Annotated in this window: 90 protein-coding genes, 1 tRNA gene, 2 pseudogenes and 1 riboswitch (1 of these 94 running past the window's edge); of the genes and pseudogenes, 51 read left to right on the top strand and 42 right to left on the bottom strand. The window is 70.5% G+C overall.

The window, feature by feature from the left end:
- Positions 1-707: the 3' end of an MFS transporter gene (locus LRD69_RS30130; RefSeq protein ID WP_277330012.1), read on the top strand. Its footprint begins 745 nt before the window's first position; 707 of the gene's 1,452 nt are visible here — the last part of the coding sequence; the start codon falls outside the window, past its left edge; the stop codon is at positions 705-707.
- Positions 708-932: 225 nt separating this feature from the next.
- Here the strand turns inward: LRD69_RS30130 and LRD69_RS30125 are convergent, their stop codons facing one another.
- From LRD69_RS30125 to LRD69_RS30115, 3 genes are all read right to left on the bottom strand, one after another.
- The gene (locus tag LRD69_RS30125) at positions 933-3,320 is read right to left on the bottom strand and encodes a Tex family protein (RefSeq protein ID WP_277330011.1); all 2,388 of its coding nucleotides are present in this window, start codon (positions 3,318-3,320) and stop codon (positions 933-935) included.
- Positions 3,321-3,457: 137 nt separating this feature from the next.
- Positions 3,458-4,321 (bottom strand): hypothetical protein, encoded by an 864-nt coding sequence (locus LRD69_RS30120; protein ID WP_277330010.1) that lies wholly within the window; start codon positions 4,319-4,321, stop codon positions 3,458-3,460.
- A 91-nt stretch (positions 4,322-4,412) separates the two neighbouring features.
- Entirely contained in the window at positions 4,413-5,177 is a 765-nt protein-coding gene (locus tag LRD69_RS30115) for an enoyl-CoA hydratase-related protein (RefSeq protein ID WP_277330009.1), read from the bottom strand.
- A gap of 81 nt (positions 5,178-5,258) precedes the next feature.
- On the opposite strand from LRD69_RS30115, the gene LRD69_RS30110 reads away from it, so the two are divergent.
- On the top strand, positions 5,259-5,882 hold the full coding sequence (locus tag LRD69_RS30110; RefSeq protein ID WP_277330008.1) for a DUF308 domain-containing protein: 624 nt from the start codon (positions 5,259-5,261) through the stop codon (positions 5,880-5,882).
- 135 nt (positions 5,883-6,017) lie between these two features.
- Positions 6,018-6,473, top strand: coding sequence for an ATP-binding protein (locus LRD69_RS30105; protein WP_277330007.1), 456 nt, complete (start codon positions 6,018-6,020; stop codon positions 6,471-6,473).
- 33 nt (positions 6,474-6,506) lie between these two features.
- Here LRD69_RS30105 and idi read toward each other — a convergent pair whose 3' ends face one another.
- From idi to LRD69_RS30090, 3 genes are all read right to left on the bottom strand, one after another.
- Positions 6,507-7,100 (bottom strand): isopentenyl-diphosphate Delta-isomerase, encoded by a 594-nt coding sequence (gene idi / locus LRD69_RS30100; RefSeq protein ID WP_277330006.1) that lies wholly within the window; start codon positions 7,098-7,100, stop codon positions 6,507-6,509.
- Positions 7,101-7,249: 149 nt separating this feature from the next.
- Positions 7,250-8,545 carry a bifunctional class I SAM-dependent methyltransferase/N-acetyltransferase gene (locus tag LRD69_RS30095; protein WP_277330005.1) on the bottom strand — a complete coding sequence of 432 codons (1,296 nt, stop codon included), beginning with the start codon at positions 8,543-8,545 and terminating at the stop codon, positions 7,250-7,252.
- 239 nt (positions 8,546-8,784) lie between these two features.
- Positions 8,785-9,726, bottom strand: a complete 942-nt coding sequence (locus LRD69_RS30090) for a cation diffusion facilitator family transporter (protein ID WP_277330004.1) — start codon at positions 9,724-9,726, stop codon at positions 8,785-8,787.
- A 694-nt stretch (positions 9,727-10,420) separates the two neighbouring features.
- Here LRD69_RS30090 and LRD69_RS30085 point away from each other — a divergent pair.
- The 19 genes from LRD69_RS30085 (at position 10,421) to LRD69_RS29995 (ending at position 31,610) form a co-directional block, all read left to right on the top strand.
- Complete coding sequence (locus LRD69_RS30085; protein ID WP_277330170.1) at positions 10,421-12,259, top strand: DUF5941 domain-containing protein; 1,839 nt, start codon at positions 10,421-10,423, stop codon at positions 12,257-12,259.
- Positions 12,256-12,993, top strand: a complete 738-nt coding sequence (locus tag LRD69_RS30080) for a phosphocholine cytidylyltransferase family protein (protein ID WP_277330003.1) — start codon at positions 12,256-12,258, stop codon at positions 12,991-12,993. The genes LRD69_RS30085 and LRD69_RS30080 overlap by 4 nt, the downstream gene beginning before the upstream one ends.
- Positions 12,981-14,042, top strand: coding sequence for an iron-containing alcohol dehydrogenase family protein (locus tag LRD69_RS30075; RefSeq protein ID WP_277330002.1), 1,062 nt, complete (start codon positions 12,981-12,983; stop codon positions 14,040-14,042). Before LRD69_RS30080 ends, LRD69_RS30075 begins: the two co-directional genes overlap by 13 nt.
- The gene (locus LRD69_RS30070) at positions 14,020-14,799 is read left to right on the top strand and encodes a CDP-alcohol phosphatidyltransferase family protein (RefSeq protein ID WP_277330001.1); all 780 of its coding nucleotides are present in this window, start codon (positions 14,020-14,022) and stop codon (positions 14,797-14,799) included. The genes LRD69_RS30075 and LRD69_RS30070 overlap by 23 nt, the downstream gene beginning before the upstream one ends.
- A complete protein-coding gene (locus tag LRD69_RS30065; protein ID WP_277330000.1) occupies positions 14,796-15,680 on the top strand; it encodes a glycosyltransferase in 885 nt (294 codons plus the stop codon). The genes LRD69_RS30070 and LRD69_RS30065 overlap by 4 nt, the downstream gene beginning before the upstream one ends.
- Before the next feature lie 104 nt (positions 15,681-15,784).
- A complete protein-coding gene (locus tag LRD69_RS30060) occupies positions 15,785-16,714 on the top strand; it encodes an ABC transporter permease (RefSeq protein WP_277329999.1) in 930 nt (309 codons plus the stop codon).
- Positions 16,707-17,492, top strand: a complete 786-nt coding sequence (locus LRD69_RS30055; RefSeq protein WP_277329998.1) for an ABC transporter ATP-binding protein — start codon at positions 16,707-16,709, stop codon at positions 17,490-17,492. Before LRD69_RS30060 ends, LRD69_RS30055 begins: the two co-directional genes overlap by 8 nt.
- Positions 17,493-17,927: 435 nt before the next feature.
- On the top strand, positions 17,928-18,848 hold the full coding sequence (gene hpnC, locus LRD69_RS30050; RefSeq protein WP_277329997.1) for a squalene synthase HpnC: 921 nt from the start codon (positions 17,928-17,930) through the stop codon (positions 18,846-18,848).
- A 29-nt stretch (positions 18,849-18,877) separates the two neighbouring features.
- On the top strand, positions 18,878-19,798 hold the full coding sequence (gene hpnD, locus LRD69_RS30045) for a presqualene diphosphate synthase HpnD (protein WP_277329996.1): 921 nt from the start codon (positions 18,878-18,880) through the stop codon (positions 19,796-19,798).
- A gap of 154 nt (positions 19,799-19,952) precedes the next feature.
- Positions 19,953-21,341, top strand: a complete 1,389-nt coding sequence (gene hpnE / locus LRD69_RS30040; protein ID WP_277329995.1) for a hydroxysqualene dehydroxylase HpnE — start codon at positions 19,953-19,955, stop codon at positions 21,339-21,341.
- Positions 21,338-22,441, top strand: coding sequence for a polyprenyl synthetase family protein (locus LRD69_RS30035; protein ID WP_277329994.1), 1,104 nt, complete (start codon positions 21,338-21,340; stop codon positions 22,439-22,441). The genes hpnE and LRD69_RS30035 overlap by 4 nt, the downstream gene beginning before the upstream one ends.
- A gap of 104 nt (positions 22,442-22,545) precedes the next feature.
- On the top strand, positions 22,546-24,546 hold the full coding sequence (shc, locus tag LRD69_RS30030) for a squalene--hopene cyclase (protein WP_277329993.1): 2,001 nt from the start codon (positions 22,546-22,548) through the stop codon (positions 24,544-24,546).
- Positions 24,546-25,205, top strand: coding sequence for a 1-hydroxy-2-methyl-2-butenyl 4-diphosphate reductase (locus LRD69_RS30025; protein ID WP_277329992.1), 660 nt, complete (start codon positions 24,546-24,548; stop codon positions 25,203-25,205). The genes shc and LRD69_RS30025 overlap by 1 nt, the downstream gene beginning before the upstream one ends.
- Positions 25,206-25,210: 5 nt before the next feature.
- Positions 25,211-26,230, top strand: coding sequence for an adenosyl-hopene transferase HpnH (hpnH, locus tag LRD69_RS30020; protein ID WP_277329991.1), 1,020 nt, complete (start codon positions 25,211-25,213; stop codon positions 26,228-26,230).
- Positions 26,231-26,234: 4 nt separating this feature from the next.
- Complete coding sequence (gene ispG / locus LRD69_RS30015) at positions 26,235-27,401, top strand: flavodoxin-dependent (E)-4-hydroxy-3-methylbut-2-enyl-diphosphate synthase (protein ID WP_277329990.1); 1,167 nt, start codon at positions 26,235-26,237, stop codon at positions 27,399-27,401.
- A 26-nt stretch (positions 27,402-27,427) separates the two neighbouring features.
- Entirely contained in the window at positions 27,428-29,329 is a 1,902-nt protein-coding gene (gene dxs, locus LRD69_RS30010) for a 1-deoxy-D-xylulose-5-phosphate synthase (protein ID WP_277329989.1), read from the top strand.
- Entirely contained in the window at positions 29,326-30,723 is a 1,398-nt protein-coding gene (locus tag LRD69_RS30005) for an aspartate aminotransferase family protein (RefSeq protein WP_277329988.1), read from the top strand. Before dxs ends, LRD69_RS30005 begins: the two co-directional genes overlap by 4 nt.
- Before the next feature lie 66 nt (positions 30,724-30,789).
- Positions 30,790-31,398, top strand: coding sequence for an XRE family transcriptional regulator (locus LRD69_RS30000; RefSeq protein WP_277329987.1), 609 nt, complete (start codon positions 30,790-30,792; stop codon positions 31,396-31,398).
- A gap of 41 nt (positions 31,399-31,439) precedes the next feature.
- Positions 31,440-31,610, top strand: coding sequence for a DUF6126 family protein (locus tag LRD69_RS29995; RefSeq protein WP_277329986.1), 171 nt, complete (start codon positions 31,440-31,442; stop codon positions 31,608-31,610).
- Between the two features lie 32 nt (positions 31,611-31,642).
- On the opposite strand, the gene LRD69_RS29990 is transcribed toward LRD69_RS29995, so the two are convergent.
- The gene (locus LRD69_RS29990; RefSeq protein ID WP_277329985.1) at positions 31,643-32,455 is read right to left on the bottom strand and encodes a tyrosine-protein phosphatase; all 813 of its coding nucleotides are present in this window, start codon (positions 32,453-32,455) and stop codon (positions 31,643-31,645) included.
- 196 nt (positions 32,456-32,651) lie between these two features.
- Between LRD69_RS29990 and LRD69_RS29985 the strand changes: the two genes are divergently transcribed.
- From LRD69_RS29985 to LRD69_RS29975, 3 genes are all read left to right on the top strand, one after another.
- Positions 32,652-34,757, top strand: a complete 2,106-nt coding sequence (locus tag LRD69_RS29985) for an alpha-galactosidase (RefSeq protein WP_277329984.1) — start codon at positions 32,652-32,654, stop codon at positions 34,755-34,757.
- A 286-nt stretch (positions 34,758-35,043) separates the two neighbouring features.
- A riboswitch (cyclic di-AMP (ydaO/yuaA leader) is annotated at positions 35,044-35,197 on the top strand.
- Positions 35,198-35,201: 4 nt separating this feature from the next.
- Entirely contained in the window at positions 35,202-36,071 is an 870-nt protein-coding gene (locus LRD69_RS29980) for a LysM peptidoglycan-binding domain-containing M23 family metallopeptidase (RefSeq protein ID WP_277329983.1), read from the top strand.
- Between the two features lie 170 nt (positions 36,072-36,241).
- Positions 36,242-37,105 (top strand): SGNH/GDSL hydrolase family protein, encoded by an 864-nt coding sequence (locus tag LRD69_RS29975; RefSeq protein ID WP_277329982.1) that lies wholly within the window; start codon positions 36,242-36,244, stop codon positions 37,103-37,105.
- Positions 37,106-37,166: 61 nt separating this feature from the next.
- On the opposite strand, the gene LRD69_RS29970 is transcribed toward LRD69_RS29975, so the two are convergent.
- The 6 genes from LRD69_RS29970 to LRD69_RS29945 form a co-directional block, all read right to left on the bottom strand.
- Complete coding sequence (locus tag LRD69_RS29970) at positions 37,167-38,084, bottom strand: STM4011 family radical SAM protein (RefSeq protein WP_277329981.1); 918 nt, start codon at positions 38,082-38,084, stop codon at positions 37,167-37,169.
- Between the two features lie 8 nt (positions 38,085-38,092).
- A complete protein-coding gene (locus LRD69_RS29965; RefSeq protein WP_277329980.1) occupies positions 38,093-39,463 on the bottom strand; it encodes an STM4012 family radical SAM protein in 1,371 nt (456 codons plus the stop codon).
- On the bottom strand, positions 39,457-40,272 hold the full coding sequence (locus LRD69_RS29960) for an STM4013/SEN3800 family hydrolase (protein ID WP_277329979.1): 816 nt from the start codon (positions 40,270-40,272) through the stop codon (positions 39,457-39,459). Before LRD69_RS29960 ends, LRD69_RS29965 begins: the two co-directional genes overlap by 7 nt.
- Before the next feature lie 94 nt (positions 40,273-40,366).
- Positions 40,367-41,521, bottom strand: a complete 1,155-nt coding sequence (locus tag LRD69_RS29955) for an STM4014 family protein (protein WP_277329978.1) — start codon at positions 41,519-41,521, stop codon at positions 40,367-40,369.
- Positions 41,502-42,473 carry an STM4015 family protein gene (locus LRD69_RS29950; protein ID WP_277329977.1) on the bottom strand — a complete coding sequence of 324 codons (972 nt, stop codon included), beginning with the start codon at positions 42,471-42,473 and terminating at the stop codon, positions 41,502-41,504. The genes LRD69_RS29955 and LRD69_RS29950 overlap by 20 nt, the downstream gene beginning before the upstream one ends.
- A gap of 6 nt (positions 42,474-42,479) precedes the next feature.
- Complete coding sequence (locus tag LRD69_RS29945) at positions 42,480-43,436, bottom strand: STM4015 family protein (protein ID WP_277329976.1); 957 nt, start codon at positions 43,434-43,436, stop codon at positions 42,480-42,482.
- 164 nt (positions 43,437-43,600) lie between these two features.
- Between LRD69_RS29945 and LRD69_RS29940 the strand changes: the two genes are divergently transcribed.
- Together LRD69_RS29940 and LRD69_RS29935 are read left to right on the top strand one after the other, a co-directional pair.
- Positions 43,601-43,927, top strand: coding sequence for a hypothetical protein (locus tag LRD69_RS29940; protein ID WP_277329975.1), 327 nt, complete (start codon positions 43,601-43,603; stop codon positions 43,925-43,927).
- Positions 43,928-44,009: 82 nt separating this feature from the next.
- A complete protein-coding gene (locus LRD69_RS29935) occupies positions 44,010-45,011 on the top strand; it encodes a DUF6745 domain-containing protein (RefSeq protein WP_277329974.1) in 1,002 nt (333 codons plus the stop codon).
- A gap of 80 nt (positions 45,012-45,091) precedes the next feature.
- Here LRD69_RS29935 and LRD69_RS29930 read toward each other — a convergent pair whose 3' ends face one another.
- The 3 genes from LRD69_RS29930 to LRD69_RS29920 all read right to left on the bottom strand — a co-directional run bounded on the left by LRD69_RS29930 (position 45,092) and on the right by LRD69_RS29920 (position 50,951).
- Positions 45,092-45,703, bottom strand: coding sequence for a TetR/AcrR family transcriptional regulator (locus LRD69_RS29930; RefSeq protein ID WP_277329973.1), 612 nt, complete (start codon positions 45,701-45,703; stop codon positions 45,092-45,094).
- A gap of 95 nt (positions 45,704-45,798) precedes the next feature.
- Positions 45,799-49,518 (bottom strand): S8 family serine peptidase, encoded by a 3,720-nt coding sequence (locus tag LRD69_RS29925; RefSeq protein ID WP_277329972.1) that lies wholly within the window; start codon positions 49,516-49,518, stop codon positions 45,799-45,801.
- A gap of 206 nt (positions 49,519-49,724) precedes the next feature.
- Positions 49,725-50,951 (bottom strand): Glu/Leu/Phe/Val dehydrogenase dimerization domain-containing protein, encoded by a 1,227-nt coding sequence (locus LRD69_RS29920; RefSeq protein WP_277329971.1) that lies wholly within the window; start codon positions 50,949-50,951, stop codon positions 49,725-49,727.
- 336 nt (positions 50,952-51,287) lie between these two features.
- Between LRD69_RS29920 and LRD69_RS29915 the strand changes: the two genes are divergently transcribed.
- From LRD69_RS29915 to LRD69_RS29885, 7 genes are all read left to right on the top strand, one after another.
- Entirely contained in the window at positions 51,288-51,728 is a 441-nt protein-coding gene (locus LRD69_RS29915) for a PPOX class F420-dependent oxidoreductase (RefSeq protein ID WP_277329970.1), read from the top strand.
- A 97-nt stretch (positions 51,729-51,825) separates the two neighbouring features.
- Positions 51,826-53,031, top strand: a complete 1,206-nt coding sequence (locus LRD69_RS29910; RefSeq protein ID WP_277329969.1) for an MBL fold metallo-hydrolase — start codon at positions 51,826-51,828, stop codon at positions 53,029-53,031.
- 518 nt (positions 53,032-53,549) lie between these two features.
- Complete coding sequence (locus LRD69_RS29905) at positions 53,550-55,496, top strand: ATP-binding protein (protein WP_277329968.1); 1,947 nt, start codon at positions 53,550-53,552, stop codon at positions 55,494-55,496.
- 7 nt (positions 55,497-55,503) lie between these two features.
- On the top strand, positions 55,504-55,938 hold the full coding sequence (locus LRD69_RS29900; protein WP_277329967.1) for a roadblock/LC7 domain-containing protein: 435 nt from the start codon (positions 55,504-55,506) through the stop codon (positions 55,936-55,938).
- A 2-nt stretch (positions 55,939-55,940) separates the two neighbouring features.
- Positions 55,941-56,312, top strand: coding sequence for a DUF742 domain-containing protein (locus LRD69_RS29895; protein ID WP_277329966.1), 372 nt, complete (start codon positions 55,941-55,943; stop codon positions 56,310-56,312).
- Positions 56,290-56,940: an ATP/GTP-binding protein gene (locus tag LRD69_RS29890; RefSeq protein WP_277329965.1), complete on the top strand. Its 651-nt coding sequence runs from the start codon at positions 56,290-56,292 to the stop codon at positions 56,938-56,940. The genes LRD69_RS29895 and LRD69_RS29890 overlap by 23 nt, the downstream gene beginning before the upstream one ends.
- Entirely contained in the window at positions 56,937-57,539 is a 603-nt protein-coding gene (locus tag LRD69_RS29885; RefSeq protein WP_277329964.1) for a GAF domain-containing protein, read from the top strand. Before LRD69_RS29890 ends, LRD69_RS29885 begins: the two co-directional genes overlap by 4 nt.
- 15 nt (positions 57,540-57,554) lie before the next feature.
- Here the strand turns inward: LRD69_RS29885 and LRD69_RS29880 are convergent, their stop codons facing one another.
- The 5 genes from LRD69_RS29880 to LRD69_RS29860 all read right to left on the bottom strand — a co-directional run bounded on the left by LRD69_RS29880 (position 57,555) and on the right by LRD69_RS29860 (position 66,013).
- Positions 57,555-59,564 (bottom strand): DUF2264 domain-containing protein, encoded by a 2,010-nt coding sequence (locus LRD69_RS29880; protein ID WP_277329963.1) that lies wholly within the window; start codon positions 59,562-59,564, stop codon positions 57,555-57,557.
- A gap of 302 nt (positions 59,565-59,866) precedes the next feature.
- On the bottom strand, positions 59,867-62,299 hold the full coding sequence (locus LRD69_RS29875; protein WP_277329962.1) for a polysaccharide lyase 8 family protein: 2,433 nt from the start codon (positions 62,297-62,299) through the stop codon (positions 59,867-59,869).
- A gap of 21 nt (positions 62,300-62,320) precedes the next feature.
- Positions 62,321-63,712 carry a M60 family metallopeptidase gene (locus tag LRD69_RS29870; protein ID WP_277329961.1) on the bottom strand — a complete coding sequence of 464 codons (1,392 nt, stop codon included), beginning with the start codon at positions 63,710-63,712 and terminating at the stop codon, positions 62,321-62,323.
- 157 nt (positions 63,713-63,869) lie between these two features.
- Entirely contained in the window at positions 63,870-64,964 is a 1,095-nt protein-coding gene (locus tag LRD69_RS29865) for a LacI family DNA-binding transcriptional regulator (protein ID WP_277329960.1), read from the bottom strand.
- Positions 64,965-65,026: 62 nt separating this feature from the next.
- Positions 65,027-66,013 (bottom strand): hydroxyacid dehydrogenase, encoded by a 987-nt coding sequence (locus LRD69_RS29860; protein ID WP_277329959.1) that lies wholly within the window; start codon positions 66,011-66,013, stop codon positions 65,027-65,029.
- 336 nt (positions 66,014-66,349) lie between these two features.
- Here LRD69_RS29860 and LRD69_RS29855 point away from each other — a divergent pair, with 336 nt between their 5' ends.
- The 5 genes from LRD69_RS29855 (at position 66,350) to LRD69_RS29835 (ending at position 73,728) form a co-directional block, all read left to right on the top strand.
- Positions 66,350-67,375, top strand: a complete 1,026-nt coding sequence (locus LRD69_RS29855; RefSeq protein ID WP_277329958.1) for an ABC transporter permease subunit — start codon at positions 66,350-66,352, stop codon at positions 67,373-67,375.
- An 85-nt stretch (positions 67,376-67,460) separates the two neighbouring features.
- Positions 67,461-68,321, top strand: coding sequence for a carbohydrate ABC transporter permease (locus tag LRD69_RS29850; RefSeq protein WP_277330169.1), 861 nt, complete (start codon positions 67,461-67,463; stop codon positions 68,319-68,321).
- Positions 68,322-68,369: 48 nt separating this feature from the next.
- Complete coding sequence (locus tag LRD69_RS29845; protein WP_277329957.1) at positions 68,370-70,043, top strand: extracellular solute-binding protein; 1,674 nt, start codon at positions 68,370-68,372, stop codon at positions 70,041-70,043.
- Complete coding sequence (locus tag LRD69_RS29840; protein WP_277329956.1) at positions 70,043-71,518, top strand: M1 family metallopeptidase; 1,476 nt, start codon at positions 70,043-70,045, stop codon at positions 71,516-71,518. Before LRD69_RS29845 ends, LRD69_RS29840 begins: the two co-directional genes overlap by 1 nt.
- On the top strand, positions 71,515-73,728 hold the full coding sequence (locus tag LRD69_RS29835) for a right-handed parallel beta-helix repeat-containing protein (protein WP_277329955.1): 2,214 nt from the start codon (positions 71,515-71,517) through the stop codon (positions 73,726-73,728). The genes LRD69_RS29840 and LRD69_RS29835 overlap by 4 nt, the downstream gene beginning before the upstream one ends.
- A 526-nt stretch (positions 73,729-74,254) precedes the next feature.
- Here LRD69_RS29835 and LRD69_RS29830 read toward each other — a convergent pair.
- Positions 74,255-74,356, bottom strand: a pseudogene (locus LRD69_RS29830) (transketolase); the annotation flags it as partial.
- 193 nt (positions 74,357-74,549) lie between these two features.
- Here LRD69_RS29830 and LRD69_RS29825 point away from each other — a divergent pair.
- A tRNA-Pro gene (locus tag LRD69_RS29825) sits at positions 74,550-74,623 on the top strand.
- 535 nt (positions 74,624-75,158) lie between these two features.
- Here the strand turns inward: LRD69_RS29825 and LRD69_RS29820 are convergent.
- The 4 genes from LRD69_RS29820 to LRD69_RS29805 form a co-directional block, all read right to left on the bottom strand.
- Positions 75,159-76,370 (bottom strand): globin domain-containing protein, encoded by a 1,212-nt coding sequence (locus tag LRD69_RS29820; protein WP_277329954.1) that lies wholly within the window; start codon positions 76,368-76,370, stop codon positions 75,159-75,161.
- A gap of 1,527 nt (positions 76,371-77,897) precedes the next feature.
- Positions 77,898-78,518 (bottom strand): hypothetical protein, encoded by a 621-nt coding sequence (locus LRD69_RS29815; protein WP_277329953.1) that lies wholly within the window; start codon positions 78,516-78,518, stop codon positions 77,898-77,900.
- A 325-nt stretch (positions 78,519-78,843) separates the two neighbouring features.
- A complete protein-coding gene (locus LRD69_RS29810) occupies positions 78,844-79,236 on the bottom strand; it encodes a contact-dependent growth inhibition system immunity protein (RefSeq protein ID WP_277330168.1) in 393 nt (130 codons plus the stop codon).
- A 90-nt stretch (positions 79,237-79,326) separates the two neighbouring features.
- Positions 79,327-80,514: a low temperature requirement protein A gene (locus LRD69_RS29805; protein ID WP_277329952.1), complete on the bottom strand. Its 1,188-nt coding sequence runs from the start codon at positions 80,512-80,514 to the stop codon at positions 79,327-79,329.
- A 417-nt stretch (positions 80,515-80,931) separates the two neighbouring features.
- Between LRD69_RS29805 and LRD69_RS29800 the strand changes: the two genes are divergently transcribed.
- Both LRD69_RS29800 and LRD69_RS29795 read left to right on the top strand, forming a co-directional pair.
- The gene (locus LRD69_RS29800; RefSeq protein ID WP_277329951.1) at positions 80,932-81,882 is read left to right on the top strand and encodes an alpha/beta hydrolase; all 951 of its coding nucleotides are present in this window, start codon (positions 80,932-80,934) and stop codon (positions 81,880-81,882) included.
- A gap of 260 nt (positions 81,883-82,142) precedes the next feature.
- The gene (locus LRD69_RS29795; protein WP_277329950.1) at positions 82,143-82,985 is read left to right on the top strand and encodes an alpha/beta hydrolase; all 843 of its coding nucleotides are present in this window, start codon (positions 82,143-82,145) and stop codon (positions 82,983-82,985) included.
- 265 nt (positions 82,986-83,250) lie between these two features.
- Here LRD69_RS29795 and LRD69_RS29790 read toward each other — a convergent pair whose 3' ends face one another.
- From LRD69_RS29790 to LRD69_RS29765, 6 genes are all read right to left on the bottom strand, one after another.
- Entirely contained in the window at positions 83,251-84,015 is a 765-nt protein-coding gene (locus LRD69_RS29790; protein ID WP_277329949.1) for a sigma-70 family RNA polymerase sigma factor, read from the bottom strand.
- A 619-nt stretch (positions 84,016-84,634) separates the two neighbouring features.
- Complete coding sequence (locus tag LRD69_RS29785; protein WP_277329948.1) at positions 84,635-86,026, bottom strand: aldehyde dehydrogenase family protein; 1,392 nt, start codon at positions 86,024-86,026, stop codon at positions 84,635-84,637.
- Complete coding sequence (locus tag LRD69_RS29780; RefSeq protein WP_277329947.1) at positions 86,026-87,126, bottom strand: phenazine antibiotic biosynthesis protein; 1,101 nt, start codon at positions 87,124-87,126, stop codon at positions 86,026-86,028. The genes LRD69_RS29785 and LRD69_RS29780 overlap by 1 nt, the downstream gene beginning before the upstream one ends.
- 189 nt (positions 87,127-87,315) lie before the next feature.
- On the bottom strand, positions 87,316-87,807 hold the full coding sequence (locus LRD69_RS29775; protein ID WP_277330167.1) for a cupin domain-containing protein: 492 nt from the start codon (positions 87,805-87,807) through the stop codon (positions 87,316-87,318).
- Between the two features lie 122 nt (positions 87,808-87,929).
- Positions 87,930-88,673, bottom strand: a complete 744-nt coding sequence (locus LRD69_RS29770) for a PIG-L deacetylase family protein (RefSeq protein ID WP_277329946.1) — start codon at positions 88,671-88,673, stop codon at positions 87,930-87,932.
- A 466-nt stretch (positions 88,674-89,139) separates the two neighbouring features.
- Complete coding sequence (locus LRD69_RS29765; protein WP_277329945.1) at positions 89,140-89,613, bottom strand: carboxymuconolactone decarboxylase family protein; 474 nt, start codon at positions 89,611-89,613, stop codon at positions 89,140-89,142.
- A 76-nt stretch (positions 89,614-89,689) separates the two neighbouring features.
- Here LRD69_RS29765 and LRD69_RS29760 point away from each other — a divergent pair, with 76 nt between their 5' ends.
- Entirely contained in the window at positions 89,690-89,884 is a 195-nt protein-coding gene (locus LRD69_RS29760; RefSeq protein WP_277329944.1) for a hypothetical protein, read from the top strand.
- Positions 89,885-90,056: 172 nt separating this feature from the next.
- On the opposite strand, the gene LRD69_RS29755 is transcribed toward LRD69_RS29760, so the two are convergent.
- On the bottom strand, positions 90,057-90,995 hold the full coding sequence (locus LRD69_RS29755; RefSeq protein WP_277329943.1) for an SDR family oxidoreductase: 939 nt from the start codon (positions 90,993-90,995) through the stop codon (positions 90,057-90,059).
- Between the two features lie 644 nt (positions 90,996-91,639).
- Between LRD69_RS29755 and LRD69_RS29750 the strand changes: the two genes are divergently transcribed.
- Together LRD69_RS29750 and LRD69_RS29745 are read left to right on the top strand one after the other, a co-directional pair.
- On the top strand, positions 91,640-92,077 hold the full coding sequence (locus tag LRD69_RS29750; RefSeq protein WP_277329942.1) for a universal stress protein: 438 nt from the start codon (positions 91,640-91,642) through the stop codon (positions 92,075-92,077).
- Between the two features lie 202 nt (positions 92,078-92,279).
- A complete protein-coding gene (locus LRD69_RS29745) occupies positions 92,280-92,726 on the top strand; it encodes an SsgA family sporulation/cell division regulator (RefSeq protein WP_277329941.1) in 447 nt (148 codons plus the stop codon).
- A gap of 948 nt (positions 92,727-93,674) precedes the next feature.
- On the opposite strand, the gene LRD69_RS29740 is transcribed toward LRD69_RS29745, so the two are convergent.
- The 6 genes from LRD69_RS29740 to LRD69_RS29715 all read right to left on the bottom strand — a co-directional run bounded on the left by LRD69_RS29740 (position 93,675) and on the right by LRD69_RS29715 (position 102,809).
- On the bottom strand, positions 93,675-96,557 hold the full coding sequence (locus tag LRD69_RS29740) for a LuxR family transcriptional regulator (RefSeq protein ID WP_277329940.1): 2,883 nt from the start codon (positions 96,555-96,557) through the stop codon (positions 93,675-93,677).
- A 215-nt stretch (positions 96,558-96,772) separates the two neighbouring features.
- Positions 96,773-97,246 carry a DNA starvation/stationary phase protection protein gene (locus LRD69_RS29735; protein ID WP_277330166.1) on the bottom strand — a complete coding sequence of 158 codons (474 nt, stop codon included), beginning with the start codon at positions 97,244-97,246 and terminating at the stop codon, positions 96,773-96,775.
- Positions 97,247-97,408: 162 nt separating this feature from the next.
- A complete protein-coding gene (locus LRD69_RS29730) occupies positions 97,409-97,945 on the bottom strand; it encodes an XRE family transcriptional regulator (RefSeq protein WP_277330165.1) in 537 nt (178 codons plus the stop codon).
- A 133-nt stretch (positions 97,946-98,078) separates the two neighbouring features.
- A complete protein-coding gene (locus tag LRD69_RS29725; protein WP_277329938.1) occupies positions 98,079-98,843 on the bottom strand; it encodes a response regulator transcription factor in 765 nt (254 codons plus the stop codon).
- Positions 98,840-101,623, bottom strand: coding sequence for a LuxR family transcriptional regulator (locus LRD69_RS29720; protein WP_277329937.1), 2,784 nt, complete (start codon positions 101,621-101,623; stop codon positions 98,840-98,842). Before LRD69_RS29720 ends, LRD69_RS29725 begins: the two co-directional genes overlap by 4 nt.
- Before the next feature lie 976 nt (positions 101,624-102,599).
- Complete coding sequence (locus LRD69_RS29715) at positions 102,600-102,809, bottom strand: hypothetical protein (RefSeq protein WP_277329936.1); 210 nt, start codon at positions 102,807-102,809, stop codon at positions 102,600-102,602.
- A 21-nt stretch (positions 102,810-102,830) separates the two neighbouring features.
- Here LRD69_RS29715 and LRD69_RS29710 point away from each other — a divergent pair, with 21 nt between their 5' ends.
- Both LRD69_RS29710 and LRD69_RS29705 read left to right on the top strand, forming a co-directional pair.
- A complete protein-coding gene (locus LRD69_RS29710; protein WP_277329935.1) occupies positions 102,831-105,548 on the top strand; it encodes a LuxR family transcriptional regulator in 2,718 nt (905 codons plus the stop codon).
- Positions 105,549-105,978: 430 nt separating this feature from the next.
- Positions 105,979-106,530 carry a gamma carbonic anhydrase family protein gene (locus LRD69_RS29705; protein ID WP_277329934.1) on the top strand — a complete coding sequence of 184 codons (552 nt, stop codon included), beginning with the start codon at positions 105,979-105,981 and terminating at the stop codon, positions 106,528-106,530.
- A 72-nt stretch (positions 106,531-106,602) separates the two neighbouring features.
- Here LRD69_RS29705 and LRD69_RS29700 read toward each other — a convergent pair whose 3' ends face one another.
- Both LRD69_RS29700 and wrbA read right to left on the bottom strand, forming a co-directional pair.
- Positions 106,603-106,758, bottom strand: a complete 156-nt coding sequence (locus tag LRD69_RS29700) for a DUF2630 family protein (protein ID WP_277330164.1) — start codon at positions 106,756-106,758, stop codon at positions 106,603-106,605.
- Between the two features lie 61 nt (positions 106,759-106,819).
- Positions 106,820-107,437 carry an NAD(P)H:quinone oxidoreductase gene (wrbA, locus tag LRD69_RS29695; RefSeq protein ID WP_277329933.1) on the bottom strand — a complete coding sequence of 206 codons (618 nt, stop codon included), beginning with the start codon at positions 107,435-107,437 and terminating at the stop codon, positions 106,820-106,822.
- 278 nt (positions 107,438-107,715) lie between these two features.
- Here wrbA and LRD69_RS29690 point away from each other — a divergent pair, with 278 nt between their 5' ends.
- Complete coding sequence (locus LRD69_RS29690; protein ID WP_277330163.1) at positions 107,716-107,952, top strand: WhiB family transcriptional regulator; 237 nt, start codon at positions 107,716-107,718, stop codon at positions 107,950-107,952.
- Positions 107,953-108,051: 99 nt separating this feature from the next.
- Here the strand turns inward: LRD69_RS29690 and LRD69_RS29685 are convergent, their stop codons facing one another.
- Positions 108,052-110,925 carry an AAA family ATPase gene (locus tag LRD69_RS29685; RefSeq protein WP_277329932.1) on the bottom strand — a complete coding sequence of 958 codons (2,874 nt, stop codon included), beginning with the start codon at positions 110,923-110,925 and terminating at the stop codon, positions 108,052-108,054.
- 803 nt (positions 110,926-111,728) lie between these two features.
- On the opposite strand from LRD69_RS29685, the gene LRD69_RS29680 reads away from it, so the two are divergent.
- The 3 genes and pseudogenes from LRD69_RS29680 to LRD69_RS29670 form a co-directional block, all read left to right on the top strand.
- Positions 111,729-112,499 carry an SDR family oxidoreductase gene (locus tag LRD69_RS29680; protein ID WP_277329931.1) on the top strand — a complete coding sequence of 257 codons (771 nt, stop codon included), beginning with the start codon at positions 111,729-111,731 and terminating at the stop codon, positions 112,497-112,499.
- 47 nt (positions 112,500-112,546) lie between these two features.
- A complete protein-coding gene (locus LRD69_RS29675) occupies positions 112,547-114,343 on the top strand; it encodes an acyl-CoA dehydrogenase (RefSeq protein WP_277329930.1) in 1,797 nt (598 codons plus the stop codon).
- A gap of 172 nt (positions 114,344-114,515) precedes the next feature.
- Positions 114,516-114,957 (top strand): annotated as a pseudogene (locus LRD69_RS29670) (leucine zipper domain-containing protein); the annotation flags it as partial.
- Between the last annotated feature and the right edge of the window lie 386 nt (positions 114,958-115,343).

The following is a 115,343-nucleotide window of genomic DNA, read 5'->3' as shown; positions in this document are numbered from 1 at the left end:
AGCGGGCCGAACACCCGCTGATCGATCTGCGCATCATGCGGCTGTACCCGGTGTGGACGACCAACACGGCCGCACTGCTCTTCGGGGCGGGCATGTACTCGGTGTGGTCGTTCCTGCCCGGCTTCGTGCAGACCCCGTCGGCCGCCGGGTACGGCTTCGGCTCCAGTGTCACCGGGGCCGGACTGCTGATGCTGCCCATGCTGGTCGCGATGTTCGTCTCCGGAGTGCTCAGCGGCCGTCTCGCTCCCGTGGTCGGCGCGAAGAACCTGCTCGTCGCCGGCGCGGCCCTCGGTGCGGTGGCCTGCGGGCTGCTCACCGTCTGGCACGGGCAGGTCTGGCAGGTGGCCGTCGCCGCCGGGGTGTTCGGCCTCGGTATCGGATTGGCGTTCGCCTCCATGGCCACACTCATCGTGCACAGCGTCCCGGCCGACCAGACTGGCGCTGCGACCGGCATGAACGCCAACATCCGCACCATCGGCGGCTCCATCGGCGCCGCGGTCACCGGGATCCTGGTCACCGGCCGGCTCCAGCCGACCGGACTCCCGTACGAGACCGGGTACACCCACGGCTTCACCCTGCTCACGCTTCTGTGCCTTGCCGCAGCCCTCGCGGCCCTGCTGATTCCGGCCCGCCGCGCGTCGCTGAAGCTCCGCGCGACCGGGGGACATGCGGACCGCAAGGAGATGGCGGAGGTGGCCGGCCGGTAGCGGCCGGCTGCACGAGGGGCGGGCGCCCCGGGGATGTGCTCCCTGGGGCGCCCGCCCCTCGTGCAGGAACTGCGCAGTTCAGCGGGGTTGCCGCACGACCCACAGGCCGTCGGTGTGCTCAGCGCGCGCGGTTCGGGCGCCGACCGGTTCCCGAGGCGATTCCGGGCGGGTACGCCGGGGACCGTCCGGGCCTCGGCGTACCCGCCCGGCCGGGCCACGGCCCCGTCAGCGCCTGCCGCGGCGGTCGTCGGACTTGCCGCCGTCCGCCAGGCCCGCGCGGCGCAGGGCATCGGCCATCGCACTGTTCGTGGGGGCCGGACCCGCCGCCTGGCGGGCGCCGCCCCCGCCGTCGCGGCGCTCGCGCGGGGCGCGCTGCTGGGGCGGGCGGGCCCCGCCCTGGCCGCGCTCGCGGCGCTGGCCGCCGCCCGCGGCCTGCGGCGCCGCCTCGTCGTCCAGCCGCAGCGTCAGGGAGATCCGCTTCCGCGGGATGTCGACGTCCATCACCTTCACCTTCACGATGTCGCCCGGCTTCACCACGTCCCGCGGGTCCTTCACGAACGTCTTGGACATCGCCGACACATGCACCAGACCGTCCTGGTGCACACCCACGTCCACGAACGCCCCGAACGCGGCGACGTTCGTCACGACCCCCTCCAGCACCATCCCGGAGACCAGGTCGCCGAGCTTCTCGACGCCTTCCTTGAAGGTGGCCGTCTTGAACGCGGGCCGCGGGTCGCGACCAGGCTTCTCCAGCTCCTTCAGGATGTCCGTGACCGTCGGCAGCCCGAACTTCTCGTCCACGAAGTCATCGGCCCGCAGCGACCGCAGCACACCGGAGTTGCCGACGAGCGAGGCGACCTCGCCGCCCACCGTCTTCGCCATCCGCCGCACCACCGGGTACGCCTCCGGGTGGACGCTCGACGCGTCCAGCGGGTCGTCGCCCCGGATGCGGAGGAACCCCGCGCACTGCTCGTACGCCTTCGGGCCCAGCCGCGCCACGTCCTTGAGCGCCTTCCGGGACCGGAAGGGGCCGTTCGCGTCCCGGTGCGCGACGATGTTCTCGGCGAGGCCGGAACCGATGCCCGAGACCCGCGCAAGCAGGGGTGCCGACGCGGTGTTGACGTCGACACCGACGCCGTTCACACAGTCCTCGACGACCGCGTCCAGCGAGCGCGACAGCTTCACCTCGGACAGATCGTGCTGGTACTGGCCGACACCGATCGACTTCGGGTCGATCTTCACCAGCTCGGCCAGCGGGTCCTGCAGGCGCCGCGCGATCGACACCGCGCCGCGCAACGACACGTCCATGTCCGGGAGCTCCTGCGAGGCGAAGGCCGAGGCCGAGTAGACCGAGGCGCCCGCCTCGGACACCATCACCTTGGTGAGCTTCAGCTCCGGGTGCTTGTCGCACAGTTCGCCGGCGAGCTTGTCCGTCTCGCGGGACGCGGTGCCGTTGCCGATCGCGATCAGATCGACCGAGTGCTCCTTCGCCAGCCGCGCCAGCTTCGCCAGCGACTCGTCCCACCGGTTCGCCGGGACGTGCGGGTGGATGACATCCGTCGCGACGACCTTGCCGGTCGAGTCGACGACGGCGACCTTCACGCCCGTACGGAAACCGGGGTCGAGCCCCAGCGTGGCCCGCGTCCCGGCCGGGGCGGCGAGCAGCAGATCGCGCAGGTTCGACGCGAAGACGCGTACCGCCTCGTCCTCCGCCGCCGTACGCAGCCGCAGCCGCAGATCGATCCCGAGATGGACGAGGATCCGGGTCCGCCATGCCCAGCGCACCGTGTCTCCGAGCCACTTGTCCCCGGGGCGGCCGCGGTCGGCCACCCCGAACCGGCGGGCGACCATGTTCTCGTACGTCGACGGGCCCGGCACGTCCGACGGCTCCTCCGGCTCCAGGACCAGGTCGAGCACGTCCTCCTTCTCACCCCGGAGCATCGCGAGCACCCGGTGCGAGGGCAGCGCCGTGAACGGCTCGGCGAAGTCGAAGTAGTCGGCGAACTTCGCACCGGCCTCCTCCTTGCCGTCCCGTACCTTCGCCGCCAGCCGTCCGCGCGACCACATGCGCTCACGCAGCTCACCGATCAGGTCCGCGTCCTCCGAGAACCGCTCGGCCAGGATCGCGCGGGCACCCTCCAGCGCCGCCGCCGCGTCCGCGACGCCCTTGTCGGCGTCCACGAAGGCGGCCGCCGCGACGAGCGGCTCGACCGACGGGTCGCCGAGCAGTCCCTCGGCGAGCGGTGCGAGCCCCGCCTCCCGGGCGATCTGCGCCTTCGTCCGCCGCTTCGGTTTGAACGGCAGATAGATGTCCTCAAGACGGGCCTTGGTGTCGGCGGCCCGGATCTGCGCCTCCAGGGCCTCGTCCAGCTTGCCCTGCTCGCGCACGGAGTCGAGGACCGCCGTACGCCGGTCCTCCAGCTCCCGCAGATACCGCAGCCGCTCCTCGAGCGTGCGCAGCTGCGCATCGTCGAGCATCTCGGTCGCTTCCTTGCGGTAACGGGCGATGAACGGGACGGTCGAGCCGCCGTCGAGCAGCTCTACGGCCGCCTTCACCTGTCGCTCGCGTACGCCGAGCTCCTCGGCGATCCTGCCTTCGATGGACGTCGTCACGGTTTCTACCGACTCGCCTTCTCGTACTGGCTGTGCTTACCGGGGGCCAGGACGTGCCGTGGCTCCTTCGCCAGCATTGTGCCGGGTGGCCGGGTGCCGTGTCGCCCGACCACCCCATTTGTCGACCGGTCGGCGGCTCAGCCCTTGCCGGTCAGATCCGCCGGGAAGGCACCCGCCGAGGCGGCCGTGAACAGGAACCCGCGCGCCAGTTCGGTCAGCCGCGCCACGCCCTCGGCGCCCAGATGCTCGTAAGGAGCCGCGTCCATCCGGTCCGTGACCTCCTCCAGCTCCGCGCGCAGGGCGACGCCCGCCTCCGTCAACTCGCCCTCGCCGTCGAGCAGTCCACGCCCGCGCAGCCGCTCGACCGCGGCCTCCCAGTCGGTGCGGCGCCAGCCGCGGGTGCCGAGGATCCAGCGAGGCGACATGCCCTTGCCGGTCGCGGTGTGGCTGACCAGGGCCTCGACCGGGTCGAGCCCGGCGGCGAGGAGCGCGGCGAGATGGCCGTCGCCACGGTGCTCGCGCAGCAGTGTCGCGGCGTGCCAGTACGCCAGGTGCGGCTGGTCCGGCACCGGCAGATCGGCGTGGGCGGCGTAGAGCGGCCGGGCGTGTCGGGTGCACGCCCCGGCGGCGCGCAGCGCCAGCTCCGCCGCCTCCGCCAGCTCGGGGGAGCCGATGATCTCCGGGCCCAGCAACCGCCGCAGCGTCGTGTCGACCGCGCGCAGCCGGGCCGCCAGGACGGCCTCCGGCGAGGCGACGGACCACACCGCGGGCAGGTGTTCCGCGACGAGGTCGTGGTTGAAGTTGTAGAAGGTCGAGGTGACCGTGCCCGGTCCGACAGCGCCCAGGGCCGCCCCACGGGAGGCGAAGTAGGCAGCCCTCGCGTCGTGGATACCGAGCTCTGCGAGCTCCTTGCCGAGGTCGGGGGAGAAGTAGACCGTCGAGTGCAGCGGGTTGATGGCGTTGTGGCAGCGGCGTCCGGCGCGCGGCGGCAGAGTACTCATGCCCGCACGTTACCGACTGGTCGGTACGTGCGGTACCCCGGGGACCGTGCAGGAGACCGACCGGATCCGCATGCCCGCCACGCCCCCGTGCTCAGGTGGTCCAGGTGAAGCGTGGCGCCCGCCGCTCCAGGAAGGCGGCGACCCCCTCCGCGGTGTCGCCGCTGAGGCGCGCCTGTTCCGCCCAGTACGCGTCCCGGTCCTCCCGCCCCGTGGCGAACTCCTTCGCCGCCGCTTGGGTCAGCTGCGAGCGCGAGGCCAGGACCCGTACATACGACTCCACCCGCTTGTCCAGCTCACCGGTCGGCAGCACCTCGTCCACCAGACCGGCCCGCAGCGCCCGCTCCGTACCGATCAGTTCGCCGGAGAACAGCAGATGCTTCGCCGTGGCCGGTCCGACGAGCGCGACCAGCCGGCGGGTCGACGACGCGGCGTAGACGATCCCCAGTTTGGCCGGGGTGACGCCGAAGGCCGCGCCCTCCTCGGCGAACCGCAGATCGCAGGCGGCCGCAAGCTGGCTGCCGCCGCCCACGCAGTAGCCGCGCACGGCGGCGAGTGTCGGCCGGGGGAAGGCGGCGAGCGCCTCCTCGGCCGCCACCGCGAGTGCCTGCGGGTCGTACGCCGGATCGTTCGCCCGGTCACGCAGCGAGGAGATGTCCGCACCGGCGCAGAAGGTGTCCCCGGCGCCGGTCAGGACCAGGGCGCGCACGGCGGGGTCGGCGGCCAGCCGCTCCAGCAGTACGGGCAGCGCCCGCCACATCGCGGCCGTCATCGCATTGCGTTTGGCCGGGTTGCTGATCACGACGGTGGCGAATCCGTCCGCGACGGTGTGCTCCAGCTGCGGTTCCTTGCGGTCCATGTGCCGGATGCTATCCACCCTGTTCGAATCTATGATCAAGAAGGGGTCGCGAAGCAGGCACGCACCGTGAGGAGCTGTCCGATGGCCGATCCCGCAGTCCAGGGCAGAGAGCTGCGCCGCAGTTTCGGCCGGCTCGCTCTGCTCGGCGCCCTGCTCGTCGTGGCGGGCCTGGTCGGCCTCGTCTACACCGGCGCCGCGACCCTCACCTCGATGATCCTCTTCGGCTGGCTGCTGCTGATCGGCGGGGTGGTGGGTCTGCTCCACGCGGTCGAGTCCCGCGGCACCAACTACTTCTGGCTGGGTGTCGTGGTCGCCGCGCTCAACATCGCCGCCGGAGTCGTCGTCATCCGCCACCCCCACGGCACGGCCGAGGCGCTCACCATGTTCGCTGCGCTGCTCTTCCTGACCGGCGGGCTGTTCCGTCTGGTGGGCAGCGTCGTGGTGCGCGGACCGCAGATGGGCTGGACGCTGCTGCAGGGCGCCTTCGGTCTGCTGCTGGGGCTGCTCGTGCTCTTCGACTGGCCGCACAGCAGCCTCTACGTGCTCGGCCTCTTCTTCTCGCTCGCGCTGCTCTTCGACGGCCTCGGGCTGATCGCGATCGGGGTCGGCGGCCGCCGCATCGTCTCGCTGGTGTCGGAACAGACAGTGACCGGGGAGCCGACGGGCAAGCCATCAGAAGAAGATCAGAAACAGTCCGAGAACTGACGCTGTCATACCCCTTCGATCAAATTCCGTCGATAGGAGTCGACTTTTGTTCAGTAGTACGGTCCGGACCAACCACTCCCCGCACTCTGTACTCGACGTGCAGTGACCATCGAGGCGAGAGCGGGTGCCGGAACTATGGAGAGCCGCGGGAGTGTCCCGGCCCGGCCCGTGTCGTACGAAGGGGTCTGGCGGTTCACCGCGCCGGCCGTCGACGTCTCCGTACCGCAGGCCCGGCACGCCGTACGTGATCTGCTGAACCGCCAGGGCGTCCCGATGGACGAGGACATCACCCAGGGTCTGCTGCTGATCGTCTCCGAGCTCGTCACCAACGCGGTGAAGCACGCGGTGCTGCTCTCCCCGGAGCTCGCCGTGGAGGTGGCCGTCGGTGCCGAATGGGTCAGAGTGTCCGTGGAGGACAATCATCCGTACCGGCCGACGGCCCTGGAGACGGACTATGCGCAGACGGGCGGGCGCGGGCTGTTGCTGGTCCGGGAGATCACCCGCGAAGCGGGCGGCACCTGCGACGTCGAGCACACCGCGGGCGGCGGCAAGATCATCTGGGCGGCACTGCCGCTGAAGCCGTTTCTCTGACCGCCCGCCCCCTTGTCCGTTCCCGTCCCGTCGTCACCAGCCCGCGGACGGGCCGGTGAGCTCCCTGATCGCCGGGCGCGCCGCATCGAGCACCGTCATGAACCAGGCCGAGAACGGTACCTCGGCATGCCGCTTCGCCAGTTCGTCGGCGGCCACGAACGCCGTCTCGCCGATCTCCTCGGGGTCCGGCCGAAGCTGCGCCTGTGCCAGCCCGACGAAGAGATGGTTGAACTCCTGCTCCACCAGACCGGACGCCGGGTCGGGGTGGTTGTAACGGACGGTGCCGGCCTCGGCGAGCAGCGACGGCGAGATCCCGAGCTCCTCGTACGTACGCCGGGCGGCTGCGGCGAAGGGCGCCTCGTCCGGATACGGGTGGCCGCAGCAGGTGTTCGACCAGACACCGGGGGAGTGGTACTTGCCGAGCGCGCGGCGCTGCAGCAGCAGTCGGCCCTGCTCGTCGAAGAGGAACACGGAGAACGCACGGTGCAGTTGACCGGGCGCCTGGTGGGCGGCGAGCTTCTCCGCCGTGCCGATGGTGGTGCCGTTCTCGTCGACCAGTTCGAGCATGATCGCTTCTGCTGTGCCGTTCGACGAGCTGTTCGCCGCAGTGGCTGGTGTGGTCGGCATACCCATCCTTCGCTATGGTCCCCGGCACCGTGCGCCGGTCCCCTCGAGTCTGCTCAAGTCTGCCGTACAAAAGCGGCTTGTCCGTACTTAGGGTCCTGGCATGTCCGGTCCCACCGCACTGCACGGATGCGGGGGGACCGGACCACACTTCAGACGCCGAATGCCGCCGGATACTGGATCGTGCCCTGCGGCACCGGCGCGGAATCGTCGAGAACGAGAGCCATCATCGCGTCGTCCGGTACCTCGAAGCCCGGCCGGATCCCGAACCGGGACGCCGGCACGAATCCGAACCTCGGGTAGTACCCGGGATGCCCGAGCACCAGCACGAGCCGTTCACCCCGCAGCCGGGCCGCGTCCAGCACCGCCCGTACCACCGCCTGGCCGGCGCCCTCGCGCTGCCGGTCGGGGACGGTCGCCACGGGTGCCAGTGCCAGCGCCGGCGTGTCGCCGACCCGGCACCGGGTCAGCAGCGCGTACGCGGCGATGCCACCGTCGGGTCCGTCCTGCGCCACGTACGACAGGCCGGGCAGCCAGGCCCGGGGATCGGCCCGCAGCGCGTCGACGAGACGGGCCTCGTCGGGTGTCGGGAACGCGGCGGCGTTGACCGCGTGCACGGTCCCGGTGTCCGCCGCCGTCTCCGGCCGGGTGGTCCAGCGGGGGTCGGCGGGGCGCAGGGCGTACGCGGCGTAGCCGTACTCACCGCCGTGGTCGCGGCGCATGGCCAGTTCCGCACGCGTGGACGCGAGCGCCCACGCCATACCGGGCGCCGACGGATCCGCGGCCTCGGCATGCCGGGCGAGCGGAACGTAGTACTCGTCCCAGTCGCTCTCCGGCTGCACCCGCACCCCGAGGACGTGATATCCGGCCGCGACGGCCGCAGCCGTCTGCCCGGCCACCGGGAGCATCGGGCCGTCCTGGTCCCAGAAGGCGCGCGCCTCGTCCGACGGCTCGTCCGTCGTCCAGACGCACTGGCTGACGACCAGGGAGCCGCCCGGGGCGAGCAGCCGCTTCCAGTCCCGCAGCGCGGTGTCGAAACCGATGATGTACGCGGACCCCTCGGCCCAGACCAGATCGAACGACCCGTCCGGGAGGTCCGGTGTGCCGGGTCCGCGGAGTCGGCCCATATCGGCCCGGACGGTACGGATCCGGTCGCCCAGCCCGCGTACCTCCGCGGCCGTGCGCAGCTCGTCGAGGAACGGCTGGTGGGTGTCGACGGCGGTCACCTCGGCGCCCGCCTCGGCGGCGAGCAGCAGCGCGGACCTGCCGGGGCCGCAGCCCAGGTCGAGGACGCGCGGGCGGTGCGGCAGCGGGCCGGTGAGGGCGAGCAGCCGCCGGGTGGTCGCGTCGGAGCCGGGGCTCTGCCGGGGCAGGCCGTGGTGCAGGGAGAAGAACGCCTCGTGACGCGCGGCGTGATCGTCACGGACGGTGTGAGCGTTGTCGGTCAACGTGGGAAACCCTTGAGTGAGAGGGTTCCGGCCGAACGCGGCGGCCCGGTGTGAGCCGGGGTGCCGATTCTCTCGGTGCGAGCCGGGGTGTCAGCCGGGAACCCGGGAGGTGAAGAAGGACCGGACACTGCGCCGGGCGGGCGCCGTCGCGACGGTCATCAACCTCAGCTCCTCTCGCGGACACGGGCGAGGCTCACACACCTCTGCTGGGACCCTACACCCGCGCGCCGAGGGGTAGTTCAGTGACAGAGCCTGGCCTCGTGCTCCGCATGACCGATCGGTTCGAGCTGGAACGTGCAGTGCTCGACATCGAAATGAACACCGAGACAGCCCTGCAGCTCATGCAGCAACTTCTCGTGCCCCACCGAGTCGAGCAGCTCCTGGTGCACCACCACATGGGCGGAGAGCACCGGCATACCCGACGTGATGGTCCACACGTGCAGGTCGTGGACGTCCAGCACCCCGGGCAGCGCCGTCATGTGGGCCCGCACCTCTGCCATGTCGACGCCCTTGGGGGCCGACTCCAGCAGCACCGTGAGCGTCTCCCGGAGCAGCTTCACCGTGCGGGGGACGATCATCAGGCCGATCAGCAGCGAGGCGATCGGGTCGGCGGCCTGCCAGCCGGTGGCCAGGATGACGCCCGCCGAGACGATCACGGCCACCGAGCCGAGCGCGTCCGCCAGCACCTCCAGATAGGCGCCGCGCACATTGAGACTGTCCCTCTGCCCGCGCATCAGCAGCGACAGCGAGATCACGTTGGCGACGAGGCCGACCAGGGCGAAGACGATCGTCAGGCCGCCCCGGGTCTCGGCCGGTGTGATGAAGCGCTCGATCGCCTCGAAGAGCAGATAGCCGCCCACCCCGAGCAGCAGGAGGCAGTTGGCCAGGGCGGCGAGGATCTCGGCGCGGGCATAGCCGAAGGTGAGGTTGAGCCCGGCCGGCTTGTTGGCGAAGTGGATCGCCAGCAGGGCCATGCTGAGCCCGAGCGCGTCGGTCGCCATATGGGCGGCGTCGGCGATCAGCGCGAGTGAACCCGAGAGCAGACCGCCGATGATCTCCAGGACCATCACGGTGAGCGTGATGCAGAGCGCGACCCGCAGCCGGCCCCGGTACGCGGCGGCCGCGGTGCCGGTCGGCGGGGGCCCACCGTGCGTGTGCCCGTGATCGTGCCCAGCCCCCATGGGACGCCTCCGGTCGTCTTGCGGACCCGGGCCCGTATCGGCCCGGGAAAGCCAGTCAACTACGGGCGGGGGGTATCCGGCAACACAGCACTGAACACCGTTGCCAACTGCTCTGACCTGGGGAAATGGTCGCAGGTCAGAGGGGTGGGGTGATCATGTGTCGACGCGGCCGAGCGTTTCGGGGCGGCGTGGGTGTCCGCCCGTCCCGGGCCGGCCGGCATCCTTCCCTCCCGCTGCGAGATGCACCACACCCGTCCCCGCGCGTCCGGCCGCCACCGGCACGGGCGCGCCTCGGAGGACCGCCGGTCCGGCGCCGGCCGGCACACCGGTCGTGAGGTCGTCGGGGGTGGTCATCGCCCCCGCGGGCACCCGCCGAGGTGCGTATCACATCCGCCCCGGTTCGTCCTGATCTGCCCGTGAAGGGGAAGGTCATACCCCTCGGCCCAGGTCTATACCACTGCGGTCCGTGATCCGGGGCCGGGACCATGGCCCCCGCGGTTTGTGGGCCGAGCCGGGCATCGACGATGATGATCGCGGCCGGCACCGCATGGTGCCGGTCCACCCCGAACGGAGCACAAACGGGCGATGAATTCCCGCTTCCGTTCATCCGATAGCCTCTGCCGACGTGCCGCCGGCCCGCATCAGGGCCGTGCTGTCGCGCGCCGACCCTGTCAGCACCAAGGAGTGAGTTCGTCTGTCGACCGCCATCCTCACCGGTGCGCCGGTACCCGGATCGCCGCTCGCGGACGATCTGAGGTCGCTGGGCTTCCACGTACAGGCCGCCGCTGATGTCACCGAAGCCGCGGAGCTGCTCTCCGCGGCTCCCGCCGACGTCCGCGTCGCCCTCGTCGACCCCCGCTTCGTCGGGCACGTCCACGCCCTCCGGCTCGGACTGACCGACCCCCGATTCCCGGCCGCCACCGTCCCCGGTGCGCTCACCGTGCAGCCGGAGACGCGCCCTGCGCTCGTCCGGGCCCTGCGCAGCACCACTGCGGCGGTCGGCGCCGGCATCCCGGTGGGACCGGTCGGCCACGTGGACACCGCGCCCGTCGCCGACCGCACCGTGCCCGGCCGCCTCGCCGTCGCGCTGGAGGCCGACGGCACGGCAGTGCAGCGCCCCGAGCTCGGCTCGCTCGTCGCCGCCGTCCCCGCCGACCAGGCCGCCCGCGCCACCGCGGAGTCCGCCGTGGCAGCGGTCGACGACGAGGCGGTGCGGCTGCGGAGCGCGGTGAAGGCCCGCGACGGCTTCTTCACCACGTACTTCATCAGCCCGTACTCGCGGTACCTCGCGCGCTGGTGCGCACGCCGCGGCCTCACTCCGAACCAGGTCACCACCGCCTCCCTGCTCACCGCGCTGATCGCGGCGGGCTGCGCGGCCACCGGCACCCGCGGCGGTTATGTCGCCGCGGGGCTGCTGCTGCTCCTCTCGTTCGTCCTGGACTGCACCGACGGGCAGCTCGCCCGCTACTCGCTGCAGTACTCGACGATGGGCGCCTGGCTGGACGCCACGTTCGACCGGGCCAAGGAGTACGCGTACTACGCGGGCCTCGCCCTCGGCGCCGCCCGCAACGGCGACGACGTATGGGCGCTCGCGCTCGGTGCGATGGTCCTGCAGACCTGCCGCCACGTCGTCGACTTCGCGTTCAACGAGGCCAACCACGACGCGGTCGCCAATTCGAGCCCGACGGCTGCCCTCTCCGACAAGCTCGACAGCGTCGGCTGGACGGTCTGGCTGCGCCGGATGATCGTGCTGCCGATCGGCGAACGGTGGGCGATGATCGCGGTGCTGACCGCGGTGACCACCCCGCGGATCGTTTTCTACGCCCTGCTGATCGGCTGCGCCGTCGCCGCCTGCTACACCACCGCCGGCCGCCTCCTGCGCTCGCTGACCCGCAAGGCACAGCGCACCGACCGCGCCGCCCAGGCGCTCGCCGACCTCGCCGACTCCGGCCCCCTCGCGCAGTTCGTGGCGGCGCGGGGGCCCCGTATCGGGGGCGGCTGGGCCGCACCGGTGGCAGCCCTCGTCGGCACGGTCGCCCTGATCGCCGCGGCCGTGGCGCAGCCGTTCGGCAGCCGGCAGATGGTCGTCGCCGCGGTCTTCTACGCGGTCTGCTCGGGCGTCGCCGTGGCCCGCCCCCTCAAGGGCGCACTCGACTGGCTCGTACCCCCGATATTCCGGGCGGCGGAGTACGGCACGATCCTTGCTCTGGCCGCCCGCAGTGAGGTCGACCACGCCCTTCCCGCGGCTTTCGGGCTGATTTCGGCCATCGCCTACCATCACTACGACACGGTGTACCGCATTCGCGGGGGCACCGGCGCGCCGCCCCGGTGGCTGGTGCGGGCGATCGGTGGGCACGACGGCCGGACCCTGGTGGTGGCCGTACTCGCCGCCGTACTCACTCGGCATTCCGGCTTCACCGTGACCCTCACCGCTCTCGCGGTGGTCGTGGCACTGGTGGTGCTCGTCGAGTCCATCCGCTTCTGGGTGTCCTCCGGAGCACCTGCCGTTCACGACGAAGGAGAACCCGCATGATCGGCCTCGTACTCGCCGCCGGTGCCGGACGGCGTCTGCGCCCCTACACCGACACGCTTCCGAAGGCCCTCGTGCCGGTCGACGGCGACAGGACCGTGCTCGACCTGACGCTTGCCAACTTCGCGGAGATCGGCCTCACCGAGGTCGCGATCGTCGTCGGCTACCGCAAGGAGGCCGTCTACGAGCGCAAGGCCGCGCTCGAGGCGAAGTACGGACTGACGCTCACCCTCGTCGACAACGACAAGGCCGAGGAGTGGAACAACGCCTACTCCCTGTGGTGCGCGCGTGAGGTGCTGCGCCGCGGTGTGATCCTCGCCAACGGCGACACCGTGCACCCGGTCTCCGTCGAGAAGACCCTCCTCGCCGCCCGCGGCAACGGTCAGAAGATCATCCTCGCCCTCGACACGGTGAAGAACCTGGCCGACGAGGAGATGAAGGTCATCACCGACGGTGACAAGGGCGTGCAGCGGATCACCAAGCTGATGGACCCGGCCACCGCGACCGGCGAGTACATCGGCGTCACCCTGATCGAGCCCGAGGCCGCCGAGGCTCTCGCCGACGCCCTGAAGACGACGTTCGAGCGCGACCCCGACCTCTACTACGAGGACGGCTACCAGGAGCTCGTGAACCGCGGCTTCACCGTCGACGTGGCTCCCATCGGCGATGTGACGTGGGTCGAGATCGACAACCACGACGACCTCGCGAAGGGGCGTGAGATCGCGTGCCAGTACTGAGCAGGCTCATCCCTTCCCCGGTCGTCGTCGACATCCGCCGCGGCGCCCTGGACGACCTCGGCGGTCTCCTCGCCGACCAGCGGATCTCCGCATCCGGCAAGCTCGCCATCGCGATCAGCGACGGCTCGGGCCGGGCGCTGCGCGAGCGGCTCGCACCGGTGCTGCCCGGCGCCGACTGGTACTCCGTGACCGACGGCACCATCGATTCGGCGGTCAGGCTCGCGGACGCGATCAAGGGCAGCCGGTACGACGCCGTCGTCGGTCTCGGCGGCGGCAAGATCATCGACGTGACGAAGTACGCCGCGGCGCGCGTCGGCCTGCCGATGGTCGCGGTCGCGACGAACCTCGCGCACGACGGGCTCTGCTCGCCCGTCGCGACACTGGACAACGACAACGGCCGGGGCTCGTACGGAGTCCCCACGCCGATCGCCGTCGTCATCGACCTCGACATCGTCCGCCAGGCGCCCGCCCGCTATGTGCGCTCCGGTATCGGCGACGCGGTTTCCAACATCTCCTGCGTGGCCGACTGGGAGCTGGCCCACCGGGTCAACGGCGAGGACATCGACGGACTCGCAGCCGCCATGGCGCGGCAGGCCGGTGAGGCCGTGCTGCGCCACCCCGGCGGCGTCGGCGACGACGGCTTCCTGAAGGTGCTCGCCGAGGGTCTGGTACTGACCGGCATCTCCATGTCGGTCGCGGGGGACTCACGGCCGGCCTCCGGGGCCTGCCACGAGATCAACCACGCGTTCGACCTGCTCTACCCCAAGCGCGCGGCCAGCCACGGCGAGCAGGTCGGCCTCGGCGCGTGCTTCGCCATGCACCTGCGGGGCGCGAAGGACGAGGCGCTGCTCATGGCGGCCGCCCTGCGCCGCCATGAGCTGCCGGTCCTGCCCGAGGAGATCGGCTTCACCGCGGACGAGTTCGTCCGGGCCGTCGACTATGCGCCGCAGACGCGCCCCGGGCGCTTCACGATCCTGGAACACCTCAACCTGTCCACCGACCAGATCAGGGACGCGTACGCCGACTATGCCAAGACCATCAGTAGCTGAACTCCGTCCGGTCGTTCACCCGGAGGGCGTGAAGGACCGGCGGAGCGGTGAGCACTGGGCCGGGCGCATGTACATGCGGGAGATCTCGCTGCACATAGACCCGTACCTGGTGAACACCAAGATCACGCCGAACCAACTGACCTACCTGATGACGGTCTGCGGTGTCCTCGCCGCCCCGGCGCTGCTGGTGCCCGGGATCGTGGGCGCCGTCCTCGGGGTGGTGATGGTCCAGCTCTATCTGCTGCTCGACTGCGTCGACGGCGAGATCGCCCGCTGGAGGAAGCAGTTCTCGCTCGGCGGCGTCTACCTGGACCGTGTCGGCGCCTACCTGTGCGACGCCGCGGTGCTGGTCGGCTTCGGTCTGCGTGCGGCCGATCTGTGGGGCTCCGGGCGGATCGACTGGCTGTGGGCCTTCCTCGGCACCCTCGCGGCGCTGGGCGCCGTCCTGATCAAGGCCGAGACCGACCTCGTCGGCGTGGCCCGCCACCAGGCCGGACTGCCGCCGGTCAAGGAGGCGGCGTCGGAGCCGCGTTCGTCCGGTCTGGCGCTGGCCCGCAAGGCCGCCGGGGCGCTGAAGTTCCACCGCCTGGTGCTCGGGATCGAGGCATCGCTGCTGATCCTGGTCCTGGCCATCCTGGACGCGGTCAGGGACGACCTGTTCTTCTCCCGGCTCGGCGTCGCCGTGCTGGCCGGCATCGCCCTCCTTCAGACACTGCTGCACCTGGTCTCGGTCCTGGCATCGAGCAGGCTGAAGTGAGCACGCCCATGAAGCTGGGCGCGGTCATCATCACGATGGGCAACCGTCCTGACGAGCTGCGCGCCCTCCTCGATTCGGTCGCCAAGCAGGACGGCGACCGGATCGAGGCGGTCGTCGTCGGCAACGGCGCCCCCGTCCCGGACCTTCCCGCGGGCGTCCGGACGGTCGAGCTCCCCGAGAACCTGGGCATCCCCGGTGGCCGCAACGTCGGTATCGAGGCCTTCGGCCCGTCCGGCGCCGATGTCGACGCCCTGCTCTTCCTGGACGACGACGGACTGCTGCCGCTGACCGACACGGCCGAGCTGTGCCGGGAGGCGTTCGAGCGGGACCCGAAGCTGGGGATCATCAGTTTCCGGATCGCCGATCCGGACACCGGGGTCACCCAGCGCCGCCACGTCCCGCGGCTGCGCGCCGCCGACCCGATGCGCTCGTCGCGGGTGACCACCTTCCTCGGCGGCGCGAATGCCGTCCGTACCCGTGTCCTCGCCGAGGTCGGCGGTCTGCCGGGCGACTTCTTCTACGCGCACGAGGAGACCGATCTCGCCTGGCGGGCACTGGACGCCGGCTGGATGATCGACTATCGCGCCGACATGGTGCTCCACCATCCGACCACCGCCCCCTCGCGGCACGCGGTCTACCACCGCATGGTGGCCCGCAACCGGGTCTGGCTGGCGCGCCGCAATCTGCCCGCGCTGCTCGTCCCCGTCTACCTCGGTGTCTGGCTGCTGCTGACCGTGGCCCGCAAGCCCTCGGGTCCGGCGCTCAAGGCATGGTTCGGTGGCTTCCGGGAAGGCTGGGCGAAGCCCTGCGGACCGCGCCGTCCGATGAAGTGGCGTACGGTATGGCGGCTGACCAGACTCGGCCGACCTCCCGTGATCTGAGAAGCTCTCCTCTGAGAGCATGAGACGTATTTTTCCTACGGGACCTGTCCGCCTGAACCGCGCACGCGACTGGCAGCGCATCCTGAATACGAGAGTTTCATCTGGTGAGTGACACAACCCATGATGGTGCGGTCGCGTTGAGCACCCCGCCATCCGCCGACGCCGGCCTGAGCGCCGCCGAGCTGGCGGCCAAGTACGGCCTGACGGTGAGCGGCGCCCGGCCCGGGCTGTTCGAGTACGTGCGCCAGCTCTGGGGCCGCCGCCACTTCATCACGGCGTTCTCCCGGGCCAAGCTGACCGCCCAGTACAGCCAGGCCAAGCTCGGCCAGCTGTGGCAGGTGGCTACGCCGCTGCTCAATGCGCTCGTCTACTACTTGATCTTCGGGCTGATCCTCGGCACCAGCAGGGGGATGAGCAAGGAGGTCTTCATCCCGTTCCTGGTGACCGGTGTCTTCGTCTTCACCTTCACGCAGAGCTCGGTGATGGCGGGCGTGCGGGCGATCTCCGGCAACCTCGGCCTGGTGCGCGCACTCCACTTCCCACGTGCCTCGCTGCCCGTCTCGTTCTCGCTGCAGCAGCTCCAGCAGCTGCTGTACTCGATGATCGTGCTGGTGATCGTGGTCGTCGGCTTCGGCAGCTACCCGTCGCTGTCCTGGCTGCTGATAGTGCCCGCGCTGATCATGCAGTTCGTCTTCAACACCGGTCTCGCCCTGATCATGGCCAGGCTCGGCAGCAAGACCCCGGACCTGGCCCAGCTGATGCCGTTCGTCATGCGCACCTGGATGTACGCATCCGGTGTCATGTTCTCCATCACGGTGATGCTCGAGGACCAGCCGGACTGGGTCGGCAGGGTGCTGCAGTACAACCCGGCGGCCATCTACATGGACCTGATCCGCTACGCGCTGATCGACGGCTACGGCTCCGAGAACCTGCCGCCGCACGTGTGGATCGTCGGGCTCGCCTGGGCGGCCTTCATCGGCGTCGCGGGCTTTGTGTACTTCTGGAAGGCAGAGGAACGGTACGGCCGTGGCTGAGGACAACACTTCGGGGCGTGTCCCCACCGTCATCGCCGACGATGTGCACATCGTGTACCGGGTCAACGGCGCCGGCGGAGGCAAGGGCAGCGCCACCGCCGCGCTGAGCCGGATACTGCGCCGCGGCAAGGGCGAGGCGCGCGGAGTCCGGAAGGTCCACGCGGTACGCGGTGTCACCTTCACCGCCTACCGGGGCGAGGCCATCGGCCTCATCGGAACCAACGGCTCCGGCAAGTCGACCCTGCTGCGGGCCATCGCCGGTCTGCTGCCGACCGAGCACGGCAAGGTGTACACCGACGGCCAGCCGTCGCTGCTCGGGGTGAACGCGGCGCTGATGAGTGACCTGACCGGCGAGCGGAACGTCATCCTCGGCGGGCTCGCGATGGGCATGACGCGCGAGGAGATCCGCGAGCGCTACCAGGGGATCGTCGACTTCTCGGGCATCAACGAGAAGGGCGACTTCATCACCCTGCCGATGCGGACGTACTCCTCCGGCATGGCCGCACGGCTGCGTTTCTCCATCGCCGCCGCCAAGAACCACGACGTCCTCATGATCGACGAGGCGCTGGCCACGGGTGACCGCAAGTTCCAGATCCGTTCCGAGGAGCGCATCCGCGAGCTGCGCAAGGAGGCCGGCACGGTCTTCCTGGTCAGCCACAGCAACAAGTCCATCAGGGACACCTGCGACCGGGTGTTGTGGCTGGAAAAGGGCGAGCTGCTGATGGACGGCCCGACCGACGAGGTGCTCAAGGCGTACGAGCGGGAGACCGGGAAGTAGCCCCCGCACCGATGCCCGACCTGGCAGCGGCCTCCGCCGGAGCACTCCGGCGGAGGCCGCTGCCGTGTCCGGAGCATGCGCGCCGAGCGTGTGCGCGCCACATCCCGGGAAGGATCTCCTCCCGCCGGATGACGTCAATCTCCTTGCACACGGGGAAGGTTGGCGCAGAATGCGACGTTGTAGTCGTACGCGCCACACCCGGGCGTATGACTGGGCGTTGTACAACGTAAGCTGTACCGGTGCTGATTCGTGGCAAGTGGGGCCATACCGCCTGGGTGTACCGCCCATAAGCGGTCCTCCGCACTGGGAAGAGCGGGCGGCGTGTCCGGAATGGGATGTTTTGGGTCAGCAGTGTAGAACGGGAGATGTGACGGCAATGACGGAAAATCTCCAGCTCCGAGGTGTATATGCCGTCCCCGCACCGGGCGGTCCGAGGTGACGCGAACCCGGCAGGCGCGCCAGGACGCCACCGTACCCGCCACGCTCGACAAGGCCGCGGACGAGAACTTCCCCGTGGCCCCGTTCTTCCTGCCGCGCGCCTGGCGTGACGATCTGATGGCCGTGTACGGCTACGCACGCCTCGTCGACGACATCGGCGACGGCGATCTCGCCCCCGGCGGAGCGGACGCACGCCACCTCGGACTGGACCCGGCGCAGACCGACGACCGGCTTGCGATGCTCGACGCCTTCGAGGCCGATCTGCACCGCGTCTTCGATCCCGCGGGCGACGGCCCGCACCATCCGCTGCTGCGTGCGCTGCGCCCCACCGTGCGGCGCTGCTCGCTCGACCCCGAGCCGTTCCTCGGGCTCATCGAGGCCAACCGGCAGGACCAGAAGGTCCGGCGGTACGGGACGTACGAGGAACTGCTCGCCTACTGCGAGCTCTCCGCCAACCCCGTCGGCCGGCTGGTCCTCCAGATCACCGGTACCGCGAGCCCCGAGCGGATCCGCCGCTCCGACGCCGTGTGCACCGCGCTGCAGATCGTCGAGCACCTTCAGGACGTCACCGAGGACCTCGGCCGCGACCGGATCTATCTGCCGGCGGACGACATGGCCCGGTTCCATGTCACCGAAGCCGACCTCGCAACCCCCTCGGGGGGCGCATCGGTGCGCGCGCTGGTTGCATACGAAGCAGAACGCGCCCGAAGCCTGCTGAATGAAGGTACCCCTCTGGTGGGTAGCGTCCACGGCAGGCTCAAGCTGCTTCTCGCCGGATTTGTGGGAGGGGGGCGTGCCGCCCTCACCGCGATCGCGGCCGCCGGGTTCGACGTACTGCCCGGACCGCCCAAGTCCACCAGGCCCAGCTTGCTGCGCGAGGTGGGAGTTGTCTTGCGAAGAGCGCGTAGAGAGGGGTGAGCCGGACCGTGGAGGGACAGACGACATATATGTCGGCGCAAGTACAGGCCGCATACAGTTACTGCGAGGCCGTCACCGGACAGCAGGCGCGTAACTTCGCGTACGGAATCAGGCTGCTGCCCGCCGAGAAGCGGCAGGCCATGTCGGCGCTGTACGCCTTCTCCCGCCGGGTCGACGACATCGGCGACGGGGAGCTGGACGCGCAGACCAAGCGGATCCGGCTGGAGAGCACCCGCACGCTGCTGGACCGGATCCGGAACGGCGCCGTCGACGAGGACGACACCGATCCGGTGGCCGTCGCGCTCGCCGACGCCGCACGCCGGTTCCCGCTCCCGCTCGGCGGCCTCGACGAGCTGATCGACGGTGTGCTGATGGACGTGCGCGGCGCCACGTACGAGACATGGGACGACCTCAAGGTCTACTGCCGGTGTGTCGCCGGTGCCATCGGCCGGCTCAGCCTGGGCGTTTTCGGTACGGAACCGGGCGCGCCCGGCGCCGACCGTGCCCCGGAGTACGCCGACACGCTCGGCCTCGCCCTGCAGCTGACCAACATCCTGCGTGACGTCCGCGAGGACGCCGCCAACGGGCGTACCTATCTGCCCGCCGACGACCTTGCCAAGTTCGGCTGCTCCGCAGGCTTCCACCGGGCCACCCCGCCGCCCGGCTCGGACTTCGCCGGCCTGGTCCACTTCGAGGTGCGGCGGGCCCGCACCCTGTTCGCCGAGGGCTACCGGCTGCTGCCGATGCTGGACCGCCGCAGCGGCGCCTGTGTGGCCGCCATGGCCGGCATCTACCGCCGGCTGCTCGACCGGATCGAGCGCGACCCCGAGGCGGTGCTGCGCGGCCGGGTCTCGCTGCCGGGCCACGAGAAGGCCTACGTCGCGGTGCGTGGTCTGTCGGGTCTGGACGCGCGGTACATTTCGCGCCGGACGGCCCGGGGGCGTGTCTGATGCGTCCTGCAGATGTCCTGGGCACCATGCCGGCCACCGGCCGTCGGTCCACGCCGTGGGCAACCCTTCCGTGGTCCACCGCGTCCCTCACTGAGGCGACGAGCCCGGCCGTTACGGCCCAGGCGGCCGTAACGACCCGGGGGGAGGGGGACGCATGACCGACGGGGCCCTGCGTTCCTCCCGCGCGGTCGTGATCGGCGGCGGACTCGCCGGCATCACCGCGGCCCTCCGTCTCGCCGACGCCGGGCTTGACGTGACCCTGCTCGAAGGGCGGCCCCGGCTCGGCGGACTCGCCTTCTCCTTCCGGCGCGGCGAGCTGACGGTCGACAACGGCCAGCACGTCTATCTGCGCTGCTGCACCGCCTACCGCGGGTTCCTCGACCGGGTCGGTGGCGCCCGCCTGGCACCCCTGCAAAACCGTTTGGACGTGCCCGTTCTCGATGTCGGACGTCCCTCGGGGCCCCGGCTCGGACGGCTGCGCCGGAACGCACTCCCGGTTCCGTTCCATCTTGCCGCCGGACTCGCCGCCTATCCGCATCTCTCGCTCGCCGAGCGGGCGGGTGTCGGGCGCGCCGCACTCGCGCTCGGCCGTCTCGACCCGGACGACCCGGCGCTCGACACCATCGACTTCGGCAGCTGGCTGACCCGTCACGGCCAGTCCCCGCGCACCATCGAGGCGCTCTGGGACCTCGTCGGCGTCGCCACACTCAACGCCACCGCCCCGAACTCCTCGCTGGCCCTTGCCGCGAAGGTCTTCAAGACCGGGCTCCTCTCCGAGCCCGGCGCCGCCGACATCGGCTGGGCACACGTGCCGCTCGGCGAGGTGCACGACACCCTCGCCCGCAAGGCGCTCGACGCCGCGGGCGTACGGACCGAGCTGCGCACCAAGGCCGATGCCGTCAGCCGAACCGGCGACGGACGCTGGATCGTCGACACGGGGGCCGAACGCATCGAGGCGGACACCGTCGTCCTCGCCGTGCCGCAGCGCGAGACCCACGGCCTGCTGCCCGACGGCGCACTCGACGAGCCGGACCGGCTGCTCGACATCGGTACCTCGCCGATCCTCAATGTGCACGTCGTCTACGACCGCAAGGTGCTGCGCCGCCCGTTCTTCGCCGCGCTCGGCTCGCCGGTCCAGTGGGTCTTCGACCGTACGGACGCCTCCGGACTGACCGGTCCCGGACAGTACCTCGCGCTCTCCCAGTCCGCGGCCGACGACGAGATCGACCTGCCCGTCGCCGAACTGCGCAGCCGCTACCTGCCCGAGCTCGAGCGGCTCCTCCCGGCCGCCCGCGGGGCCGGCATCAGGGACTTCTTCGTCACCCGGGAACGTACGGCGACCTTCGCCCCCGCACCCGGCGTCGGACGGCTGCGTCCCGGAACCCGCACCCGTGCCGCCGGTCTCTATCTGGCCGGAGCATGGACCGCCACCGGCTGGCCCGCGACGATGGAGGGCGCGGTGCGCAGCGGGACCAGTGCCGCGGACGCAGCGCTGCGCGCGCTCGGCCGCATCCACGAACATCCGCTGCAGGAGGCGGCATGAGCAGTACCACCGGAACAAGAGGAGAGTCAGTGACCCCGGCGAATCCGGCTTTCGACACCGTGGTAGACACCGCGGACGTCACCGCGCTTCTGGAGCGCGGACGGGCCCTGTCCGCGCCGGTGCTCCGGGCTGCCGTTGACCGGCTCGCACCGCCCATGGACACCGTCGCCGCCTACCACTTCGGCTGGATCGACGCCCAGGGCCGGCCCGCGGACGGCGACGGCGGCAAGGCCGTCCGTCCGGCGCTCGCCCTGCTGTCCGCGGAGGCGGCCGGAGCTGCCGCCGAGGCCGGCATCCCCGGCGCTGTCGCCGTCGAACTCGTGCACAACTTCTCGTTGCTGCACGACGACCTGATGGACGGCGACGAGCAGCGCCGCCACCGCGACACCGTATGGAAGGTGCACGGCCCCGCCCAGGCGATCCTGGTCGGTGACGCGCTGTTCGCGCTGGCCAACGAGATCCTGCTGGAGCTCGGCACGGCCGAGGCGGGCCGCGCGGCCCGCCGGCTGACCACGGCCACCCGCAAGCTCATCGACGGGCAGGCCCAGGACATCTCCTACGAGCACCGCGAGCGGGTCACCGTCGAGGAGTGCCTGGAGATGGAGGGCAACAAGACGGGCGCCCTGCTCGCATGCGCCGTCTCCATCGGCGCGGTGCTCGGCGGCGCCGACGACCGCACCGCCGACATCCTGGAGGCGTACGGGTACCACCTCGGCCTCGCCTTCCAGGCCGTCGACGATCTGCTCGGCATCTGGGGCGACCCGGAGTCCACCGGCAAGCAGACCTGGAGCGATCTGCGTCAGCGCAAGAAGTCCCTGCCGGTCGTCGCCGCGCTCGCCGCGGGCGGACCGGCCTCTGAACGCCTCGGCGAGCTGCTCGCCGCGGACGCCAAGAGCAGCGAATTCGACAGCTTCTCCGAGGAGGAGTTCGCCGCCCGGGCGGCATTGATCGAGGAGGCGGGCGGCCGCGAGTGGACCGCCCAGGAGGCTCGTCGGCAGCACGCGGTCGCCATCGAGGCGCTGCACGGTGTCGACATGCCGGAATCCGTGCGCGAGCAGCTCACCGCGCTCGCGGACTTCGTCGTCGTACGAAAGAGATGATCACCATCCGCATATGACTCGCAGTCGCCGGCCGGCGCCCGAGCAGGGCGCCGGCCGACGGAGACCCCAGCACAGCAGAGGACCAACTGCACGAAGGGGAAGCCATGACAGCGACGACCGACGGAAGCACCGGGGCTCTGAACCCCCGCGCAGCCTCGGCCAGCGAAACGACCGAATCGACCATCGCCGCGGACGACGTGCTCGCCGCCGCGCGGCGGGCCGCGGAACGCTCGGTGGAGCACCTCCTCGGCAGGCAGGACGACCAGGGCTGGTGGAAGGGTGACCTCGCCACCAACGTCACCATGGACGCAGAGGATCTGCTGCTCCGCCAGTTCCTCGGCATCCAGGACCCGGCCACCGTCGAGGCTGCCGCCCGCTTCATCCGCGGCGAACAACTCGGCGACGGCACCTGGGCCACTTTCTACGGCGGCCCGGGCGAGCTCTCCGCCACCATCGAGGCGTATGTAGCGCTGCGGCTGGCCGGAGACCTGCCGGACGACCCGCACATGGCCCGCGCCGCACGGTGGATCAGGGAAGAGGGCGGCATCGCGAGGAGCCGCGTCTTCACCCGGATCTGGCTGGCCCTCTTCGGCTGGTGGAAGTGGGACGACCTGCCCGAGCTCCCACCGGAGCTGATGTTCTTCCCGAAGTGGGTCCCGCTCAACATCTACGACTTCGGCTGCTGGGCCCGGCAGACGATCGTGCCGCTGACCGTCGTCTCGGCGAAGCGGCCGGTACGGCCCGCACCCTTCGCCCTCGACGAACTGCACACCGACCCGCACGTCCCGAACCCGCCCAAGCGCCCTGCAGCGGTGAACAGTTGGGACGGTGTCTTCCAGCGTCTGGACAAGGCGCTGCACGCCTACCACAAGGTGGCGCCGCGCAGGCTGCGCCGTACCGCCATGAACGCGGCGGCCCGCTGGATCATCGAACGCCAGGAGAACGACGGCTGCTGGGGCGGTATCCAGCCGCCCGCCGTGTACTCCGTCATCGCCCTGCACCTGCTCGGTTACGACCTCGACCACCCGGTGATGCGGGCCGGACTCGCCTCGCTCGACCGGTTCGCGGTGTGGCGCGAGGACGGTGCCCGCATGATCGAGGCCTGCCAGTCACCGGTCTGGGACACCTGCCTGGCCACCGTCGCGCTTGCCGACGCAGGAGTGAGCCCCGACCATCCGGCGCTCGTGAAGGCCGCGGACTGGATGCTCGCCGAGGAGATCGTCAGGCCCGGAGACTGGGCCGTACGCAGGCCCCGACTGGCCCCCGGCGGCTGGGCGTTCGAGTTCCACAACGACAACTACCCGGACATCGACGACACCGCCGAGGTGGTCCTCGCGCTGCGCCGGGTCCGGCACCCCGACCCGGACCGGGTCGAGGCCGCCATCGAGCGCGGGGTGCGCTGGAATCTCGGCATGCAGTCCCGCAACGGTGCCTGGGGCGCGTTCGACGCGGACAACACCAGCCCGTTCCCCAACCGGCTGCCGTTCTGCGACTTCGGTGAGGTCATCGACCCGCCGTCCGCCGATGTCACCGGCCATGTGGTGGAGATGCTCGCGATGGAGGGGCGCGCCCACCACCCCGCCGCCCGGCGCGGCATCGACTGGCTGCTCGCCGAACAGGACGTGTGCGGCGCCTGGTTCGGCCGCTGGGGCGTCAACTATGTATACGGAACAGGGTCGGTGGTGCCCGCTCTGGTCGCCGCGGGGCTGCCCGGGACCCATCCGGCGATCCGCCGGGCGGTCGACTGGCTGGAGTCCGTGCAGAACGACGACGGTGGCTGGGGCGAGGACCTGCGCTCGTACCGGGAGGAGAAGTGGATCGGGCACGGCGCGTCGACCGCGTCCCAGACCGCCTGGGCGCTCCTCGCGCTCCTCGCCGCCGGCCGGCACGACAGCACGGCGGTGACCCGTGGCATCGTCTGGCTGAACGAGGCTCAGCAGGCCGACGGATCCTGGGACGAGCCGTACTTCACCGGCACCGGGTTCCCCTGGGACTTCTCCATCAACTACCACCTCTACCGGCAGGTCTTCCCGCTCACCGCGCTCGGGCGGTACGTGTACGGCGACCCGTTCGCCGACCGCACGGCCACCCGGGAGGGGGCCTGATGGGCGATGTGCCGGGGCCGCACGGCCCCGCCGCGCCGCTGCTCATCGCCTGCGCGCTCGGGATCGAGCAACTCGCCCTGCGCAGCGGCAGGAGAAGGGCGGGCGACGCCCCGGGCCCGGTGACCGTGCTCCGTACGGGCATGGGTCCGAAGGCCGCCGCGACGGCAGTGGAGCGTGCGCTCGGCGAGGACCGGGCGCGCGGTGCGGCGGTCATCGCCTCGGGGTTCTGTGCCGGGCTGGCACCCGGCATGCACCCCGGAGACCTGGTGGTCGCCGACGAGACCCGGGAGTCCGGGGAGTCGACGTCCTGCACCGGCGCGGGTCTGCTGGCCGAGGTCCTCGCCAGGACGGTGCCGGGCCGCACCGTCCACACCGGTCCGCTGATCGGCTCCGCCCATGTCGTACGCGGACATGAGCGGGCTGAGCTGCGGGCCACCGGGGCGATTGCCGTGGACATGGAGTCCGCCGTCACGCTCCGCACCGCCCTGCGGACCGGAACGCGCCCGGTTGCGGCCGTACGGGTGGTCGTGGACGCTCCAGAGCATGAGCTCGTCCGTATCGGCACGGTACGCGGTGGAATATCGGCCTTCCGTGTTCTCCGTGCCGTCCTGCCGGCTTTCTATGAATGGCACCGATCTTTGCTGCTCCCCAGGAGGTGAGCTAGATGGCCATGCCGCTCCGTCAGTCCATCAAGGTTGCGACGTACCTCATTGAACAAAAGCTCCGAAAGCGAGAGAAATTCCCGCTGATTGTGGAGCTGGAGCCGTTGTTCGCCTGCAATCTGGCGTGCGAGGGCTGCGGGAAGATCCAGCATCCGGCCGGAGTCCTCAAGCAGCGCATGCCGGTGGCCCAGGCCGTCGGCGCGGTCCTGGAATCGGGTGCCCCGATGGTTTCCATCGCGGGCGGTGAACCCCTGATGCACCCGCAGATCGACGAAATCGTGCGGCAGCTGGTCGCGCGGAAGAAGTACGTCTTCCTCTGCACGAACGCGATGCTGCTGCGAAAGAAGATCGAGAAATTCACCCCGTCGCCGTTTTTCGCGTTCGCCGTGCACATCGACGGTCTGCGTGAGCGGCACGACGAATCGGTCGCCAAGGAGGGCGTGTTCGACGAGGCGGTGGAGGCGATCAAGGAGGCCAAGCGCCGGGGCTTCCGGGTCACCACGAACTCGACGTTCTTCAACACCGACACCCCGCAGACCGTCATCGAGGTTCTGAACTACCTCAACGACGACCTGAAGGTCGACGAGATGATGATCTCGCCCGCCTACGCGTACGAGAAGGCGCCCGACCAGGAGCACTTCCTCGGCGTCGAGCAGACCCGCGAGCTCTTCAAGAAGTCCTTCGCGGGCGGCAACCGGAACCGCTGGCGGCTGAACCACTCGCCGCTCTTCCTGGATTTCCTCGAGGGCAAGGCGGACTTCCCGTGCACGGCCTGGGCGATCCCGAACTACTCGCTCTTCGGCTGGCAGCGGCCCTGCTACCTGATGAGCGACGGGTACGTCCCGACGTACCGCGAGCTCATCGAGGACACCGACTGGGACAAGTACGGCCGGGGCAAGGACCCGCGCTGCGCCAACTGCATGGCGCACTGCGGCTACGAGCCCACCGCCGTGCTGGCCACGATGGGCTCGCTCAAGGAGTCCCTGCGCGCCATGCGCGAGACCGTCGCCGGGAACGGGTGACGTGATGGCCACTGGAGAGCCGGTCGCACTGGGTCTCCCCGAGCTGCCGGCCCGGCCGCTCGCGGTGCGCCGCCCCTCGCGGCGCATCCAGGTCGGGTCGGTGGCGGTCGGTGGGGATGCACCGGTGTCGGTGCAGTCGATGACCACGACGCGGACGTCGGACATCGGTGCGACGTTGCAGCAGATTGCGGAGCTGACGGCGTCGGGCTGTCAGATCGTGCGGGTGGCGTGTCCGACGCAGGATGATGCGGATGCGTTGGCGACGATTGCGCGGAAGTCGCAGATTCCGGTGATCGCGGATATTCATTTCCAGCCGAAGTATGTGTTCGCGGCGATCGATGCGGGCTGTGCGGCGGTGCGGGTGAATCCGGGGAACATCAAGCAGTTCGACGACAAGGTGAAGGAGATCGCGCGGGCGGCGAGTGATGCGGGGACGCCGATCCGGATCGGTGTGAACGCGGGTTCGCTGGATGCGCGGTTGCTGAAGAAGTACGGGAAGGCGACTCCGGAGGCGTTGGTGGAGTCGGCGTTGTGGGAGGCGTCGCTGTTCGAGGAGCACGGGTTCCGGGACATCAAGATCTCGGTGAAGCACAACGATCCGGTGGTGATGGTCAATGCGTACCGTCTGCTGGCGGCGCAGTGTGATTACCCGTTGCATCTGGGGGTGACGGAGGCGGGGCCTGCGTTCCAGGGGACGATCAAGTCGGCGGTGGCGTTCGGTGCGTTGCTGTCGGAGGGGATCGGGGACACGATCCGGGTGTCGTTGTCGGCGCCGCCGGCCGAGGAGGTCAAGGTCGGTCTGCAGATTCTGGAGTCGTTGAATCTGAAGCAGCGGCGGCTGGAGATCGTGTCGTGTCCGTCGTGCGGTCGGGCGCAGGTGGATGTGTACAAGCTGGCGGATCAGGTGGCCGCGGGTCTTGAGGGCATGGAGGTGCCGTTGCGGGTGGCCGTGATGGGCTGTGTCGTCAATGGTCCGGGTGAGGCCCGTGAGGCGGATCTGGGTGTGGCGTCGGGGAACGGCAAGGGGCAGATCTTCGTCAAGGGCGAGGTCATCAAGACGGTTCCCGAGTCGAAGATCGTCGAGACGCTCATCGAGGAAGCCCTGAAGATCGCCGAGGGCATGGAAGACGCGGGGACACCGTCAGGGGTTCCCGCCGTCACCGTGAGCTGAAACAGGACCGGAGAGGGGGCCCGAGCGTGACCATTCTGGAGACCATTCGGGGGCCGCACGACCTGAAGGCGCTGAGCGGACCGGAACTCGGCGAACTCGCCGGGGAGATCAGGAAGTTCCTGGTCGAGGCGGTGGCCAGGACCGGCGGCCATCTGGGGCCCAACCTGGGGGTGGTGGAGCTGTCCATCGCGCTGCACCGGGCCTTCGACTCGCCCGTGGACCGCATCCTGTGGGACACCGGGCACCAGAGTTACGTACACAAACTGCTCACCGGGCGGCAGGACTTCTCCAAGCTGCGCGGGAAGGGCGGCCTCTCCGGCTACCCCTCCCGCGAGGAGTCCGCGCACGACGTCATCGAGAACTCGCACGCCTCGACCGTCCTCGGCTGGGCGGACGGCCTGGCCAAGGCGAACGAGGTGCTCGGCCGCCCCGACCATGTCGTCGCCGTGATCGGGGACGGGGCGCTCACCGGCGGTATGGCGTGGGAGGCGCTCAACAACATCGCGGCGGCCAGGGACCGGCCGCTGATCATCGTGGTGAACGACAACGAGCGCTCGTACGGCCCGACGATAGGCGGCCTCGCCAACCACCTCGCCACGCTGCGGACCACCGACGGATACGAGCGCTTCCTGTCCTGGGGCAAGGACGTCCTCCAGCGCACGCCCGTCGTCGGACAGCCGCTGTACGAGTCGCTGCACGGCGCGAAGAAGGGGTTCAAGGACGCCTTCGCCCCGCAGGGAATGTTCGAGGACCTGGGGCTCAAGTACGTCGGGCCGATAGACGGGCACGACATCGCGGCCGTCGAGTCCGCGCTCAGCCGGGCCAAACGCTTCCACGGCCCGGTACTGGTGCACTGCCTCACCGAGAAGGGCCGCGGCTATGCGCCCGCGCTGGAGGACGAGGCCGACCGGTTCCACACCGTCGGCGCCATGGATCCGCTGACCTGCGCACCGCTCGTCCCGGCCGAAAGCCCGTCGTGGACCTCGGTGTTCGGGGACGAGATCGCGCTGATCGGCGCGGAGCGGCCGGATGTCGTCGCCATCACCGCGGCGATGCTGCACCCCGTCGGTCTGACGAAGTTCGCCGAGGCGTTTCCCGAACGGGTCTGGGATGTGGGGATCGCCGAGCAGCACGCGGCGGTCTCCGCGGCGGGACTCGCCACCGGTGGGCTGCACCCGGTCGTCGCCGTTTACGCCACCTTCCTCAACCGGGCCCTCGACCAGCTGCTGATGGACGTCGCCCTGCACCGGTGCGGGGTGACGTTCGTCCTCGACCGGGCCGGGGTCACCGGCCCGGACGGTCCCTCGCACAACGGCATGTGGGACATGTCCGTCCTCCAGGTGGTGCCCGGGCTGCGGATCGCCGCCCCGCGCGACGCCGACCGGCTCAGGGAGGAGCTGCGCGAAGCCGTCACGGTCGACGACGCCCCCACCGTGCTGCGCTTCCCGAAGGAGTCGGTGGGGGAGGCCGTCCCGGCGATCGGCCGGGTGGGTGGCATGGACCTGCTCCACCGCGCCGACGACCCCGAGGTGCTCATCGTGGCGGTGGGCGTGCTCGCCTCCGTCTGCCTGCAGGCCGCCGATCTCCTCGCGGGCCGCGGGATCCGCTGCACGGTCATCGACCCCCGGTGGGTCAAGCCGGTCGACGAACAGCTCGCCCCGCTCGCCGAACGGCACCGGCTGGTCGCCGTCGTCGAGGACAACAGCCGTGCGGGCGGGGTCGGTTCGGCGGTCGGACAGGCGCTGCGGGATGCGGGTGTCGACGTACCGCTGCGGACGTTCGGCATCCCCGAGCAGTTCCTCGCGCACGGCAAGCGCGCCGAGGTGCTGGCCGACATCGGGCTCACACCGGTCGAGATCGCCGGCCGGATCAGCGCCGCGCTCGCCGTCAAGGACGCGGTCGACAGGACGGAGGAGAGCGGGGTATGAAGGACGGCGGGCCCAAGAGCTTCGATCTGGCGCAGCTCCTCGCGGAACGCGGCGCCGAACGCTACGAACTGCATACGAAGTACCTCAACCACCAGCTGCCGCGGATGCTGCACGCCATCGGCTTCGACAAGGTCTACGAGCGGGCCGAGGGCGCGTACTTCTGGGACGCGGACGGCAACGACTACCTCGACATGCTCGCCGGCTTCGGCGTGATGGGACTGGGCCGCCACCACCCCGTCGTCCGCAAGGCACTGCACGACGTCATGGACGCCTCGCTCGCCGACCTCACCCGCTTCGACTGCCAGCCGCTGCCCGGACTGCTGGCCGAGAAGCTGCTCTCGCACAGCCCGCACCTGGACCGGGTCTTCTTCGGCAACAGCGGTACCGAAGCCGTCGAGACCGCGCTGAAGTTCGCCCGCTACGCCACCGGGAAGCCGCGCGTGCTCTACTGCACCCACGCCTTCCACGGCCTGACGACCGGCTCGCTCTCGGTCAACGGGGAGTCCGGCTTCCGGGACGGCTTCGCACCGTTGCTGCCCGACACCGCCGTCGGACTCGGCGACCTCGACGCACTGCGCCGCGAACTGAAACGCGGCGATGTGGCGGCGCTCATCGTCGAGCCGATCCAGGGAAAGGGCGTCCACGAGGCGCCGCCCGGCTTTCTGCGCGCCGCGCAGGAGCTGCTGCACCGGCACAAGGCCCTGCTCATCGCCGACGAGGTGCAGACCGGCCTCGGCAGGACCGGTGACTTCTACGCGTACCAGCACGAGGAAGGTGTCGAACCCGATCTGGTCTGTGTCGCCAAGGCGCTCTCGGGCGGCTATGTGCCCGTCGGGGCGACCCTGGGAAAGGACTGGATCTTCAGACGGGTCTACTCGTCGATGGACCGGGTGCTGGTCCACTCGGCGAGCTTCGGCTCCAACGCGCAGGCGATGGCGGCGGGGCTCGCGGTCCTCTCGGTGATGGAGGACGAGGAGACGGCCGCCCACGCCCGCCGTACCGGCGATCTGCTGCGCGAGCGGCTTGCCGCGCTGATCGGCCGGTACGAGCTGCTGCACGATGTCCGTGGCCGCGGGCTGATGGTCGGAATCGAGTTCGGCCGGCCGTCCTCACTGAAGCTGCGCAGCCGCTGGACGATGCTCCAGGCGGCCCGTAAGGGTCTCTTCGCGCAGATGGTGGTCGTGCCGTTGCTGCAGAAGCACCGGATCCTCACCCAGGTGTCCGGCGACCATCTGGAAGTGATCAAGCTGATCCCGCCACTGATCATCGGCGAGCCGGAGGTGGACCGGTTCGTGTCCGCGTTCACCGCGGTGATGGATGACGCGCACAGCGGCGGCGGGCTGATGTGGGACTTCGGCAGGACACTGGTGAAACAGGCCGTCGCCCACCGCTGAGTCCGCGGGATTTGCCTCAGAGGCAAGAAAATTGCCTCTGAGGCAGGATCCTGGCCCAATGGAGGTATGAATCCTCCCGATGGAGGGGTGGCCGACGAGCTGCCCGAGGTCGCGCCACGGCTGCGCGATCTGCGCCGCCGCCGCGGTCTCACCCTCGAGACGGCCGCCCAGCGCGCGGGGCTTTCCCCCGCCCACCTCTCCCGGCTCGAAACGGGCCGCCGGCAGCCGTCGCTGCCGATGCTCCTCGCACTTGCCAGGATCTACGGTACGACGGTCTCCGAGCTGCTCGGCGAGATGTCCCCGGAACGTGACGCGATCGTCCGCGGCGCCAGGTTCGAAGGTGCGGCGGCCGACGGCTGGATGTATCAGCAGGCGGGCGGCTCCGGCCGGGCGATGCAGGCGCTGCGTGTCCGGGTTCCGTACGGCGCCCAGGGCGATCTCGTACGCGTCCATCCCGGCGAGGAGTGGCTGTACGTCCTTGCCGGACGGCTGCGGGTGAGCCTCGGCGACACCGTGCACGATCTCGACCCCGGGGACAGCGCCCACTTCGACTCGCTCACCCCGCACCGGATCACCGCCGTCGACCGCGAGGGATCCGAGCTCCTCTTCGTCCACACCCTGCTGCAGAGCCCCACTGTCGAGCTGTGTCTCGGCAGCGCGATCCACCGCCGCTGAGACCGGCTCGTCCGGCCCTCCGGCCGTCAGAGAGGACTGTCATGTCCGATTCCGAAAACTTCGACCCGCTGAGCCCGTCCAGGAAGAACCACGGCTCGCAGGAGGGGAAGTTCCCGCGCGGTCTCGTGATCCGGCTGATCGCCTATCTCGTCGCCGGGCATGTCTTCGCGGCCTTCCTCTACCTGCTCTTCGCGGTGGCAGGCAAGGGCTGACCGCCGACCACCGTAGCCGGACGGCCGTCCGGCTACGCCTCGTCGAGGAGCCGGCCGCGCAGCTGCTCCAGCATCTGCGGAGTGAGCTTCAGCCCCTCGGCGAGATAGCGGTCGGTGCTGCCCCAGGTCTCCTCGATGGTGGTGAACGCCTGGGCCAGATACTCGGCGCGGGCGTCGAAGAGCGGGCTGAGCAGCTCCATCACCTCGGGTGACATCCCGGTCGCGGAGGTGTCGCTGCGGCGCACCTTGTACCGGCGGTGCGGGTCGTTGGACTTGAGGTAGTCCGCCTCGATGGCCTCACGCTCGACACCGACCGCGAGCAGCGCCACCGCGATGGAGATACCGGCCCGGTCCTTGCCCGCCGCGCAGTGCATCAGCGCGGGGACGCTGTCCTCGGCCAGGGCGTGCAGTACCCGGCTGTGCTCGGCGGTGCGGTCCCTGACGATCGACCTGTACGAGGCGGTCATCCGGGCCGCGCCCTTGCCGTCGCCGAGGATCGTGCGCAGCTGCTCGATGTCGCCGTCGCGGACCATCCGCCAGAACTCGGCGCCGTCGGCCGGGTCGGAGAGCGGGATGCTCACGTTCCGCACGCCGGGTAGCTCGACGTCCAGGCCGTCGAGCCTGTGGTCCGCCGCATTGCGGAAGTCGAAGATCGTGTGCAGCCCGAGGCCGGCGAGGAAGGCCGCGTCCTCGTCGGTGGCGTGCGCGAGGTGGCCGCTGCGGAAGAGCCGTCCGTACCGCACCCGGCGGCCGTCCACGGTCGGCAGTCCGCCCACGTCGCGGAAGTTGCGCACGCCTGCCAGTTCGGGTTCCGTCGACGGGACCTGCGGCACCTGCTGCGTCACGGTGGCTCCTGGAGTGTCTGGCGTCGGCGCGGCTCGCCGGCGAGGTCACTCCCGCGACGATACGACATTGATTCCTCAGTCAATCATTTCGGCTGTTCTCCGCCCGGCACGGTGGTGAATTCCCCCTGCGCAGGCGTTGCCCGGCGACCTGCGGACGCTCGATGATGTGCGGAACTGTGGGAATGTGGGGGACGGGATGATCGAGACGGGCGGCACGGGCCGGACCTGGCTGCTGACCGGAGCGACGGGCAGCTACGCACTGCATCTGACCGGCCGGGACGAACTGCTGCACCTGCACTGGGGGCCTCGCATCTCGCTCGCGGCCGCCGAGACCCTCGCCGCCGCGCCGGAGCCGCCCGTGCGCGGCTTCGAGTCGGCGCTGGACGGCCGTGAGGAGTATCCGGTGGAGGGCGGCCCCCGGTTCGTCCGGCCCGCCCTCTCGGTACGCACCCCTGCGGTCCGGGGCACGGAATGGGCCTTCGCCGGGGCCGTGGTGGAGGGCGAGGAGCTCCGTATCGCGTTCTCCGACTCCGTGCACCGGCTCGCGCTCACGCTGCACTACCGGATGCGGGACGACTCCGATGTGATCGAGCGCTGGGCCACCGTCACCCATGCCGGCCCCGACGGGCCGCCGCTGGAGCTGCTGCGCGCCGATGCGGCCGCCTGGACCCTGCCCGCCCGCGACGGCTGGCGCCTCAGCCATCTGCACGGGCGCTGGGCGGCGGAGACGCAGCTCGTGCGGTCGGAGCTGACGTACGGCGAGAAGGTCCTGTCCAGCCGGCGCGGCCACACCGGGCACCAGGCCCTGCCCTGGGTGGCGCTCGACGCGGACGCAGCCGCCACCGAGGAGCACGGCGAGGTGTACGGCTGCGCGCTCACCTGGTCCGGGTCGTGGCGGATCGCCGTGCAGCAGCTGCCCGACGGACTCGTGCAGATCACCGGCGGGGCCGGCTACGACGACTCCGGGCTGCTGCGGCTCGCGCCGGGCGAGACGTACACCACACCCGTGTTCGCCGGCCTGTGGAGCCCCGACGGGTTCGGCGGGGCGAGCCGGGCGTGGCACGCCTGGCAGCTGGCCCACGTCGTCCCGGATGCCGCGAGCCCGCGGCCGGTGCTCTACAACTCCTGGGAAGCGACCGGCTTCGACATCGCGGAGGACCAGCAGCGCGCCCTGGCCGTGCGTGCCGCGGCCATGGGCGTCGAACTGTTCGTGGTGGACGACGCGTGGTTCGGGCGGCGCACCAGCGACCGGGCCGGACTCGGCGACTGGACCCCGAACCCCGAACGGTTCCCCGGTGGGCTGAAGCCCCTCGCCGACGAAGTGCACGCGCTCGGCATGCAGTTCGGTATCTGGGTCGAACCGGAAATGGTCAATGCCGACAGTGATCTGTATCGCGCGCACCCCGACTGGGTGCAGCACTTCCCCGGGCGGACCCGGACGGAGTTCCGTAATCAGCTGGTGCTCAATCTCGCCCGGAGCGATGTGCAGGCCTATCTGTGGGAACAGCTCGACACGCTGCTCTCCAGCGCCCCGGTCGACTACGTGAAATGGGACTTCAATCGCTGTTTCACCGATGCGGGCTGGCCGGGAGAGGAGTATCCGCAAAGGCTCTGGACCGCACATGTGGATGCGCTGTACGCGCTGATCGACCGGTTGCGGGCGGCCCACCCCGGTGTCGCCTTCGAGTCCTGTTCGGGCGGCGGAGGCCGGATCGACCTGGGGATCCTCGCCCGTACCGACCAGGTGTGGACCTCCGACAACACCGACCCGCTCGACCGGCTCGCCATCCAGGAGGGCTTCGGGCAGATCCATCCGGCGCGAGTGATGGCCGCCTGGGTCACCGACAGCCCGAACGTCCAGCTCAACAACCGGGTCAGCTCGCTGCGCTTCCGCTTCGTGAGCGCGATGGCCGGGGTGCTCGGAGTCGGCGGGGATCTCATGGAATGGAGCGACGAGGAGCTGGCCGAGGCCCGGATCTGGGTGGACCTCTACAAGGAGATCCGCCCGGTGGTGCAGCACGGGGCGCTGTACCGGCTGCGTGCGCCGCGCGGCGGTCTCAGTGCGGTGCAGTACACGCACGGTGACGAGACGGTGGTGCTCATGTGGCTGGAGGCGCAGCGGTACGGGGAGCGCCCGCCGGCCCTGCGGCTGCGCGGACTCGACGCCGGGGCGACGTACACCTGCGTGGACACCGGGGTGGTCCACCACGGCTCCGTGCTCCTTCATCAGGGGCTTCACACGGGGCTGCGGGGGGACCTGGACGCGAGAGTGCTGAGGCTCCGTCGCGGAAAATGTTCATGACATGTCCGTATTGGGGCATTTAGCGGAACATGCCCTATTTAAACGGGAGATGGTTCGCAAGTCGTGAGCGGGATCATATCCGTGACGGTGTGTGGCGGTGCGGCGGGTGGGTACTCCGTCTGCCGCGCGGAATTCCAAGATCCCTGATCCACGGAGTGTGACCAGAATTCCGCGCCGATTTCCCGGCACCGATTCCGTTGCGGAACCGGAGGCTTGTTCTGCCCGTCCTCGCTCGTTTACGGTCACCGTCAATCCGGATGGACCGCCAAATCCTGCCACCGTCCGGAATTCGCACCCACCCATCGTGTGGCAGGAGCGGGGGAACCAGGTAAGCCGCTGACCGGGAAATCCGGTCGGCTCGGGGTGAAGTCGTACGACATGCGACCGGGCATCTCCAGCCCGAACCCGACAGCTCACCTCGCAGGCGCCGGAGAGGAATTCTTCATGCCCATATCGGGTAAGCACCGCCGTCCGAAGTCCAGCACCATCGCTCGTGGCGTCGCCGCCGCCGGCGCCGGCGGGGCCGTCATCGCCCTTCCGCTGCTCGGCGCCACCGGTGCCCACGCCGCGGAGCAGGCCGCGCCCGCCGCCGTGAAGTCCGCCGCCACCGTGAACGGCGCCCCGGCCGCCACGGTCGTGAAGAAGCAGGCCGAGACCCGGACGTACTCCGTCGTCTCCGGCGACTACCTGGCGAAGATCGCCGCCGACCAGAAGGTCGAGGGCGGCTGGCAGAAGCTGTTCCAGGACAACCGCACGGTCATCGGTGAGGACCCGAGCCTGATCTTCCCCGGCATGAAGCTGACCCTCGTTGGCGCTTCGTCCGCCGCGGCTCCGTCGACCGCCCCCGCGCCGGCCGTCAAGCCTTCGGCCGCCCCCAAGCCCGCGGCCGCCGCCGGTGAGAGCAACAGCTCCGGCTACGTCCACCCGGTGCCCGGCAAGCACACCACCAACTACCGTGCGTCCGGCTCCAACTGGTCCAGCGGCAGCCACACCGGCATCGACTTCCCGGTCGCCACCGGCACCAGCGTGAAGGCGATCACCTCCGGCACCGTCGTCACCGCCGGCTGGGGCGGCGCGTACGGCAACCAGGTCGTCATCAAGCACGCCGACGGCCGCTACTCGCAGTACGGCCACCTGTCCTCGCTCTCCGTCTCGGCGGGCCAGACCGTGACCGTCGGTCAGCAGGTCGGCCTGTCGGGTGCCACCGGCAACGTCACCGGCCCGCACCTGCACTTCGAGGTCCGCACGGGCCCCGCGTACGGCTCGGACATCGACCCGGTCGCCTACCTGGCCTCGCACGGCATCTCCGTCTGATCCGATCAGGCCTGATCCGAACGGCTGGGTGAAGGGGCGGTGCGCGGCGGCGCACCGCCCCTTCACTTATTCCCCCTTTACCAAAATCTGACCGGGTGGTCTATGTCACCTCCCGTCAACCCCTTATTACGGTCGCGTAGGTCACATTCGGCGGTGCAGGATGTGCCCTTGTGGCAGACGATTCGAGAAAAAATCAACGTGGCGTCAGTAACCGGTATGGCGCGATCGGGTCGTACGCAGCGATTGGCGACAGCTTCACCGAGGGAGTCGGTGACCCGGGTCCGGACGGAGCCTTCGTCGGCTGGGCGGACCGCTTCGCGGTACTCCTCGCGGACCAGCTCCCCGACCCCGATGCAGCGACGGACACCGGCGGAACCGATGGATCCGCCGGCTCGCCCCACGGGAATTTTCGGTACGCCAATCTCGCCGTACGCGGACGCCTCCTCGACCAGATCGTCGAGGAGCAGGTACCGCGCGCCAAGGAACTCGCCCCCGATCTGGTGAGCTTCTGCGCGGGCGGCAACGACATCATCCGGCCCGGCACCGACCCCGACGACGTGGCCGAGCGTTTCGAGCGCGCGGTCGCCGAACTGACCCGGTCCGTCGGCACCGTCATGGTCACCACCGGCTTCGACACCCGCGGCGTTCCCGTGCTGCGTCATCTGCGCGGCAAGATCGCCACGTACACCGCCCATGTGCGCTCCATCGCCGACCGCTACGACTGCCCGGTCCTCGACCTGTGGTCGCTCCGGTCCGTGCAGGACAGGCGCGCCTGGGACGACGACCGGCTCCATCTGTCGCCCGAGGGACACACCCGGGTCGCGCTGCGCGCCGCCCAGGTCCTCGGCCTCGACGTGCCGGCCGACCCGGACCAGGAGTGGCCGCCGCAGGCTCAGCGCGGGACGCTCGAAGTGCGCCGCGACGACATCCACTGGGCGCGCGAGTATCTGGTGCCGTGGATCGGACGGCGGCTTCGCGGCGAGTCCTCCGGCGACCACGTCGAGGCGAAGCGCCCCGACCTGCTGCCGCTGTAGTCGCCGCGTCGTACGCGATCACCGGACGGGCCCGCTTCCCCGCGGGCCCGTCCGGTTCTCCTCAGGACCGTCCGGCGATCGAGGACAACGGCGGCCATGGACGTTCCCCACGCCCCGGTGGGTGCCACGGGCCGGCCGGAACGCGCTCCAGGACGCCACCGGCGAAGACGTCGTACAGCGGCAGCGTCTCCAGATGCACATATCCGATGTGGCAGTCGCACACCGCGAGCGGACAGGACCGCGGGCCCAACGCCCGCCGGTAGCTGCCGTCGTAGAGATTGCCGAGCTCGGCCGGGACGAAGTGGCAGCGGCGCACCGTCCCGTCCCCGTCCACCGAGATGACCGACTCGCCGGTCCGGCAGGGCATTCCGGCCGAGCGGTGCGGATGCCGGCTGTACGGGAAGAGCGGGTCGAGGGCCGTCCAGCGGTCCGCCTCCTCGTCCGTGTAGGTGTGGCCCTCCGCGGCATTGACCCAGAGATAGACCTCGTCGGGCAGGTCGGCGCGCAACCGCCGCGCCTCGTGGAGATGGCCGTCGAGGCCGACGACACCGACGCTGTGGCGAACCCCCAGAACGGTCAGCTCACGGCACTTGGCGAGGAACCGGTCGTACGGAGTCTGCCCCGGGTGGTACGTGCACCACAGCGCGATCCTGTCGCGTGCGGTCCCGCCCGCCTCGGCCAGCCACCGTGTACGACCGCTGAGGTTGGTCTGGATCGCGACCCGCCCGATGTGCGGCAGCTGTGCCAGCTCGACCAGTGCCCGGCGGTACCAGGAACGGACCAGCCCTTCGCCCCAGGGCGTGAACAGCACCGAGATCCGGTCGCCGGTCTGCGCCGCCGCCCACGCGGTGAACCGCTCCAGCGCGGCATGGTCCGCACGCAACTGCTCCGGGCTGTCGCGCCGCTTGGCGAACGGGCAGTACGGGCAGTCGTAGTCGCACGACGCCAGCGGGCCGCGGTACAGGATCGTCAGGTCCATGGGGGCGCTCACTTCAGTTCGTACGCGGCCATCGCGGCCCGTACGGCGGGGGAGAACAGCTCGGGACCCAGCGCGTCGGAGTGCGCGAGGCCCTCGGGGGAGAGCCGCAGCAGCCCGGCCGCGCCGGCGGCGCCGTCCAGCCAGCCGCGTCTCTCGAACCGGTCCAGCTCGCTGCGGAAGTCGTCACCCGGCCAGGTGCCGAACCGCTCGCGGTAGTCGTCCGATGGCAGACCCCGGGCCTGGAGCAGCGACTGCAGCAGATGGCGTCTGCGCGCCTCGTCGCCGTCGACATACCGGCCCACTTCGGCGCGCGAGAAGTCCTCGGTGGCGGTGTAGTCGTCGATGATCCCCCGTACCTCCCGCATCTCCACCGCGTAGTCGAACGAGTAGTGCAGCCGCGAGCTGTACGAACGCGCGCCGCATCCCAGGCCGATCATGCCGTCCGTCTGGCACGCATGGTCGGTGGGGCCCTCCTGCGGGGCGTCGGTGCGCCGGAACATACGCATGGAAACCTGCTCGTAGCCGTGGGCGAGGAGATGGTCCCGGCCCGCGCGGTACAGCCGCAGCCGCTGCTCGTCCCACGCCGCGTCCGCCGCTGCCGCGGCTCCTGCGTCGGCGCCGAGCCGGCCCAGACCGGTCAGCGGGCGCACGTACAGCGGATAGAGATAGAGCTCCTCGGGCTGCCAGCCGAGCGCGGCGTCCAGCGAGGTGCGCCAGCTGCCCTCCGTCTGTCCGTCGATGCCGTAGATCAGGTCGATGTTGAGGACCGGGATGCCCGCGTCCCGGATCCGGCCGAGCGCGGCCTCCACGTCGGCGCGGCGCTGCGGGCGGACCGCCGCGCGGGCCTCGGCGTCGACGAAGCTCTGCACGCCGATGCTGATCCGGGTCGTCCCGCGGTCGGCGAGGACGGCCAGCCGGTCGGCGGTCGCCGTCGACGGCGACGTCTCGACCGACAGCGGAACGGACCGCAGGTCGGCGCCCATCCGCCGTTCCGCGATGTCGCAGAGCCGCTCGAGCTCGGCGGCGGTCAGGAAGGTGGGAGTGCCGCCGCCGAACGCCGCCGCCACGAACCGCACCGGCTCGCCGTCCCCCAGCGCCTCACGGACGGCCATGGCCTGCCGGTCCAGCGCGTCGAGGTAGCGGGTCGTCAGCTCACCGGGGGCGCCGATCCGGGTGAAGAGATTGCAGAAGCCGCAACGGACCTCGCAGAACGGTATATGGAGATAGAGCGACAGCACGTCCTTGCGCTCCTGCGCCCACAGCTCACGCAGCGCAGGTCGCCCGGCAGGGTGTTCGGCGAGCTTTCCGTACGCCGTCTTGTGGGGATAGGCGTACACATAGCTCTGGTACGGACGTGTGGTCTGCGCGGTCGTCAGCATGCGGTGGCCCCCGGCTCCAGGAAGAAGTGTGCGTACGGAACGGTCCAGACGGACTCGTGACCGAGCCGGTGACCGGTGTAGCCGTCGTCGCCGTACGCCGTGCCGTGGTCGGAGCAGACGACGGCGAAGCAACGGCGGCGGCTGCTCGCGGCGGCGAAGAGCCGGCCGATGTGCGCGTCGACGTACTCCAGGGCGGCGGCATGCGTCGCGCGGGTGTCACCCGCGTCCCGGGTGGCACCCGGCAGGTGGAACCAGTTGGGCTGGTGCAGCGCCGACACGTTGACGAAGAGGAAGAGCCGCTGTTCAGCGGGGAGCGCAGCGACGACCTCCTCGGCCCGGGTCACCTGGGCCTCGAAGGAGGTGGGCGACGCGACGCCGAACTCCGGCTCCCAGTGGCTCTCCTGGAACATGCCGGGCAGCACCGAACCGAGCGGGCCCTGCCGGTTGAAGAAGCCGACGCCGCCGATGCACACCGTGCGGTAGCCGATCCCGGCCAGAGCGGACATCAGATCGGGGGTGTCGAAGACGAAGGTGCGTGAAGCCGTGGTCTCGCTGCCCGCGAAACGGGCCGCGAACAGCCGCGGGTGCGGGCCCGGGGCGGCGGGTGTCGGCAGGAAGCCCGCGAAGATCGCCTGGTGGGAGGCGTAGGTGAAGCTGCCCGGGGCATGCCGCTTCTCCCAGGCGCCGCCCGGGAGATGACGGGCCAGATACGGGATGCGGCCGGCGGCGGCAAGCTCCGCCGCCACGTCGTACCGCAGGGTGTCGAGCGTGATCAGCAGCAGATCGTGGCTGCCCACGATCTCGCTCATGTCCGGGTCCCGGTCACGCGCGTCGTCCCGGGAGTCGCCGGGGGCGTTGCCACGGGCGCCCGGGCTTCCGGCGCCGGCAGGGGAAGGGCTGGTTTCAGACGGTGGCGGTTGCACGGCGGTTCCTTGCTCTGTTCAGTACGGCGGCGACCTGCGCCGCATAGGTGTCCAGGCCCTCGGCTCCGCTGCCCGGCAGGCCGGTCAGGCGCGGCAGCAGATCGCCGAAGGCATTGACCTCGCCGACGGCGAACCGCCGCCAGCCCGTCGCGGGCAGCAGATCGACGGCCACGCACAGCGTGTCCGGGAAGCAGGCGGCAGCCCGCTCGCACACGGCGAGGGCCCCGGACCAGCTGCCACCCGCCGCCTCGACGGCCGCGCGCGCCTCGTCGAGACTTCCGCGCTCGCCGCCGAGGTGCAGATTGGTCATGGGGGAGCGGCTGGTCCGTACGACGGCATGGGTCGCACGGCCCGCCACCACCACGACCCGCAGATCCGCCGACCGCCCGCGCTGAGACGCCTTGGGCAGCCAGCGCTCGATGTGCAGCCCGTCCGGCGCCAGCGTGTCGATGACCGCGGCCACCTCGCCCTCCGTCGTACAGCGCCGCACCCGCAGCGAGTTGAAGAGCCGTCCGGCCGCGTCGCGTTCCACCGACGTCGTCGCCCGCACCCGGCCCGGTCCGGCCGTCTCCACGGCCAGCACCCCCGAGGCGGACGATCCGTGCGCGAGCTTCACGAAGGCCCGTGGCATGCGGTGCGCCACCATCAGCGCACGGACATCCGCCCAGCCGCGCACCGGGGGCGCCGCGGCCCCGGAGGTCGCGGACGCGGGTACGGGAACTCCGGCGCCGTTCAGCACGGCATGGCAGAGCCGCTTGTCGAACAGAACCGCGACATCGTCCGGGTCGTCCAGCAACTCGGCGCCGGCCGCCGATGCGGCTCGTGCGACCTCCCGTACGGCTCCGGTGAACCGGTCGTACCAGAGGGCGCTGCCCTCGACCCTCGTCGGATCGTCGACCGCCCGCAGGAGTTGCTCCACCTCGGCGTCCTCACCGGGCGAGTCCATCCGTACGGTCTCGCCCGGCCGGAATGCCGCCCGGCCGCGCAGCACATCCAGCCAGGGCACGACCCGGGCGGCGGGCAGCCCGGCGGCGCGCACCGCGTCCTGGAACAGCGTGACCCGGCGGTTCCCGCGATTGCCGACGACGGCGAAACGCGGCGCCGAGCCGAGCGCGCTACTCGGAGACGGCGACATAGCGCTCGCCGTCCTCGTCCGGATCCCCGTACTCCACCTCGTCCGGTTCGCTGTTCACGCAGTCGGGTCCGACCAGGCGCCGGAGCCGGTCGACCAACGGGTCACTGATGTAGTGATGGTGCAGATCCAGCAACGTCAGATGGGTGAGCGGCTGGCCGGCGAGCAGCGCCTCGGCGCCGATGTCGCTCAGGGTCCCCATCGCAAGGGAGAGCGACTGCAGTTGGGCGACGACCGGGGCGGCGGCCACCGCTGTCGCGATCTCGTCCTGGATCTCACTGTTCTGCAGCCCCAGATGGCGCAGCTTCGGGAACGCGCCACCCGACAGCAGCGGAGCGAGGTCGTCGACCGTCGCATCGCCGCCGTACTCCGGGACGCCCAGCCAGAGTTCGAGACGTTCCAGCGCCGGCAGCTCCGATCCGCCGATCGCCCGCACGACGCCGGCCGGAAGCCCGCCCGACTCGAACCGCAGGGATCGCAGCGCCTGGTGCCGCACCGGCCGCAGAGCGAGGGTCTCCGTGCCTGCGATCGGCTCACCGCACCCGCGGACCGTCAGCTCCTCCAACTGTCCGAACGCCTCGACCACCGGGGTGATGTCCGGCATCTCCAGCCACGAGACCTCGCACTCCTCACTGACGACATCGGCGAGGAAGAGCGCCCTCAGGGCCGGGAAACGGTCCGCGTGAGCACACAGCAGCCCGACGACCGGCGCGAAGGGGCTGTAGTCCTCCTGCCACCAGGGGCCGATCAGCAGGGCACGTACCTGGGTCGTGTCCACCGTGTCGAGGAAGTGCTCCCACAGCGCGGCGAACGTCAGATCACCCTCCCAGGCGGATTCCAGCCGCCAGGCGACCGCATCGGCCGCTGGGAGCGGATCAGCGCCCGGCCGGGCGGGTCCGGGCAGTGTGAGGACCGGCAGGCCGTGGAAGGACTCGGGATGTCCGATGTCGGTCATCGCGCCTCACTCCGCAACCGTGGTGTAGCGGCCTTCGATCCCGCGGCCGCCCCACGGCTCCTCGCGTTCGGAGAGATCGACCTTCACGCCGTGCGGCTCCAGCGCCTCCTTGATCCGGCGCTCCATCGGCTCGGTGAGGAAGTGGTGGTGCAGATCGAGCTGTTCGAGGTGGGTCAGCGGCTGGCCCTCGAGCAACGCGGCCGCGCCCTCGTCGCCCAGCGTGCCGTTCGACAGGCCGAGGGTGCGGAGCTGGGCGACGACCGGGGCGCCCGCGACGGCGACGGCGATCTCGTTCTGCAACTCGCTGTTGCGCAGGCCGAGGTGGTGCAGCCGGGGGAAGCGCGAGCCGGAGAGCAGCGGGGCCAGGTCCGCGACGTCGGCGTCGCCACCGTACTCGGAGACGCCCAGCCAGAGATCGAGCCGCTCCAGCGAGGGCAGCTCGCTGTCCAGGATGCCGCGGATCACCTCGACCGGAAGTCCGCCGGTCTCGATGGTCAGGGAACGCAGCCGCTCGTGCCGCGACGGGGAGAAGGCCAGACACATGCCGCCGCGCACGCCCAGCTCGAGCAGGGCGGGGAACGCGGTGAGCAGCGCGGTGACATCGGACTGCTCGATCCAGGAGATCTCGTCCTGCTCGCGCGTCATGTCACCGACGAAGATCGCCTCCAGCGAGGTCAGCCGGCCGGCCGCGGCGATCACCAGACCGATCGGGTAGGACGACGTCTCCTCGCTCGACTCGCCCCACTGGCCGATGATCAGAGCCCGCACGCCGGCCGGGTCGACGGCCCCGAGGAATGCCTGGAACGCCTCCTCCCAGGTCATCTCGGACTCGTCGTCGTACGGGTCGACCGCGATGCGCCAGGCCACGGCGTCGGCGGCCTGCGCCGGGGCCTCGTTCGTCGTGTGCCGGAAGTCGACGGCCGGAAGGCCGAGCAACTCGTGCAGATGATCCACACCGGACATGGCCCTGAGCTCCTGAGTCTGGAAGACGGCTGATGACCGCAAGGTCTATCAAGCGGCACTGACAACGTGGCAAGCGGGATCGGTCGTGACCGATTGTCAGACCCTGCCCGTAGCGTTTTCCGCACGGTCGGCACAGGGGGTGCCACCGTGGAGGGGAGACGTCTGTGTACCGGCAGGGCGATGTACTGATCGTGGCGTTGGACGAGTCCGCAGTGCCCGCGCACTTCGTGGACGCGCCGGGAGAACCACGTGACGCGCGGGGACGGATGGTGCTCGCGCTGGGCGAGGTCACCGGTCATGCGCATGCGGTCCAGGGGCCCGGCCGGCTGATGCGCGAGGCGGGCGCCTTGGGCCCGATGCTGCTCCATCTCCCCGAGGGCGGGCGGGTGGTGCACGAGGAGCATGCGGCGATCCCGCTGCCCAGGGGCTGGTACCGCGTGGTGCGGCAGCGGGAGTACGCGTCGGGTGCGGTCCGCATCGTCGCCGACTGACGGCACGGCCGGCCCGGGCCACGGGCACCCGACAAGCAGCGAACAGCAGAGACCGACAGCGAACAGGGGACGGGGACAACCGATGCAGTACGTGGACTCATGGCGGGCCGTGGCGGCGGCGACCGGCGCGGCGGACCGGGCCGCGGCCGAGGACGGCGTGCGCCTCGCCTACCGCAGTGCGGGACTTGCGGAGCCGGAGGAATTCGTCTGGGCCGACTCGCCGAAGGCGGCCGTCGAGGCCGTCGAGAAGCTCGTCGGCGCGGGACGCTCGGTGCGCGACGAGGTACGGACCCGCCCGTGGGCGGAGGAGCGGCGTCGGATGTACGACGAGCTGGGGCCGGCCGGTTGGTCCGCCCTCTGGGCGGCCACGGGCGCGCAGCTCTGGGAGACCACTGCGGCGCTCGCCGACCGTATACGGGCAGGTGTCGTCGCGGCCCTCGCCCAGCAGCCCGAGGACGAGTCGGACGTACGGCTGGTGCTGCTCGACGCGGTGCTCGGCCAGCACGACGCCGCGTGGCTCGCCGCGTTCGACGGCCGCGGGGACCGGCTCGAGGGCCTGGCGGAGGTGGCCAGGAACGCGGGCTGGTGGTGGCCGTACGAGCGCACGGTGGTGATCAGCGAACGCCCGGAGGCACTCCACCGCGACGAGGCGGGCCGGCTGGACCGCGGGGACGGCCCGGCCCTCTCGTACCGCGACGGTTTCACGCTCCACGCCTGGCGCGGCATGCCGGTCCCCGCCGAGTTCCTCGCGGAACTGGCGGCCCTGACCCCCGAGCGGATACGCAACGAGGAGAACGCGGAGCTGCGCCGCGTGATGCTGGAGTACTACGGCTACGACCGCTACCTCACCGAGTCGGGTGCCGAGCCGGTGCACCGGGACGAGACGGGGATTCTCTGGCGGATCGCGCTGGAGGGCGACGAGAACGTGGTGATGGTCGAGGTGGTCAACTCCACCCCGGAGCCCGACGGGACGCACCGCACGTACTGGCTGCGGGTGCCCCCGACGACCAGGACCGCCAAGGACGGCGTGGCGTGGACCTTCGGTCTCGACGGCGCGGACTATGCACCGCTGCGCCAGACCTGAGCGGTCGGCAGGACGCAAGGAGAGCGGACCCGGGAAGACGGGCGACGCCGGAAGAGCGCGGACAGCGAGGGCTCGCCGGGTCAGGCCGTGAGTGTCGCCTGGTCGATGCCGAGTTCACGGGCGAGCGCCTCGTCGGTCCACGCCAGCATCGTGGCCCGGGAGAGCGGGGCGGCATACGACGTCATCTGGACGGCCAGACCGTCCAGCAGGGCCGTCAGCCGCCAGGCCACGGACATCGGATCGTCGCAGTGGAACTCCCCCGCGGCGGCGCCCTCTTCGAGGACCTCGGCCAGCTCCGCCTTCCACTGCTGATCGAGATCGCCGGCCACGTTGCGCAGCGCCGGGTCGCGCAGCGAGACCGCCCAGCCCTCGATCCACAGCCGCCAGCCCTTGGCCTGCCCGGTCGGCGCGTACCAGCGGACGGCGGCGCGCAGCCTGCGTACCGCACTGGTGCGGCGGCTGAGCAGCTTGCGCAGGTGGGCCAGGTCGGCTTCGGCCGCATGCGCGAAGGCGGCGGCGACCAGCTTCTCCTTCGTCGAGAAGTGGTAGAGCACCAGTGCGTTGCTCACGCCCAGCACGGCAGCCACATCGGCGATGCGCACCGCTGCAACGCCCCGGACCTCGATCTGTTCCACGGCAGCGCGCAGCAGTTCCTCGCGTCGCTCCGCCACGTTCAACCGCACTCTTGCCACGGCGTCACCCTAGCCAATGCACGGGTTTTGGACAGGCCGGGGGCGGGACCGCAAGTGGCCCCGCCCCCGACCCGCTCCCGGCTGTCAGACCCCGGTCAGCACCAGATGTCGGCGCAGCCCGAGTTGTATGCGTCGATCAGGGTCTCCGTCAGCGACGCACCCGTGGTGTCCGTGACGGTCGTCCGCAGGTCGACCTTCGCGGTGCCCGCCGCGGGCACCGTGACCTTCCACCTGCCGTCGGCGCCGCGCGCCGCCGTGGCCTGCTTCCAGTCGGTGCCGTCCGTCGCGTACCACACCCTCAGCGAGGCGATGGGAAGCGCCCGCTCACTGCCCTGTGCGGTCAGGCCGACCGTGTAGTCCAGCGGCTTCCCCGCGTCGGCCGTGTTCTCGCCGCTCAGCGGCAGCCGGTAGTCGAGGTCCAGCAGCCGGGCCGCAGCAGCGGACTTCTCATGACCGGAGCGGAACCGCCACTCGCTGGTGACCTGCGAGCCGAGCATCCACGTCACCGGATCCGGTGACGTGCGCGTGGCATCGACGGTCAGCCGGTACCAGCTGTCCTTGCGCGGCAGGTCGAACGTGGCGCGACCGGGTGCACCGTTGCGGGCCAGTACCTTCCCGCTGTCGTCCGCCAGCACCGTGCTGCCGGTGTCCGCCACCGGCGCCGTCTCGGCGCGGTGTCCGGCCGCGTCGGAGAACACCGGGAGCGCCACGTTCAGCTTGTCGCCGTCCCTGGTGATCTGCGCGGGCCCGGCCTGCTTGCCGAGCGCGGGGTTGAAGGGAGCGGACATCCAGTCGTCCCGGTAGTTCCCGCCCGCGCGGTACACGGTGGGCGGGCTGACCAGCGTCCCCAAGGGGTAGACCCGCTCGGAGACGTCGTACTGGTAGTGGAAGGTCGCCGTCGTCCACGCGACGTCCGGCGTGTAGTAGAGCGTCTGCTCCGACGGCGGCCGGTAGCGGGTCGACTGCTGGAAGAGCGTCAGCCCGTGCCAGGTCGTCCAGGCGTACATGCCCTTGGGGTCGGACGGGTAGCCGTGCGTGCGCTGCACCGTCTTCACCTCGGCCAGACGGGACCGCCGGTCGAACCAGTCCGCGCCGGCCGGGACCCTGCCGTCGACGGAGTGGTGCAGGAAGTAGGCGTCCGCCGAGGTGCTGACGCCGTCGACCGTCAGCGTCAGGGGGCCTTCGGCCAGCCGTGCCCGCAGGTCGGGCAGACTGGCGGCGTCCAGCCTCAGGATCGGAGTCGGCTTGTAGACCGAGAGTCCGTAGCCGACGTACATGATGGCGGCCGTGCCCGCGTCCGACAGTTTCTGGTAGAGCGCGTTGTTGACCGCGGGCTGGCTGGTGGCGGGGGTCCACAGGACGATTTTGCCCTTGAGGTCCATGGCCGCCGGGTCGATGTCCGCCCCGGTGCCGATGTCGACGACCTCGCCGGTGGCCGTACCCAGCCAGCTGTAGATGCTGTATTGCGAGAGCAGCAGCTTCAGCGCGTCGGCCGATGAGCCGGGCTCGTGCGCGTCGACCTCCCGCTGCTGCCAGCTCAGCTCGCCGAAGAAGTGGAGCCCCTCCATCGTCCCACCGGTGGTGGGCACCGCCTCCACGCGGTACTGACCGGCGGCGCTCGGGGCGACGAGACCGGTGTCCTGGGCGTCCGTACCGGACCCGGTCCGTGACGCGATCGCGGTCGCCGACTGCAGGGACACCCGCGCCGACCCGTCGTCCACGCCGATCCTGACCGGCTTCGCGCCCGCGGTGTCCAGGGTGACGGAGCTGTCCTGGCCGACCGTCACCCGCCGGGCGAAGTGGATCGCCGTGGACCCGATGATCGTGTTGCCCACCGTGTCGTACTCCCAGGTGTGCCCCAGGATCCGGTAGCTGCCGCGCGGCAGCGTCAGCGTCCTCGGCTTGGTGCCGTCCAGCCCGATGAGCTGGGACGTGCCGGTGCTCTCGTTCTGCAGGACCACCCCCGTCGAGGTGCGCTCGGCACCTTCGCGCGGTGCGGGGCCGGTCAGGGTGAGGCCGTACGTCTCCGGGTCGGCCTCGACGGACACGGGCACCGTCGCCCGGCCGCCCCCCGGCCAGGTCGCGGTGACCGCCCCGCTGTACGTCGTCCCCGCCTCGACCCGCGACGGTGCGAGGGTGACGTCCGTGGCCGCTGACGAGCGCGCGGGCACGGTCACCGTCTGCCCGTCCAGCAGGATCGCCCGGCCGGGCCCTGCGGACAGGCGCAGTTTCACGGGCTTGTCCGTGGTGTTCGTCCACGTCACCCGGTGGCTCTGCGGTGCGGCGGCGGTGTTCGGGTAGGTGGTGTGGGCGGCCAGCGTGGCGGGTTCGGCGACCACCTTCGCCGCCAGCGCCGCCGGTACGTCGGTGAGACCGGCTCCTGTGTCGGCGACCGTGGCCCCTGCGACGGGCGCCGCGCTGCCGACCAACGCGGACTTCAACTGCGCCCCCGACCAGTCGGGGTGACGCTGGGCCAGCAGGGCCGCGGCTCCCGCCACATGAGGGCTCGCCATCGACGTACCGGAGAGCGAGGCGTACTGCTCGGTGACGGCGGCGTCGTCCAGGGTGCCGGCGGCGCGGGCGGCCACGATGGCGCTGCCCGGTGCGGAGATCTCCGGCTTGACGGCAGGCCTCGACTTGCGCGGTCCGCGCGAGGAGAACGACGACATCTCACCGGACTTGGTGACCGAGCCGACCGTCAGGGCGGCATCGGCGGCGCCGGGCGCGCTGATCGTCTCGTCGCCGGTGTTGCCCGCAGCGATCACGAAGAGCGTGCCGTGCTCGGCGGAGAGCTTGTCGACCGCGGCGGACAACGGGTCGGTACCGTCGGAGGCCCGGTTCGAACCGAGGCTCATGTTGACGACCCTGGCGTCCTGGTCGACGGCCCACTGCATGCCCGCGAGGATCCAGGAGTCGTAGCCGTAGCCGTCGTTGTCGAGGACCTTGCCCTCGATGAGCTCCGCTCCCGGGGCGACGCCCGCGTACCGGCCGTCGGAGGCCGCACCGGAACCGGCGATGATCGACGACACATGCGTGCCGTGACCCTGCCGGTCCTGGACGTCGCTGTCCTCGGTGAAGTTCTGCGAAGCGGTGACGGCATCCTTCAGGTCGGGATGGCCGCGGTCGTAGCCGGTGTCGAGGACCGCGACTCTGGTGCCCTTCCCGGTGATTCCGGCCCGGTGTGCCTTGTCCGCCCCGATCTGGGGTACGGACGTGTCGAGTGTCGCCTGTACCCTCCCGTCCAGCCAGACCTTCCCGATGCCTTCCGTACGGGCCCGGGAAGCGGTGCTGAGCTGCTTCCACACGGCACCGGCCGACTGCTTGGGCACGGTCAGCGCCGTGGTCCCGGTGGACCGGAAGGCTGCGGCGACGCGGGCGCCCGTCGGCGCGTCGGGGCTGCCGGCGGACGGTGTGGCGCCGTCGACCAGAATCCGGAGCGTGTCGGTGCTGCTGTCCGCGTACCCCGAGGCGACCAGCTCCGTCACGTCGAACAGCCGCTGATCCACCCGGCCCTGGGAGATCTGTCCGACGGCGTCGATCGGCACCGCGTACTCGTGGCCGCCCGCCCGGAACCGGGTGAAGCCCATGCCCTCGCGTCCGGATCCAGGCACGATGCCGCTGATCTGTACGGTGTTCCCGCTGCCGGAGTAGGTCACCACGTCACCGGTCAACAGGGTGACGGTACGCGATGCCCCACTCGCGGCCGGGTCGGCGAACGCGGGGGCGTGCGGGTCGGCGGCGGCAGTGAGTGTTCCACCTGCAAGGGCGGCGGCGAGCGCTGTGGCGCAGGCCGCCGCCCATCTGGTCCGTCTCATTCTCACCTCGTGAACTCGTGTGTTCTCAGGGGGTGGTGAGGTGAGACTGTCAGGAGCATGACGATAACCCGGTGACCGGCGCCGGCGGGAAGCTGCCATGGCGCCTATTCGCCGTACCGCCCCTGGAGCAGGGGCAGTTGGGCGGCCTGCCGGGTCTCGGTGGCGGGCGGGCCCATCGGCAGGGCACGCTCAGCGGCGGGGCGGGATCACCGGTACCAGCCGAACCGCTCGGCCATCACCGGCAGTCGCTCGGCGACAAGGGCATGGGCCGCCGCCCGGGGGGTGGAGCCGTCGGCCTCGGCGCGGGCCAGCATCCGGCCGATCAGGGCGCGCATCGCGCGGCGGGTGTGCCCGAAGGCCTCCTCGGCGTCGGCGCCGATGTCGCCGAACAGCGTCCACCACCACCAGGCGTTCGTGCCGGAGTTGACGACCACATCGGGCAGTACGGTGATCCCTCGCTCGGCGAGCAGCGCCTCCGCCTCGGGCAGCACGGGCATGTTCGCCGCCTCGACGATCCAACGGGCCGTGATCCGGGCCTGGTTCGTGGCATCGATGGCGTACGAGACGGCTGCCGGTACGAGCACCTCCGCCTCCTGGGACAGCCACGCGTCGGCGGGCAGTTCCCGGTCCCCGTCCCGCAGCGCACCGCGGTCCACCGTGCCGTACGGGTCACGGGCGGCGAGCAGCGCCTCGACATCGAGGCCTGCCGGGTTGGCGATCGTCCCCTTGATGTCGGCGATGGCGACGACCTTCAGCCCGGCCCGGGCGAGGAACCGCGCCGTCGCCCCGCCCATGGTGCCGAGCCCTTGTACGGAGACCCTGGCCTGCGCGTACGCGACGCCCGCCCGGTCCAGTGCGGCGAGTGCCGACTCGGCGACCCCGCAGCCGCCGACCAGCTCGTCGAGCCCGATGCCGTCCACCTCGACGGCGAACGCGTCGGCGAGCCGCTGCCGCGCGGTCGCCTCGTCGTCGAGCAGCGGATAGACCGCCTGGATCGAGGAGACGAGCCCGGCCTCGGCGGCCGCCCGGTCGACGATGTCCTGGGTGAGTCCGAGGTCCTCGCCGGTCGTCCAGACGTTCTCGATGTACGGGCGCACGGCGCGCAGGTAACGCACCAGTACGCCGTACGCCTCCGGGTCGCGCGGATCGCAGTCGATGCCGCCCTTGGCGCCGCCGAGCGGAATGTAGCGGGCCTGCGCGTCGTCGGCGTCGAAGTGCAGGGCCTCCTTCATCGTCATGCCCCGGGCGAGACCGGCCACCTCGTCGAGCGTGCAGCCCGGCCGCATCCGCAGCCCACCGCTGGACACCCCGCGTACCAGGCGGTCGACGACCAGGTGGCCCCGGCGTCCGGTGACGTGGTCCGTCCAGGTCAGCGAGATCAGCGGGTCCGGCAGGGCGTTGGCGGACACCGTCGGCGTCGTCGGGGTCGTCATGGGGGCGGCTCCTCGGGGCGGGGTCGGGGCAGGCCCCGGAGCAGTCGGAGCCGGGGACGGGATGCGGGCGGGCAGGGCGGCGGATCGACCGCCGCGGCGGTGCCCGGCTGCCCGGATGCGCCGCCCCCTGCCGACCGTACGATTTACTGAATCGTCAGTCAGTATCGGGACGGTGCGGAGCCCGTGTCAATGTGACCCCGGCCGACCGGTGCCGGCGAGCCGTCCTACACGGCTCGCCGGCTTCGGCCACGGGTGCTGTGGACGGGTGCGACGGATGTGACACGAGCGAGTGGCCGAACGCGGAATCCTGCGACGGTCACGGACGTTGGATTCGGCATGACGGGATTCGACGCACAGCAGGAAGACCTCCTTCGGCTGATCGCAGAGGAGGCGGGCGGGGTGCTCGTGACGCTGAAGCGGGACGGCCGCCCCCAGCTGTCCAATGTCATGCACTTCTACAGCCCCGAGGAGCACGTCATCCGCGTCTCGATCACCGAGGACCGGGCGAAGACGCGGAATCTGCGGCGCGACCCGCGGGCGAGCTACCACGTCACGAGCAAGGACCGCTGGGCCTGGACGGTCGCGGACGGTACGGCGGAGCTGTCAGCGGTCGCCGCCGATCCCGATGACGCCGCCGTCGAGGAGTTGGTCAGGCTCTATCGCGACCTGCAGGGCGAGCACCCCGACTGGGACGACTACCGCAGCGCGATGGTCCGCGACCGGCGGATCGTGCTGCGGCTGCATGTCGAGCACGTGTACGGGCAGCCGCGTGGCTGACGCGGCCGGGCGCGGCCGTCACCATTGGCCGTCGCGTACGCGCACTGCCGAACCCCCTGCTCATAATGAAACGACACCGACTCCCTCAGGAGATGTTGTGACCGGCGCTGACTCCTTGCATACGTTCCGCGGCAGGCTGCGTTCGCTGCGACCCGCCGCATTCGGTGCCGACCCGGACGGCGCGCGCATGGAGCGCATCAGGAACTCGCCCAATTTCGCCGACGGGGTGTTCCGCAATCCGGTGGGGGCGCGGACCAGGCCTTCCGGCTCCACACTGGAGTTCGCGAAGGTCTATTTTCGCAAGGAGGACCGGGTACGCAGGTCGCCGAGAGGCCCCGTACCCGTCCACGCGACCACCCTCGCCGACCTCGCAGCCCCGCCCGCCACGGGGCTGCGGCTCACCTGGATGGGGCATTCGAGCGTGCTCGCCGAGATCGACGGACGCCGAGTGCTCTTCGACCCGGTGTGGGGCGAGCGCTGCTCGCCCTTTGCGTTCGCCGGGCCCAAGCGGCTGCATCCGGTGCCCCTGCCACTCGCGACGCTCGGCCCGCTGGACGCCGTCGTGATCTCCCACGACCACTACGACCACCTCGACCTGCCGACGATCCGCGCCCTCGCCGGCACGGACACGGTCTTCGCGGTGCCGCTCGGCGTCGGGGCCCACCTGGAGCGCTGGGGCGTGTCGCCCGACCGGACGCGTGAGCTCGACTGGAACGAGACCACGGACATCGCCGGGATCAGCCTCACCGCGACCCCGGCCCGGCACTTCTGCGGGCGGGGCCTGCGCAATCAGCAGCACACGCTGTGGGCGTCCTGGGCCGTCGCCGGCCCCGAGCACCGGATCTACCACTCCGGGGACACCGGATACTTCAGCGGCTTCAAGGACATCGGCGCCGAGCACGGCCCGTTCGACGCGACGATGATCCAGATCGGGGCGTATTCCGAGTACTGGCCGGACATCCACATGACACCGGACGAGGGGGTTCGCGCCCACCTGGATCTGCAGGGCGGGCAGCCCAGCGGCCTCATGCTGCCCATCCACTGGGGGACCTTCAACCTCGCCTTCCATCCCTGGGCCGAGCCCGCCGACCGGACGATGATCGCCGCCCACGAGGCGGGCTTCGCCTCTGCCGCGCCCCGGCCGGGTGAGCCGTTCGAGCCGGCCGCCCGTCACGCGGTCGAGCCGTGGTGGCGGGCCGTGGCGGACGAGCCCGCGGACGGGTGGCCCGCGTGGCCTGCGGTGGCATCGGCCACCGAACCGCCCGTGGCGCCGGTCGAGGAAGCCCTCGTGGCCGACGGGTGACGAGGCAGGCGCCCGGGGCGGCCGCCCCGGGCGTCCGAACGGTGAGCATCCCGGCCGGTGCCTGTCCCGAGTGCCGCCGTGATCCTCCCCGCACGGCCGGCGTGCCTCATGTCCGGCGTGCGCCCGGGCCGGAGTCCGAACCCGACTGCCTCGGCCTCCGGTCAGAACATCAGCACGGCTCGGACCGTCCGGCAGCGCCCGGCGGTCCGAGCCGTTTCTGTGGGCTCCGGATGTTCCGGCGGCCCGATCCGCCCGACCGGGCGGGTGTCCGCCGACCGTGTCAATGCGGCGTATTCGGTCGTCCGAGCGAGCGCTCATACCAGAGCGGGACGGATGGCGGGCAAGTTCGACAACTGCCCGCCGAACATCGTCGATCGGCGACTACCGTGTGTGGCCGGTGATCAACGGTGGGCTCATCTCTTTCGAGCCTGTCCGACCGATGACCCGAGCCTGACCGACGACCGTAGGTGTCACCACATGAATGCCGATTCCTGGTGCCCCACGTACCGAGGACGCTGATGTCTCAACTTCGCGCACCCGACGCGCGACCGGAACGCCGAGAGGGTGGGCGGCACGGCCGGCCGGGGGCCCGTGCCCACTCCGCCCCGGCCAGGCCGCGCGCCGCGCAGCTGTCTCCCGAATCGCGCATAAGGCCCCAGATCCTCCGCACCGCCCTGCTGCCGGCCATCGCCGTCGTACTGAGCGGCACCGCAGCCGTCATCTTCACGGTCCGCTCCACGAGCGCCCCGATGACCACCGAACTCTGGACCGCGCTCGGCGGATCCGGGGCGCTGGCGGTGGCCGCGGTGGTCGCCGCGTTCCTCGGCGCCAACCGGGTCTCCACCACCGTCCTCGGCCGGTGTCTGGCGCTGCGCCGGACCAGCGCCCACGGGCAGGCCGAACTGCAGCGGGTCGTGGAACAGCTCCGCAGCGGGGAACCGGTGCCCCCACGGCGGCCCCCGCAGCCCGTCCCACCCGGCAGCGACGCCTTCGATCTGCTCGCGCAGGAACTGGGCCGCTCGCAGGACGCGGCCGTGGCCGCAGTCGTGACGGCGTCCCGGCTCACCCACGACTCGGGCGAGGAACAACGGGTCGAAGTCTTCGTCAATCTCGCCCGCCGCCTCCAGTCGCTCGTGCACCGTGAGATTCAGCTGCTCGACCAGCTGGAGCACGAGGTCGAGGACCCCGATCTGCTCAAGGGCCTCTTCCACGTCGACCATCTCGCCACCCGCATCCGCCGGCACGCCGAGAACCTCGCCGTGCTCGGCGGCGCCATCTCACGGCGGCAGTGGAGCAACCCGGTCACCATGACCGAGGTGCTGCGCTCGGCGATCGCCGAGGTCGAGCACTATCCGCGGGTCAAGCTGGTGCCGCCGATCGACGGCACGCTGCGCGGGCACGCCGTGGCTGATGTGATCCACCTGCTGGCGGAACTCGTCGAGAACGCCACCGTGTTCTCCGCCCCGCACACCCAGGTGCTCCTGCGTGCCCAGCATGTGACCGCCGGGCTCGCCCTGGAGGTCGAGGACCGGGGGCTCGGTCTGCCGGGCAACGAGCAGAACCGGATGAACGCCCTGCTCGCCGACCCGGACCAGGTCAACGTCGCCCACCTGCTGCAGGACGGCCGGATCGGACTGTTCGTCGTCGCCTCGCTGGCCCGCAGGCACGGCATCGCCGTCCGGCTGCAGAGCAACATCTACGGCGGCACCCAGGCCGTACTGGTGCTGCCGCAGTCCCTGCTCGGGGGCGACGGGGACGCACCCACGAGGGGCGACACCGACACCGACGCCGCCCCGGTCCCGCCGCCCGGCCCCGTGCACCGGCCTCCGGCCCAGGCCCAGCCCCAGGTCCCGGCCCCGAACCGGCAGGCGCAGATGCCCAGCCGGTCGCTGCGGCTGCATCAACCGCCCCAGCAGACACGGCGGCTGGGCGAGGGCCCACCGCTGCCGCTGCGCGCCGAGCGGGTCGACCGGCCCACCCCCACCGACGCCCGTCCCGGCGTCCGGCGCCCGGCCGACGCAGCTCCGGTCCCCCCGCCGGAGACCGGAGTCGTGCGCGGCACGATGGGGCGTCCCCAACTCCCCAGGCGCACCCACCAGGAACACCTGGTCCCGCAGCTCAGGGAGGCACCTGCTGCACGTCCCGATGACGAACAACCCGCCCTCCACGACCCCGGCCTGATGGCGTCCTTCCGACGGGGCGTCGAGCTCGCCGAGGCCCGCAGCGCTGCGGACGCCGACACCGAGCCGGACCAGGACGGCATCCCCGAGGCACCGGAACCGCAGGCCTGGCAAGCCCCGGCCCCGCTCGAGCCGCTGCCGGTCCGTGGACCCGGCGCGTCCGCCGGCCCGCTGCCGGTCGGCGGGACCGCCGCGTCCGGCGACCCGCTCCACCCGGACCCGCAGCCTTCCGACTCGCACCACCTCGATCTGGACCCCCTCGAAACGAACACCTTCAAGGAGTAGATGCACCATGGCGACCGAAATGCCGTCCAGTCAGGTCTCGGACCTCGACTGGCTGCTGAGCGGGCTGGTACAGCGAGTGCCGTACACGCGCAGCGCGGTCCTGCTCTCCGCCGACGGGCTGGTGAAATCCCTCCACGGCATGGACGCCGACAGCGCCGACCACATGGCGGCGCTGGCCGCGGGGCTGTACTCGCTCGGCCGCAGCGCCGGGGCGCGCTTCGGCGACAACGGAGAGGTCCGGCAGGTGGTGGTGGAGCTCGACTCGACGCTGCTGTTCGTCTCCACCGCCGGATCCGGCACCTGCCTCGCCGTCCTGGCTGGGCGTGAGGCGGATGCCGCGGTGCTCGGTTATGAGATGACCATGCTGGTCAAGAGCGTCCGGCCGTATCTGATGACCCCGGCGAGGCAAGCGGCCGGGACACCGAGCTCCACGGGGCTGTGAGGGTGTCGGCCCCGCAGGACGGGCCGTTGCTCGACGACGCGGCCGGCCGGCTCATCCGTCCGTACACCGTGAGCAACGGCCGTACCCGTCCGACGACCGTGCTCGATCTGCTCTCGCTGGTGCGGGCCACCGGAGCGGATCCGCAGACGCATCTCGGCCCCGAGCACTTCGTGGCGCTCGGACTGTGCGGCGGACCCACCTCGGTGGCCGAGATCGCCGCGCATCTGCGGCTGCCCGCGGTCGTCACCAAGGTGCTCGTCTCCGACCTGGTCGACTGCGGCGCAGTCACCGCGCATCCGCCCGCCTTCCATGACATGCCCACCGACCGATCTCTGCTGGAGGCAGTGCTCGATGGCTTACGACGACAGCTCTGACGGCTTCGGCGGCTCGGCCGGGGGTGACGGGACCGCGAGCACGGAGTACTTCCCCGTCGCGCTCAAGGTCCTGGTGGCGGGCGGCTTCGGCGTCGGCAAGACCACGTTCGTCGGCGCGGTCAGCGAGATCGCACCGCTGAGCACGGAAGAGCTGCTGACCCAGGTCAGTGCGGCGACCGACAGCCTCGAGGGGATCGAGTCCAAGACCGCCACCACGGTCGCGATGGACTTCGGCCGCATCACCCTCGACGAGCAGCATGTGCTCTATCTGTTCGGCACCCCGGGCCAGGAACGCTTCTGGTTCATGTGGGACGAGCTCTCCCAGGGGGCGCTGGGCGCGGTCGTGCTCGCCGACACCCGCAGACTGGAGGAGTGCTTCCCGGCCGTCGACTTCTTCGAGCGGCGAGGCATCGGATTCATCGTCGCGGTCAACGAGTTCGACGGCGCCTACCGCTACGGCCCCGAGGAGGTACGGGCCGCACTCGACCTCGGACCCGAGGTGCCCGTCGTGCTCTGCGACGCCCGGATCGCCAGCTCGGGCACCGGCGCGCTCGTCACCCTCGTCCAGCACCTGATCAACGCCACCGCCGCGCCGGCCCCGCTGTCCGGCTTCGGAGCCTATTCGTGAGTCCGCCCGAGAACCGGCCCGTTCCCGGCCGGCTGCTGCTGACCCCCGTCGACCACGACTCCGCCGTTCGCACCCGGCGGCTGCGGACACTCGGGCTGGGAGAACGCGCCGATGCCTCCTTCGACAGCTTCGACGCGTTCGCCGACAGAGTGGCCGAAGTGACCGAAGTGCCGTACTCGATGGTCAACTTCATCGACGAGAACCGGCAGTTCTTCGCCGGTCTGCACGCCCCGTCCGGCACGCACGCCGGCTTCGATCTGGGGGCCGCGGCTGCGGGCAGCGGCCGGGGCGTCCGGTACATGGCCCTCGACCACGGCTACTGCCCGCATGTCGTCGCACGCCGCAAGGCACTCGTCCTCGAGGACGTCTGCGACTACCCCAGGTTCGCCGGCAATCCGGTGGTCGACGAGATAGGGATCCGTTCCTATCTGGGGGCGCCGCTCATCGACCGTACCGGCGTCGCGCTGGGCGCGGTCTGTGCCGTCGACACCGTGCCCCGCCCCTGGGGGCGGGCCGGCCTCGACACCATCAAGTCCCTGGCGCAGGAACTCATCGGGCACATCCACCGACGGGAGGACACCAGAGGCATCAGGCCCTGATCCGGCGCCCCTCGCTCAGACCTCGACCGTGGTGCCGTCCAGGAAGGTCAGCACCACGGCATCCGCACCGACGGCACGCACTCCCACCGATGTGCGCAGCGCCTGCGGATGCACGGTGTCGCGGGAGAGCGCGATCAGGGAGACATGGAGGCTCCGCCCGCCCGGATGACGACTGCCGCGCAGATAGGGGATCGCGGAGTGCGGCCCGTACGCATTGGACTGCACATCGCGCGCGACACCGGATCCGTGTGCCGTCGCCCGGGCCTCCGTCATCCCACTGTCCGCGCTCGCCCCACCGGCTTCCGTGGTGTCCGCGGCCGACGGGGTCCTGCCCGCCGCCGCGCGGGTCTCGCTGTCCCAGCCGTGAAGTGCGACCACGGCACTCGTCAGACCGTCGGCCGTGCGGGCCAGCGCCCAGCCCGGGCCCGAGGCGGCGAACGGCCGCTCGTCGTGCGCCACCGCATGGCCGCCCTCCCGCACCAGCACGCCCTCCGGCGCCTCGACGCGGTGCACCCGGATCTCCCACGGGCCGTGCAGCACACTCGTGGTCTCGATGCGGTACGTACGGTCGTCACCGGGCAGCTCGGCCGCGTACCAGGACGAGGCGAGGTTGCCCTCGCAGCGCAGCGGGTGGATCCTGCGCCGCCGTGACGGGGTGCCGTCCGGTGCCAGGAGCGCCAGATGGTTGTCGACGGTGCGTGCCGTGGCGTGCGGTGCGGACTCGGGGGCCGTGGCCGTCGAATAGCCGAGCCTTGCGTAGTGCGGATCCTCCTCGCCCGCCTGCGGCGCGTCGTCGGCCGCGGCCGGCGGGTTGTGGTCGCTGCCGTGGTTGACCAGCCGGACGATGCCGTCGTGCCGGGTGCCGTGCAGCAGCCAGCCGGGCGCGGGCAGCGCGGTGTACTGGTCGGACTCCTCGATGGGCAGCGGGAGTTCGCGCTGCGCCCACACCGGGTGGTCCGCCGGGAGCAGCAGCCCGAGGAAGCCCTTGCTCGCCCAGTACGGGGACGCGGGGCCGGAGTACGGCTGGGTGCTCGGCAGGAACGTGTCGTACCAGCCGAGGGTCAGGAGCCCCCGCTCGTCCGGGGCGCCGCGCTCCACGAAGTGCCGCAGCGTGCCCGAGGCGAGCCGGCGTGTCAGCCCCGGAGCGAGTGGCGTGCAGTCGGCCAGTGCCCCCATCCAGACCGGCGCGAGCGCCGCGAACCGGTAGGTCAGCGACCGTCCCTGGTGCACCGGTGCGCCGTCGGAGCCGAAGAACTGCGGGTAGTCCTGCAGAAACCGGGAAAGCCGCTGCCGGTAGACCTCGGTCCTGCCCCCGTCCTCCTCCGGGCCCGCCATCCGCGACCAGAGCAGCGGGTACAGATGCATGGCCCAGCCGACGTAGTAGTCGAAGTTTCGGCCGTCCCCGTCGGTGTACCAGCCGTCCCCGACGTACCAGTCCTCGATCCTGTCCAGTCCGCTTTCGATGTCCGAGCGGCTGTGCGGGGCACCCACCGAGGCGAGGAACTGCTCGGACACCACCTGGAAGAGGCGCCAGTTGTTGTCCCAGGTGCGGCCGCCGACGAAGCCGGAGAACCAGTCGACGACCCGCTCCTGGACCTTGGTGTCCAGCCTGTCCCAGATCCAGGGGCGGGTCTCGTGCAGCCCGACGGCGATCGAGGCCGCTTCGACCATCTGCTGCGAGCAGTCGGTCAGCCGGGGCCAGGCCTCGTCCGACGCCGGGTCGGTGCCCGTCGCCAGACCCCTCGCATAGCGCTCGACCAGCTCGGGGTCCACCTCTCCCCGGGCACCGGCGATCCGGCAGGAGGCCATCAGGAAGGAGCGTGCGTATCCCTCGAGTCCGTCCGACACCACCCCCGACCAACTGGCCCTGCCGGGCAGCCGGTACTGCGCGAAGCCCGGTGTCGCGTACGGGACGAGTGCATCGAGCAACCGGTCGGCGGTCGCCTCCCAGTGGGCGCGCGTCCAGCCGGTGCGCGAGGACAGCACCCGGTCGGTCGGGGGAAGGTGCAGGAAAGGCGGGGTCATGCGGGCGGTGCTCCTCAGTCCGTCAGGGTCGACGGGTCTACGGGCGGTGTGGGCAGGTTGAGCGCGGCGAGGGTGGCCCTGCCGTCGGCGTCGAACGGGTACGCCCACTTGTCGACGTAGAAGTCGGTGAGATCGTAACCAGTGATCCGGCTCGTGTATGTGGCGAAGTTCGTCCAGCGCAGCGCGTCCTGCGTCCGCCAGTCGGACTGCGGGTTCTCCTCGCGGATCAGCTTGTGCAGCGATCGAGGAAGGAATCGGGGAACCGGCGGCCGGTGCTGACGTGGCCGGCCGCCGGTGGCCGGTCAGGAGAGCGTGGCGGTGTGCGTGTGGCCGCGCGATCCACCGACCGCGATGGTGAGTACGGGGCGCCGACCGGTCGTGACGGACACGGAGTCGTCGGCGGTGACCACCCGGTCCGCGGGGAAGGGCAGTTCGACCGTGAGCGAGGTCAGGGTGCGGCTCGGCTCGGCGACGGCGACGGTGAGTTCCGGACCCCGGCGCTGCACCAGGACCGAGGCCGGCCCGGACGCGGTGATCCCGGCGGCGGTACCCGCGCCCCAGAAGTTCACTGCCGTCAGCCCGTGCCTGCGGGCCTCCACGGCCTGCGCCGTGGTGTCGTTGGCGACGATCCGGACCGGTCGGGAGTACGACCAGACGGCCGTGGCGGCCGCGCTCGCGCCGGGCAGCAGTACATACGCGTACCCCGCGTCGGTGGGCGAGACGCCGTGGTCGAGCCAGAGCGTGAGATAGCGGCGGCTGACCGGATCGGTGCTGCCGCCGGTGTCGGCACCGGTGTTGACCGCCCGCCAGGTTCCGGTCCGCTCCTCGCGCAGCGCGCGCAGATTAGTGGTGTCGGGGAAGACGTAGCCGCCGACGCCTTCGACATGGGCCCACCCGGCGCGGTCGAAGTCCTGGGTCCAGCCCAGCTCGTCCGGTCGACGGGCGCCGTCGACCAGCAGCCGCTGTGTTCCGCCCGCGCCGAGGTTGCGGTTCTCGACAACCGTCTCGACCGTGCGTCCGTCGCTCGACGTGATGCCCGCACCGAGCGCGATCACGGCGTTGTCGAGCAGAAACCATGACTTCCTGGCCCGTAGGGTGGTGCCCGCGGGGCCGATCAGCTCCATCGCGGAAGCGCCGTACCGGTCGTGGAGGACCACTCCGCCCGCGATCGCGTTCGTCGGCCGGAAGGTGGAGGTGCCCGCGCCGGTGCCGAGATCGGTCCGCTGCCGGGTGTCGACCGTGGTGCCGGGCAGGCGGTACGGGTCGACGGTCGGCCAGAAGCCGTCGTTGTACTGGCCCAGGTCGTCGCCGTCGTAGAGATACGTCATGCCATCGCCGGTGTACCAGCCGTGCAGATTCTCGCCGTTGCCCGCCTCGTACGCCGAGATCCGTTTCGACGAGAGTGACAGCGCGCAGGCCCAGCCGGGCTGACGGTGCACCACCCGGTCCATGTCGGCAAAGACGAAGTGTCCGGTCGTGCGCTCCCCGGCCGGTATGCCGGAGTCGTTCAGTACGGCTTTGGCGAGGGCGAGTTGGGGGAGCGTGGCAAGCGCAGCGAACGGTGTGGTGCGGTTGCGGGTCAGCCAGCCCTTGACCAGCTCGCGCCATCGGTCGGCGTACGCGGCGGGTGCGCCCGTCGCCAGGAGCAGGATCGCTGCGACCGCCGCCGCGCCGTCCCGGTGGTCACCGGCACGCTCCCGGGACACCGCCCGGCCGCGTACCGCATCCATCATCAGCCCGTCGAAGACAACCGGCGCGAAGGTCCGCTCGACGGCCTCGTACATCACGGACACCTTGGCGTCCGTGACCGCCCACTCCGAGCCCGCGAGCAGGGACAGCAGATAGGCGGCGCCGCCGAGCAGTATGACGCCGTACGTACCGGTGTAGGCGACCACGTCGTGCTGGACGAACGACCCGTCCTCGTAGAATCCGTCACCCGAACCCACGTACCGGAAGAGGCTGTTGCGCCCCGAGTCGCGCACGTCGGAGAGGGCGTCGCGGACCGATGCGAGCTTGGACGCGTCCTGACCCAACAACCCGCGCAGCGCGACGACGACGGCTTTGTCCGTGCGGTTGGCGCCCGTCTCGCCGAGCGTGGGGGAGTTGGTGCGCCGGTCCGCATTCGGGCAGAAGCGGTCGACGACCGCCAGATAGTCCGTCAGATCGGCGACCGGAAGGCGGTCGCGCAGCAGGACGGAGCAGTCCATCAGCGCCCGCGGGGCGCCGATCTCCCAGAACCACCAGTTGCCGGTCTCGCGTTTGGCCGGGTTGTACGCGGTGTCGTGAGCGAAGCGCAGCGCGGCGACGAGGGCGTCCGCCGCCTCCGTACTGCCGGCCAGAGAGGTGCCGGGGGTGGCCCAGGCGGTGGCGAGCGCGCGCAGCCGGGTGTAGCTCTGGCCGAAGTTGCCGGGGTCGGTGACGGGGGAGAGGTCCGGCCAGAGGGCGGTGCGTCCGGCGCTGCGGTCCAGGGTGTCCCAGAGCCCCTTGGCCGTGGTGTCCAGGGTGGTGACGGCGGCGGCGAAATCGGCGTCGGAAGCGTCGAACACGCCCCCGGTCAGGAGGGTTTCTGCGCGCTGCAGGAGCGCGTCGATACCCACGGTGCCGACGGTGCCGTCAGCCGCCGCGGGCTGTGCCTGCGCGGCGCCGGCCGTGGCCACGAGCGCAGTGGCGGAGGTCGCCGCGACGGCCGCGGTGGCGCCGGTCGCCGAGAGCAGAGTGCGTCTGCTGAGGTGCATGGTGTCTCCTCTCGCGTGCGGTCAGTCCGTGAGCGTGCTGGGGTCGACGGGCGGCTTCGGCAGGTTCAACGCGGCCAGCTCGGTCCTGCCGGCGGCGTCGATCGGGAACGCCCAGGTACCGACGAAGAAGTCCGTGAGGTCGTACCCGGCGACTCGGCTTGCGTACCTGGCCAGTGCTCGGTAGCGCTTGGCGGTCTCGGTGTAGTCCGACTGCGGGTTCTCCTCGCGGACCAGCTTGTGCAGGCGCGGCCAGAAGTCGTCGCCGAAGGCGAGCTCCAGCTGACGCAGCGGGACGAGCTTCTCGTACGCACCGAAGGACTTCTCGTACGTCAGCCCCGCCGTGCCGAACTTCAGCCGCGCCGACTGGAAGTAGGTGAGTCCGGTCTTCGGGTCGACCGTGAGGAGGTTGGACGACTGCTTCAGGGTGCGCTGCGCGGCGAGAGAGTAGATGTTGACGGTCACCTCGGTGAGCCCGGTGGGCTTGTACGCCATCTGCTGGTGCAGGTGGCCGAGTTCGTGGTACAGCCCCCAGCCGCGGGTCCGCAGCCCCTCCACCGTGGTGGCCCGGTCGAGGTAGGCGCGGGGGAAGCCGTTGTAGCCGTGCGTGGCGTAGGCGCCGACGCCGCTGGGCACTTTGCTGACCTCGGTGAAGTGGTACGGCCCCGCCTTGCGTCGGTGGACCGGCTTCGACCCGTCGAGACCACTGATCCGGGCGTGCGAGTCGATGATCGTCTCGACCAGTTCGAGCAGGGCGGCATGGTCCTCGCCGCGATAGAGGAGTGCGCCGTCGCGGGTGAGCGTCATGATCGTGTTCGGTGCGTGGAGCTCGACGTAGGGCGAGGCGGTCAGCGTGTCGAGCTGGTGCTGGTACTCGGCCTCGGAGGTGCAGCCCAGCGTGAAGACCGGCATCGGGACGGCGCCGGAGCGGAACACCACGCCGGCCCGCTCGCCGTTCCCCGTCAGGGTCAGGTAGACCGGACCGCCGTGCGGGTCGGTCACGGTGTTCGCGCCCGCGGTCAGCGGGTAGCTGCGGGGCTCGGTGACCTCGCCGTAGTAGTCCCAGGTGCCGATCCAGAGCGTGGGAACCACGTTGTCGTTCGGCTGCACGGTGAACGAGAGCGGGGTGCCGGCCGGGATGTACAGGCTGGTGGGCTGGAACTCCGAGCCGCGCAGGGCCTGTCCGAGCCGCAGGCGCTCAGCCTCGGCCGCGGGCCGTGCGGTCACGGTCATCTTCACGTGACGGCCGGCCGGGGTGTTCGCCGCCGCCCGTGCGGAGGGGGCGGTGGCGCCGAGCGCCAGTGCTGCGCCGGTGCCGGCTGCGGCGGCGAGGAACGAACGGCGCCCCACCGTGGAGGAGCTCGACGCCGGGCTCGAGGTGGAGGAACTGACCGCGGAGGAAAGGGGTTTACGCATGCGGAACTCTCCCTGCAGAAACAAATGAGGGGCGGAGGCGTGCGGAACGGGTGAAGCTCGCCGTCAGCATGTAAGCGGTTGCTATCGAGCCGCAAGAGGGGTGGGGAAGTTACTGCTATTTACTGTGGCCAACTGCGGGCAGTGACGCAGTAACCGGTCACATCCGGGTGGTGCGCCCGGACCGCGGCGCGACAGAATCGCGGACCACGATGTGGGTACCGAGCCGCAGCGCGCCCGCGATCGGCTCGCGCCAGTCGTCCTCGTCCCCGCCGCCGACGGCCAGCCGCACGGCCTGCCGCCCCATCTCCTCCAGCGGCACATGGACGGTGGTCAGCCGCGGACGCAGCTCCTGGGCGACGGGGATGTCGTCGTACCCCACCAGTGAGATGTCCTCCGGTACCCGCACCCCGGCTTCCTCCAGCGCCTGGGCCGCACCCGCCGCCACGATGTCGTTGGCGGCGAAAACTGCGGTGAACTCCGGTCCGTTCCGCAGTAGTTCGGCCATCCGCCGATAACCGAAGTTCCGGCTGAAGGTACCGGTCTGGGTCAGCTCCGGGTCCGGTGTCACCCCGCGCAGCTCCAGGGCCCGGCGGTGCCCGGCCAGTCGGTCGCGGGTGGTGGAGAGCTTGGGCGGCCCGCCCAGGTAGAGAATCCGCTCATGCCCCTGCATCAGCAGATGGTCGGTGATCGCGAAGGCCCCGCCCTCGTTGTCGTACTCGACCGCGGCCGTCGGGGCTCGCTCGTCCAACTGCGGTCTGCCGCACAGCACGAGCTTCGATCCGCCGGCGTCCAGCTCACGGGCCCGCCGGGCCAGCTCCGAGGTGTAGGCACGGTCGGCGACGCTGCCGCCGACCACGATCACCGCATCCGCCCTGCGCTCGTGCATCAGCTCGACGAAGGCCAGCTCGCGCTGAGGGTCTCCCTGGGCGCAGCAGACCAGGCAGAGCCGCCCGCCGGCCGCGGCCTCGCGCTCCACGCCCCGGGCGATGTACGCGTAGAACGGGTCGATCAGTTCGCTGACGATGATGCCGACGGTGCGGCCGGACGCCCCGGCCAGGGCGCGGGCATGCGCGTTGACGACATAGCCGAGCTCGCGCATCGCCGCCTCGACCCGCTCCCGGGTCGCTTCCGCGACCGGGTAGTTGCGGTTCATCACGCGCGAGACCGTGGCGGTCGAGACGCCGGCCCGTCGGGCCACATCGGTGACGGTGGCCCTGCGCTGCCCGTCCGCGGCCGTGTTCTGCCGGCGCATCCGGCCCACCCCCTCGTGACTGTTGTGTGACGTCGAGACTAGAGCCTGTGCCGGGGCGTGGTTCATGCGATCCTCCCCAGATCGGCCCGGTGGACCGGGTGGGCGAACGGTGCACCTTGCGCGTACCGCACCAGCTCGTCGACGGCGAGGGCTCCGAGCCGCCCCACCTCATTGCCCTGGGCGCCCGCCAGATGCGGGGTGAGGAAGACGTTCGGCAGGTCCCACAAGGGGTGTCCGTCCGGCAGGGGTTCGGGCGAGGTCACGTCGAGAACTGCGTCCAGTCGCCCGCTGACCAGGTGCCCTGTCAGTGCCTGGGTGTCCACCAAGGAGCCGCGTGCGGTGTTGACGAGCAGGGTGCCGGGGCGCATCAGGGCGATCCTGCGTGCGTCGAGCAGCCGGCGGGTCTCGGGTGTGTCCGGGGCGTGCACGGTGACCACGTCGCTGGTCGCCACCAAGGTGTCCAGATCGGTCCGGGTCACCCCGAGCCGTTCCGCCTCGTCGGCCCCGACGTACGGGTCGTAGAGCAGCACCTCGGCATCGAGGATCCGCAGGAGTTCGATGACCCGGCGGCCGATGCGGGAGGCGCCGATGACACCGATGGTCAGTCCGTGCGTACCGAGCCAGTGCTGGCGGTCCAGGTCGGCGCCGGTGCGGTGGGTCCGCCGGGTGCGGAACTGGTCGGCCAGCGGGAACACCCGCTTCGCACCCATGATGATCGCGGCCAGGGTGTACTCGGCCACTGGTAGGGCGTTGGCCGCCGCGGCGGAGGAGACGACGATGCCGCGGTCGAACGCGGTCGGCGACAGAAATGTTTTCACCGTGCCGGCCGCATGGATCACGGCGCGCAGCCCGGGCGCCCGGTCCAGCAGGGCCGCGTCGAGGGGTGGGCAGCCCCAGCCGGTGAGCATGACCTCCGCCGAGGCGAGCGCCACGCCCGCTTCCGGCGACTCGAACTCGCTGATCGCGGCCGGGGTGAGGAGTTCGGCGGACTCCTCCAGCCGGGCCCGCACGGACGGCGGGAATACGTCGTCGAGCAGTCCGGGGCTCATGACCAGGACCGTGCGCGGCCGCCTGGGAGGCGTCTCCGCGCGGCCGGTACCGGCATGAGCCGGTGCCTCTTCGGTGGTTCGCACCCTGCCTCCGGACAGTAAGCGTGTTCTGTGGATTGACGGCACGCTAGGGAGGGTGGCGGTCAGCCGTCAAGCGATCCACTTGGTCAACTGCCATGTATTCGCCCGTTTTTGACGGTTCATCCCAAGGGATTTCACTGTGCGGGACCCGTGTAACCCAGCCGTAGCTCCAGATCTCTTGACGGTGAGGTTAACCGCTTACTAACTTGCCGCCGCAGAAGCTCACCATGCGCCACCCGCCGAACAGGACGCACCATGGCTGAAACAGCACCACCGCTGCCCCGGGCGAGGTCGAAACGGCAACAGAGGGCCGGAGCGCCGTCGCCGTCCTCCGCCCCGGCCGGTCTCCTGCCCCAGCAGAACAGGCTGACCCTCCGGCAGCGGCTCAAGCGGGACCGGGTCATGCTGCTGCTGACCCTGCCGGGCCTGCTGTACTTCGTCGTCTTCCACTACGTGCCACTGCTCGGCTATGTCGTGGCGTTCCAGGACTACCAGCCGTACCTCGGCTACATGCACAGCGTCTGGGTGGGATTCGCCAACTTCACCACGGCGTTCGGTGAGCCCGCCTTCTGGTCCGCGACGTTCAACACCCTCGAGATCGCGGTCATCCAGCTGGTGTTCTTCTTCCCCGTTCCGATCGCCCTGGCCCTGCTGCTCAACAGCATCGCCAACGACCGGATCCGGCGCTTCGTGCAGAGCGTCGTCTATCTGCCGCACTTCATCGGCTGGGTCATCATCGTCTCGATCTTCCAGCAGATCCTGGGCGGCGCCGGGCTGTTGCCCGATGTCCTCGGCGGCATGGGGCTGCCGCGCTACGACATGATGAGCGACCCCGACGCCTTCCCCTGGCTGCTAACCCTCCAGGTGGCCTGGAAGGACGCCGGCTGGGGCACGATCATCATCCTCGCGGCGCTGCTCGGCATCGACAGGGGCTTGTACGAGGCCGCCGCGATAGACGGCGCGGGGCCCCGGCGTCGCTTCTGGCACGTCACCCTGCCCGGCCTCGCACCTGTCCTGATCCTCCTGCTGATCCTGAACCTCGGGCAGATCCTCTCCGTCGGCTTCGAGCAGATCCTGCTCCAGCGCGACGCGGTCGGCCCGGACGCAGGCGAGGTTCTCGACACGTACGTCTACTACCACGGCATCAAGGACAACGACTGGGGCGTCGCCGCCGCCGTCGGACTCGTCAAGGCGGTCATCGGCACCGCACTCGTCCTGGGCGCGAACAAGTTCGCCCACCGCCTCGGCCACGAAGGGGTGTACCGCGGTGCTGACCGTTGAGAATCCGCCCGCCGCATCCGTACCCACGGTGCCGGCGAAGAGGACCACGCGTACCGGGAAGCAGTCCGACGGCCGGCCGCCGTGGATGGAGAGGCCGACCCGGGTCGGCCAGGGTGCCAAGGCCCTCGCGGTCGTCGTCGTGGTCGCCGCCGTCGCCTACCCGCTGCTCGGAGTGATCGGTACGAGCTTCGCCTCGCAGACCGACATCATCCGCAGCTCGGGGCTGGTCCTGTGGCCCGAACACCCCACCGTCGACGCCTACCGCACCATCTTCACCGGCGGAGTCGTCACCCGCGCGCTCGTGGTCAGTCTCGGCATCACGGTGTTCGGCACGCTCGCCAGCCTGCTCGTCACCGTCGGCATGGCGTACGGACTGTCCCGCCGGGAGGTCACCGGATCGCGCCTCATCCTGATGACCGCCCTGTTCACCATGCTGTTCCACGCGGGCATCATCCCCAACTTCCTTCTGGTCAAGGGACTCGGGCTGTACGACACCTACGCTGCGCTCGTCCTGCCGTCCCTGGTCAGCGCCTTCAACCTGGTCGTCCTGCGGTCGTTCTTCATGAACCTGCCCGAGGAGCTGTACGACGCGGCGAAGGTCGACGGGGCCGGCGACTTCCGCATCCTCGTACGGATCGTTCTGCCGCTCTCCAAGGCCGTCCTCGCCGTCATCAGCCTCTTCTACGCAGTGACGTACTGGAACGCCTTCTTCAACTCGCTGCTTTACCTGGGTGACTCCGACAAGTGGCCGCTGCCCATGGTGCTGCGCACCTACGTACTCCAGGGGCAGAGCCTGAACGCCGCTTCCGCCGGTGAGGTGCTCGCCCCGCAGCAGGCCGTCCAGATGGCGGTCCTGGTGATCGCCGTCGTACCGATCCTCTCCGTCTACCCGTTCCTCCAGCGCTACTTCACCAAGGGCGTGCTCACCGGCGCCATCAAGGGCTGACCTCCACCCCCCGCACCTCCGTTCCCTTCGTTCCCAAGGAGATTCCAGGTGTCGAGCTCCACCCCCATCAACCGCAGGTCACTGTTCCGCATGGGTGCGGGCGTCGGTCTCGGTCTGGTCGCCGCCCCGTTGCTCGCCGCCTGCGGCGACGGAGGCACGGCCGCCAAGGCGGAGGCCAAGAGCGCCTCCCTGCTGCCGAACACCGCCGTCCGCAACATCGGCCTCGAGCCCGACCTCCAGGGCACCGCCGCCGGAGTCCCGCAGGGCTTCTTCAGCTACCCGGCCAAGCCGCTGCGGGCCACGAAGGGCGCTCCGCTCAAGGGTGCGAAGCCGATCAGCGCGGCCATGGAGACGTTCGCCCCGCCGCCGCCCGCGCGTGGCAAGAACGCCGCTTGGCAGCAGATCGAGAAGCTCCTCGGCGGCCAGGTGGACATCACCGCCGTCCCGGCCGACGACTACGGCACCAAGTTCTCCACGATGGTGGCCAGCGACAGCCTGCCGGATGTCTTCATGTACCCGGAGTCCGGAGGTGTCGACAACAAGGCGGCCTTCCTCCAGGCCAAGTGCGCCGACCTCACCCCGTTCCTCGCCGGGGACAGGATCAAGGACTACCCGAACCTGGCCGCGATCCCGAAGGGCGCCTGGCAGGGCGCCATCTTCGGCGGGAAGCTGTACGGTCTGCCGATCGCCCGCACCGGCACCGGCGGCGCCGGCTTCTACCGCCACGATCTGTTCGAGGAGGTCGGTGTCAGCAGTCTCGACCAGATCACCGACCTGGACAGGTTCGTCGAGCTCTGCAAGGAACTGACCCGCCCCAAGCAGGACCAGTACGCGATCATCGCGGGTGCCACCACGATGCTCGCCATGTCCGCGGGCGCGCCGAGCAGCTGGCGGCTCGACGCTGAGACGGGCAAGTTCACCTCGAACCTGGAGACTCCCGAGTACCGGCAGGCCATCGAGATCGCCCGGGACCTGTACAAGGCGGGCTGCTACTACCCGGGCACCCTCCAGATGTCCGGGGCGCAGAAGGCCCAGTACACGGACATGTTCAAGAACGGCAAGGGAGCGTACGTCTACGACGGGATGCCGGGCTACCTCGCACCCGGCACCGGCTATGTCGCCACGATGAAGGCGATCGACACGGCGTACGACCCGCGCCCGTTCGTCCCGGTCGGCAAGGACGCCGTCACGTGGATGGACAACGTCGCCCTGCAGAACACGCACATCAAGAAGGCGTCCGGCGACCGCGTCAAGCAGATCCTCGCCTTTGCCGACTTCGCCGCCTCGCCGTTCGGCAGCGAGGAGTACACACTGATCAACTACGGCGTCGAGGGAACCGACTTCACCCGCGACGACAAGGGCAACCCGGCCCTGACCAAGCAGGGTGCCCAGGACGTCACCGTTCCGTGGAAGTTCGCCGCCTCCGCTGTGCCGGCGATCTTCAGCGCCGATTCCGAGCAGGGCGTGCGCCACGTCCACGAGGCGTTCACCAAGATGATCCCGATGATCGAGCCGGACCCGACCCTTCAGTACTCCTCGCCCACCTGGGACTCCAAGGGCTCCGGCAGCCTCGCCACGTTGAGGGGGGACGCCCTGAAGGACATCATCGCCGGCCGCAAGCCGATGTCGGCCTACGACCAGCTCGTCAAGGACTACCTGGCCCAGGGCGGCGAGCAGGCCCGAGGCGAATTCGAAGAGGCCGTCCAGAAGGGCAAGAAGTGATGACCGCTCCCACCAGCAGACGCTCCGCACTGAGGCTCGGCGGCGCGGCCGTCGTGGCAGCCGTCGCCGTACCCGTCCTCGGCTCGCCGGCCTTTGCCGGCAGCCGTGGATTCGACCCGGCCCCCGGCTCCGACGGCGTCGGTGACCCGCTCTTCCCGACCCTCGGCAACGGCGGTTACCAGGTCGTCCACTACGACCTGACCTTTGACTTCACCCCGGTGACCTACGACTTCACCGCCGTCGTGAAGATCCACGCCAAGGCCACCCAGGATCTGTCCACGTTCAACCTCGACACCGACGGCCACACCATCGACGCCGTCACCGTCGCGGGCCGCACCGCACAGTGGGTGCTCTCGGCCGGCAAGAGCGGCCAGGAACTCACCGTCACCCCGGACCGCCCGCTGCACGACAGGCAGGCGTTCACCGTGGAGATCCGCTACCACGGCAACGGCAAGGCGCCCCGACTCGGCCTCACCGGATGGAAGTTCGGCACCGACGGCGGCTTCGCCTCGGCCGCCCAGTCCTCCCGGGCCGACACCTTCCTGCCCTGCAACGACACCCCGTCCGACAAGGCCACCTGGACCTTCCACATCAGCGCGCCACAGGGCTACGTCGCCACCGCCAACGGCGAACTGCTCGACAGGACCCCGCGCGCCGACGGCTCCACGGTCTGGCACTTCGCCCTGCGCGAGCGGATGGCGACTGAACTCATTGGCATCGCCGTCGTCAAGGGCACCTACCTGTACGGCACCAGCCACCGCGGACTTCCTCTGCGGCACATCGTCCCGCAGGGTCAGGAGGACAAGTACGGCCCGATCGTCGCCCGTACCGCCGACCATCTGGCCTGGCTGGAGGCGAAGTTCGGCCGCTACCCGTTCTCCGTCTACGGCCTCCACATCTACGACGGGTACACCGACGCCCTGGAGAACCAGACTCTTTCCCTCTTCTCCACCAACTGGTTCAAGCTCAACGCCAACGGCCAGCCGGGCTACGAGACGACCATGGTCCACGAGCTCACCCACCAGTGGTTCGGCGACTCGGTCACCCCCGACAACTGGCAGCAGGCCTGGCTCAACGAAGGGCCAGCGGTGTACTACGCCGGACTGTACGGCGAGGAGCGCGGCTGGTCGGTCTTCGCGGACAAGATGAAGACCACGTACGAGAAGCTCGACAAGGTCCGCGCCGCCGACGGCCCGCCCGGACTGCCCAAGGCGCTCGGCGGAACCAACATCTACGACGGCGGCGCGCTCGTCCTGTACGCCCTGACCCTGCAGATCGGCCAGCCGACGTTCGACAAGGTCATGCGGGAGTGGGTGAAGCGCTTCAAGGACTCCACCTACACCAGCGAGGAGTTCATCGCCCATACCGTCCAGGTCACCGGCGATACGTCCCTCGACGCGTTCCTGCGCGACTGGCTCTTCGGCGCCGTCAACCCGCCCATGCCCGGTCACCCCGACTGGAAGGCCACAGCGTGAACCAGCCGATGAACGTTCTACGGAGAACCGCTGCCGCCGTCGCCGCGGCTGCCCTGGCTGCCCTTGTCGCCGCTCCGAGCGCACAGGCCGCACCCGGCGCACGCACCTTGTACGCGGCACCGGACGGCCACGGCACCACCTGTACGGTCGCGCGCCCGTGTTCCTTGGAAGGCGCCCGCGACCGCGCCCGCACCGACACCGGCCGTGACATCCGCGTCCTGCTCAAGGGCGGTACGTACCACCTCGACGCACCCCTGCGACTCGGCGCCGAGGACTCCGGGACGGACGGGCACCCCGTCACCTGGACCGCTGCTCCGGGCGCCCGGCCGGTCCTCTCCGGCAGCCGGAACATCACCGGCTGGGCGCAGAACGCCGACGGTACCTGGACCGCCGCCGTCCCGGCCGGGGTCACCCCACGCCAGCTCTTCGTCGACGGCAGGCGCGCAACCCGCGCCCGCGGCACATCCTGCGCGGCGAGCGTCTGCGACGCCACCAGGACCGGCATGACCGGGGCGACGTCCACCGGCATCGCCGCCTGGCAGCGGCCCACCGACGCCGAGGCCGTCGTCCGGGTCCGCTGGCGCAACTACCACTGCCGGATCGCCGGCGTCAGCGGCGACCTCCTCACCTTCGCCCAGCCCTGCTGGACCAACTCCGCGGGCGGCACCAACCGCACCGGACCCGCGTGGGACACCACGGCGGTCGACTCCACCCGATACAGCGGCGTCGCCTTCTTCGAGAACGCCCCCGAACTGCTTGATCAGCCGGGTGAGTTCGTCTGGAACTCGGGGGAGCGCACCGTCACCTACCTGCCGCGCGAGGGCGAGAACATGCGCCGTGCGCAGGCCCTCACTCCGCACACCGAACAGCTGCTCGTCGTCGACGGTGCCCACGACGTCACCGTCAGCGGGATCGGCTTCGCGTATGCGGCGTATCGCCAGCCCGACACCGACGAGGGCTACGCGGGCATGCAGGCCGGTCTCACCCTGACCGGCGCCACCGGGCCCGTCGACCACGCGGGCCGCTTCTACACCAAGCCGTCCGCCGCGGTCACCGTCCGCGGCGGGCAGCACATCTCCATCGAGAACGCCCGGTTCAGCCACCTCGGCGGAGCGGGCGCGATACTCGAGGCGGGCACCAAGGACAGCTCCCTGACCCGCTCTACGTTCACCGACCTGTCCTCGGGCGCGGTCTACGTGGGCGACACCGAACCGCAGCCCGACGCGTCGCTCGCGGGGGAGCGGAACATGATCGCGTACAACACGATCACCCGCTCCGGCGTCGAGTACACCGACTCGGTCGGTATCTGGGCCGGTTACGAGGCGGAGCTGACGGTTGATCACAACAGCCTCGACCACCTTCCGTACTCCGGCATCTCGGTCGGCTGGGGCTGGAACCAGCCCGAAGCCCGGCAGTCAGTGCTGCGCGACAACAAGGTGACCGGCAACCGGATCACGAACGTCATGGAGGTCGCCCAGCAGCAGCACGACGGCGGCGCGATCTACACCCAGGGCGCCCAGCCCGGCACGGTCGTCTCCGGCAACTACATCAACCGTTCCGCCTTCGGCAACACCGAACGGGACGGCAACGGCATCTACCTCGACGAGCAGTCCTCGCACATCACCGTCGAGAACAACGTGATCACCCGCATCGGCTACAAGTGGGTCTCCAACTGGGCGGACTACGGCATCCAGAACACGGCCCGTGCCAACTGGACCGACACCGCCGCGCCCGCGCTCGCCGGGACCGGATCCGTGATGACGGACAACCACACCGGCCTGGACAGGCTGCCGGCCGAAGCCCTCGCCGTCGCCGCACGGGCCGGCGCCCACGGCGGCCCGGTCGAGCAGCTGCGCACCGACCTGGCACGCACGGGCACAGCGACCCAGTCCTCCACCGAGGGTGCCGCGGCTCCCGTGCTCGCCCTCGACGCCGACACCAACACGGACACCCGCACGCTGTCCGAGGCGGGCGCCTGGTGGCAGGTCGACCTGGGCGCCACGCAGCGGGTCCGAGAGATCGAGATCTGGAACAACTCGTCATCCACGACGGCGGACTTCGACGTCATCACGGACGACGGCACCGTCCATGTGAGCGGCAAGGCGCTGCGCCCGACCGTGCTGAACCTGGACAGCAGGACCCGTACGGTGAAGATCGCCGTGTCTGGGACAGGTCGGGTAGCCCTCTCCCAGGTCCTGATCCACCCGTAGGCCCCGTGCGCACGTGATCCACTTCCGCCGGACGGGCCGCACACAGCCCGTCCGGCGGTTGAGGACACAGCAAGCCCCGGTCGCCGGTCGCCCGGGACAACGCCCCCGAGCACCGAATCCCACCCCCGGCGCCCCTGTACCGATCGGCCGCAGGCCGGTCAGGGCCGGTCTGGCCCCCGCGCCGATCAGCGGCCGCTCCCGGATGCCCCGGCATGGGAGACGAGGTCCGGATGGGCGCGTGGCGCAGACGAGACCGTCCCGGCTGATCCCGGCCGGCCAGGAATCGTCGTCCAGCAGCGCGATCCGGTGGTGACGGATAGGTCACGCACAGTGTCCATGAGGGGCGGATCCCCATCGTTCCCTGGCCGGGGCGGCGGTGTCGCCGAGGAGGGAAGCCGGTCCGTGGGCGGTCACGCGGGTGACCGCGGCCGCCCCGGATGGTGCGCCGCAAGCTCTGTGTGCAGCGCCTCGTGATCGCGTCCGTTCACGGTCTCGGTCGATCAGCCGACCGCCTCGAATCCCGATCGTCGACAGTGCCGGGTGTGACGCGCCGTACACGGCTGTACGGCACCCGGAGTGCACCGAGGAGCGAGGTGGCAGCGGGACCGTGCTTCTCGTCGCCCGTCATCGAGCCCCTCAGCCGGTTGCTCGCCGCACCAGCAGGCCGGTGTGTCGGTTGCGCAGGGCGCGGACGGCAGTGATCGACCTCGAGCATGGTCGAGGTCAACGATCACAAGTGGTTCGTGAGCACCCGCTCGAGTGCGGTATTGTTCTCATGCGCGTTCGGCCAGGGGGAAAGCCCAGGTCAGACGAGCAGACAACGGGACGTGGCGCAGCTTGGTAGCGCACTTGACTGGGGGTCAAGGGGTCGCAGGTTCAAATCCTGTCGTCCCGACTCGTAAGAGTCGCAGGTGAAGGACCGCATCCGAGAGATTGGATGCGGTCCTTTCCGCATGTCCGGGGAGTTTTTGGGGACGCGGTCGACAAGAGCCCTCGCGGGGGACTCCGGCCGCCGCAATACACCGGCGATGCCTGGCCGTGAGGTCACCCCCCCGCGGGCACCTCGCGTGACGACCGGCGGATGGCCAGGCGGGTGCTGAGCGACTCACCCGGGAGGTGGAGCGACATGCGGTCGGGGGGACGTAGCGCGCCGGCTCGTGGTGATCGAACCAGGTTCGGCGATCTTCTGCAGGACGTGGAGCGGGTCGCCATCGTGGGCCATCCAGGCCGGTCCGGGGCGGCGCGGGTGCTCGCGACCGGGCCCGGTGACGAATGAGTCCCGGTGGGTCGCATCCCGTGGGACGGCCGCGCCGATCGTGCCCCTGCGAGGTCTGCAGCGAGGACGAGAGCAGCCGTGGCCGAGGCGGGCTGCGCGGGGGCAGCTCAGGTGGAGGCGGGTTGCTGCCGAGCCCGCCTCCGGGACGGCAGTGCTACTTGCTGAGCCAGAGATCGGGGCCGAAGACCTCGTAGTGAATCATCGCGGGGCTGAGTCCCTGAGAGAGCAGGTCACCGCGGACGGCCTGCATGAAGGGCAAGGGGCCGCACAGGAAGGCGGTGAGGTTTGCCGGAAGGGACAGACCTTTCACGTCTGCCCAGCCTTCGTACACATGTGTCTGGGGCTGGTCCGGCTCCCCTGCCCCACCCTCGTACCACAGGTGCAACGACGAGTTGGGCAGGCGACCGATCAGTCCGGCCAGCTCCAGACGGTGCGCGTGGTGGGCGGGGGAGCGGTCGGCGTGGGCGACCACGACAGGGCGGTCGGGGGACTCGTCGGCGAGGTGATCCAGCATGGAGAGCATCGGTGTGACGCCGATGCCGGCGGAGGCGAACAGCAGGGGGCTGTCGCCCTGCGGAAGAACGAGGTCGCCGACGGGCAGGGAGACCTTCAGGACCTGGCCGGGGTGGGCATGGGCGTGCAGCCAGGACGACACCTCCCCCTCGGGGACCTGTCCGTCGGCTGAGCGCTCTCGCTTGACGGTGATACGCCATGTGTCGCGGCCAGGGGCCGTGGAAAGGCTGTACTGGCGTATCTGCTTGCCCCCGTCGGGGAGTTCGGCCTGGACGCTGACGTACTGCCCCGGGAGGAACGGGTCGGTGGGCAGGCCGTCGGGGCGGCGCAGGACGAACGAGGCGGTGTCGGGGGATTCTTCGGTGCGCTCGGCGATCTCCATGTCACGCCAGACGGCGCCGTCCGTGACTCCGGCCTCGGCGTACAGCCGGGCCTCCATGGCGATGAGGGCGTTGGCCATCAGCCAGTACACCTCGTCCCACGCCGCGGCCACGGCCGCGGTCACGGCGTCGCCGAGGACGTCCCCGACGGCACCCAGCAGGTGGCGCCCGACGAGGGTGTACTGGTCGGACGTGATGCCCAGCGAAACATGCTTGTGGGCAATGCGGCCGAGGATGGCGTCGGGACGTTCGCCGGGGTGTTCGACCAGCATGGTGGCGAAGGCCGCGACGGCACCGGCAAGGGCTTCACGCTGAGTGCCGTTGGCTTGATTCGCGCGGTTGAACAGGTTGCGCAGCAGTTCCGGCCGCTCCTCGAACATGTTCCGGTAGAACACCTCTGAGATGGTGCCGAGGTTGGCACCAACGGCAGGGAGCGTGGCACGGACTACGGGTGCCGACTGGGAGGAGAGCATGTTGACCCCTATCTTGCATGGGAAATGCCAATTTATTGACGAGGGCTGGTGCGCGTACGCAGAGGGTGGGTGACGTCATCCGGGCGGGTGAGACGCTCCTCTCGATGCCGCTGCGATGCCCGAATCGGCCTGCCTGTGAGGGCGATCCGATCCTGTTCGGCCCGGGTCGGGCCGTTGGTGAGGTACCGCGTGACCTCACAACCTCATGATTGTTAATTGGTATATGAGATGTCAATTAAAGACGGTGTGATCTGTGACGCTCCGAGGAGGTGGAGCGCGCCGATGGCACGGTCGCCCGCCCTCGACGCAGGTCCGGACGGCTTTGCTGACCACGTGGCGTCGACGCCCGGCCGCCAGTGGCCTGCCGCGCCGGACGCCGCCCACTGGCGTGCCGTCAACAGTGCGGCCGGGCACAAGGGGTGGATGGAAGATCGGCTCCGCCCTGCCGGCCCCCGCATCCGACCTCGACACCACCACCACGGGTGTCGAGGCGCTGCCGGTCGCTACAGGTGGACCGAACCGTGTTCTTGCCCGCACTCCGCCGTTGGCAGCAAGCTGCGCCCGTCGACGGCTTCCGTGCGTGCTCGAGTCGCCCCGGGGTGCACTGCCCGCTTGCCCTTCCAGCTGACGGCGCGTCCTCGCGCTGTGCTGAGAGGAACCCGGCCACTGCGGCACAGAAGTCCATAGCGCTGTTCGACGTGGGAGGACCCGTGCTGGACGACGATCGTGTGAGTGCCGGGGGACAGGGGAGACGCAGGGCCTTCGGCGGGGTACGGAAGAACGGGAGGTTGATACGGAGCGCTCACACTTCCCAGATGTTGCGTCAGGAGGTCGACGGCGATCAAGGCGCGCTGGGGGGCATGTCATCACACTGTTACGCAACATGACGGGCGGCATGCGCCGGCGGTCTGCGCCTTCCTTCATCGCCCCGCGCGGAGTCCGCCGGAAGGAAATTCCGGCATGCGTAGCGCAAAGTCGCTGGTCGTTGGCGCCGGCCGAGTGCCGGGTCGTGGGGCGGCGAGGTGGGGCAGCGCCTGTCGGGAGGCGCCGGGGATGTCGAGCGTCCGTACACACAGTGGCATCGCTTGCTGGGGAAAGTGTGGAATCGTCGTGGGCCCTGGTACGCTGATCACATCGTTGTGGGCGTCGCGTCGGACACGGCTTCCGTGGAGCATGCTCGAACGTGTTGGCACCTGCGACCAGAGCCGCTCAGGTGTCGTGTTCCGGGTTTGTCCTCCTGTCCCCCGTAGGTGGCGCCTGGGCTGTTTCCCCGCTGGGCCGACGCCGGCGGGGGATAAAGCCCGAATCCTCGCGGCGACACCACGGTCAGCGGGCAGGACGGCATATGTGGGGCACCTCGCCGCGCAGAAGCGCGGGCAGGAGACGCTGGGGCCGTGGCAGCCTGGAGCGCATTGAGAGCCGCCCCGCGCACCAGGAACGTTTGTCGGCCCGATGCGCAGGGCGCGCGTGCGTGGTCAGTGCCGGGTTGTTCGTCTGCTTGTGGCACCGTCTCGTTGCGGCGGATCCTCAGGACTTCTTGGCGCGGTAGAGGCCTCGTCCGGTTCGGCGGATTCGGGAGGCGCCGACCAGGCGGTCCAGGGTGCTTCTGACGGTGTTGATGCTGCCGCTGTCGGTGTCGCGGCCGAGAACCGCCGCGACGTCGCGGGCGCGCACGTCGACGTTGCCGACTCCGGCGAAGTACTCCAGGATCTGCTCGGTCAGTCTGCCGTAGTTCGTGTCCCCGTCGGTGGCGGTCCGGGAATCGGTTGTCGCGCCGGAGCGGGCGGCCGGGGGAGCGGGCTTCTGGGTCTCGGGCCGGCGCTCCGGCCGCCGGGTCCGGTGTACGGGCGCGGCTGTGGCGTCCGCCCGGTCCGGGGGCAGTGTCTCCGCGTGGGGTTGCGCGGGTGAGGGAGCCGTGCCGTGGTCGGCCTCTGCGGTGCCGGTGATGTCGGACGACACCGTGTCACCCGTCTCGGACATCAGCGCCTGGAGGGCACCGAGGGCGCGCTGGACGGAACCGAGATGGGCGACGACCGCGGTCAGTTCCCTTTCCAGCGCCTGCCTTTGGACTTCCAGGCGGGCCAGGTCCTCTTGAAGGCTCTCGGTGGTGATCTCGATGTGATGTGCCGTGCGGGCTGCGGAGACCATGTGTTCCTCTCGTCCTCAACCTTTCGTGTCGCGTTCCCGCCTGGCTCACCTGCGATGTCACTCGAGCCGAACGCCGGGACGGGTCCCCGGGACATCATATGCAGGAGCATGCTCGGCCTGGACCAGGCTGAGCACCTGTGGCTTCCAGGCTTGCCGGCGAATGCGCTTCGGCGATTCTTGGGACGATGAACAATGAAGCTGTGTCTCATCCATTCTTGCCACTGTTTCTTCGGAAACGCAACGGGTTCGAGCCGAGGCCGTGGACAGGAGGGGATCCTTCTGCCGTGTGGCACCCGGACACCTGCAAGGAGGCGTTGCCGACGGCTTACAGAGCCAGGAACCGGTCCACCTCTTGCTTCAGGTCCGGCGCCGGATCACTGAGCTCCGAGACGATCAGACGAAGCTCACGACCGAGTTCGGCAGATGTGCTCCAGACCTCTGAACTCCTGGTGAGTACGGCCGCCAGCAGATCGCCCTCATACATGTGGCCTTCCGCCATCGGGTCCGACCGCAGGACCTCCAGCGCCAGCGGCAGGAGGTGGGTAAGGCCCTCGTTCTGCCTGATCAGCAGCCGCAGATCCTCGACGGTCAGCTCGCCGATCGGCTTACGCCGCAGCTCATGCGCGGTCATCACAAGCCGGGTTGCATCGCCCGACGGGGCCGGCCAACGGTCGCGCTCGAGCTCCTCGAGCGAGCGGTCGCGGTTCACGAGTCGCATCACCGATGGATCGTCCCATGCCGGCGCGGTCAGCGCTGCCCTGAATGTCCACGCGTTTCTCGACGGCACCGGGCGGCGCGACCGAGCGCGTCAGGCGGGCAGTGGGGCTCTGACCTCCGCGCGTCGGACCACGGTGAGAGTCGCACCGATCAGGAGCCCCGCGATGACACCGGTGCCGAGTACGGGAATCGGGGTGAACGTGGTGGCGAGGACGGCGAGCGCAGCGACCGGATGGAGGACATTGGCCAGGGTGGGCAACTGCGCTGCCCGCCGGTGCAGAAGCCATACGCAGGCTATGAAGACGGCGACGGGCACTGTGTAGGAGGCTGCCGCCTGGTGATCGGTGAGCGGGCCGTGGCCGGTGGCGTGGCCGACGTTGAGGGCGAGGCCTGCGCCGACGGCAGCCGCGGCGCTGAAGACGGCGTAGTGGCCGTATCCCCACAGCATCGCCGTGGTCTGGTTGCTGAGTCGGCGTGGTGCGTCCTGGGTGAAGTAGAGCCACCACAGGGCGAAGACAGTGAGCAACCCACCCAGCGCGATCACGAGGACGGACCCGAGTTCCGCGTCGGTGTCCAGCGCGGTCCGGACGGCAAGTGTGGCAGCCGTGATGGACTCCCCGAGCACGATCAGTGTGAAAAGGCCGTAGCGCTCGGCTATGTGGTGCGGGTGCCACGTGGTACCGGCCGCACGCTCGGCCCACACGGGCACCGCGAGTTCGCCGAGGGCAAGGATGCCGAACGATGCGACACCACCCTCGTCGGGCAGGGCCAGGCGGGCCAGCCAGCCCAACTGCAGGACGAAGATGCCCTGGGCGTAGCGCAGGCAGGAAGCGCGGCGTTCCCGGTCCGTGTGTGCGGCACGCAGCCATTGAGTGACCATGGCCAGCCGCATGACGACATAGCCCCAGGTCATGATCGTGAAATTCCCGTGCGTGAGCGCCTGTGCGGTGCCGGCGGCCAGGACGAGAGCCCCGCAGATCTGGACCAGGGTGAGCAGCCGGTACGGGACGTCGTCGGTGTCGTAGGCGGAGGCGAACCAGGTGAAGTTCATCCAGGCCCACCAGATCGCGAAGAACACGAGCGCATAGCCGAGTAGTGCGCGACCCAGGTGCCCCGCGGCGAACTCGTGCTCGAAGGCTGAGGCTGCCTGAGCAACGGCGGCAACGAAACAGAGATCGAAGAACAACTCCAGCGCGGTGGCGGTGCGGTGATCCTCGCCGGAGTGGCGGGCGAGCATCGGCCGGTACCAGGCACTGTCTGCATAGGGTGAGTGACTCATGGTGGCGTGATCCCTGCGGAAGCGGCAACGTCGTTGAGGATGTGCGCCGAACACCGTCCGCCACACGTGACAGGCGGGGCAATGCGACGCTGCACCCTGCCCGCGTGCAACGTGGGTCGTGCGGGTGACAGATGGTCTTGTCCGGGCCGAAACATTGTGTGACGTCACCGCCGACCGGGACACACCACTGCCACCATACCCGTGAGAGGACGACCATCCGTCGTGGCATGTCACATCTTCGGGCCCGGCCGGTCATAAGGGCGTCGGCAGTTCGGGAATCCTGCCCCAGGAGCACAGCGGCGGTTCGCGGTCACGATCCCCCAGTGATCGATCACCACATGTCACATCTTTGGTCGATGACTGGTCATAAGGGTGAAAGCTTCATGTGGGATTGCTACCCCTGAGGAGAACGAAGTCGTGAACAAGCCAGTACTTGAGTCTGCGGCTCGGGAGCTCGCGCAGGCGACGGCGAGTCCGCCGTTCTTGTACGAGTTGGGTCCGGAGGGCGCCCGGAAGGTCCTCGATGATCTGCAGGCGGCGCCTGTCGAGAAGCCCGAGGTGTGGGAGAAGTGGGTCACGGTGCCGGCGGAGGTCGGTGAGGTGGCGGTGCGGATCGTCAAGCCCGCCGGTACCCGGGGTGTGCTGCCGGTCGTGCTGTACGTCCATGGCGGTGGCTGGGTGATCGGGAACGCGGGTACCCACGACCGTCTGGTGTGTGAGCTGGCGGTCGGTGCGGACACGGCGGTGGTGTTCGTCGAGTACGACCGCTCCCCGGAGGCCAGGTACCCGGTGGCCATCGAGCAGGCGTACGCGACCGCCCGGTGGATCACGGAGCACGGTGCCGAGGAAGGGCTGGACGTGTCCCGTCTGGCCGTGGCCGGTGATTCGGTGGGCGGCAACATGACGGCGGCGCTGACCTTGATGGCCAAGGAGCGCGGTGATGTGTCCTTCGTGCACCAGTCGCTGTACTACCCCGTCACGGACGCGGCCCAGGACACCGCGAGCTACCGGGAGTTCGCCGACGGCCCGTACCTCACCGCGAAGGCCATGGCCTGGTTCTGGGACTGCTACACCACGGACCCGGCCCAGCGGGCCGAGATCACCGCGTCGCCGCTTCGGGCCGGTCTGCAGGACCTGGCAGGTCTGCCGCCCGCGCTCGTCCTCGTCGACGAGAACGACGTCCTGCGCGACGAGGGCGAGGCATACGCCCGCAAGCTCACCGAAGCCGGCGTCCCGACCACCAGCATCCGCTACAACGGCACCCTGCACGACTTCATGATGCTCAACCCCATCCGGCCCACGAACGCGGCCACAGCCGCGATGCACCAGGCCATCACCACCCTGCGCAGCGCCCTGCACACCGACTGAGACAGAACCGGCCCGACTGAGATCGGGCCGGCGGGGCGTCGCGCTGCGCACAACCCCTGCGCCCGCCGCTCCGACACACGCGTCCGACCACCGGAACAGGACGAGTCACACGGAACGCGCCAACCGCGCCGCACCCCCGACCGCGCCCACGGGCGGCGCGTCCCCACCTGACTCGAGACGCGACAGCGTGCTGCCGCACAACCTCTGCCGTTCCGTCCTTGTGGACCCGGCTGTATCAATTCGCCTCGAAAGGCCCTGACATGAAACGACCTTCGTTCCTCCGGCGTGCCCGTACGCCGCTGTCCCTGATGGCCACGGTGGGTGTCGCCGGTGCGCTGCTGGCCGTGTCGGTCGCTCCGGCATCCGCCGGCAAGGGACCATCCTCGTCCGGCCCCAAGCCGACGGTGGTCCTCGTCCACGGCGCGTTCGCCGACTCCACCAGCTGGAACGGCGTCGTGAAGCGGCTCAAGCGGGACGGCTACCCGGTGGTGGCCGCGGCCAACCCGCTGCGCGGGCTGAGCAGCGACGCCGCCTATCTCAAGGACCTTCTGGCGGGCATCGACGGGCCCGTCGTGCTCGCCGGCCACTCCTACGGCGGATCGGTCATCAGCAACGCCGCCACCGGTACCGAGAACGTCAAGGCACTGGTGTACATCGCCGCCTTCCTGCCCGACAAGGGGGAGAGCGCGATCGAGCTGTCCGGCAAGTTCCCCGGCAGCACACTCGGCGAGGCCCTGCGCCCGGTCCCGATCACCCTGCCCGACGGTTCCCAGGATGCCGACCTCTACATCGAACAGGCCAAGTTCCACCACCAGTTCGCCGCCGATGTCCCGAAGGACACCACCGACCTCATGGCGGTCACACAGCGGCCGGTGACCAACTCCGCTCTGCAGGAAGGTGCCTCCGAGCCCGCCTGGAAGACCATTCCGGCGTGGTGCCTCGTGGCCACCCAGGACCTCAACATCCCGCCGGAGGTCCAGAAGTTCATGGCCGAGCGCGCCCACGCGCACACGGTCGAAGTCCGCGCATCGCACGCCGTGAGCGTCTCCCGCCCCAACGACGTCGCCCACATCATCGAGGAAGCCGCGCGGACGGTCCACTGACCGACCGGCAACTCGTGAGGGCGGGGTGGCTCCTATTGCCACCCCGCCCTCGACGCGTTCGTCGGCAGATATGCCGGCATCGAGCCATCGACGACGGAGCCGGTGCCGACGGGAGCTGCCCGCCTCCATCGTGCGGTCCAGTGAACAGGTATGCCCCGCCAGGCGTGGGAGCCCGCGCCATGGACGTGCCCTGCCCGGACCGCACGGCGCAAGCACGTGTTCAGCCGGCGGCAGCAGGCCCGTGGGAGTGGTGCGGCGGATGTCCTCAGGCACTGCGCCCGGCATCGCATGCGCGCCCCGGCGCAGGGGTCAGGGAGTGCGGCGGCCGGCGCCGTCGCCGGCCGTCTCCGGCCGGATCGCGGTCGGTGTCGCAGGCCAGGACATTTTCCAGGCCGGTGAGATTGCCGTACTGCGCTGCGGTGACGAACGCGTTCACGAGTCGCTTGTGTTCCACCGTGCGCGCCGGTTTGCGTCCTTCCGCCACCAGGCGCTTGCGGGCCCGACTGACGATCTGGCGGGTGTTGATCGGGCTGAGCTGAAGATTGTCGGCGATCTCGCTGTAGGGGTAGTCGAAGGCTACGCGGAGAATGTAGGCAGCCCGTTCCCTGGGATTCAGCTTTTCGAGGAGGAGATCCAGGGCCTGGTCCAGTGCTTCCGCTCGCTCGGCCCTGCTAGGGAGGTCCGGGCCGGTGTCGCCCATGTCGGGCAGCCTGGGGCCGGCGCTGCTCTCATAACGAGAACGGGCGGACTGGACGACGTTGAGGGCCAGACGAACGGTGATTTGTGCCAGATAGGCCGGAGGATCCAGCACCTGGGTGCGGTCGGTGTGCTGCCAGCGCAGCCACGCGTCCTGGACGACGTCCTCGACATCGGCCGCGCTTCCCAGTATGTGGTGTGCGATACGGAAGAGCCGTGGACGGAATGCGATGAATACGGAAACGGCTTCCTCCATCGATTCGGTGGAAGACATCTGTGCGGAGTTCAAATCGTCCCCTGCTTCCTGCTTGTTGCCGCGATGCTCACTCGTCATCCCGGACGGCGGTGGGCAACGTCCGGAACGGATTAATTGACAGGCTGGCCTGTACGCCGAGCCCGAGCATCTGTCATTCGACTGCCCACCCCGCAGGTGGAAGGAGGGCGTGAATTCGCCGGTGCGCCCGGCCGGGTTCCTATGGTCCGTCGCCCCGGTCGGGCCTGCTCATGGCCCGAACGGGCAGAGCGGGCGCGGGAGCGCCGTGAGGGCCGGCGGGAACCGTTCCGAGTGAGCAGCGGTTTCCAGGCGCCTGGTGCTGTGACAGTGCCTGGTGGGTGCACGGCCGCAGCGGCGTCGCGGGTCAGGTGAGCCGGGGCGGGCCATCCAGGTGCCCCCCGGTCACCGGGGAGGGCCTTGGCAGTTCGCGCGTCACCGGGCCTGAGGCGCGGGCCGCGGCGGCCGGGAAGCGATCGGCTTGCCCAGACGGTCTCCGAAGGGATCGCCGTCCTGCGGGTACCCGGGCGCGTCAAGACGGCTGAGGAGGCGGCGCCTGCCGGTGCGGGATCGTGCCTCGCCTGGCAGGGCGGCACAGCCGTCGGCGGGCGGGCGGGACCCCCACCGCCCGCCCACCGCCCCCTGACCGCGCCACCGGCTTGGCTCGACGGCTCGTCCCGCGTCACAAGGAGCCGATGACGGCCTTGCTGCGCATCAGGAAATCCGACAGATAGCTGTCGTGGGGCACGCCCGGTGCCATCCAGTAGGTCGGGTGGTCCCCGATGTGGAGATTGGCGATGGAGGGTTCCGCGAGCAGGGCGTCCAGCAGCGCGCCGTCGTGTGTCAGTGCCGACAACACGAGCGTGTCGCGCAACGGAGCGACGCCGTCCGTTCGGCTCCAGGGCGCCACCCACACACAGGGAAAGGGGAGTTCGGTCCGCAGCTGTACGGCGTCGGCGCTGTCGACCTGGTGGACGGACGGGCGAAGGACGGCGCTGCCGTCACCCAGATCGTCGACGATGCCGTTCCCGCCGAGCCAGGTCCGTGTCCCCGCCGCCACCCACCCCAGATGGGAGCTGAGGGCGCGTGCCCGGTCCAGCGGGCACACCGGAAGTACCGCATGCTCGTCCTGCGGCGGCAGGCTGGGCAGGACGGACAGGCGTGCCGCGACGGCCTCGGCGACCGGCGCGGGATCGCCCTCGACGAGGATGGCGGTGGCGTTGACGCACGCGGTACCCCCCTCGTCACCGACGGACCCGACGATCGTGTCCAGATGGTCACGCCAGTCCGTGTCCGCGGTGACGAGGATCTTCGTCCGGCCCGGCCCCTGCGGCAGGACCCGGGAGTCGTGTGCGTAGCGGGCGACCACCTCGTCGCCGCCGTAGACCACGGCGCGGTCGGCGCCGCGCACCATCGTGTCGGCGGCCCGGTGGTCGGTGGGCAGCAGCACCAGCCGGTCTTCGCCGACGCCGGCCTGACGCAGTGCCCCGACGAGCCGGTACGGGGTGAACGGCTCACGCCTGGACGGGCGTACGGCAACGCGGTAGCCCAACGCCAGTGCCTCCAGCCACAGTCGGTGCACGCCGGGATGGTTGCCGGAGGCGTTGACGGCGAACACCTCACCCCGGCGCGCCCAGACGGCATGCCCCTGACGGACGGCCGGATCCCGCCAACCGGAGACCGTGCCCCGGGGCCTGCCCCGCTCGGCCGACGAGCGGGCCTGCCTCACGAACCGTGCCGTGCCCTGCGTGGCGGCGCGCACCACGGTGAGGGGAGTCCCCGAGGTCCGGCTCACGAGATGCTCGTACTCCAGCACGCCCAGGCCGCCGATCGTGCCGGAGGCGAAGGCGTCGCCCGCCGTCGCCAGCAGGGCATCGAGGTCCCGCGCCGGCACCGGTTCGGCCTTCCGCAGGGCGGCCATCGCCCGCGTGACGTAGACCGGGGGAACAAGACTCAGACGCGCCACCTCCGCCCCGGACACGTCCTTCACCACACTCGGGTCACGCGTCCGGTAGGGCCCACGGGGACCCAGCGCGTCCAGGTGGACCGAGTCGGTCGTCCGATCGGCCGCCATCAGTAGACGCCCTCGATCACGGCTTCGCCCTTGACGGTGCGAACAGGAGCGACATCCGCGACGGCGTCGCCTGCCTGGCCGGCGACCGGGCGTATCCGCAGCGCGGTGTCCCGTTCCGCGTTGTTGGGGATCAGCATGGACTTGCTGACGTGGCTGACCACCACCTGGCCCCGCTCGCCGACCTCCACCCGTTCTCCGGTGCCGCGATCGACGACCGAGAGGAAGACGTAGGGGGACACGGGGTCGAACACACAGGGCTCCGACGCCGTCAGGCCGACGCGTTCCATGAGTGCGGTGAGCATCATGGTGTTGCCGTACATGCCGATGACCGGTACGTCGGGGAAGACGTCGGTGCTCAGCAGGTGCCGTGTGTCGGGATCCATGTGGGTGCCACCCCAGATGATCGCCTTGACGTTTGCGTTGATCACTTCGAGGAGGTCGTCCTCGCGCGCGAACCGCTCCAGGAGCGGGGTGGTGGCCGCGAGGACGCCGATGTCCTGACTGAGCAGGATGCGCCTGCACTGATCGACGAGATGGTCGGTGTACGCATCGACCTCGTCGACCCGGCCGGCGGCGACCAGCTTCTTCACCCACCGGGGGTCCATGTCGACGCTCAGGCCGGGGCCACCGAGCCTGGCGGCAGCCCGCTGCAGTACGTCTCCCACGAGGTGCGGACCGGTGGGGGCCACGGTCAGCCACAGGGCATTGACGGGCAGGCCGTGTGCCCTGAGGCGGCTGTCGACCTGCGTCGTGCTGTGCCGCATCCAGTCGTCGAGCTGGACGACACGCTTGGGTGCCCCGGTCGTTCCACCGCTGTCGAAGACGTTCAGCAGCCGGGCGTGGGCTCCATAGCCCTGGGGGACGAGATCGGTCACCCGCACGTCCCTGAGCTCGTCCGTGATGTCGGGGAAGAGCGTCAGGTCCTCCACCCCCTTGACGTCCGTGCGGGGGTCGAAGCCGAGCCGTTCGGCCCGGCTGAGCCAGTACCGGGAACCGGTCGCAGGGTCGAAGTGCCACTGCATGGCGGCCCTGACGAATTGATCCGGATCGACGCCGTCCGACGGGCCGGCATCCAGAACGGTCAGCGAATCGTATGGCATGGGGATGTCCCTTCTCAGAGCTGCGAGGGCCGGTGGCGCACCGGATGCCGGGCCAGCAGGCCCGACGGTCCCGGTGCACCGACTACGACTGGGCCGGCAGCCCTTCTGTCGCACCCCTGCGCGACCGTGCGCCGCACCACCTCCGGGCTGAACACGGAACCGGGAAGGGAAGGACAACCGCCCGTTGTTTCACTGCTCCACGAAATACGAGTCGTGCTTGTCGAAGAATCTGGCGCGCTCTTCGTCCGTGGCATCCGCCAGTTGCGACACCTGCTCGAAGTACTCCTCACGCGGCGCACCCGGCGTGAAGAGAAGCAGCATGTCGGCCGGCGCGTCGGAGTCGTTGCGGAAGGCGTGCAGCCCGCCCTGCGGCACATGCAGGAAGTCGCCCTTGTGCGCATCGATCCACTGGGCGCCGTCGAAAAGACGGACGGTGCCGTCGAGGATGTAGAAGGACTCCGAAATCGACTTGTGGAAGTGGGTCTTGGGCCCGCCCGCCTTCGCCTTCATCTCGACTCGGTAGAGCCCGAACTCGCCTCGGGTGGTCTCTGTGGTCGCCAGGTAGTGAATGGCGTCCTCTCCGGCCTCACCGGTACCGGGTGGCGTGTTCACCGGACGGAATACAGCGCTGACTTCACCACTGTCTCCCCGATATACCTGTTCCGGGTACGACATGTTCACCATCTCTCAGTCATGGATGTCTACGTGTACATGTGTGCTCTCCTGCAGAAGACCGGGGATCGCGGACGTCTGTGACGTCCGAGGCCGGTCAGGAGAAGCGATCGTGCTTTTCTCCGGCCCCGTCACCGGTTGAACAGTTCGAAGACGACCGCTGGTTGCCCGTCGAACCGCGCACTCTGCGCACGCGTGCTGTCGGTCAGAAATCGGCGTACGTACGTCTCGGGATCCTCGACCGTCAATGCCTCGATGTACGCGTGGTGCCGCAACAGAGACTGCACCGCCTGCTCGAAGCCACGGTCCGCAGCCAGCGCGTGAGTGGGAAAAGGCGAATTGGCGACGGCCACCCACCGGACACCGCTCCAGGGCCGCAGCCCCTGTTCAGCCAGTTCCGGAAAGATCCAGCGGTTGCCGGCATCCGCCGCCGCGTCGAGGACGGCCCGTCCCACGGCTACGTGGTCCGGGGTGTTCCAGGCACCCGAACCCCAGGTCGCATGGTGGTTCAGGGTGATCAGCAGATCAGGCCGGTGACGGCGTATGGCGGCGGCGATGTCGCGGCGCAGGGGGAGGCCGTACTCGATCACACCGTCATGGTGGTCGAGGAACTCCACCGTGCCGACACCGACGGCCGCGGCACCGGCACGTTGCTCCGCCTCCCGCAGCGCCCCGGCCTGGGCCGGCGCCAGTGTGTCGATACCGGCCTCCCCGCGCGTGGCAAGGACGTAGGCGATGTCGCGGCCGTCCTGAATCCAGGAGGCGACGGCGGCCGAGCATCCGTACTCGAGGTCGTCGGGATGGGCCACCACGGCAAGGGCGCGCTGCCAGTCGTCCGGCATCGGATGCAGAGGGGGGAGAGGCGAATCGGTCACCGTACCTGCTTTCGTCGGTAGTTCCAGTGCTGGTGCGAAAACCGTGGCGGGGGAGGTCCGGCCGAGGCCCGTTCCCGCCCCTGTGACGATGGCGACGCGGTCCGGGAAGCGCGGGGCGGAAAGCTGGGCATCGCATCCCTGTGCGCGCGACGTTCATCGGATGTCGGACTACGCAGCATGCACGCGGGTGGCTTCGTGACAGTGGAACTCGTCCCACCGTGTGCGGTCACTCGAAACAGTGTGTTCTCCGCCGGGCGGACCGCCGCCGTCGAAGACCTGCGGCCCCACCGCCCCCCCGTGGCGGTGGGGCCGCAGGCACGGAAAGAATCACGGCGCGCACGTCAGTGGTGCGGCCGAGGAGAGTGTCGCCGACAGCGGACCGGCTGGGGCCGGAGGTCCGTCTCCCCGTCGTTGGTCGGGGCGACGCGGAGACGGACGGCAGATGTCCGGTGTCGGTGCCGGTGTCTCAGCCGAACTGGCCGGGCTGGTAGGCGCCGGCGGGCTGCTGGTTGAGGACGTTGATGCGGTTGTAGGCGTTGATGATGGCGAGGAGGGAGATGAGCGCGACGAGCTGGTCCTCGTCGTAGTACTTGGCGGCGTTCGCCCAGGCCTCGTCCGTGACGCCACCGGCCGCGTCGGCGATGCGGGTGGCCTGCTCGGCGACTTCGAGCGCGGCGCGCTCGGCGTCGGTGAAGACCGTGGCCTCCCGCCAGGCCGCCACCAGGTTCAGGCGCTGCTGGGTCTCTCCCGCATGAGCGGCGTCCTTGGTGTGCATGTCGGTGCAGAAGCCGCAGCCGTTGATCTGGCTGGCGCGGATCTTCACCAGCTCCTGTGTCGCGTGCGGCAGCGTCGAGTCCGACGCCACCTTGGTGGCGGAATTGATGTGCTTCAGCACCTTGGCCCCGAGCGCATTGCCGAAGTAGTCGAGTCGCGCATCCATGGTGTGATCTCCTTGCAATAGTGCGGATACACACTACTGACCGGGCGGGTCGGCGACCTGTGACAGGTCGGGGAGTGTGACGTGCTTCTCGCTCGGCGCGCTCGCGCCGATCGAGACGCGTCGGGACGGCACTCGCTGCTTCGTGACGTTGCGCCGCGCAGGCCCGAGAGCCCGTTCCTGTCTTCGTCAGGTCCTCGCCCTCGACGAGGCGGCCGACAGCGGAGACCTGGCGAGCGCGCAGAAGGTCCTGGACTCGCTCCCCTGCGAGTGAGCAACCCCTCCTGCTGCGATGTTCCCTGGGGGTGGGATCCCGGTCGGCCAGGCACCGAACTCCCGCGGCATCTCCCGCCACGCCCATGTCTGCCCGTCCTGAACTGTTCCGCTCCGTCCTCCATGACCCTGGCCCGGTCGTTCGATGGGGGCCCTGAGACCGCCCGGCTCCCTCAGACTGCCGCGAACGTGACGCCGGTGAGACGCTCGGAGACCTGCCAGAGCCGGGCTGCGTCGGCCTCGCTCCCGGCCGACTTGTAGACCGTCAGTTCCTTGGGACTGCCGGTGAACTCGCCCCAGCCGTCCGGGCCGTACAGACGTCCGCCCTTTGCCTGAGGGCTGGTGGCCGCGTACAGCAACGGGAGCAGCCCCGCGTCGACGGACTGCACGAGAACGCCCAGGCGTGCGAGCCGCTTCATCACCGCCGCGTAGTGGCTCGGGCGCGTACGGCCGAGGTTGGGCCCGGAGGCGTACAGATTGGTCAGTGTCGTACCGGGATGGGCGGCGTTGCTGATGATGCCCCAGCCGCCCGCTGTGCTGAGACGGTCCAGCTCCCGCGCGAACAGCAGGTTGGCCAGCTTGGACAGACCATACGCACGCACCGGCGAATAACGCTCCTCGCTCTGCAGGTCGTCCCAGCTGATTCGGCCGCCGCGCGCGGCACTGCTGGTCGCGGTGGTCACCCGAGCCTGACCGACACGCAGCAACGGCAGCAGACGCGCGGTGAGCGCGAAATGACCGAGGTGGTTGGTCCCGAACTGCAGCTCGTAACCGTCCTCCGTGGTGTGCCGGACAGGGGGCGCCATCACTCCCGCGTTGTTGATCAGAAGGTTGATCGGCCGCCCTTCCCTGTTGAGCGTGTCGGCCAGGCTTTCGACCGACGCCAGCGAAGCCAGGTCCAGGACGCGAGTGGAGACCTGCGCTCCCGGCACGTGCGCACTGATGCGCTCGAGAGCGTTGGTTCCTTTGGCCGCGTTGCGTACCGGGAGCACCAGTTCGGCGCCGGCGCGGGCGAGCCGTTCAGCCAGCCCGAGGCCGACGCCGTCGCTCGCCCCGGTCACCACGGCAAGCTTTCCCCGTAGGTCGGGCAGGACTACTTCCTTTTCCTTCATCACAAGCTCCTGATCGTACGGATCACTGCTCGGACGTCAGCGTCCACGCACGGCGCGGCCTGATCCAGGTCACGCTGGGCCACGGAGCAGCCGGTCGGGGCAGGGCCCGGCGGCATCGTCCGCGAGGTCCGACGAGAACGCGACATCGAGTGAACAGCGTGTGACATGATGTTGTTCCCGGCGGTGTGGTCATGGCGTACGTCCATCACGGTTGCATGAGTCCGCGGTCCACGCGCTGGAGCCGACCGGATCCTGAACGCCGGAAGCGGGTAGGCCACTTACGTCAGATCTGCTCGGAGGATGCAATCGGGAGATCTGCCGGACTTTTTGCCGTGACGGGCACCTGAGATCAGGGGCTTGCGCCTCGGAGGGAAGATGTTGTCATGGAGAGCGTGGTGGTTGGTCCCGACCGCCACCTGCGCCGTGGCCGCGTTGCCCGTCCCGCCGGGCCCCGTTTCTCCGCTACCGCCGTCATCGCCGTCGTCGCCGTCGTCGCCGTCGTCCTGCGCCGGCGCCCGCCGACGCAGTTCACATGCCGCGGCAAGCAGTCCCTCACGCCACGGGAACGGCACGCGGAACCCCCCGACGACCGCCGACCCTGGCTCGAACATTGCCGACCCCACCACGCCTCACGGAGGACATCCATGTTCCACACCATCCTTGTTGCTGTCGATCCGAGTCCCGCCCGCCACTCCGCGATACGCATGGCGGCCGAGATGGCCCGCCTGACCGGCGCCAAGGTTCATGTCGTGCACATCGCGGCAACCATGCTCGCCTGGGACACCGTCGTGCCTGTCGAGGAGCAATCAGAGGCCGAGGAGGTGCTCCGCGAGGCACTCGCCACGCTCCGGGAAGAGGGAGTCGGTGCGCAAGGTGAGGTCATCAACGCCCTGACCGGCCGGATTCCCGCCGCGATCTTGCAGGCGGCACGTGAGCAGCAGGCCGATCTCCTGGTTCTCAGCCCCCACCACCGGGGCGCGGTCGCGGCCTTCTTCAACCCGCGCGTCAGCGACGCCGTCGCCCACGCCGGCCAGTTGGCCGTTCTCCTCGCTCCGGAAGGACCTGTGCCCTCCGAGGGCTGAGCACTCCACTCCTCCTCCCGCCCGTCCTTCCGCAGGACGACGTCGGCCCGGCACCGCCCATGGTGGGGCCGGGCCGATCGATTGCGGCACCGCGGGCCAAGCCTTCGACACGCTTCGAGGCAGCCAGTCGTTCGACCGATGCCTGCCGGGCGCCGCCACCACACCATGTGAGGTATCCGCCGGCCGGGAAGGGAGCAATGACATGGCCGACAAGCAGCCGCACATCACCGCCTGGGAAGGGGTTCCCGAACTCCTCACGGACATCCGCCCGTTGTTCACACTCGGGGAACGCAAGACGATCAGCTGCCGTTTCCGCTACAGCCTCGACGATCCGTTCGCGGTGGGGATCGATCTCATCCTGGAAACCGGGATCTGCATCACCTGGGTGGTGTCGCGGGACCTCTTGTTCGCCGGCACAAAGGCGGCGAGCGGTGAGGGGGACTTCAAGGTGTGGCCTTCTTGCCGTCGCCACAGTCCGCGTCCCTACGTGTATTTCAGTCTCGAACGACCGGATGGTCATGCCACGTTCGAGGCGGGCCTGCCGGAGATACGGCGGTGGCTCGAGAGTACCTACGTGCTGGTTCCCCAAGGCAGCGAGAGCGCGCTGCTCGACTGGGATGCCCTCGCCGACAGTCTCCTGGAGCGTTGACCGATGCCTGCCCGGCCCGTGCCGGGCAGGCATGCGGAGCCGGAGACCGTACGCATTCCTCCGGCAGCCTCAGACAGATCTCGCTCGTGGTGGGAAACGCGGGTACGGCGTTGCCACGGGTGTTCCGGTGGCACCTCAGCCGCCATCGCGACGGTGCCCGCATGCATCAGCCCGCCTGCGCCGGGCCCCCAAGGGTGCAGCCCAGCAGGCCATATGAGTCTTCGTCGGCCACGGGCTCGGTGATCACCCGGTAGCCGTCGCCCAGCGCGCCGACGGGAACGGCCTGTTCATGGCTTCTCTCGTCTGCCGCGCGAGCCGGGCACGGCGGCGGAGGGCCGGCCGACGGATGTTCCGACGGCTCGGCCGGCTGTCCGTCCGCCTGTGATGGGTGCCGTGCCGGCCGTACTCGCCCGCCTGCAACGCTTGGTCCGGTGGCCCGGCCCGGCTCAAGCCAGGGGCCGGGCCACCTCGGCAGGACGAGCGGCACCCCGACCCGGGATGACGACCGGTTCCACCACCCACGGGAGCTCGTCTCCCGCCCCGGCCGCGGGGGCACCGGGAGAGGAAGGCGGACGAACGTCCTCGGGGACGAGCCCGCGTGCGTGGTGACCCGCGGACAGGTCTCCGTGGGTTCCTCACCAGAGGTGAGGGGTGGCTGCCCTGCCGCTTCAAGAGTTCCCCGTTCGCGGGCGCTCGGCATCTGTCACATGACTGCTCGGCCAGAACCCGGACCGCGAACGGGCACTGCTCGACCGCCCGGCAACGACGGGATCCGACTGCTCTGCGACCACCCGGTCGACGTGGAGCCGTACCCCGACGTGCACGAGTGCCTACGTACCGGAAGCGCCACCTCGACGCTCGCACCGGGTACATCCGGCGCTTCCCGGGACATGTGCTCACGTGGCCCGGGCGTGCTGGCCGACGGCTGTCGACCAGGACGGGTGCCTGTCATCCGGCCGGGCCGGTGCGGTCGTCGTCCTCCAGCTCCGCGAAGACACGCGCAAGCTCCACGCGGGAGTTGACACCGAGCTTGGCGAAGGCGTGCCGCAGGTGGGAACTCACGGTGTGCGGCGAGAGGAAGAGCGCCTCGGCGGCTGCCCGGTTCGTGGCGCCCTGCGCGATCAGCCGTACGACCTTCAGTTCGGACGCGGTGAGGCCGAAACGCCTCTCGCCCTCCGAAGAACCACGCCGCACGCCGATGTCCCGCAGACGGCGCCGAACCCGGTCCACGTCCCGGTCCGCTCCCGCCTCGGCATACAGCTCCAGGGCCTGGTCGAGGCGGCCGACGGCATCCGCGTCCCCCGCAGCGGCCAGCGCGACCCCCAGGTCCTCCAGCACGGAGGCTCGTGCGATCCGGTGCGAGCCTCCCTCCAGCAGGTCGGCCGTTCGCCGCAGCAGCGGGACGTCACCGGTGAGAAGTGCCCGGGCGTGCGCGGCCGCGGCGGCGAGGACGGGATACCGCGGGCCGGCGGCCGCGCGCCGCTCCGCGGTGCGGGTCGCCGCTTCCGCCCGGTCCCGCAGACCGGCCCGCAGAGTGATCCGCACGTACAGGGCGTGGTCCGTCGGATCCTCGGGGCCGGCCAGGGAGGGACCGAGGTGCTCGAAGGACTCGGCCGCGTACCGTGTGCAGTGCTCGACGGCCTCGCGATCACCGGCGGCGTCCGCCGACAGGGCTCCCAGCCAGGCGCCGGTGTTCCGCATCAGGACCGAGTCGTCAGCCAGCATCCGTCGCGCCTGTTCGGCCGCCGCGCGCACGCCCGCCGGGTCTCCCCGATGCCGGGCGACACGGCCGAGGGTGTACCGGGCCGTGGCGTCCACCAAGTCACCGGGCCCGAGCTCGTCGACCATGGACAGGACGGCCTCGGCCTCGGCCCGGGCGTCCGACAGCCGGCCCGCGTCGAGGAGGAGCCGGCAGCGGGTCATGAGCAGCGTGCGCGTGAGGTCGGCCTCGCCGTCCGTCAACGCCTGCCGCAGTTGCGTGTCGACCAGTTCGACAGCTCTGTCGGCCTCGCCGACGGCGCTGAGGAGCATGCTCCGCCACAGGTGGGGCAGTGACAGCGTCGGCCCGTCCAGACGGCTCGCGATCTCGAGGGATTCCTCGATCCTGCGCAGGGCCAGGTCCATGTCGAAATGGTAGAAGCGCACCACGGACTCGATGGACAGGACCGATGCCTCCGCCGAGAGGTCCTGCGTCTCCCGCGCGGCGTGCAGGGCGGGCCGGAGCGTGCGCTCGGCCTCCTGGACCTCGCCGCTGCTGGCGAGGGCGACGCACAGCACGGCGAGGAGCCGGGCTCGCAGACCGGGGGAGAGCGCCGGCAGGGAAAGTCCGTCACGGCACTGGCGCACCGCCTCCGTGAACGAGTGCTGGCTGGAGGCCATGGCCAGTCCGAGGCGGATGCGGCCCTCGGCCTCCGGATCCAGCAGACCTTCGAGGGCCTCGCCGCCCATGGTTCGCGCCTCGGCGGCCCGTCCGCTCTGCCAGAGCAGATGGACCGTCTCGGCCAGCAGCAGCCCACGCTCGGCGGTTCCGTCATGTGTCAGGTCCAGGGCGCTGCGGCTGATCTCGGCCGCCATGTGCGGCTCGACGGACGAGAGTTCGGCGGCTGCGCGGCGCAGTACGTCGATGGCCCAGCGGTCACCCGGTTCCGCGTTCTCCGCGACGAGCAGGGCCACCTCCACCTCGGGTACGCCGTGGCGGAGCTGAAGTTCCGCGGCTCTGCGGCGCAGCAGCCGCCGGACCGTCGTGGGAATGCTCGCCTTCACGGCCTCCCTGATCAGGTCGTGCCGGAAGCGCAGGTGCACCCCGTCACCCGTCATCAGGTCCGAAGCGAGCGCTTCCCGCACGGCGGGGTGGAGCTCGGCGGGCTTCCGGTCCATCATCTCGGCCAGTTGGCCGATCGGAGTCTCACGGCCGAGCGCGGATGCGACCCGTACCAGTTCCTGGGCGGTGGGGGACACCTGCTGGAGCCGCTGGTCGACGGACTCACGGAAGCGCAGAGGGATGCGCCCGCCGAGGAGCCGGGCCCTGTCGCCCTCCATGACGATCAAGCCCTCTTCCCGCAGGCCCCGCACGAGCTCGACGAGGAGCAGTGGGCGGCCCTCGGCACCTCGTGCGGCCGACAGGACATCGGGTCCAGGGGTGGCCGACAGCAGGTCGGCCACCACGTCCGCCACGGCACCGCTGTCCAAGGGGGGCAACGCGACCGTTCTCGCCCCTGCCTCCTTCAACCGGCCGAGTGTCCGCTCGACGTGGTCCGGCGCCTCGCCCCGCGATGCCAGAACCCACATCACGGCATGGCCCGACAGCCGCTCCGGAAGCGCGCGCAGCGCCGCGAGCGTGGCCTCGTCGCACCATTGGACGTCGTCGACGACGATGACCAGCGGCTGCTCCAACGCCGCCCGCTCCAGCCGGTCCTGGATCTCGCGCAGGAGCCAGAAGCGCTGGTCGGCCACCGTGGCCCCGGCCCGCAGGGCCGAGCGGTCCAGGACGGGCGCATCGGTGGCCAGCAACGCGTCGAGCAGCGGCGCCATGGGGACGAGCTGCCCCTCCGGGTCACCGCCGCCCTTGAAGGCGCGCATGCCCGCTGTGCGGGCCAGCACGCACACCTCCTCCAGCAGGCGCGTCTTGCCCGAGCCGGGCACTCCCTCGATGACGATGACTTCTGGGCCGTGCCGGCTCTCCAGCCGTCGCAGCGACTTCTGTACGAGCGCGAGGACGTCGTCGCGGCCGCGGATGCGCGGAGGTTCCCACCCGTCGGCAGCGCGCGGGCGCCGGTCTCCGGCGTCTTCTCCCTTGTCGGGCCTTCCCCCATCGGAACCCGCATCGCGCACGGACCGCCGCCTCTCCACCCCCGGTGCGGGCATCCTAACCGAGGGTGATCCGACCAGAAGCGTGGGGTTTGGAATATGCCACCGTGCTTTCCGTGCGGGTCGGCGGCCTGCGTGAGGCAGGGACGGTCCGTGCGAACCGCCGCCGATATACCGTCAGACGGACAGGCCCGCCGGGTCGCACCGGAGCGGGCCCTCGGCGCATACCGCGGGAGTGGCTATCCCCGGTTCTCCGCCTGGAACATCCAGTGCTCCTTCTCCAGTTCGGCCGTGAGCCCGATGAGCAGATCCTGGGAGACCGCGTCGGCCTTCTCCGTGGCCTCGATGCGTGAGCGCATCCGATTGACCAGCATGCCGTAGGCCTCGACGAGCACCGCCACCACCTGCTGGTCCGAGATCCAGCCCTCGGGAAAGCCGGGAAGACCACTGGTCCTGGCGACGGTCGCCGCACGGCCGTCCGGGCTCACGCCGATGGCCGCCGCCCGCTCCGCCACGGTGTCCGCGTAGGTGCGAGCAGCGGTCACGACCTCGTCCAGTTGCAGGTGTATCGACCGGAAGCGAGGGCCGTACACGTTCCAGTGGGCCTGTTTGGCCACCAGCGACAGGTCGAGCAGATCGATCAGGGCACCTTGCAGTGCGTCGCCCGCGATCCGTCGGTTCTCCTCCGAGAGCGGGCTCTTTACTACGGACATGGAGAGTGCGCCTTTCAGTGCGGCGACATGCCGGGTCGTCATGGAGCGAGTACTCCGGAACCACCTGACCACAAACTGGTTGTTTCGCCCCAGAATTCACGCCACGCCTTCCCCTTCGGGCAAGAGACCCTCCCTTTGGGGCAGATAATCCGGTGCGCGGGGCTATTGGGCCGGCGGACTCGTGGAGATGACGAACTCCACGGAGTCGTCGGTCTCGTTGAGATAGCGGTGGGGTATTCCCGAGTCGAAGGTGACGGCCTCGCCCGCGTGCACCGTTTGCGTGACTCCCTCGATATCCGCCGTCAGGGACCCCGTTATGACATAGGCGCACTCGACCGAGGAATGGCTCCAGGGTTCCGGGCTGGTCACGTCGCCGGGCTCGAGCACCGCTCGCAGGACCTCCAGGGCGCCGTTGCTGGGAGTGATCCGCTCGTAGCGGACTGTTCCCCGTGGGCTGAGCAGCACCGGCCTCTCGCCGGGCCGACTCACCTCGGTGGGCATCTTCTTGTCGGGTGAGAACAGGTCGGCGACGGAGACGGCGTACACGTCGGCGAGTCTGCGAAGTGTGGAGAGACTGGGCTCTGTCACGCCACGCTCGACCTGGCTCAGGAGGGTCGGGGACACCCCGACCGCCGTGGCCAGTGCGCGGAGACTGAGCCCCTTGGTCATGCGTAGCGCCCGGAGTTGACTGCCGATCATCGCCATCCATCGTGTTCATTACTGAATTCCCGGCGCAATGACCGGCTCGCCACGCAAGGATAGGGAATTTACATCCGTGCACCGTCACTGCACAGGCAAGCGGCCATCGGGGCACGAATTGACCCCGTTCGTCTCACACCACCCCCCTCTTGATCGCATAGGCCACCGCATGGGTGCGATTCCGCAGTCCGAGGCGCGTTATCATTTCGTGCAGCACGTTTTTGATGGTGCGCTCCGAGTAGTTGAGCCGAGCGGCGACGTCCGCCGTGCTGAGCCCCTGGGCGAGCAGGCGCAGAACGTCGACCTCCCGTCCGGACAGGTCGGTTCCGTGCTGCTGCACGGCTGAGGCGAGCGAACGCATGCTCTCGACCAGCGACCGGACCAGCCGGGCCGGCATGGGTGCGCTGCCCTCGAGGCTGCTTCGAGCGGCCTCCAGTACACGGGCGTAACCCACTTCGCGACGGAGCAGAATACCGACGAGGCCGTAGCGGACCGCTCGCACGAGATCGCGTTCACTGATCTCGTCGGCCACCAGCAGGATCGGCAGCCCGCCGCGCGCCTCTGTCTCCTGGCAGACGCGCTCCATCCACCCGATGGTCCTGTCCGTCACCCGGTGAACCAGGACCAGCGCGATGTCGGCGCCGTCCCACGCTCCCCAGTCGACCACGCGCACCCCCTCGGCCCCTCGCAGGTACGCCTCGGCCCCTTCGGCCGTGATGGTGTCCCCCGCGGTCACCGCGACGGTGAGAGGAGCCGGCTCCCGTCCGCTCCCCGGGAACGTCATCGGGTCGTTCGTGTGGCCGCCTTCGGCGCGGACCGGCACCGCGGTGAGGCGCGTGCGCCCCGCGGAACCGGGGCGAGCCGGTACGGGCAGGGTCGCCGCGGAACCGGTCGTCATGTGAGATCACCGAACTTTCCCAGGGCGTGCATGAGTTCCCGCCGCGAACTGACGCCCAGTCGCGGATAGACCTTGTACAGGTGGGAGCCCACGGTCCTGGGCGAGATGAACAGGCGGTCGGCGATCTGCCGATTGGAGAGGCCCTGGGCGGCGAGGCGGGCGATCCTCCGCTCCTGTGCGGACAGGAAGGCGGCGCCGGGACTCTGGACGGTGCCCGCGGCCGTGTCCCGCGCGCTGACGCTGATCGCACGCAGCTCGGCCAGGGCCATGTCCCGCCACGGCACCGCTCCGAGGCGCACGAAGACGTCCTGGCTCGCGCGCAGTTGGGTGCGTGCCGCCGCCGTCTCCCGTTGCCGGCGCAGCCACCTCCCGTAGTCCAGGGCGAGACGTGCCCGGGCGAAGGGCCGCGTCGACGAGGAAGCGGCTTCGAGCGCACGACGGAACCGCTCGTCGGCGTCTGCCGCGTCCTCGTATGCGGCGAGGAGGGCGGCTCCGTGCCGTACCGCCAAGGACGTCTCGGCGGAGACGTCCTCCAGCCGGCGGGCCGACGCACGCGCGTGCAGGTCGCGCGCCGCCCCGGTATCCCCCTGCGCCAGGGCGGCCCGCATCACGTCGACGTACGCGCGGCGCGCCTCGGCACTGGTCACCGGGTCGCCGCCCCCCGGCAGGGGCGCAGGGATGCCCTGACGGGCCGGCGCGTCGTCTCCGCGGGCCAGCGCCAGCAGGAGGGCGGCGTGTTCGGCGAGATGGAGGTGGTGGGCCGATCCGTGCTCGGCGCCCCACCGGCACACCTCGTGCAGAAGCGTCTCGGCCTGCTCGTAGCGGCCCTGGCAGGCGTACACCAGGAGCAGCCGGGAGGTTACGTCGATGTCATGACGGCCGCCGCCGTCCCGTCTCGTCCTCTCCCGCCGGGACGCCGCGAAGTCGCGCAGCTCCGTCCACCGGCCGGCGCTCAGCATCAGGTCCGCCTGCAACGCCTCGCAGTGCCGGATCCGGCTGTGGTCGTTCGGATCCAGTCGTCTGAGCGCGGTGGTCACAAGGAGGTCGGCGAGGCCTGCTTCGTCGATGCGCAGGGCGGCGTCCGCCATCCAGACCAGCTCGCGAGGATCGGACAGGCCGGAATTCTCGTGGAACCTGCCGACCGCGGCGAACAGGCGCTCGCGGATCTCCGCCGCGCGCGTCACCGGGGCCAGGTGGGCGGTGACGGCAATACGGAGTGGCTCACCACCCACGCCGTCGTGCTGCTCCAGCCAGTCCAGCGCGATCCTCGCGGGCTCGGGGGAGAGCCTGAGCGAGCCGGTCTCCGCCAGGCGCAGAGCCGCCTCGTCCCGCACCTCGGAGCCGATCACGGTCCCGGAGGACAGCGCGCCCGCCAGCTCTCCGCTGCTGCGCCCGACACGGCACACCGTGTCGAACTCGGCACACGTGCGTACGAGTTCGAAGGAGCCGTCGGCGCCGCCAGGGCCGTCCACGGCAGGCCTGTCCCGGATGACGGCAAGTGCCTCGTCCGGGCGCCCGGCCCTGAGGGCCGCCTCTCCGGCGGCCGCGTACCGCCGGCTGCGCTGTTCCGGATGTGTACTGGCGTCCCCCGCACGCTGCAGGGCCCGGAACCCCGCGCCCCAGTCCCTCCGGCCGAGGGCGGCCCGCGCCAAGGCGTCGAAGCGCTTCATGGCAGGTTCCCCGGACGCGGCCGACGCCTGTCCGTCCCGCGTCTGCCCGAGTTGGGTGTACCCGTAGTCGGCCCACGCCGACCGCGCCAGACGTCGGACGGCTGCGGGCGCCGTGGCCTCGGCCAGACACCGGTAGGCCGGTGTGCTGAAGCGAAGCACCTGCTCGCCGGTCACCAGGCCGGTCCTCTCCGCGGGGACGAGAGCATCCGCATCGATGCCGAGAGCCTCGGCGGCCGACACCACGTCCTTCCTCGTCGCCTCGCCGTCCACGGTGGCGAGGAGCGACAACATCACACGGGTGTCGACGGAGAGATCGCGGAACGGGCCGCCCAGAGCCCGCTCCACGGTCACCCCCACGGGCAGCGGATCGGGCAGCGCCGCCTCTCCTCGGCGCTGCGCGGGCGTGAGCGCGGAGGGCAGGTCGATCAGTACCAGCGGATTGCCCTGGGCCGTGGCCGTGACGGCGGTCCGGACACCGGGGGCGAGGTCGGGATGGTGATCCGTGAGGAGCAGGTCGGCGGCGCGGTCGTCGAGGCCGGTCAGCACGAGCTCCAGGGTGCCGTTGCCGTCGAGCGGGCCGGGGATGTCGAGGGGTGAGGCCGCCATCAGTGCCAGGCGGCTCCCGGAGAGACGATGCGCCAGGAACGCCAGCGCCTTGGCTGATCCGAGATCGAGCCACTGACCGTCGTCCACGATCACCATGGTGGGACGACGGCGTGCGACGGCGAGCAGGAGCTGGCGCAGACCGGAGTAGGCGAGCAGCGCGTCGGTGGCCCCCACACCGCCGGCCACGGTGTCGAGCAGGGCGGTGCGCAACGCTGCGGGCAGGTCACGGGAGGCGTTCAGCACCGGATAGGCCAGTGACCGGAGCGCGGAGAAGGGCGGCCCCGCCCCGCCGGGGACGCCGGAGATCTGAAAGACCTGCCACCCCTCGGCCACCGCGACGTCCGCCGTCCGCCGCAGCAGCGTGCTCTTACCGCTTCCGGGCCCCCCTCGGATGACGACCGCCGATCCGCGGCCGTCCCGGGCGCCGTCCAGAGCCGAGCCCAACTCGCCCAGAACATCGCGGTACCCGCGCAGGCCCGAAGCCCGCACCAGCGCCTCGGCCATGGCCGTGCGTGCTCGGGTGCCCGAAGGCTCGGCCCCGGCTGACGGTGCCGGCCCGGGAGAAGTCGTCGTCTGCATGGCTGCCGCCCCTCGTTGTGACATGCCACCGGACGAGATCCGATTCCGGTGTCACACACACCGTGGCATCAAGAGCAAGCGACGCGCATCGCATGGTCGTGCGACAAACACCGTTCACCGTTGTGCGGCTCCACAGGTGATGTTCCTGCTGGTCGTGGTGGTGAACGAGTCGTCGACAAGCCGTTCGGCTGGTGCCACCGCGCGTGCCACCCGCACAGACAGGCATTCCGCTCAGGCCGCACGCAACCGGACCATGAGGAGTGCTCGCCCTGTCCTCCACCCGACCAGCTGTGGCGCGAACCGGGCCCCCGGCACCCGGCCGGCCCGAGCGGCCGGGGAACCGATCCGCGACACCACGACCGATCCGGATCACCACCACGGCCGCCGTGTCCACCGGTTCGGAACGCCCCGTCGCCCGCCACCGGCGCGAGAACGTCGTCGACATCATCGGGAACTCGGCCCGGCCCGAGGAGTGGACCCACCGGCAGCCACCCAGGCCGGTGGACGATTCCCGCCGCACTCGGGACGAGGCGGCGGGAGCCTTCCGTCGCTCGGCGGCCACCGGCCGGCCGGTTCGCGCTCTTGCCCCTTCGTTCCCCTTTTCGCTGCCCTTTTCACCGGCAGGGGTTGTGTTTCGGCAGGTCAAGCCCCCTGGGTGAGCGGCTTGCCGCCGGTCGGGCGCCGCCCGGCCGAAGCGCTCGGCGTAACACGTTGTGTAGTGTGACTGCACGCTACGACCTGATGACTACTCACGGTAGCCCGCGCCCCCCTGTACATGTCCTATGCCGCAGGGCGCGGCGGACGGCTGGGCCAGGCCGCACCACACCACGAGGGCCGCCCTGCCCACTGATGCCCCATCACCGCTCGCAAGAGAACTCCCCCACCCGTCGGGGTCCTTGCCTCAGCGCCCGGCACAGCCATATTCGGAGGAAGCGGACGAGTGCACGCACCCCATGACAACAACCTGTCCGAACGCTGGGTCCGGGAAGACCGGGAAGACCGGGAAGACCGGGAAGACCGGGAAGACCGGGAAGACCGGGAAGACCGGGAAGACCGGGAAGACCGGGAAGACCGGGAAGACCGGGAAGACCGGGAAGTCCGGGAAGTCCACGGCCCGCCTGTCGTTGACGACTTGATAGGCCGCGACACCGAACTGCGGGAAGTGGAGCGGTTTCTCTCCCGCGCGACGAGCTCCGGAGAGGTCCTCGTGGTCACCGGCCCCATCGGCATCGGGAAGACCGCCGTGCTGCGGGAGGCAGCCGCACTCGCCCGCCGTGCGGGGTTCACGGTCGTCGAGGTCAGCGGCCACCGGGCCGAGGCAGACGTGGCCGGAGCAGGTCTGACGCAGCTCCTGCTCCGTCTGCCCGCCTTCGAGCGGGAGCCGGCGGCGGCCCCCGAGATCGGTGACCTCTTCGCCACCCAGCTCGTCGCCGCCGTCGAGGATCCCCTCACGGCGGGAACGGCGCTGGTCGAAGCCCTGGTCAGGAGTACCGACGCGACGGCCGCCGTTCCGCTGATGATCGCCCTCGACGACGCCCAATGGTTTGACGCGCAGTCACTTGAAGCGTTGACCTCGGCGGTACGAGGGATGCGCCGCGGGCCGGTGGCGCTCCTGGTCGCCACTCAGCGCGGCGACGGAAGGGCGTTCACCCGTCGGTTTCCCCGGCTGGTTCTGAGTCCGCTGGAACCCGCGAACGGCGAGCGGCTGTTGGACACCCATGTCCGCTTCCTGCCGCCCCCCTTGCGCTCGCGTGCACTCGCGGAGGCGGGCGGCAACCCGGCGGGCATCATCGGCATCGCCCGTACCCTGCGGGACCCGGGCATGCCGGAGACATCGCTCCTCGCACCGTGGCTGCCCCTGGGCGAGTCCCTCCAGCGGGACGTGAGCTCGCTCCTGAACGGGCTGCCCTCGGCGGCGCACGATTTCCTCCTGCTGGCTGCCGTGGCACACACCGACCGTGTCGACGTCCTGCTGGAGGCGGCGGAAGCGAGCGGTATCGAAGCGGGCGGGCTGATCGCCGCTGAACGGGCCGGTCTGGTGTCGGTCGTCGAAGGGCGGTTGTGCTTCACCCACCCCCTGCTCCCGTCCGCCCTCCACTGGGGCTCCTCCCACGGCCAACGGCGGCCCGTGCACCTGGCGCTGGCCGATGTCCTGGCCGACATGCCCTACCTGCGCGCCCTTCACGTCGCCGCCGTATCCACCGACCCCGACGAGGCCACGGCTGCGGCACTGGAGGAGGGCACCACGGCGGACCTGCCCCAGGCCGCGGTCGTCCTGGAGCGGGCCGCCGACCTCAGTCCCACCGCCGAGGGCCGGGCCGCACGGCTGGCCGAGGCCGCCCATGCCGCCGGCGTGCGAGGACAGGTACGGACCTTGCGACGCCTCGTCGGCCGGCTCATGGCCGCCCCCATGCCCGCGTCACTGACCGCGGAGGTCTGCGCGCTGGAGGCGCGTGTCGCCTACAGCACCGACGGAACTCCGGAACACGCCGTCTCCCTGCTGCGGCGCTCGGCAGCCGCACCGAGTACGCACTGGCCCCCGCCGTTCGTACCCGTCGCCTGCTCGATCGCCCCGGCACTGTGCGCACCCGCATGGAGCAGGACATTGCGGCCGACGCTGGAGGCGAAACTCGGCGAGCCGGAGCGGGAGAACGATCCCGATCTCCTGGCGGCCCTGTGCTGGACTGACCGCGCGGCCTACGGCGCACGGGCGCGCACGCTGCTCGACGCGGCCGCGGCCGAGCACGGTGCCGGAGCGCGGCCGCAGAGCCTCCGGCACGCCGTCGCCCACGTGGTCACTGCGACCGCCCTCGACGATCCGGTCACCGCGGATCTCATCGGCAGCCACATCCTGCGTCCCCTCGCGAAGCTGGGACACTTCGGGACCGCCATCACCGTGCTCATCCACCTGCAGATCGCCCACGTCCTCCTGGGCCGCAGGGCCGCGGTGGAGCAGGATGCGGACCTCGGCATCTACTGGGCCCAGGTGGCCGAGGACACCTGCGCGCACCTGGCGTTCCGGACCGGGGTGGCCCAGACACAGGCGTGGACGGGCGACGAGGAGGGCCACCAGGTGCTCACGGACGAGATCCTTTCCTACGCCCTGCCCCGCCGCCTGCAGATGCTGGCCGCCCGAGCCCGGTGGGCGCGCGGTCTGATGTCGCTCACCCATGGCCGGCCGGAGGACGCCTTCGAGGAACTGCGCATGCTCTCGACCGACTCCGGTGACGCCTGGCACCCGGTCGCCGCCGGCTGGGCACTGGGGGACTACGTCGCCGCCGCCGTCGCCGCCGGCCGCGCGGACGAGGTCCGCGACCAGGTGCGGCGGGTGGCGGAGGTCAACCGCGGCGTCGGATCACCACTGGTGGGGCACCTCGTGGCCCGGTCACGTGCGCTGCTGAGCGAGGGGGACGAGGCAGAGCGCCACTTCATGGACGCTCTGACGGCCCGAAGCGCACCGCTGCGTTACGAACTGGCCCGCACCGAGCTCGCTTTCGGGCAGTGGCTCCGTCGGCAGCGGCGGGTGCTGGAAGCCCGCACGCATCTTCAGAAGGCACGCGACTCCTTCACCGCCCTGGGCGCGGACGCGTGGGCGCGTGGCGCAGCGTCCGAGCTGATCGCCGCCGGTGAGGCGACGGCGTCGGCGCACCCGGACTGGGCGGCGCGGTTCCGTCTCACCCCCAGGGAGGCGGAGGTGGCCCGCCTGGCGGCAGCCGGTCTGACCAATCAGATGATCGGGTGGCAATTGGCGCTGACGCACCGCACGGTGGCCAGCCACCTCTCGCGTGTCTTCATGAAGGTCGGGGTCGCGTCGCGCGGACAGCTTCCGTCGGTACTGGAGCCGCAGTGACCGCCCGACGGGGCTGTTCCGAGGACCGGCACGCACGGACACGGCACAGCCCGGCTCCGGTGCACCGGCGTCGGAGGCAGGCCTCGGTCGGGCGACAGCGGCTCGCGCACGGCCGCACGAAGCACGCCAGGAGCGAAGCCGCGCGATGGGCTGGAGCCCGCCTCGCCGAGAGGGTCACGGCGGCCGGCCGCTGACCGGCACAGCGATCACGCACACCACGAAGGAGTCCCGTGGCGGCGTGCCACGGACTGCCCCGTTCCGACGTGCCGAAGCAGAGCGATCCACCACCCGGCTGCTCCATGGGGCACAACTCCGGAGTCGCTGGGGCAGGTTCGCCGGCCCGGCGGCGAACTCCGCGCGGAAGACGTCCTACGATCCGGACACCGACATCCGGCACATCAAGCCGGCGGCGATCGTTTCGGGAGCACCCTTGGGCCAGCACTACTCGTACCGCGGTGTGTCACCTCAGGTGGCGCCCTCGGTCCTGGTGGCCGACAGCGCGGAACTCGTGGGCGACGTGGTCGTCGGCGAGCACACGATCATCGCGGGCGGGGTGCGTGTCGTCGGCGGTTCGCGGGGCGCCATACGGATCGGTGCACGCGTCACGATTCTCGAGAACACCGTGCTGCGCCCACTGCCCGGCAGTGACCTGGTCATCGAGGACGACGTGGTGATCGGGCCCGGCACGATTCTCCAGGGCTGTCATGTGGAGAACGGCACCGTGGTGGAAGCGGGCGCGCTCATCGACGGCTGGAGCCGTATCGGCGCCGAGTCCCTGGTCGGCACGGGCGCGTGCGTCAAACAGCGCAGCGTGTTCCCCGCCCGCTCCGTCATCGACGGCTCGCCCGCGGAGGTCATGGGCAGGCTGCGCGGTCCGCTGCGCCGTCCCTGCTGGGCGCCCGAGGGCGGCGACATGCCCGTTCGCCAGGATCGGGACCCCGGCGCCCGCGCGGACCGGGAGGGCGATCCCGGCCATCGGTGAGCGGCCTCCGCGCACCGTCCGGCGCCGGCAGGCCGTTGCCGTCCTCGCCCGGCCTCCTTGCCGACTCCGGGCTCAGGACGGGTAGTTCTCCGCCTGCGAGGCCGGTCGCACGTGGGTTTTGTCCGGATCCTCGTCGGCCACCATCCGTGCCCGCCGCTGCCGTCGCAGGTCCCGGCACCGGTCGAGTGGCGGCCCGACGCGGGCTGCCGGGCGTGGCGGGCCGAGCACCGGAAGGGCCCGGCCCGCATCCCCGTGGCCGGCGGGCACGAGCCCTTCGCCCGGCCGCCTCTCAGGCGGCCAGCCCCGCCTTCAGCGCGCCCGCGATCCGCACGACACGCTCGGCCTGGTGTCGGGCGGCGTCGCGCGTCTGCGGCCCGACCGGGTTGTTGCCCTGACCGTCCACGTGGGAGGTGCCGTACGGGTTGCCGTCGATGTACTTGACCGGGTCGGTGTAGCCGGGAGCGACCACGAGGCCGCCGAAGTGGTGGATGGAGTTGTACAGCGCGAGGAGCGTCGACTCCTGACCGCCGTGCGTGGTGGCGGTGGTGACGAATCCGCTGTAGACCTTGTCGGCCAGTCTGCCCTGTGCCCACAGGCCGCCCAGCGTGTCCAGGAACTGCTTGAGCTGTGAGGAGACGTTGCCGAAACGGGTCGGCGTACCGAAGATCACGGCATCGGCCCACTCCACGTCCTGCGGCGTGGCCACGGGGACGCCTGCGCTGGCCGCCGCATGCGCGGCCCACGCCTCGTTCGACGCGATGGCGGCCTCCGGCGCCAACTCGGCGGCCTTCCGCAGCCGGACCTCGGCTCCCGCCTTCTCGGCGGCCTCGGCGATCTCCTTCGCTATCTCGGCGCTGAAGCCGGTGGACGAGTAGTAGATGACGGAGACCTTCACGGTGGAGCTCATGGGGGACTTCCTCTCGGGACGGCATCGGGGTACGGCCACGAACGGGCCGGACCTCCCGCCTCCGATCATCACCGGGACCGGGAGACCCTCACATCCGTCAATCGACTCACCGGAGTTCGCCCGACCCGGCCGATCTTGCCGTCAGGCCCCGGTCGAGTCGTCAGTCATGCGACGGATGCGGCGGTCTCCGGCCGGCGCCAGGCTCCATGACGTACCGATACGAACGAGCGTGAGGAGGGCTCATGCAACGAACCAGCCACCTGACCTGGCTCAAGCCCATGGGCGACCTGTGGGACTGGCAGCGCCTCGCTGCCTGCCGGGGCATGGACAGCTCCATCTTCTACTCGCCCTCCGGGGAGCGCGGTCGTCGGCGCCGTGAGCGGGAGGAGCGCGCCCGCCGTATCTGCGGCGGCTGCCCGGTACGCCAGGAATGCGCCCGCATGGCCCTCGGAATCAAGGAGACGTACGGCGTCTGGGGAGGCCTGTCGGAGGCGGAGCGCAGCCGTCAGGGATGAGGGCCGGCGCGACCGCGCCTGCCCGCCCGGCATCCGGTGCGGCGGGCCACCCACGAGTGCTACCACCGCCCGCCGCACCGGATGCCGGGCCGCATGGGTTCAGGCGGCGCCCGCGACTTCCTGGTCGTGCTCCATCGCGATCTTCACCAGTTCGATCCGGGAAGTGATGCCCAACTTCTTGAAGGACCGCCGGACATACGTGTTCACCGTGTGCGGCGAGACGAAGAGCCGCTCGGCCACTTCGCGGTTGGTCGCTCCGGCCGCCACCAGCCGCACCACCTGCAGCTCCCCTCGCGAGAGGCCGGCCCAGCCTGTGGAACGGTTCCGGGCGTGTGCCGCCGGCTTCGTCCGGCTGCCCGCCGCCGCGAGGTGGCGCCTGACACGCGCGGCGTGCCATTCCGCGCCGCACTCCTCGTACAGGCGCAGTGCCCTCTCCAGGTACGGAGCGGCCCGAACCGGCGACGTCGTCAGCAGGACGCGCCCTGCGTCCTCGCACGCCGAGGCGACGGCGATCGGTCGTTGGCTGCCCCGGTACAGCTCCACCGCCTCGGCCAGCAGTTCCGCGTCCTCCTCCAGAAGTCCGCGTGCGTGCGCGGCCGCCGCCGCGAGGCTTGCGAACTCCGGATTGGCCTCGGCCCTCTGCCGGGCCACCGCGACCGCCTGTGCGGCGCGCTGCCGGTCACCGGCGCGCAGCGCGATGCGTACGAAGACCGGCTGGTCCGTCGGGTCGAACGGCAGGCAGAACTCGGGATGCACGGTGTCGAAGAACTCCGTCTCGGGGGGCATCAGCTCCAGGGCCCGCCTGCTGTCCCCCTCCCACTCGGCCGCCTGGGCGGCCAGCCAGGCGCCGAAGCGGCTCACGAACACCGATTCGTCGCGCATCATCTCGGCGGCGTCACGTGCCGCTCTGCGCACTCCCTGCCGTTCGCCGGTGTGCATGGCGACGAGGCCGACGGGATAGCGGACGGAGGTGTCGGTGAAGTCGGCGGAACCGAGGTCCTCGGCCATGGCCACCACGCCCTCGGCTTCGGCACGTGCCTCCTCCAGGCGTCCCGCGTCCAGCAGGAAGCGTGCACGCCCCATGGCCCAGAAGTGCATCGACGCCGCTTGGCCGTGCCGTCTGGCCAGCCGGACTCCCGCGTCCGCTTCGTCCACCGCCTGCTGCGCGAGCCCGCAGCTGCTGAGCAGATAGATCCGCCACATTCCCGGTTTGTAAGGGATCTCCGCCGGGTCCACTTCCTGTGCGAGCAGGACCGCCTGGTCCGACGCGGCGCGGGCACGCCCCCAGTCGGCGCGGGCGAAGGCGACGATCGATTCCGCGATGAGCGCCGTGACCTCGGCGGCCGTCCGCCCCGCGCTCCGCGCCAGTGCCCGTGCGCGCAGAGCTGTCCGGTGAGCGTCGTCCAGGGAGCCGCCCCTGGTCAGATTCAGCGCCAGGAGGGCCAGCGAGTAGGCCTTGAGGCCGGTGGACGCACCCTCGACCGCCGTGCCCAGCCGTCCCTGGCGGACGGCCTCGACGAAGGACTGCTGGCTCGTGAGGCCGGCGAGATCCAGGCGCAGTCGGGCCTCGCTCTCGGGGTCCAGCGCACCCGGCTCCCGAAACGCCGACTCGGCGAGCTCCAGCGCCCGGCCGTGGTCACCGCCGAGCCACAGGAACGACACGGTTTCCGCGATCATCCGAGGCCGCGCCGGGTCGTCCTCGGGCAGCAGCCTCAGGGCGTGGGCACTCAGATCGGCGGCGGCCGCGGGCGCCCGAGGAGCCAGTTCGGCAGCCGCGTGCGTGAGGAGAGTCACGGCCTCACGGTCTCCCGGCTCCGCGCTCTCGCAGAGCATCGCCGCGACGTCCGTCACCGGCACCCCCCGGGCCAACTGCAAGTCGACGGAGCGGCGTTGGAGCCACCGTCGGCGGGGGGCGGGCGCCAGGCCCGCGATGGCCTCCCGTACCAGGTCATGGCGGAAGGCCACGCGCCCGTCGACCTCCACCATGAGTTCGGCCGCGAGTACCTTTTGCAGCGGCTCCACGAGGGAACCCAGCGGTACTTCGAGCAGCTCGACCATCAGGTCGACCGAGCAGGAGCGGCCCAGCACCGAGGCCACCTCGGCGAAGTGACGTGCCGTTTCCGACAAGTGGGACAGACGGTACCGGATGGATTCCTTGAAGCGCTTGGGTGTCCGCGTGCCCGTCAGGCGTGCCCGGCCGGAACGTACCGTCACGGCGCCTTCGTCCCGCAGGCCCTCGAACAACTCCCTCAGCAGCAGCGGCTTGCCCTCGGCCGGTGACGCCAGGTCCAGGATGGCCTCGTCCGGAACGGCGCCGAGGGCGTCACGCGCGAGCTCCCTGATCGCCTCGCCGCCCAGAGGGCCCAGGCGTATGCGCCGGCCGCCTTCTCTCGCCAGCCGGGAAACCGTCGTGCGGGCGCACCCCGACAGCCCTGCGGTGCGCGCTGCGAGAAGCCAGACGACGGGATTCCCTGCCAGCGACTCGGGCAGGCTCCTCAGCGCGAGGAGGCTGGTCTCGTCACACCACTGCACATCGTCGACGAGAACGACCAGGGGGGTGGCCATCGCCGCCCGCTCCAGACGTTCGCGGATCTCCTGCAGGATCCAGAACCCCTGGTTCGGCAACTGCGTGGCATCGCTCAGCTGCCGCGCGTCGAACAGCGGATCGCTCCCGGAGGAAAAGGCTTGCAGGATCGGACCCAGCGCAACGGTGTGCCCCTCGGGATCGCCGCCACCGTGGAAGACGCGCAGTCCCCGGCGCCCGGCCGCGAGCCGGGCCTCTTCGAGCAACCGCGTCTTCCCGGAGCCCGGCGCCCCCTCGATGAGGAGCAGACCCCCCTTTCCGCGTTCCGCGTCCTCCAGCAGACCGGTCAGCGCGGCGAACTCCTGCTCCCTGCCGCGCAGCACCGGCACCGCGCGACACGGGTCGGCCGGCATGCCGAGCCCCTCACGGACCGGCGCCGGTCCGCTCACGCGTGGGTGCAGAAGCGTGAGAGTGACTTTGGAGTCTGTGCGATCTCCGGCGTTCCGGGCGTTCCCCACACGGCGCGTCGGGTCGAAGGCCGTTCCTCCTCCTTGAAGCGCCGCCGCGCGGTCCGTACGCGTGCCGAGTGCGAGGTCGGCCGGTCGGGTAAGGGACAGGTCCTGAACCACGGTGCCTCCTCGGGGCGCGGTGAGCGGGCTGCAGCGTCCGGGGAGGGGCGTGCTGTGCTCGGGTACGGTGGCGGCCGATGTGGCCACACGCTGCGGCGCTGCGTCAGCAGTTTCTTCCGGCGGGCCTCCGCCACTCCAGGAAGTTCGCAGGAAGTTTGATGCGGCCGTGAACATCCGCCACTCGTACTGGGGCGACGACTGCGCGGAAACTCAGGCGTGAAGTGATGCCCGGAGGTGGGGCTCCTCCTGCCCTCACAAAGGTGAGCAATGACGCTGGTCGCGTTGGGCGGATGCTCGTCCGTCCCGCCGAGGTCGGCGAAGTGCACTCCGTCGGGGAACGCGTCACGCAGCTGCTCGGCCAGGCGCAGATAGCGCGTGGTCCTGCCCGCGCCCGGCGGACGGTACAGGGCCACCGCCGCCGGAGGCCCTCCGGTGTCCTCCCGCAGAACGGCGGGCAGGGCCCGTACCTCGTCCTCGCGTCCCACGAACGGGACCGTGCCGGGCGTGACCAGGCGGTGCCGTCGATGTGGCCCGGGCAGTGGCCGGCGATGTTGACGCGATCTAAGCGACCGCTTAGTCTCTCGGAATCCGTATCCTTCCGATCACCGCTTCCTGGAGCCACCGTGACCTCGCTGTTCTCCGTTTCCGGTAAAACCGCCCTGGTCACCGGGGGGTCCCGCGGCATCGGCCTGATGATCGCCCGAGGTCTCGTCGGAGCCGGTGCCAAGGTCTACGTCAGCTCCCGCAATGCCGCGGCATGCGAGGAAGCCGTGCGTGAACTCTCCGCACTCGGCGAGGCGATCGCCCTGCCCGCGGACCTGTCACAGGCCGAGGAGTGCCACCGGCTCGCCGCGGAGATCACCGAACGGGAGGAGCGGCTCCACATCCTCGTCAACAACGCCGGCGCGACGTGGGGCGCACCACTGGACGAGTTTCCGGTCGGCGGCTGGGACAAGGTCATGGACCTCAACCTGCGCAGCCCCTTCCTGCTGACCCAGGCACTTCTGCCGCTGCTGCGCGAGGGCGGCTCCCATGACGACCCGGCGCGTGTGATCAACGTCGGTTCCATCGACGGTCTCCACGTGAGCTCGCTGCCGGCCTACTCCTACGCGGCGAGCAAGGCCGGACTGCACCACCTGACCCGCGTACTGGCGAGGGAACTCGGCCCGCAGGGCATCACGGTCAACGCGATCGCCCCCGGTCCGTTCGAGTCCAAGATGATGGCCGCCACGCTGAGGGCCCACGGGGACGCCGTGGCCGAGGCCGCCCCGCTGCGCCGGATCGGCCGCCCCGACGACATGGCCGGGGTGGCGGTCTACCTGTGCAGCCGAGCCGGAGCGTACGTCACCGGCGCGGTGATCCCCGTCGACGGCGGCATCGGTACCACTGTCTGAAGCGCCGCCCACGTCCCCACCCACCCTCCCCGATCGGACCCCCGACCATGGACTCCCTCCTGCTTTCGCGCCGCGACCTGGACTTCCTGCTCCACGACTGGCTGGACGTCACGGCCCTGACCCGGCGCCCCCGCTACGCCGACCACGACCGGGACACCTTCGACGCGGTGCTGGACCTCAGCGAGTCCATCGCGAACCGGCACTTCGCCACGCACAACAAGAAGAACGACGCCGAGGAGCCCCGCTTCGACGGCGAGCGGGTGCACATCATCCCGGAGGTCAAGGAGGCCCTGCGGGTCTTCGCCGAGGCAGGCCTGACCGGCGCCGCCATGGACTACGAGGTCGGCGGACAGCAGCTGCCCACCGTGGTCGCCAATGCCTGCACAGCGTGGTTCCAGGCGGCCAACGTCGGCACCGCCGCGTATCCGTTCCTCACCATCGGCAACGCCAACCTGCTTCTGGCGCACGGCAGCAAGGAGCAGGTCGACACCTATGTGCGGCCCATGGTCGAGGGCCGCTTCTTCGGCACCATGTGCCTCTCGGAGCCACAGGCCGGCTCCTCGCTGGCCGACATCACCACCCGGGCGGTGCCGGAGGCAGACGGGACGTACCGGCTCACCGGCACCAAGATGTGGATTTCCGGGGGCGATCACGAACTCAGCGAGAACATCGTCCACCTGGTGCTGGCCAAGATCCCCGGCGGGCCGGCGGGCGTGAAGGGCATCTCGCTGTTCATCGTGCCCAAGTTCCTGGTCGAGCCGGACGGCAGCCCGGGCGAGCGCAACGACGTGGTGCTCGCCGGTCTCAACCACAAGATGGGTTACCGCGGCACCACCAACACGCTGCTCAACTTCGGCGAGGGCCGGCACACCCCGGGCGGCGCCCCGGGCGCGGTCGGCTACCTGGTGGGCGAGGCCCACCACGGGCTCGCGTACATGTTCCACATGATGAACGAGGCCCGCATCGGCGTCGGACTCGGATCCACGGCGCTCGGCTACACCGGCTATCTCCACGCCGTCGACTACGCCCGCACCCGCCCGCAGGGCCGCCCGCTGACGGGCAGGGACGCGAACGCCCCGCAGGTCCCCATCATCGAGCACACCGACGTGCGCAGGATGCTGCTGGCGCAGAAGAGCTACGTGGAGGGCGCCCTCGCGCTCAGCCTCTACTGCAGCCGCCTGCTCGACGAGGAGCGCACCGCCGAGCACGAGCCCGAGCGCGCTCGCGCCCGACTGCTGCTGGACGTCCTGACTCCCCTCGCCAAGAGCTGGCCCTCCCAGTGGTGCCTGGCCGCCAACGACCTCGCCATTCAGGTGCACGGCGGCTACGGCTACACCCGCGAGTACAACGTCGAGCAGTTCTACCGGGACAACCGCCTCAACCCCATCCACGAGGGGACTCACGGCATCCACGGACTGGATCTGCTCGGCCGCAAGGTTGTCATGGACGGCGGCGCAGGGCTGCGGCTGCTGCTGGAGACCGTCTCGGCGACCATCGCCCGGGCCACGGCGGCGGACGGCGAGGCGGCTGCGCTGGCCGCCCGGCTGGAGCAGGCCGCGGCCCGCGTCGAGCGGACCACGGCCAGGTTGTGGTCGACCGGAGATCCGTCGACAGCCCTGGCCAACGCCTCCGTCTACCTGGAAGCCGTCGGCCACGTGGTGCTGGCCTGGATCTGGCTGGAGCAGTTCCTCGCGCTCAAGGACGGCGCGGACGACTTCCACGAGGGCAAGCGGCAGGCGGCCCGGTACTTCTTCCGCGCGGAACTCCCGCGAACGGAGCCCCAGTTCGACCTGCTCGACAGCCTGGACCGCACCGCGGCGGACAGCCGGGCCGAGTGGTTCTGACCCACACGCCCGGCGGTGCCTGGTTTCCCGACCAGGATTCCAGGCACGCCTCCGCGCCGGCATCGCCCGACGGGGGCGGTTTCGCCGGAACCAGCGTCAGGTGCGCCCGTCGCCGCGGCCACGGCGCCAGGGCCTTTCGTCAGGCGGCCCTCGTGTCCCACCGTAAGGCCCGCTGACTCCGACAGGCCGGCTGCGTCTGGCCCGGTGCGCCGTGGAAGACGGCTGGCCACTGCGGCGGGCCGCAGAACGTTTCCAGGTCAGCCGCACCACCGCGGCCCGGTGGGCCGGCCGCTACCGCGCGCACGGCCTGGCAGGAACGGAACACCGCTCCAGCCGCCCACACCACCAGCCCCTGCGCGCACCCGTCACCGTCGAGGAACAGGTCATCCGTCTGCGGCGCGCACACCGCATCGGCCCGCTGCGGCCGGCGGCCCGTGCCGGCGTCGCCGCCTCCACCGCCCACCGGATCCTGCGACGTCATGGCCTGCCCGTTCTCGCCGTACTGGACCGGGCCACCGGTGAGCCCTCAGGAACGCGCTCGGCCCGGCGAACTGGCCCACATCGACGTCAAGAAGCTCGGTCGCATCCCCGACGGCGGCGGCCACAAAGCCCTTTCGGGCGGCCGGCAGCCCGAACCCGGAATCAGCACGGGATGCCCCACATCTGCGAGGCCGTCAACTGCCTTGGGCTGCACGGTCACGGCAACGTATCGCCGAGCCGTCGCATCGGCGCGGGACGTGAGAGCCAGAAAGAAGGCGTGCAGCCTCTAGACACAGGGGTGGCCCGTCTCCAGAATACGGTCTACTCCATACCGTATGCAAAATTTCCGCGAGTGGAGTGGATCACTTTCCCATCGTCGTTGAAGGGGGCCGCTCATGTGGTGATGCGAAGTCGGGACTCGTGAACGCACGCGCGCTCGAAGTCCGGCCGGGGCGCAGGGAGCCCGGGCCGAATGCAGGGCAGGTGGCGGGGCGGACGGGGCCTGACGGTACGTGAGAAC

Source organism: Streptomyces sp. JH14 (assembly GCF_029428675.1).
In the GTDB taxonomy this organism is placed as follows: domain Bacteria; phylum Actinomycetota; class Actinomycetes; order Streptomycetales; family Streptomycetaceae; genus Streptomyces.
Note: the sequence above shows the minus strand (reverse complement) of the source record. Positions and strands in the feature narration are given on the sequence as shown.

Excerpts from the sequence above, each read along its gene's own strand:
- LRD69_RS30120 (WP_277330010.1), bottom strand. The coding sequence starts at position 4,321 with ATGAGTACTCTGCCGCCGCGCGCCGGACGCCGCTGCCACAACGCCATC.
- LRD69_RS30115 (WP_277330009.1), bottom strand. The coding sequence starts at position 5,177 with ATGGACCGCAAGGAACCGCAGCTGGAGCACACCGTCGCGGACGGATTC.
- LRD69_RS30110 (WP_277330008.1), top strand. The coding sequence starts at position 5,259 with ATGGCCGATCCCGCAGTCCAGGGCAGAGAGCTGCGCCGCAGTTTCGGC.
- LRD69_RS30105 (WP_277330007.1), top strand. The coding sequence starts at position 6,018 with ATGGAGAGCCGCGGGAGTGTCCCGGCCCGGCCCGTGTCGTACGAAGGG.
- idi (WP_277330006.1), bottom strand. The coding sequence starts at position 7,100 with ATGCCGACCACACCAGCCACTGCGGCGAACAGCTCGTCGAACGGCACA.
- LRD69_RS30090 (WP_277330004.1), bottom strand. The coding sequence starts at position 9,726 with ATGGGGGCTGGGCACGATCACGGGCACACGCACGGTGGGCCCCCGCCG.
- LRD69_RS30080 (WP_277330003.1), top strand. The coding sequence starts at position 12,256 with ATGATCGGCCTCGTACTCGCCGCCGGTGCCGGACGGCGTCTGCGCCCC.
- LRD69_RS30070 (WP_277330001.1), top strand. The coding sequence starts at position 14,020 with ATGCCAAGACCATCAGTAGCTGAACTCCGTCCGGTCGTTCACCCGGAG.
- hpnD (WP_277329996.1), top strand. The coding sequence starts at position 18,878 with ATGTCGGCGCAAGTACAGGCCGCATACAGTTACTGCGAGGCCGTCACC.
- hpnE (WP_277329995.1), top strand. The coding sequence starts at position 19,953 with ATGACCGACGGGGCCCTGCGTTCCTCCCGCGCGGTCGTGATCGGCGGC.
- LRD69_RS30035 (WP_277329994.1), top strand. The coding sequence starts at position 21,338 with ATGAGCAGTACCACCGGAACAAGAGGAGAGTCAGTGACCCCGGCGAAT.
- shc (WP_277329993.1), top strand. The coding sequence starts at position 22,546 with ATGACAGCGACGACCGACGGAAGCACCGGGGCTCTGAACCCCCGCGCA.
- LRD69_RS30025 (WP_277329992.1), top strand. The coding sequence starts at position 24,546 with ATGGGCGATGTGCCGGGGCCGCACGGCCCCGCCGCGCCGCTGCTCATC.
- hpnH (WP_277329991.1), top strand. The coding sequence starts at position 25,211 with ATGGCCATGCCGCTCCGTCAGTCCATCAAGGTTGCGACGTACCTCATT.
- ispG (WP_277329990.1), top strand. The coding sequence starts at position 26,235 with ATGGCCACTGGAGAGCCGGTCGCACTGGGTCTCCCCGAGCTGCCGGCC.
- LRD69_RS30005 (WP_277329988.1), top strand. The coding sequence starts at position 29,326 with ATGAAGGACGGCGGGCCCAAGAGCTTCGATCTGGCGCAGCTCCTCGCG.
- LRD69_RS30000 (WP_277329987.1), top strand. The coding sequence starts at position 30,790 with ATGAATCCTCCCGATGGAGGGGTGGCCGACGAGCTGCCCGAGGTCGCG.
- LRD69_RS29995 (WP_277329986.1), top strand. The coding sequence starts at position 31,440 with ATGTCCGATTCCGAAAACTTCGACCCGCTGAGCCCGTCCAGGAAGAAC.
- LRD69_RS29985 (WP_277329984.1), top strand. The coding sequence starts at position 32,652 with ATGATCGAGACGGGCGGCACGGGCCGGACCTGGCTGCTGACCGGAGCG.
- LRD69_RS29980 (WP_277329983.1), top strand. The coding sequence starts at position 35,202 with ATGCCCATATCGGGTAAGCACCGCCGTCCGAAGTCCAGCACCATCGCT.
- LRD69_RS29970 (WP_277329981.1), bottom strand. The coding sequence starts at position 38,084 with ATGGACCTGACGATCCTGTACCGCGGCCCGCTGGCGTCGTGCGACTAC.
- LRD69_RS29965 (WP_277329980.1), bottom strand. The coding sequence starts at position 39,463 with ATGCTGACGACCGCGCAGACCACACGTCCGTACCAGAGCTATGTGTAC.
- LRD69_RS29960 (WP_277329979.1), bottom strand. The coding sequence starts at position 40,272 with ATGAGCGAGATCGTGGGCAGCCACGATCTGCTGCTGATCACGCTCGAC.
- LRD69_RS29955 (WP_277329978.1), bottom strand. The coding sequence starts at position 41,521 with ATGTCGCCGTCTCCGAGTAGCGCGCTCGGCTCGGCGCCGCGTTTCGCC.
- LRD69_RS29950 (WP_277329977.1), bottom strand. The coding sequence starts at position 42,473 with ATGACCGACATCGGACATCCCGAGTCCTTCCACGGCCTGCCGGTCCTC.
- LRD69_RS29945 (WP_277329976.1), bottom strand. The coding sequence starts at position 43,436 with ATGTCCGGTGTGGATCATCTGCACGAGTTGCTCGGCCTTCCGGCCGTC.
- LRD69_RS29935 (WP_277329974.1), top strand. The coding sequence starts at position 44,010 with ATGCAGTACGTGGACTCATGGCGGGCCGTGGCGGCGGCGACCGGCGCG.
- LRD69_RS29925 (WP_277329972.1), bottom strand. The coding sequence starts at position 49,518 with ATGAGACGGACCAGATGGGCGGCGGCCTGCGCCACAGCGCTCGCCGCC.
- LRD69_RS29920 (WP_277329971.1), bottom strand. The coding sequence starts at position 50,951 with ATGACGACCCCGACGACGCCGACGGTGTCCGCCAACGCCCTGCCGGAC.
- LRD69_RS29915 (WP_277329970.1), top strand. The coding sequence starts at position 51,288 with ATGACGGGATTCGACGCACAGCAGGAAGACCTCCTTCGGCTGATCGCA.
- LRD69_RS29905 (WP_277329968.1), top strand. The coding sequence starts at position 53,550 with ATGTCTCAACTTCGCGCACCCGACGCGCGACCGGAACGCCGAGAGGGT.
- LRD69_RS29900 (WP_277329967.1), top strand. The coding sequence starts at position 55,504 with ATGGCGACCGAAATGCCGTCCAGTCAGGTCTCGGACCTCGACTGGCTG.
- LRD69_RS29890 (WP_277329965.1), top strand. The coding sequence starts at position 56,290 with ATGGCTTACGACGACAGCTCTGACGGCTTCGGCGGCTCGGCCGGGGGT.
- LRD69_RS29880 (WP_277329963.1), bottom strand. The coding sequence starts at position 59,564 with ATGACCCCGCCTTTCCTGCACCTTCCCCCGACCGACCGGGTGCTGTCC.
- LRD69_RS29875 (WP_277329962.1), bottom strand. The coding sequence starts at position 62,299 with ATGCACCTCAGCAGACGCACTCTGCTCTCGGCGACCGGCGCCACCGCG.
- LRD69_RS29870 (WP_277329961.1), bottom strand. The coding sequence starts at position 63,712 with ATGCGTAAACCCCTTTCCTCCGCGGTCAGTTCCTCCACCTCGAGCCCG.
- LRD69_RS29865 (WP_277329960.1), bottom strand. The coding sequence starts at position 64,964 with ATGCGCCGGCAGAACACGGCCGCGGACGGGCAGCGCAGGGCCACCGTC.
- LRD69_RS29860 (WP_277329959.1), bottom strand. The coding sequence starts at position 66,013 with ATGAGCCCCGGACTGCTCGACGACGTATTCCCGCCGTCCGTGCGGGCC.
- LRD69_RS29855 (WP_277329958.1), top strand. The coding sequence starts at position 66,350 with ATGGCTGAAACAGCACCACCGCTGCCCCGGGCGAGGTCGAAACGGCAA.
- LRD69_RS29850 (WP_277330169.1), top strand. The coding sequence starts at position 67,461 with ATGGAGAGGCCGACCCGGGTCGGCCAGGGTGCCAAGGCCCTCGCGGTC.
- LRD69_RS29840 (WP_277329956.1), top strand. The coding sequence starts at position 70,043 with ATGACCGCTCCCACCAGCAGACGCTCCGCACTGAGGCTCGGCGGCGCG.
- LRD69_RS29820 (WP_277329954.1), bottom strand. The coding sequence starts at position 76,370 with ATGCTCTCCTCCCAGTCGGCACCCGTAGTCCGTGCCACGCTCCCTGCC.
- LRD69_RS29815 (WP_277329953.1), bottom strand. The coding sequence starts at position 78,518 with ATGGTCTCCGCAGCCCGCACGGCACATCACATCGAGATCACCACCGAG.
- LRD69_RS29810 (WP_277330168.1), bottom strand. The coding sequence starts at position 79,236 with ATGCGACTCGTGAACCGCGACCGCTCGCTCGAGGAGCTCGAGCGCGAC.
- LRD69_RS29805 (WP_277329952.1), bottom strand. The coding sequence starts at position 80,514 with ATGAGTCACTCACCCTATGCAGACAGTGCCTGGTACCGGCCGATGCTC.
- LRD69_RS29795 (WP_277329950.1), top strand. The coding sequence starts at position 82,143 with ATGAAACGACCTTCGTTCCTCCGGCGTGCCCGTACGCCGCTGTCCCTG.
- LRD69_RS29790 (WP_277329949.1), bottom strand. The coding sequence starts at position 84,015 with ATGACGAGTGAGCATCGCGGCAACAAGCAGGAAGCAGGGGACGATTTG.
- LRD69_RS29785 (WP_277329948.1), bottom strand. The coding sequence starts at position 86,026 with ATGGCGGCCGATCGGACGACCGACTCGGTCCACCTGGACGCGCTGGGT.
- LRD69_RS29780 (WP_277329947.1), bottom strand. The coding sequence starts at position 87,126 with ATGCCATACGATTCGCTGACCGTTCTGGATGCCGGCCCGTCGGACGGC.
- LRD69_RS29765 (WP_277329945.1), bottom strand. The coding sequence starts at position 89,613 with ATGGATGCGCGACTCGACTACTTCGGCAATGCGCTCGGGGCCAAGGTG.
- LRD69_RS29755 (WP_277329943.1), bottom strand. The coding sequence starts at position 90,995 with ATGAAGGAAAAGGAAGTAGTCCTGCCCGACCTACGGGGAAAGCTTGCC.
- LRD69_RS29750 (WP_277329942.1), top strand. The coding sequence starts at position 91,640 with ATGTTCCACACCATCCTTGTTGCTGTCGATCCGAGTCCCGCCCGCCAC.
- LRD69_RS29745 (WP_277329941.1), top strand. The coding sequence starts at position 92,280 with ATGGCCGACAAGCAGCCGCACATCACCGCCTGGGAAGGGGTTCCCGAA.
- LRD69_RS29735 (WP_277330166.1), bottom strand. The coding sequence starts at position 97,246 with ATGTCCGTAGTAAAGAGCCCGCTCTCGGAGGAGAACCGACGGATCGCG.
- LRD69_RS29730 (WP_277330165.1), bottom strand. The coding sequence starts at position 97,945 with ATGATCGGCAGTCAACTCCGGGCGCTACGCATGACCAAGGGGCTCAGT.
- LRD69_RS29725 (WP_277329938.1), bottom strand. The coding sequence starts at position 98,843 with ATGACGACCGGTTCCGCGGCGACCCTGCCCGTACCGGCTCGCCCCGGT.
- LRD69_RS29720 (WP_277329937.1), bottom strand. The coding sequence starts at position 101,623 with ATGGCCGAGGCGCTGGTGCGGGCTTCGGGCCTGCGCGGGTACCGCGAT.
- wrbA (WP_277329933.1), bottom strand. The coding sequence starts at position 107,437 with ATGAGCTCCACCGTGAAGGTCTCCGTCATCTACTACTCGTCCACCGGC.
- LRD69_RS29690 (WP_277330163.1), top strand. The coding sequence starts at position 107,716 with ATGGGCGACCTGTGGGACTGGCAGCGCCTCGCTGCCTGCCGGGGCATG.
- LRD69_RS29675 (WP_277329930.1), top strand. The coding sequence starts at position 112,547 with ATGGACTCCCTCCTGCTTTCGCGCCGCGACCTGGACTTCCTGCTCCAC.